Here is an 86,965-nt window from a genome sequence, read left to right as displayed (position 1 = left end):
GCTACTAATCTCCTTTACAGTGTTCAATACATAAAAAAATTGCATTTATAGAAATGGTAAATACGTTCATTTTACAACTCGTCCACATAATCACAAGTTGTGGATAAAAGTTAACCAAAGGCTGTGATAAAAATTATCCACAGCATATTAACAGTTGTGGATAATTAAAATGTTCATTTCAGTTTTCAACAAAGTGAAGCACAGTAATCGTATCAGAAAAACAAAGCTATTTCAATAGTTTATGAAACTTATCCACATAGCTTGTAGTTATGCACTTTAGAGTTGTCCACAAGCACTGCTTATGTGAAAAAGCTGTAGATAATTGTTGTGGATAAAAAAATATGCAAAAAATACTATACACAACTTTGTGTAAAAAAAACAAGTCCTCTGTGGATAAATATTTTTATAATAATGTTATAATAGAGTGTCTTTTACGGAGGATTTAAATGCGCTCTGAGGATAGATGAAGTAGTTGCATTTAGATACATAGAATAGTTACCTAAAAGAAATTTGTTAAATACATTGACAAAATAACTAGTTACTTTATATAATATTCGAGTCTGTATGTTGAAAAATTCAACTCATATATCAGGAGGTGTCTATATAAATGAAACGTACTTACCAACCAAAGAAACGTAAACACAGTAAAGTTCACGGTTTCCGCGCACGTATGAGCACGAAAAACGGTCGCAAAGTTCTTGCTGCTCGTCGTCGTAAAGGAAGAAAAGTTTTATCAGCATAAAATAAGTCCACTGAGCCACATCAGTGGTCTTTTTTTTCTTTATTTTTGGTAAACCTAGAAGTGAGGATCAAAGATATTATCTATTAGCAGGTGAAAGAAATGAAAAAACGCCAAAGAGTGAAGAAGAATGATGATTTTCAAAAGGTGTTTAAAAAAGGTAAATCTTTCGCTAATCGTCAGTTTGTTGTTTACTTTTTAGAAAAAGAGGGACAAACAGAATTTCGTGTAGGTTTATCGGTTAGTAAGAAACTTGGGAATGCGGTAAAACGCAACCAAATAAAACGCTATATTCGCCATAGTATTCTTGATTTAAAGGATGATTTAAAGCCGAATATGGACTATGTTATTATCGCCAGACAACCGGCGGCCACTATGGATTTTCATGAAGTGAAACAAAGTTTGCAACATGTACTAAAAATCGCAAAGGTATTGAGGAAAGTGTAATGTATGCAACCGAGTGGTAAAATGCGCCTGTATGATTAGCTTTAAGAATAAGAGTGAAATGGCATACCATAACGTAGGTATACGCATAGGGGTATTACTAGCGTTAGATTTCACTTATAAAATATGTTAAATTCGCCACAAAACTCAGGAATAAGTGTATATTGTGAGAATATTTAGTAGAGTGAAACGTTATTGGCATGATAAAATAGCTGATAACTTTATCTTTGTTCAAGCTTAGATAAAGCTGCTGTCAGAAGTCACAGATTTTAAGGCAGGAAACTGTCAGTCAGTGAATAAAGAAGATGCATATAGAATTTGAAAAAGTGAATAGTAATTGTAGGGGGAAGAAGGTTGAAAAAACAACATTGGGTAATTTTGTCACTAGTATCAGTAGCTCTACTACTATCTGGTTGTACAGAATTCAATGAACCAATTTCCAAAGAAAGCACTGGCTTCTGGAATGAATTCATTGTTTGGCCGTTGGTATCAGCGATAAAATACTTTGCTGACCTACTTGGCACGTATGCATGGGGGATCATTGCTGTAACGATCATTATTCGTTTAGCAATTTTACCATTAATGATTAAACAAACAAAGAGTTCTAAAAAAATGCAAGAAATTCAGCCAAAATTGAAGGAACTGCAAAAGAAGTATGCTTCTAAGGATGCTCAGACACAACAACAATATCAGCAAGAAATGATGAAGCTGATGAGTGAATCAGGCGTAAACCCACTTGCAGGGTGTTTACCAGTAATCATTCAAATGCCAATTTTAATTGGTTTTTATCATGCAATAAGCCGTATGAATGCTACATCTACATTTGATTTAGGGAATTTCTTTATCTTCCCGCTAGCAGATCCTGCACCTGCATTAGCAATTACAGCAGGTTTAATGCAATTTATCGTATTACGTACAGGACCAGCAATGGATAATCCTCAAATGAAAATCATGATGTATATTATGCCATTCATGATCATTGCCTTTGGTATGGCCTTACCAGCTGCATTATCATTATATTGGGTAATCGGGAATATTATTTCGATTTTCCAAAACCTGTATATTTATAAACCTTGGAATAAAGATAAAACACAACCTGCTCAAAATGGAGGGGCTAAAAAGTGAAACAACTTACGCAAATAGGCGCAACAACACAAGAAGCGATCTCATTAGCGTTACAGAAACTTGGCAAAACCCGTGAACAAGTAGATGTTGAAGTTTTACAAGAAGGTAAAAAAGGATTTTTAGGTTTTGGTGCACGCTCTGCAGAAGTTCGTGTAACTGTAAAGGAAGTTCAGATTCCGGTCATTGAAAGTGAAAAAGCCGAATCGCAAATAACGACTCAATTAGACAAACAATTAGCAGTAGATGATGTTGAAACAATAAGTTCACAAGTTTCTGATCAACCAAATGAAATCGAAGCTGTTCAAAAAGTCGTAAACGAACAAAATGAGGAAGAAGATTCAGCAAATCCAATTGAGGATGCAAAAACTTACTTAGTAACTATTGCTGAACAATTGGATATTCATGATCTTGATATAAGTACAACACGTGAAGGGAAATACGTTTATTTTCAGCTGAAAAGTGAGAAAGCTGCTCTACTTATCGGAAAACGTGGTCAAACATTAAATTCCTTACAGCAATTAACACAGTTAGTGCTAAATAAAAGCGCTAAGCAGTTCTTAATGGTGAAATTAGATGTGGAAAACTATCGCGAACGTCGACAAGAAGCACTAGAGTTACTGGCTGATCGAATGGCGGACAAAGCATTACGTTCAAATCAACGTGTGGCATTTGAACCTATGCCGTCATACGAAAGAAAAATAATTCATAATCAATTAGCCAATCGTCTTGATCTTGAGACGTATTCAGAAGGTTCAGAACCAAATCGTTATTTAGTCATTGAGCCCGTCAAAAATAAATAGATTTAAAACATGCAGACACTATAGTTTTAAAGGTCATTTTATCCTTTGTGATAAAATGACCTTTTTTTATGAGACAAAGAATTGTATTTTTTGTTGAAATTCAGTTTTATAAAAAAGGTTGTTATCCACATTTGGAAATGATCCTTACTTTAGATTTTGCTGAAAATATGTTAGTCTAAGGTGTTAGTAAGTATTGGTCGGTTTCGATTATCCACATGTGGATAACGTTGAGGAGGTCATTAAATGGAGTTTGATACAATTGCTGCGATATCCACACCGATGGGTGAAGGTGCCATAGCCATCGTTCGTTTAAGTGGGGACGAAGCAGTGGCGATTGCAGATAAAATATTTAAATCACCAGGTGGAAAAAGTTTAACGACAAAGGATTCGCACACTATTCATTATGGACATTTAGTGGATCCTAAAACAAACGAGGTAGTAGAGGAAGTAATGCTATCATTGATGCGTGGTCCAAAAACTTTCACACGTGAGGATGTAGTTGAAATAAATTGTCACGGTGGTTTGGTTTCAGTTAATCGTGTTTTACAACTAGCATTAACGAATGGGGCAAGATTAGCAGAACCAGGTGAATTTACTAAACGTGCGTTTTTAAATGGGCGTATTGATTTATCACAGGCTGAAGCAGTAATGGATTTGATAAGAGCTAAAACAGATCGAGCAATGAATGTTGCCTTGGGTCAGATGGATGGAAAATTATCAAGACTTATTGGTGACTTGCGCCAAGCTTTACTAGAGACATTAGCGCAAGTAGAGGTTAATATAGATTATCCAGAGTATGATGATGTAGAAGAGATGACTGTACCTGTTTTAGTAGAAAAATGTACATGGGTACGAGATGAAATTATTAAACTTCTCCAAACATCTTCTCAAGGGAAAATATTACGAGAGGGTTTATCGACTGTTATTTTAGGCCGTCCAAATGTAGGGAAATCTTCTCTTTTAAATAGCTTAGTACAGGAAAATAAGGCCATAGTGACAGATATTGCTGGTACTACTCGTGATATTATAGAAGAGTACGTCAATGTACGCGGTGTTCCGCTTCGTTTAGTGGATACAGCGGGTATTCGTGAGACAGAAGACATTGTTGAACGAATTGGCGTAGAACGTTCGAGAGAAGCGCTACGTGGAGCAGATTTAATATTATTTGTATTAAACTATGCAGATGAGTTAACTGCTGAGGACGAGCGTTTATTCGAAACGATTGAGGCGATGGACTACATCGTTATTATCAATAAAACAGATCTACCGCAAAAAATTAATTTAGCGCGTGTCAAAGAGCTAGCAGGTAAACATCGCATTGTAACCACCTCTCTCTTACAGGAGGAGGGTGTTACAGAGCTTGAAGAAGCGATAGCTGCATTGTTCTTTGAAGGGCAAATTGAAGCGGGCGATTTAACATATGTTTCAAATGCAAGACATATTGCACTATTGCATCAAGCACAGGCGACAGTTGAGGATGCAATAGCAGCTGCTCAAGCTGGAGTTCCAGTTGATATGGTACAAATTGATGTCACAAGAACTTGGGAATTACTTGGTGAGATTATAGGTGACACAGTGCAAGAAAGCCTAATCAACCAGCTATTTTCTCAGTTTTGCTTAGGAAAATAACTTTAAGAAAGAAAGGAAGATACGAGCATGCCAACAAAATATGAGGCAGGCACGTTTGATGTGATCGTCATTGGCGCAGGTCATGCAGGTTCAGAAGCTGCACATGCTGCGGCTAAAATGGGTGCTAAAACACTAATGTTAACGATCAACTTAGATATGATTGCATTTATGCCATGTAATCCATCCATTGGTGGTCCTGCCAAAGGAATCGTCGTACGTGAAATAGACGCTTTAGGTGGCGTCATGGGGAAAGTTATAGATAAAACGCATATCCAAATGCGAATGTTAAATACAGGAAAAGGCCCAGCTGTACGTGCATTACGTGCGCAAGCTGACAAAGTTTTGTATCAACAAGAAATGAAACGCATATTAGAGGAAACCGAAAACTTAACAATCCATCAAGGAATGGTAGAAGAACTTATCATTGAGGATGGAGAAGTAACAGGGGTTATTACACAAATTGGTGCTATTTATCGTGCCAAAACAGTAGTGGTCACAACAGGTACCTTCCTACGCGGTGAAATTATTATTGGGGATATAAAATATTCAAGTGGTCCTAATAACCAACAACCGTCCATTCGCTTAGCTGATAATTTAAAAGAGCTTGGTTTTGACCTTGTTCGATTTAAAACAGGTACACCACCACGTGTTAATAATCGTACAATTGATTATGATAAAACTGAAATTCAGCCAGGAGATGAAGTTCCACGTGCATTTAGTTTTGAAACAACGGAATTCATTATGGACCAACTACCTTGCTGGTTAACCTATACAAGCCCTGAAACACACGAAATAATTGAGGCTAATTTACATCTATCACCGATGTATTCTGGGATGATTAAAGGGACGGGTCCACGCTACTGCCCTTCGATTGAAGATAAAGTAGTACGCTTCAACGATAAGCCGAGACATCAAATCTTCTTAGAGCCAGAAGGACGTAATACACGTGAGGTTTATGTTCAAGGTTTATCAACAAGCCTACCAGAGCATGTTCAAACACGTTTATTAAAATCAATCCCAGGCTTAGAGAATGCAGAAATGATGCGTGCTGGCTATGCCATTGAATATGATTCAATTGTACCCACACAATTGTGGCCAACACTAGAAACAAAGCGCATTAAAGGCTTATATACAGCTGGCCAAATTAATGGTACATCGGGTTATGAAGAAGCAGCGGCCCAAGGATTAATGGCAGGAATGAATGCTGCAGCTAATGTACTTGGCAAAGAGGAATTAATCCTTAGTCGCTCGGATGCCTATATTGGGGTACTAATTGATGATCTTGTGACAAAAGGAACAAATGAGCCGTATCGTTTACTAACTTCTCGTGCAGAGTATCGCTTACTGCTACGTCATGATAACGCTGATTTACGATTATTAGAGCTAGCTTATAAAATCGGAATGGTACCACAAGAAAGATATGACAAGTTCAATGCGAAAAAGGCATTAATCGAAAATGAAATTGCACGTCTTCGTGAAATAATTATTAAACCGAATGAAGCTACACAAGCGGTTATTCGTTCTGCTGGTGGTAGTGAATTAAAAGACGGCATTCGAGGTGCTGATTTACTAAAACGCCCCGAGATGCATTATGAGATGATTTCTTCATTAATTCCGGCAGATATTGAATTTACAGAAGAAGTAAAAGAGCAAATTGAAATTCAGCTTAAATATGAAGGCTATATCGAAAAAGCATTGCTACAAGTAGAGAAGCTGCATAAAATGGAAAACAAAAAAATCCCTGAAAACATTGATTATGATGCTATTTCTGGATTAGCGACAGAAGCACGTCAAAAATTAAAACAAGTTACACCGCTTTCCATTGCACAAGCCTCTCGTATTTCTGGTGTTAACCCAGCAGATATTTCTATTCTTCTTGTTTATATTGAACAAGGTAAAATTGCAAAAATAAGCGGCTAATAAGAACAGTAAAGTGAATAAGGGGCGGGCATACCATTGTGCCCGCTTCCTATTTTTAAAGCAATACTATTGTTAAGATGAACTAGTAGGGCTAGATTAATAAAGGAGACTTTACATGAACGAACAACAATTTATTGAGGCACTGAAAAAAAAGGGCATCGAGCTTTCCGAAAAGCAAATTACTCAATTTAAAAAATACTTTGAATTACTTGTCGAGTGGAATGAAAAGATGAACCTGACTGCTATTACAGATTTAGAAGGTGTTTATTTAAAACATTTCTTTGACTCTATTAGTGCCTCATTTTATTTTGATTTTTCAAAAGTAATCACTGTTTGTGATGTAGGAGCAGGGGCTGGTTTTCCTAGTATTCCAATAAAAATCTGTTTCCCACATTTACATGTCACAATTGTCGACTCCTTAAATAAAAGAATTACATTTTTAAATCATTTAAGTGATGAGTTACAATTAGAAAATATGAATTTTGTGCATGCTCGTGCAGAAGAGTTTGGTCAAAATATAAAATATCGTGAGCAATACGATGTGGTGACAGCACGTGCAGTAGCTCGTTTATCTGTTTTATCGGAGCTATGTGTACCATTAGCAAAACAAGGTGGCTATTTTGTTGCCTTAAAAGCAGCGGCAGGTGCAGAAGAATTAAAAGATGCTAAAAAAGCATTAACAACACTAGGTGTTAAACTGAAAGAAGAATATTCTTTCAAGCTACCTGTTGAAGAAAGTGACCGCATTTTATATATATTTGATAAAATAAAAGGAACACCGAAAAAATACCCGCGTAAGCCAGGTGTACCGAATAAAACACCAATTCAATAATTAGTGTTTCATGTGAAACTTTCTCAAAGTAGAATATATTTTTTCTATTTTGAGCATACATACTAGTTATGGATGGTTCACGCAAAAGTCATCTATGAACTATATACATTTGAGGAAATATAATAAATAATAATAGAATGAGACAGAGCAAGATAGTTACTTAAAGGTGGTGCCACTTGGATGAAAAGTCCTTTTTCACGTTTTTTTGGAGGCGGAAGTAAAACAGAGCCTATTGTGAAAAATGAAGTAGAACAAGCAGAGGCGGTTCATACAGCAGAAGAAGTCATAAAATTGCCTATTGATCAAATTGTACCTAACCGTTTTCAGCCACGTACTATTTTTGATGATGAAAAAATTGAAGAATTATCAAGAACCATTCATACACATGGTGTGATTCAGCCAATTGTTGTACGTAAAACATCAGAAAATCAATATGAAATCATTGCCGGTGAGCGTCGTTATCGAGCTATGAAAAAGCTACAATGGACAGAGGTTCCTGCTATTGTACGTAATTTAACCGATAAGGAGACAGCTTCTATTGCGTTAATAGAGAACTTACAGCGTGAAGAATTAACGGCAATTGAAGAAGCGGTAGCCTATCAAAAATTGTTGGAGCTGCATGAGCTCACACAGGAAGCTCTTGCCCAAAGACTTGGAAAAGGACAATCCACTGTAGCCAATAAATTACGTTTATTAAGGCTTCCAGACGAAGTGCAACAAGCCATTTTACAGCGAAAGATCTCTGAACGACATGCGCGTGCATTAATTGCTATTAAAGATCAACCGTTACAATTAGAGGTCTTACAGCAAACCGTTGATAATGATTGGAATGTTCGCCAATTAGAGGAACAGATTCAAGCTATCTTGCATCCTGTAACAGATGAGCAAGAGTCGGTACCAAAGAAGGCAAAGCCTAAGCGCAAGGCCATTAGTAAAGATGTCCGTATAGCCTTAAATACTATTAAGCAATCATTAACAATGGTCACAAAAAGTGGTATTACGGTAAAAACGGAAGAAGAAGATACAGAAGAATATTATCAAATTACTGTGAAGATACCTAAAAAGAAAAAGGTGTAACAAATTATCTAAAAATAATAATTTATTACATTTTCCTTCACTGTAAAAAGGAGATATCTCAGAAAGTTGAATGAGATGTCTCCTTTTTTGTATATATTCTTAATATTTTATACAACTTCTAACTGTTTTTTTGATAGAATGAAAGTTAGATAGCGGGTTAAATACATTGGTTTTACAAAGAGTAAGCGTTGATAAATGAAAGCAGGTGCTTTTAAATGGGGAGAATTATAGCAATCGCCAATCAAAAGGGTGGCGTAGGAAAAACAACAACTTCAGTCAATTTGAGCGCTTGTCTAGCCTATTTGGGGAAGAAAGTGCTACTTATTGATACTGATCCGCAGGGAAATACAACAAGTGGTCTCGGTATTAATAAAGGAGACATACAAAGTTGTATTTATGATGTACTCATTGATGATGAAGATGTTGAAAATGTCATTCAAAAAACAAATGTAGATAATTTATCAATTGTTCCAGCCACAATTTCGCTTGCAGGCGCTGAAATTGAATTGGTGTCGACTATTTCAAGAGAAGTGCGTTTGAAGCATGCATTACAAAATGTAAAAGAAGATTTCGATTATATAATTATTGATTGTCCACCATCCTTAGGACTTTTAACAATCAATGCTTTGACTGCTTCAGATGCATTAATTATTCCTGTACAATGCGAATATTATGCATTGGAGGGTCTAAGCCAATTGTTATCTACTGTTCGTCTTGTTCAAAAGCATTTAAACCAACAGTTGTATATTGATGGTGTTTTATTAACAATGCTAGATGCACGAACAAACCTTGGGTTGCAAGTTATAGATGAAGTAAAAAAATATTTCCAAGATAAAGTATATAAAACAATAATTCCTCGTAATGTGCGTTTAAGTGAAGCACCTAGTCATGGGCAACCAATCATCACTTATGACGCAAGGTCTAGAGGTGCAGAAGTTTATTTGGAGATGGCGAGGGAAGTGATTAAAAATGGCTAAAGGTTTAGGAAAGGGCATTGGTGCACTATTTCCAGGAGAGTCTTTAGAACAAAGTGGGCAAGTGGAAGAAATTCAATTAGATTTAATTGTTGCGAACCCATTTCAGCCTCGTAAAATTTTTGATGAAGAAGCTTTACAAGAATTAGCAGATTCGATAAATGAGCATGGCATATTGCAACCAATTGCTGTTCGTAAAAAGGGTCGTAAATTTGAAATAGTAGCAGGAGAACGTCGTTATCGGGCCTGTTTATTAGCAGGTTTAGATGTTATTCCAGTAATCATTAAAGAGCTATCAGATGCACAAATGATGGAGCTAGCTATTCTAGAGAACCTTCAGCGCGAGGATTTAACAGTCATTGAAGAAGCAGAGGCCTATCAAAGCTTAATGGAAAACTTGAAACTAACACAGGAAGAGCTATCAAAGCGTTTAGGAAAAAGTAGACCACATATAGCTAACCATGTTCGCCTCCTTGCTTTGCCAGAAGATGTCCGGAAATTTATGAATGATGGCACCCTATCAATGGGACAAGGCCGGGCATTACTCGGCTTAAAAAATAAAAGACGAATCTCTGAAGTAGCAATGAAGGTAATGAATCAAGGTTTAAATGTTCGTCAAGTTGAAATGTTAGTACAAACCCTGAATGAGGAAGTTTCACGTGAAACAATTCCTCCTAAGAAAAAAGATATATTTGTGGCGGCGAAAGAATCTCAATTAAGAGATTATTTTGGAACAAATGTTCAAATTAGAAAGAACAACAATAAAGGGAAAATTGAAATAGAATTTTACTCTGAAGATGATTTGGAGCGCATTTTAGAAATCCTAAATTTACAAGAAGAATAAATGATATTTCTATAATTTAATCAGAGCGCCAAGCAAACAGGCGCTCTCTATTTTTTAGAGAGAAGGAAGGCAAAAGGGTGGTAATACTAGGGGCATTAATTAATGCTGTGCTCATTATAGCAGGTGCATTAGTGGGGCGGATTTTCAAAAATATTCCTGAATCTATGAAGTCTACTGTCCTATCCATAATTGGTTTAGCAGTCGCATTATTAGGGATAAAAATGGGATTTGAAAGTGATAATTTTATTATCTTAATCGTAAGTTTAGTGGTGGGTACTGTAGTAGGTGAGTGGTTAGATTTAGATAAGCAAATGAATCGCCTTGGCAAATGGGTAGAGTCTTTATTTCGCACAAAACGAAATGACCAAAATCAAATTAGCATAGCAGAAGGGTTTGTCACAGCTTCATTAATATTTGTTGTTGGCTCAATGGCTGTTATTGGTGCACTTGATAGCGGCCTTCGTAACGATCATAATGTATTGATTACAAAAGGATTAATAGATGGATTTACATCCATTATTCTAGCATCCACATTAGGCATAGGTGTATTGCTATCGGCAATACCTGTTTTTATTTATCAAGGATTAATTGCTATTTTTGCAGGGGTCATTAGTTCTTTTATACCTGATGCTGCGCTGCAAATGTATATTACCGAAATGACAGCCGTTGGCGGCGTTATGATAATGGCAATAGGGTTAAATATAGCTGGTTTAACTAAGATCAAGGCTGCTAACTTGCTGCCAGGTATCGTCGTTGTTGGTATTATGGTTGCTTTCTTCTACATTTTTCAATGAATAACGGTGGGCAGCCAGTAATAGCGCTCTTGAAAGCTTCTCAGCCATAGCATAAGAAATATGAAGTCTTGTATTTTGTAAAACAAGCATTTCCATAAAACCTCCAATATTGACGATTCCTTTAATGGAAATGTCACCGATTGGGGGTAATTCTTTTTTTACAGCCTTGCCAGGAAAAATAGGACCGCTTTGAACGGAAATATGACCGACATTGTGCTCACTACCAAGACAGGCGTCAATCGCAATAATGAATGGTTTTGTAGTATGATTGTGTAGCTGTTGCATAGTTGAATTTAGATTTAGAGCATGTAGAGGATCTTCTAAAGAACCTACAATTTCGTAGGGGAAGCTAACAGACTTATTTAAGAAACTACCCGTTAACGGTCCAAGTGTATCACCTGTACATCGGTCGCTGCCAATGCAGCAAAAAATTAATCGTTCATGATGAAACGGTATATGTTCTAAAAATAATGTACTTAATTGCCAAACAGCATTTTTACTTTCGTGATGAAGGGAATAAGGTAGTAACAAATTTGGTATAGTATTCATAAAAAAACTCACTTTCTTTTTATTTTTAGAAGTGCTCAATTTTTATGCAGTATACGCAAATTTTTAGCAAGTTATTCAAGAGGTGGAAACGATGGAATGGAATAAGAAATTAATGGATAGATACTGGGAAAAGCTTACATCTGACAAGCTTTGGGAAGATGTGATTGATACTTCTATTGAGATCGTGCTGATTTTACTAGTATCATGGATAGCTGTAAGAATGGGTAAAAAATTGATTAAAAAATTGTTTTTAATCCGTATGCGTTCTCCATTAAATCATTCAGAGCGACGTCAACGTACGATTTCGAGATTATTACAAAGTGTAATTTCTTATGTTGTTTATTTCTCTGCAATCATTGGCATTCTATCTTCTTTAAATATAAAGGTAGCGGGTCTTTTAGCAGGTGCAGGGATTGTCGGTTTAGCCGTCGGTTTTGGTGCCCAAAGTTTAGTGAAGGATGTTATCACGGGCTTCTTTATTATTTTTGAGGATCAATTTGGTGTAGGGGATTATATAAAAATTAATGGAGCAGAAGGTACGGTTGTAGAAATTGGCTTACGTACTACGAAAATTAATGGGGGGACGGGAGAGCAATTTATCATTCCTAATGGTGCAATTGGTGAGGTCGTCAATTACTCTGTTAACAACTCCAAAATTTTTATAGATTTACAAATGACCGCTGATGCTGACTTTGAAAAAGCTGAAACAGTTATTAATCACTATTTAGAATCTTTACCAGAAAAACATAAAGAATTAATAGCAGCACCAGTGTTTTTAGGTGTACAAAATGTTAAAGGTACAGAGGTAACGATCCGTATTGCTGCTGAAACATTACCGCAGCAACAATATGGAGTTGCTCGTAGTATACGCCGAGATGTGACAAAACTTTTTGAAGAACATCGTATTCCAATGGCTTATCCAAAAATGATGTTCTATGACAAAGGTGAGGGGAGAAGTGAGTAAGGTGGAAGCAAAGAAATATGGTTTAAATGATATTGTTGAAATGAAAAAGCAACATCCTTGTGGTACGAACAAATGGAAGATTATTCGTATGGGTGCTGATGTTCGAATTAAGTGTGAAGGTTGTCAACATAGCGTAATGATCCCACGTAGAGAATTTGAGAAAAAAATGAAAAAGGTTTTACTTTCTGCTAATGAGGCCTAACTTCAGGCATATTAGACTTTTTGTAAGTGAATCAATATAATAGAAAAGGTTATAAGAGAGAAAATTGAACTGATTATAGAAAGGTTGTGTCCATTCATGGCATTAACAGCTGGAATCGTTGGTTTACCTAACGTTGGAAAATCAACATTATTTAACGCAATTACAAAAGCGGGCGCATTGGCTGCAAACTACCCATTCGCCACGATTGATCCGAACGTCGGTATCGTTGAAGTCCCAGACGCACGTTTAGATAAATTAACAGAATTAGTTGTACCTAAAAAAACAGTACCAACAGCATTTGAATTCACAGATATCGCAGGAATTGTAAAAGGTGCTTCCAAAGGTGAAGGTCTAGGTAATAAATTCTTAGCTCATATCCGTGAAGTAGATGCAATTTGCCAAGTTGTACGTTGTTTTGTAGATGAAAATATTACACACGTATCGGGTGCGGTGGATCCAATCGATGATATCGAGGTTATTAACCTAGAGCTAGCACTAGCTGATTTAGAATCGGTAGATAAACGAATCCAACGTGTTAGTAAAATGGCAAAACAAAAAGACAAAGAGGCCATGATTGAAGAGCCAGTACTCTTAAAAATTAAAGAGCAGTTAGAGAACGGTAAGCCAGCGCGTGCAGCTGAGCTTTCAGATGATGAACTGAAAGTAATAAAAGGTCTTCATTTGTTAACAATTAAACCAATGCTGTATGTTGCAAACGTTTCAGAAGATGAAGTGGCCGATGCTGACAATAATGAATATGTCCAAAAGGTACGTGAATATGCATCAGCTGAAGGTGCGCAAGTCATTACAATTTGTGCGAAAATTGAGGAAGAAATCTCAGAGCTAGACGATGAGGAAAAGGCTATGTTCTTAGAAGAATTAGGAATTAAAGAGTCTGGTTTAGATCAGCTAATCCGTACTTCTTATGACTTATTAGGCTTAGCTACGTATTTCACTGCGGGTGTACAAGAGGTTCGTGCATGGACGTTCCGTAAAGGTATGAAGGCACCGCAATGTGCAGGGATTATCCATACAGACTTTGAACGTGGCTTTATTCGTGCTGAAACTGTTGCTTATGATGATCTATTAGAGGCAGGTTCTCAAGCAGCGGCAAAAGAAGCAGGTAAGGTACGTCTTGAAGGTAAAGAGTATGAAGTTCAAGATGGCGATATTATGTTATTCCGCTTTAATGTATAAGACGAACAGAGGGCAATCTTAATGATTGCCTTTTTTCAATCATTATTTTATCTGAATTTTTAGAGTATGGGAGTGACGTCAAATGAACATAACCGAAATAAAAGAACGTGGCCTAGAGTTTGAGCAGCTAGGAAGATTACCCCAGGACATCTTAGAATTTATTTATGAACAAAAATTGTTCAAATTGTTCACTGCTAATGAACTAGGAGGTAAAAATCTAGATTTAGTAGAAGGAATAAAAGTATTTCAACAAATAGCTGCCCTCGATGGTAATGTTGGTTGGCTTGTTACAATCGGGACTGGAGGCAATGCATTTATTCCTGCATTTAGCCAAGAAATGTGCGAAAGAATCTTTTCCCCAAAAGAAGCTGTTATCGCAGGTAGTGGCTATCCAACGGGAATTGCTATAAAGGTAGAAGGAGGTTATGTGGTAACAGGGCAATGGAAATACTGTAGTGGTTCAGACTATGCTACAACCTTTACCATGAATTGTTTGATAGAGCAAAATGGCATGAAAACAGAAAATATCATTAGTTGCTCCTTAGACCGTCAAGATGTAGAAGTTTTACATGATTGGCGCGCAATGGGCTTGAAGGCAACGGCAAGTCATACAATTCGCGTGAACAATGTATGGATACCTCAGGAAGCTACTTTCCAAATAGGTACGATTAGAAATAACTACGGGAATTCCGTACATACCTTTCCATTTACAACCTTTGCCGAGGCTTCTTTTTTAAGCGTTTGTCTAGGAATAACTGAAAATTTATTAGAAGAAGCATTTATTTTAATAAAGCAACGAAATCATGCTGCTAATCGAACTGAGCGTATGGGAGCTTTACAGTTTTTATTCATGCAACAGCAAAAGCATTTTAAACAATGTGAGCAGCAGTTCTATACAACCTTGTCAGGATATTGGCAAAAGCATCAACAAGATCAATCATTGACAGAGGAAGAACTAATGCAATTTACACAAATGAGTAAAGAAATTGCGGCTGCTTGTATAGAGATTGCAAATAAACTAATACGTAACCTTGGCATGGATGCTATCACAGAAACCTCTCGATTAAATCGAATTTGGAGGAATTTGTATACAGCCGCACAGCATGGATTTTTAACTCCTTAAGAGGAATGACTAGACTCAGACATTATGGCTAACGACAGAGTCTAGTTTTCGTATGTATGTATTTTACCTTGGTGAACGGTCCTTCTCTGTATAAACATAAAGCTTTGGTAATTCAGGGTCATCTTGTACTAAGGCATTATTGGGATATTTCTGTAACTCCTTATACATGGCAAAATCTCCTACTGCACCTGCCATTAAAAAAGCTCCTACCAGTATTAAAATGGTACTATTAAAATAAAATCCTGCAATAGTAGGGAGAACGCCAGTCATCCAAAATGGCAGCAACAATGCCCGTTTCATTGCGTGGTTGTAAAGCGGCTTTGTAGTAGTTGCATAGGCAACACCTAGCTCTAAGTTTATGCCATATTTTAAAGACTCCAAAGGTACTTTACCAAAAAGCATAAAACCAATTAAATGAAAAGCCTCATGCAACATTATGAAAATGATATACAGAATAACAAACAGTACTGTTCCACCAACGATAGGCCAAAAAGAAAAGTGAAAATCTTTAAAGCAAATATATTGAATGGCTGTAAATAATATGACAAGACCACTTGTAATCACAATATTGTCGATCATTAATTTTTTTATATCTAATTCAATAACAATAGGTTCTTTATTTGGTAGCACAAAAGTTCTCCTTTCACGAATGAATCATGTTAGGTTCATTATATAAAATGAATTGTTAGTTTGCGACTTGAAAGACAAGTACCTCTATGTTACAATTCATTGATGTGAGTAATAATTTATTACTTGCTCCTTGCTCCCTTAATATAGGAGAGCCTAGTCCATAAGGAGGTGTAAACAGATGAGAAAATACGAATTAATGTACATCGTACGTCCGAACATTGAAGACGAAGCGAAGAAAGCTTTAGTTGAACGTTTCAACGAAGTTTTAACTTCTAACGGTGCAGAAGTCATCGAATCTAAAGAGTGGGGCAAACGCCGCTTAGCTTATGAAATTCAAGACTTCCGCGAAGGTTACTACCAAATCGTAAAAGTAAACGCTACTTCAGATGCAATCAACGAGTATACACGTCTAGCTAACATCAGCGAAGACATCATTCGTCACATTGCAGTTCGCCAAGAAGCTTAATATTGAATGATTTTTTAACAAAACGCTGAAAAGGAGGTTGCATTCTGATGATAAACCGTGTCGTATTAGTTGGAAGACTAACAAAAGATCCTGAGCTACGTTATACACCAAATGGAATTGCGTCTACAAGATTTACAGTTGCTGTGAATCGTGCATTCTCAAATCAACAAGGTGAACGTGAAGCTGATTTCATTAACTGTGTTGCATGGCGAAAACAGGCTGAAAACCTAGCGAACTTCATGCGAAAAGGAAGTTTAATTGGGGTAGAAGGTCGTATCCAAACAGGCAGTTATGAAGGACAAGACGGTAAGCGAGTATATACAACAGACGTTGTGGCGGATAGCGTACAGTTTTTAGAACCACGTAATGGTAGCGGTGCTCCTGCTCCTCAATACGGTGGTGGACAAACTTACGGTAATAACCAACCGTCCTATGGCGGTGGTCAACCACAGCAGCAGTTTGGTGGCGCTATGCCAGGACAGGGTTCCTATGGCGGCGATGCTTATCAGCAAAATCAACCACCTATGAATCAGCCAAACTATACACGTGTAGATGAGGACCCATTTGCTAATAGCAAGGGACCGATAGAAGTATCTGAGGATGATCTTCCATTCTAATGCTTCAAGAATATTAAAAAAAGATAAGGAGGAGACACACTATGGCACCACGTCGCGGAGGCCGCAAACGCCGTAAAGTTTGCTACTTCACTGCTAATAACATTACGCATATCGACTATAAAGATGTAGATTTATTAAAAAAATTCATCTCTGAGCGCGGTAAAATTTTACCACGTCGCGTAACTGGCACTAGCGCTAAGTACCAACGTAAATTAACTTCAGCTATCAAAGTATCTCGTATCATGGGATTACTTCCATTCGTAGCAGAAGATAAATAAGATTGATGACGTTAAGGTAATGGACCTTACATCAATTTTGAAAACCAGCATATTACGATATTCGTATCGGATATGCTGGTTTTTTTTATCGAAAAATGAAGTAGAAGATTATTAGATAAAATTCTTAATAAAGCATATAGTGAGCTAAGCGTTTTTTGTTCAATACTATGAAAAAATGGTACAATAAAGGGTAGTAAGTTTGACTGAAAAAAAGGAAGGTTTTCAATGCCGAATAATCAAACAAAAGCGCTTGTCCAAGGCTCGATGATGGTTGCACTTTTTACAATATTAATGCTGATTTCCGCATATGTACCATTCGTTTTTATAGTAGCTTTAATATTCGCTCCACTACCGGTTGCTTGGTATAGTGCAAATTACAAACGTTCCTCATCGATACTATTAGCAATAGTAGGCTGTTTTTTAACAAGTATAGCGACTGGAATGTCGATGTTACCATTTGCCTTTGTTTTAGGGTTACTGGGTGTCGTGATGGGTAACGCTATTTATCAGAAGAAGAGTAAGCTGTATTTATTTATGGCAACGGGGATTGCTAATCTAATCTCGATGGCACTTGTTTATGTTGCCTATGTGAAATTTGCAGGGATTGATTTCATTAGCATAAGTTTAGAGATGACTCGCAAAAATTATGAGCAATCAAATGAATTTGCGAAAAACGTAACAGGGCAAGTAGCGATAAAGCCCGAACAGCTCGAGGCTATGTTTAAAACGATCGAGCTGACAATGCCTGCAACAATAACAATGTTAGCATTTTTTGCTGCATTTATTATCATAGCGCTAAATTTACCAGCTTTAAAACGACTTGGTGTCGATGTTCCAAAATTTGCGCCATTTCAGAATATGCGCTTACCACGCTCTATTTTATGGTATTACATGATCGTTTTATGCATTAATTTATTCATGCGTCCAGAGGCTGGTTCAACACTAGATATTATCGTATTGAATGTTTCTTATATTTTATGGGTGCTGCTCATTCTACAAGGGATATCATTTATCCATTATTTCATTTCTAGAAAAGGGATGCCAAATGGTGTTAAATGGGTTGCTACCATATTAGCTATTCCATTATCATCCTTCATGATCTTACTAGGTATCGTTGATTTAGGTTTTGACGTACGTTCACTTGTAAAGGGGAAGACTAAAGAATAAGGGGCTGATTGTAATGGGAACTTTTAGAAAACGACCAATTCGCTATCCGCTTTTTGTTCTTTCCATTTTTGGAATTGTGACGTTCGTACTTCTATGTATTTGGAATATCGGGATAGGTCTAGGTTATGGAATAGGTTTTGCTTTACTGATGGTCTACACATGGAAGGTGGAAAAGATTGCTTTTGAAGAAACTGAAAAGCATATAGAATCCATTTCATTCCGCATGAAAAAAGTAGGGGAAGAAGCATTGCTTGAAATGCCAATTGGAATACTGTTGGTAAACGAGCAATATGAAATAGAATGGTCGAATCCATATATGCAAGGTATCTTAAATATGGAATCATTAGTAGGAGAGGGAATTGTTAATATTTCTGATGATATCTACGTACTAATGAAGACTGAAGAAACAAATGAGGCTACAATTACATTACGTGATCGTAAATATCGTGTTTATTATAAAAAAGAGGAACGATTACTATACTTCTTTGATATTACTGAGCAGATTGCTATTGAGAAGCAATACTTTGCAGATCGTACAGTTATCGCTATTTTATTTGTTGATAATTATGATGAAATCACACAAGCCATGGATGACCAGCCGCGTAGTTTAACGAATACGATGGTTACTTCAATCGTCAATGAGTGGGCTGCTGAGCATGGTGTATTTGTAAAACGAATATCATCAGATCGTTTTTTAGCCGTATTAAACGAATCAATTTTAACAGAGCTTGAAAAGAAAAAATTTGCTATTTTAGATGTTATCCGAGAAAAAACAGCGCAAAAGAATTTATCTTTAACACTAAGTATTGGTGTAGGAGCAGGTTCGTCCTCCCTAGTGGAGCTTGGTGAATTGGCACAATCAAGTCTGGATCTTGTATTAGGCCGTGGTGGTGACCAAGTCGCAATTAAGCAACCTACTGGAAAGCTTAAATTCTATGGTGGGAAAACCAATCCGGTTGAAAAGCGCACACGTGTTAGAGCGCGCGTCATCTCACATGCATTACGTGATTTAATTCAAGATAGTGATCAAGTGTTTGTTATGGGACATAAAAGCCCTGATATGGACTCTATTGGTGCGTCTGTCGGTGTTCGGAAAATGGCACAAATGAATGATGTAAAGGGCTATGTCATTATAAATTTTGATGAATTAAATGGTAGTGTTACACGTTTAATGAATGAAATAGAGAGTAAATCAGATTTCTATGAAAACTTCCTAACACCAGAGGAAGCTGCTGGGAAAATGACTGAAAAATCTTTGCTTGTTATTGTGGATACACATAAACCTAATTTAGTTATTGATGCACACTTATTAAAGCTAGCTGAAAAGGTTGTTGTCATCGACCATCATCGTCGAAGTGAGGATTTTATTGAAAATCCAACACTTGTTTATATGGAACCGTATGCCTCATCTACAGCTGAGCTTGTCACTGAGTTATTAGAATATCAGCCCAAGCGTGCAAAGATTAATATGCTAGAGGCTACTGCCCTACTAGCAGGTATTATTGTCGACACGAAGAGCTTTACACTTCGAACGGGAGCACGTACGTTTGAAGCAGCTTCGTATCTACGAACGAATGGAGCAGATACAGTATTAGTGCAACGTCTTTTAAAAGAAGATGTAGACACTTATATTGAACGATCCAAAATAGTGCAAACAGTTAAATTCGTTAAACCAGGAATTGCTGTGGCTGTAGGTGAGGAATCGAAAGTGTATGATTCTGTCTTAATTGCACAAACAGCAGATATTTTACTAACTATGAAGGATGTTGGTGCATCGTTTGTGATTGCACATCGGGCAGATGGAAAAATAGGAATTAGTGCCCGATCACTAGGCGAAGTCAATGTACAGCTTATTATGGAAAGACTTGGCGGTGGTGGCCATTTAACAAACGCCGCCTGCCAAATAGAAGCCAAAACCATTGATAACGTGAAAACACAATTAGAAGAGGCCATAGAAGAGGTCTTTGAAGGGAGTTCTGACTAATGAAAGTAGTATTTTTAAAAGACGTTAAAGGAAAAGGAAAAAAAGGTGAGATTAAAAACGTAGCAGATGGTTACGCACAAAATTTCTTAATTAAAAATGGTTATGCAGCAGAGGCAAACGCTCAAGCTCTAAGTCAATTAGATGGTCAGAAAAAATTAGAGGCAAAAAATGCGGCTGCCGAACTAGCAGAAGCACAAGCGTTAAAGGAAAAATTAGAAACATTAACAGTTGAGCTAAAAGCAAAGTCTGGTGAAGGTGGCCGTCTATTTGGTTCAGTGTCTACAAAGCAAATTGCAGATGCCTTACAAAAAGTGCATGGCATTAAAATTGATAAACGTAAAATGACTTTGAATGACGGGATTCGTGCACTGGGCTTTACAAATGTTCCTGTAAAACTACATCATGAAGTAACTGCTACATTAAAAGTACATGTAACGGAAGAATAAGGAGCGACGATCCATGAACGAACCGATGATGGACCGCGTTCCACCGCATAACCGGGAGGCGGAGCAATCGGTTATCGGTGCTATTTTCCTTGAGCCACAATCTTTAATCACGGCATCGGAAATTTTATTGGCAGATGATTTTTATTTAAATGCCCATAAGAAAATTTTTGAAACAATGCTGCGGTTAAGTGATCAAGGGAAAGCAATAGATGTTGTAACAGTTACGGAAGAATTATCAGCTAAAAAAGAGATTGAAGACGTTGGCGGGCTATCCTATTTACTAGAGCTCGCCAATGCTGTCCCTACAGCTGCCAATGTCGCTCACTATGCCAAAATCGTTGAGGAAAAGGCACTGTTACGTCGATTGATTCGTGTTGCTACTAAAATTGTTGAAGATGGCTACACACGAGAAGACGAAGTAGAGGCATTACTAGGCGAAGCAGAGAAAAAAATGATGGAGGTTGCTAATCGGAAGAATGCTGGGGACTTTAAGCATGTGAAAGACGTGCTAGTGGAAACTTTCGATAACATAGAGCAGCTTCAATCGCAAAAGGGAGATGTAACGGGTATACCGACAGGCTTCCGTGATTTAGATAACATTACTGCTGGCTTCCAACGCAACGATTTAATTATTGTAGCTGCCCGCCCATCCGTAGGGAAAACTGCCTTTGCATTGAATGTTGCGCAAAGCGTTGCCGTACAGGCAAGAGAAAATGTTGCCATCTTCTCTTTAGAGATGGGTGCAGAGCAACTTGTCATGCGTATGCTTTGTGCAGAAGGAAATATTGATGCACAAGTTTTACGTACAGGTGCTTTAACTACGGAAGATTGGGGTAAACTAACTATGGCAATGGGTAGTTTATCGAATTCGGGGATTTTTATTGATGATACACCAGGTGTTCGCATTAATGAAATTCGTGCAAAATGTCGACGTTTAGCACAAGAAAATGGGCTTGGAATGATCCTTATTGATTATTTACAGCTTATTCAAGGTAGCGGGAAACCAGGGGAAAACCGTCAGCAAGAGGTATCGGAGATTTCACGATCGTTAAAAGGACTAGCACGTGAATTAAAGGTACCTGTTATTGCCCTATCACAGCTATCTCGTGGAGTTGAGCAACGACAAGATAAACGTCCGATGATGAGTGACTTACGTGAATCGGGAAGTATTGAGCAAGATGCAGATATTGTAGCCTTTTTATACCGTGATGACTATTACGATAAAGAGTCTGAAAGTAAAAATATGATCGAAATTATTATTGCAAAGCAACGTAACGGTCCAACGGGGACAGTTACACTTGCCTTTAAAAAAGAGTTCAATAAATTCATTAATGTGGATTGGTCACAAATGCCACCGCCACCGCCACGTGATTAGTCATGTTGCTCGTCATTCAGATAAATTGCCTTTTCAAATTAACCTTAGACTGAATTAATCTGAATGTTCGATAATATTCATACCATTCTGTTATTAAACACGAACGTTAAATCAGATTTTTTGATTTTATGTTCGTGTTTTTTCACTGTTTTTTATTGACGAGGTGTTTCTATCATTGTTACAATGGTTGAGGCTTAAAAATTGAGATACACAGGTATCTAACGGAGGTGCTGATTATGACATCAGTAGTAGTTGTAGGAACACAGTGGGGAGACGAAGGAAAAGGTAAAATTACAGATTTCCTTTCGCAAAAAGCCGATGCAATCGCTCGTTTTGCAGGTGGAGATAATGCAGGACATACTATTAAAATTGATGGTGAAACATATAAACTTCATTTAATTCCATCAGGTATCTTCTATAAAGAAAAAACTTCAGTTATTGGTAATGGATTAGTTGTCAATCCAAAATCATTAGTAACAGAACTAAAAGGCTTACAAGAGCGTGGCATAAATACAGATAATTTACGTATTTCTAATCGTGCGCATGTGATTTTGCCTTATCATATCAAGCAAGATATTGCGGATGAAGAAAGCCGCGGTGATAATAAGATCGGAACAACTTGTAAAGGAATCGGACCATGTTATCAAGATAAAGTAGCTCGTATTGGTATCCGTATGGCTGATTTACTTGATAAGGATATTTTTGAAGAAAAACTACGTCATAATTTAGCCATTAAAAATAAATTGTTCGAGAAATTCTATGAAGTTGAAGGTCTTACTTTCGAAGAAATTTTTGAGGAATACTATGGCTATGGCCAAGAAATTGCAAAATATGTGACAGATACATCTAAAATTTTGAATGATGTACTTGATGAGGGCGGTAAAGTATTATTCGAAGGCGCACAAGGGATTTTACTTGATGTCGATCAAGGTACGTATCCCTATGTTACATCTTCAAATCCTGTAGCAGGTGGTGTAGCGATTGGTGCTGGTGTTGGTCCTTCACGTGTAACAAGTGTTATTGGGGTATCTAAAGCTTATACATCTCGTGTAGGTGATGGTCCATTCCCTACTGAATTATTTGATGAAGTAGGTCAGCAAATTCGTGAAGTTGGTCGAGAATATGGTACAACAACAGGCCGTCCACGCCGTGTAGGTTGGTTCGATACTGTAGTTGTTCGTCACTCACGCCGCGTAAGTGGTATTACACATCTGGCACTTAACTCAATTGATGTTTTATCTGGTTTAGAGACAGTAAAAATCTGTACTGCCTATAACTATAAAGGTGAAACGATTACAGAGTACCCAGCAAACCTTCATATTATTGAACAATGTGAACCAATTTATGAAGAGCTTCCAGGCTGGTCTGAGGATGTAACAGCATGCCGTACTTTAGAAGAGCTACCTGAAAATGCAAGACGCTATGTAGAGCGTGTTAGCGAATTAACAGGTATTCAAATCGCTACTTTCTCAGTTGGACCTGCTCGTGAGCAAACAAACGTTTTAGTAGATGTTTGGGAAGCATAATTAAATAAAAACAATAAAAAGGGCGTGCCGTATATGGTACGCCCTTTTCTTAGTGAATATCCTTCTTTTTAAAGCGACCACCTTTTACCTCTGCAATATTACCAATGGCTAAAAATGCATTGTCATCAATATCCGCAACAATTGTTTTCAGTTTGGATTCTTCTAAACGAGTAATGACAGTAAAGATGACCTTTTTATCATTTCCTGTATAAGCCCCTTCACCGTGAAGAAACGTCACACCACGGCCAAGTCGATCCATGATGGTTTGTCCAATTTCATCAATAGCATCACTTATGATATAAACTGATTTAGATTCTTCCAAACCTTGAATGACAATATCAATCATTTTATAAGCAATATAGTAAGCAATGATGGAGTACATGGCTTGTTCCCAGTTAAATACAAATCCAGCCACTGCAAAAATAATGATGTTGAAGAACATTATTATTTCCCCAACTGAAAAAGGAGTCTTACTATTAAATAAAATAGCCAATATTTCAGTTCCATCTAAAGAACCGCCATAACGGATGACAATACCGACACCAACTCCTAAAATCATTCCACCAAAAACTGTAGCCAATAATGTGTCTTCCGTAAATGGATGTAGGTTATGTAAGGCAAGTGTTGCTGTAGAGAGTACTGTAATACCTAGACCTGTAGACAGTGCAAAGGTTTTACCAATTTGTTTATAGCCTAAAAAAATAAAAGGTAAGTTTAAAATGAAGATGAAAATACCAAGGGGTAAATGTAATAAATGAGATGTAATAATGGAAACACCTACAATGCCTCCATCCATAATATGGTTGGGTACTAAAAATAACTCTAAGCCCAAAGCCATAATGATTGCACCTAACGATACCATAATAATTCTTAGCAATGTTTTACGCATGTTACTTTTCTGATGCCGCAACATTTTAGTTGCCATATCAGAGGTCTGTGAATCACTCAATTTAATCGCTCCAATCCATAATGTGCCTTCTTTTATATTTTATCGGAATATTAAAAAAGTAAAAAGTATTATGCCTAAATTCACTTGAAAATAACAAAAGAATACTATACCAATGGCAAAGTATATGGTTATTCATAAAACAAATAACATTGTTCAACACCCATTTAATGAATAAAAATACAGTATTTATCAACTATATAAAATGTTTTCTATGTAACAATTAGTAGATAAATAATACATTTACATTACAAAAGAGTGAAATCATTCAAACGCTTTTTTCTTTATGGTACATTATAAGGGTGCAAAAAATCCTTGTGGGTAAATCATCCTACCACAGGGGAAAGTTGGAAGGGGCTTTATTGATGAATTCGTTTTGGAATAAAAAAGAAGAAAACAATAGATTCACCTACAATTTTTCTTCTTTCAAAAAGGTTTCGATTATAGCAGTTTTAATGACGAGCCTAACGATAAATATGGGTTTTGCTAAAGAACATACGAAAGAAAATTTAAATAAAATATATCACGTCTATGTGGGAGAAGACTATATTGGTGCAGTATCTAACGAGAATGCTATTCAAGAAATTATTACATCAAAAGAAAAAGAAGCGAGTCAGCAATTCAAAGAATTATCAATTGATGCTCGCTCATCTGTCAAAATAATCCCGGAACAAGTTTTTACGAATGAAACAAAAGATGCAGAAACATTATCAAAACTTAAGCAATCATTAGTAGCAAAATCCGATGCTTTTACATTACTAGTAAATCATAAGCCAGTCGTATCATTAAAAAATACAGAGGCCTATGAAAAAACAGTTCAATTGTTGAAGCTACAATATATTTCTCAGCAAGAGTTAGATAAATTAACGAAAAACCAGCAATCTACCATTAATTTTCCAGAATTACAAGCAGGTGAATCACGACTTTTAGATATTTCGTTTAAACAGGAAGTTTCAGGGATATCACAAAAAGTTACACCGACTCAAATCTTAACACCTGAGCAAGCTGTAAACTATTTAATGACCGGCTTCCTTGAACAAGATAGCTATAAAATTCAATCAGGCGATGTATTAGGTTCTGTTGCCAAAAAGCATAATCTAACGACAAGTGAGCTTCTAGCTTTAAACCCAGATGTAACAGTTGATACTGTTTTACAAGTTGGGCAGGAATTAAATGTAACGGTGGCTAAGCCATTTGTAAATCTTGAGGTTAAAAAGAAAAAGAAAGTAGCAGATGTAATTCCATTCAAAAAAGTAGTGGAAGAAGATCCTACCATGTATAAAGGTGAAAAGGTCGTCAAGCAAGAAGGCGCTAACGGTAAAAAAGAAACAACATACGCTTTAACATCTGAAAATGGTAAACAAACATCAAAAGTAGCATTAGAAGAAACTATTGTCCAAGAGCCAGTGGATCAAATTGAAGTAGTAGGGACAAAGGTAATCTCTTCACGTGGAACAGGAGAATTTTCATGGCCAGCAGTAGGAGGCTATATCTCAAGTGGTATGGGTGAACGTTGGGGCGCCTTCCACCGTGGAATCGATATCGCTCGTCCAAGTAACTATAATATTTTGGCTGCTGATAATGGTGTAGTTAGTGCAGCTGGTACGTCTGGTACCTATGGTAATCGCATTGTTATTAATCACAATAATGGCTATACAACACTATATGGACATCTATCTTCTATTAATGTTGAAGTGGGACAAGTAGTGGAAAAGGGCTCTGTTATTGGTATTATGGGTTCTACTGGAAATTCGACAGGCACACATTTACACTTTGAAGTTGAAAAGAACGGTTCATTAGTTAACCCGTTATCATATGTAGGTCGATAAACATTTTGAATAGTAGACAGTCCAAATAGTGGGCTGTCTTTTCTATTATTTCCCGAGAAATATTTGTTGAAATATAGCCCATTATGTCAAAGTATTTAAAGTGATTGATGAACGATTAATGCAAGGAAACTGAAAGCATGATAGAGTTAAGAGTAGTGAACTTACAATTACAAAATGTTTAAGAATAGATAAAAAACGAAAGGGAGAAAATGAATGAACAAAACAATTTTAGTTGTTGATGATGAAAAACCAATCGCAGATATTCTGCAATTTAATTTAATAAAAGAAGGATATAAAGTGATTTGTGCTTATGATGGGGATGAGGCACTAAAGAGGGTTGAGGAGGAACAACCAGATTTAATGCTCCTAGATATAATGCTGCCAAAGCGTGATGGTATGGAAGTGTGTAGAGAGGTACGAAAAAAATATGACTTCCCTATTATTATGCTGACGGCTAAAGGCTCTGAGATTGATAAAGTTTTAGGCTTAGAAATGGGTGCAGATGATTATGTTACTAAGCCATTTAGTACACGAGAGCTTATTGCTCGTGTAAAGGCCAATATGCGACGTTTACAGGTTGCTGCACCTGTAGCAGAAGAGGCAGAAGAGGAATCAAACGAAATTGTTGTAGGATCCCTTGTTATTCAACCAGATGCTTATTTAGTAATGAAGCGTGATGAGGCCATTGAGCTTACACATCGGGAATTTGAGCTGCTACATTATTTAGGCAAACATATTGGCCAAGTAATGACCCGTGAGCATTTATTACAAACGGTATGGGGCTATGACTATTTTGGTGATGTTCGTACTGTTGACGTAACAATTCGTCGTTTACGTGAAAAAATTGAGGATAATCCTAGTCACCCTGCTTGGATTGTCACAAGACGTGGTGTAGGTTATTACTTACGAAATCCTGAACAGGAGTAATAGGAATGCAGAAAGTGAGCTTCTTTAAATCCATTCATGTCAAACTCGTGCTAATTTATATTTTATTAATATTGCTTGCTTTACAAATTATCGGTATTTATTTCGCCCGTCAGTTAGAACAAAATTTGAAGAGCAACTTCCAAGATTCTATTTTTCAGCGAGTTGACTTGATGCAATATAGTCTTCGTGAGGAAATTTTAAAGGAACGCGATGAAAGCATGCCTAAACTAGAGGAAAGCTTGAAATCAATCGTTATGGAGTTTTCAACTGGTTTAAGAGATGTTTCTAATGGTGATATTTTAGAAATTCGTGTCATTGATGATAGACAAAGGATACTGGCAACATCTGAGCTTGAGAATCAAAATTTAATAGGACAACGCTCTAACACAGACCTTGTGCGTCGTGCTATATCTGCTGAAACGCTCTTTGATATCATTAAACTTGATAACAAAACGAGGAATCGAGTATGGGTATTAGCAAACCCAATTCGAGCTGGTGCAGGGCCAGATGATGAAATTATTGGTGTTCTATATATTGAAGCGAATATTGAGTCCGTTTTTGAACAAATGAATGAAATTAACCGTATTTTCCTTGGCGGTACAGCTATGTCGTTAGTCTTTACCATCTTTTTAGGTATTCTCGTTGCGCGAACAATTACACAACCAATTGCTGATATGCGAAAGCAGGCTCAAGCGATGGCAAAGGGCAACTACTCTCGCAAGGTAAGAGTATATGGTACGGATGAAATAGGTCAGCTTGCCGTTACCTTTAATCATTTAACGAATCGTTTGCAAGAGGCACAATCCACTACTGATGCAGAGCGGCGAAAGTTAGACTCAGTCCTTAGTAATATGACGGATGGCGTTATTGCGACAGATCGCAAGGGACGTATTATTTTAATTAATGACCCGGCGCTGCAGTTACTGCATATTTCAAGAGATATTACATTAGGTCGTCCCATTGCCTCGGTATTGGGGATTGATCAGGAATATAGCTTTGAAGATTTAATTCATATGAGCGATGCTATCAATTTAAATTTTAGTACGTCAGATGCTCCTTATATATTACGTGCCAATTTCTCGGTTATTCAAAAAGAGACAGGCTTTATTAATGGTCTTATAACTGTACTACACGATATAACAGAGCAGGAAAAGATAGAAATGGATCGTCGAGAGTTTGTATCGAATGTATCACATGAATTAAGAACACCATTAACAACAATGCGTAGCTATCTCGAGGCACTAGCAGATGGTGCATGGAAGGATGAAAATATTGCGCCTACCTTTTTAAATGTAACGCAAACTGAAACAGAACGTATGATTCGACTAGTCAATGATTTATTGCAATTATCACGAATGGATAGTTCAGATTATGAGTTAAATAAAGATATTGTCTTATTCAATTCATTCTTTAACCGAATTATCGATCGTTTTGAAATGTCCAAGTCTGATAAAGTACAGTTTGCACGATTATTCCCTGAAACCTCCTTTTATGTAGAAATTGATACGGATAAGGTGACACAGGTCATTGATAATATCATTTCAAATGCCATCAAATATTCACCAGACGGTGGGAATATACGCTTTGGGTTCACTGGACAAGGCGATATGTTGAAAGTCATGATTTCAGATGATGGCATGGGGATTCCTAAAGAAAATGTAGGCCGCATTTTTGATCGCTTCTACCGTGTTGATCGTGCCCGTGCTCGTTCCATGGGAGGAACAGGCTTGGGACTTGCTATTGCGCGGGAAATGATTGAAGCACATGGCGGGAAGATTTGGGCTGAGAGTGAGGAAGGGCAAGGCACGACAATTTTCTTCACATTACCATACGATGCAGATGAATTTGGTGAGGCGGGTGAGTGGGAATGAAATATATAGAGCCAGTTAAATCTGCTGTTTTATTTCTACTTGTCATGCTAAGTGTGATTCTAACCTTTTTAATTTGGACTTACACACCGGATTATAAATATATTGAAAATACAGAGCGAAAGGAAATTTTAATTAAGCCGCAAAAGGAAATGGAGGATATTATTCGTCCATACAAGGCTATTTTCCGTTTTGATGAAGAATTTACAGGCACAGTATCTAACAATGCGATGAAGAATTTGATGAAAACATTTAAAGGCTGGAATGTCCTAGATTTAGAGCCTGTTAACAACAATCTTTCACCAAACTATGTGAATCAAATTATTGGAGCAGATCATCGAATGACCATCTTTTTCACTGGTGAGGTTCCATTTTCAGCATTTAACACAATTTTTCAGTTTGCTGAAAAAGAGTTACCAGAAACAACCTTCAATCGTATGATTATTGACTGGAGTAATTCGAACACCAAAGAGTTAATGGTTTATTACATTAGTGGGAATAACCAATCATTATTCCGCTCACATGTCAGCGTGCCAAACATGAGCCAATTTATACAAGAAGTCATAGAGCCTGCAAAAAAATATGGCGCTTTTAAAGAAATTGAGCGAGAAAATCAAACAGCCCTTTATGTAGATAGCAATAAAATGGAATCTGTAAAATTTACGTACTATATTGAAGAAATCACACCAGAATTATTTAAAAATGTGTTATTTACAGATCCAAATATAGTGCGACGTAATGTTGAAAGTGCATCTTCTGAAAAATATACAGATGGTATGTCATTAATGACATTAGATACAAATCTAAAGTCATTAAACTATGTTTATCCAGCTGCAGAAAGCAGTATTCGAATTGAGCCTTCAAAACTTCTAAAAGATAGCTTTGAATTTATCAATGAGCATGGAGGATTTACTGCAGATTTCCGCTATGCTTCAACTAGCACCAATAAAAATCAAATGGATTATCAATTATATTTGCAGGGATTACCGGTCTATAGTAATCATGTCATTACCCGAATGACGACAATTTGGGGAGATAGCCGGATTTTCCATTATAAACGTCCATATTTCTCATTAGATATGGATATTGAGGCTGAAAAGGAAATCAAGGAATTACCTTCGGGTGCAGATATTGCTGAAAGATTAAAAAATGCGAATAATATTGCCTTAGCAGATATTGATGAAATTGTTTTGGGCTATTATTTAACACAAAATCAAGAACTAAATATATTTACATTTGAACCATGTTGGTTTGTCATTCGTAATGGATCTTGGATTAAACTAACCCCTGAAGTTTTAGGAGGTGTTAAAAATGGATTGGAATAGAACAAAATCTATTTTTATATTCGTTTTTTTAATTCTAAACATCTTCTTATATTCACTTTATGTAAATCGCTATAATGAGGCGAAAGATATTGAGGTTCCAGGTGAAAAAACAATAGAAGCTCGTTTAAAGGATGATAATATTACGTACGGCACATTACCAAATAATATTGAATCTGCTTCGTATATGACAGCTCAAGTGCATAAATTCACAACAGATGAATTTAGTAATAGCAATCAACAAATAAAATTTAGGGACAATAATACAAAGGCACGTGCTATTTTCATCAAGCCTGTTAAATTACGTAATGTGAGTGATGATGCAAGCTTTACGGATTTTGCTCTTGCAAACGTAAATGAAGGAGCATCCTATGCTTTGTGGAAAGTAGACCGTGAAGAACGAGTCGCTGTTTTTTTCCAAAAAACGAATAATCGAATGTTCTATTATAATGGTTCATTGAAAATTAAATGGAATACCAACAATGAAGTAACAATGTATGAACAAACAATGATTGATAATATTGAAGAAATGGAACAACAGGAAACTGTCATTCCTCCACTTCAAATTATTCAAACTTTATATGCAAAAGGACCGCTCAAGCCAGACTCACGTATTACGCAAATGAAGTTAGGTTACTCAACACTTGTTAAATTAACTCGTACACAGGTATTAGTGCCAACATGGGAGATACGAGTGAAATTATCGGATGGAGAAACAGAAGAGTATTTTGTCAATGCAGTCGAAGGCAAAGTCATTGAAATCCAGGAGGACAAGCAAGAGGGCGAAGAAGAAGACTGGGGAGTTGAATAATGCGATTTAGTGTTTTAGCAAGTGGCAGTACAGGGAATTCGATTTATGTAGAGAATGATGATTACGCTTTTATCGTCGATGCGGGCCTTAGTGGCAAAAAGATGGAGCAGCTATTTACAAAGATCGATCGTAATGTGAAGCAGCTTAGTGGTATTTTCGTTACACACGAGCATAGTGATCATATTAAAGGGATAGGCGTACTGGCACGAAAATATAGTGTACCGATTTATGCAAACGCCAAAACATGGCAGGCAATGGACGGACTAATTGGTGAAGTTCCTGTAGAGCAACGCTTTGAATTTGATATGGATACAGTGAAGCATTTTGGCTCTTTAGCGGTTGAATCCTTTGCTGTTTCACATGATGCAGCAGATCCAATGTTCTACACGTTCCATGAGAATAATCGCAAGCTTGTTATTATCACGGATACAGGGTATGTTAGTGATCGTATGAAAGGTATTATACGCGGAGCTGACTCGTTTGTTTTTGAAAGTAATCATGATGTTAATATGCTTCAAATGGGACGTTATCCTTGGTCCATTAAACGTCGTATTTTAAGCGATGTAGGACATGTATCCAATGAAGATGCAGCGATTGCAATGAGTGAGGTTGTATTTGATAAGACTACGAATATCTATCTTTCGCATTTAAGTAAGGATAATAATATGAAAGAACTAGCACGCATGAGTGTCTCACAAACCTTACAGTCCTGTGGCATTATGGTTGGCGAGCATGTTCATCTCTTTGATACCGATGCAGAGGAGCCAACAAAATTGGTTACGGTTTAACGACTATTTATTTAGGTAAGACTTAAAGCTGTTCGACACATTTGAAATAATGTGTCGAGCAGCTATTTTTATGTCCATTTTATTTGTTTTTCATCTGATTTTAATGTTTGAATCGTAAGATTAGGGTAACAATTAACAAAAGCAGTATAGGAAAGGATGAGGAACATGAGTTACTTTCAAGATGATGATAAAAACAGTGATTTCCTAAAAAATGAAGAAATCCCGAAATCACCTCTTCAAGAAAGATTAGAGCGCGAGGAGCAAGAAATGCAAGCCAAGCGTCATAAAAAGAAAGGTGGAGGCGGAGGAAAAGGTGGTTATTTCTTTAGTGGCTTGGTCGGTGTCATTATTGGTGCCTTACTTGTATGGCTGATGATGCCGGGTCTGGTCAACCAAATGCCTGGTACAACATCAAGTAATACAGGGAAAAATGATACAACCATAAACCAAGTTGCCACAGAGGTGACGACAGATGTTACAAAAGCCGTTGATAAAGCCTCTCCGGCCGTTGTGGGTATTACTAATATCCAAGAAGTAATAAGTGGAGGATTTTGGAGCCCTCAATCGACAACAACAAAAGAAGCGGGAAGCGGTTCCGGTGTAGTTTATAAAATTGAAGGTAATAAAGCCTTTATTGTAACAAATAATCACGTAATTGAAGGAGCTAAACAATTAGAGGTCACAATGCCTGATGGAACAAAAGAGCAGGCAGAATTAGTGGGCCACGATGTTTGGACAGATCTTGCTGTCATTTCAATTAGCTCAAAGAATGTAAAAACAGTAGCGACATTTGGTAACTCTGATGTGTTAAAGCAAGGGGAAACTGTTATAGCAATTGGTAATCCACTTGGCTTAGACTTCTATGGCTCTGTGACAACAGGCGTTGTTTCAGGTAAGGATCGTTCTGTACCAGTAGACTTAAACGGTGATGGCACAGAAGACTGGCAACAAGAAGTATTACAAACAGATGCAGCCATTAATCCAGGGAATAGTGGAGGAGCACTTGTCAATTTAGCTGGGGAGTTAATAGGAATTAACTCCATGAAGATTGCACAATCCTCTGTAGAAGGTCTAGGTTTCTCTATTCCAATTAATTCAGCCATTCCAATTATTGAGGAGCTAGAGAAAAATGGTGAAATGAAACGTCCAACTATGGGAATTTCATTAGCTGACTTAACAGATGTCCCAGCCTTCTATCAACAACAAACATTAAAATTACCTGCTGAGGTAACAACAGGTGTTGTAATCACAGATGTAATGAATAACTCTGCAGCTTCAAAAGCAGGTGTCCAACAATATGATGTGATTGTGGAAATGGATGGTCAAAAAATTGAAACAGCTATTGATTTGCGTAAACACCTATATAATGAGAAAAAAATTGGTGATCAATTAACATTAAAAGTTTACCGACAAGGTAAATTAGTAGAACTATCACTTACATTAACAAACGGTAATTCATTGTAAAAAAGATGAATAGCAGTGGGGATTGAAAAATAATCTCCACTGCTTTTTTGTGGAGATAAAGAAGTATTTTAATAAAATATTGTGGATAACTAGAAAATTGCGAATACTGATTTTATACAATAAACAGTGAGAAAAAGGGGCTTCTTCCATAGATGCTATTCCTTTGATACAATAGATTGTGGATAACATAGACCGAAATGTGAATAAGTTTGTGGAAATTTCGGAAAATAAGGAGACATCAAAAAATGGAAAATTACAGCTGTGAAAGCCATATAGAACACGCTTTAGACATGTTTGTAGCAGAGCAAAAAGTGTTCCCAATTATGGATAAAATCGAAGAGGATAAAAAGTTATCCACAAAGTGTAGCTACTGTGAAAAGCCAGCAGAATATATTGTATCAAGTAAATAACTTTACACAATATATAGCAACGACTTGTGGATATGTTGATAACTTTTGTGGATAATTTGTTTGTAAATGAATTGTAAAGGTGGATAACGTGTGAATATAACGATTGTATCAGTCGGTAAGTTAAAAGAAAAGTACTTAAAAATGGGGATTGATGAGTACGTAAAACGACTTGGTGGCTATGCAAAAATAGATTTGATTGAGGTAGCTGACGAAAAAGCACCCGAGCAACTTAGTGATGCAGAAATGGAAATCGTGAAGAAAAAAGAGGGAGAACGCATACTAGCCAAAATAAGTACAGACACATATGTAATTGCTCTCGCTATCAATGGCAAAATGAAAACCTCTGAACAAATGGCGGCTGATCTTGAATCTCTCATGACCTACGGCAAAAGCAAAATTGCCTTCGTTATCGGCGGCTCTCTGGGCCTACACGAAGACGTCCTAAAAAGAGCTGACGAGCAACAATCCTTCGGCAAAATGACCTTACCCCACCAGCTCATGAAGCTCGTACTCGTAGAGCAGGTTTATCGAAGCTTTAGAATTATGAAGGGAGAACCGTATCATAAGTAAGTGCGGTTTTTCAACGGAGAAAACTATTTAAAAGAAAGTGTATATCAACAAGAGGACCAATCTTTCCTTCATTGAAAGGCCTATATTAATGAATCTATCATACAATAGCTGTTGAGACATTATCCATAAGATCAAAAGCACTTAATGACATGGTTCCAGGTGCAAAAGTTGTATTATAACCAACTGGATCACTTGAAAAAACGACATCATAAACAAATGGGAGAGGTGCTACCAATCCCCATGGTAAGGCGACATTAAAACTGTTGTTATAGACTTGTATCTGGCCATTTGCTGGGATGGATGTCGGCAACCCAAGTGTGTAGGTGTAGTCTACATAAACGGATAGGTTACTTGATACTGAAAACGGGTCTATATTATCGATAGGTGGATTTGGGTTTGTAATTTGATTATTTTCAATGAGAATAGGTGTAATTGTTGAAAAAGTATAGGGATCTGTAGGAGGAATAAATGTAATGGTCGGTCCAGGTCGATCTAGTTGGTTAACAGTATTATGGGATACATTTATAGAGATATTCTGGCTAGCTGCCAGGTTAAATAATACGAAATGAGAAAATCGTGTCATGTTGTTATTTTGGATAATATAAGTGGCATCGCTAAAAGTGTCTGTAGGTGTGTCAACCTGAAATATAATAGCGTCTTGGCTATTGGGCCCACCTGAAAAAGTGTTGCCAGAGATATTCATCGTGCCTGTTCCGCTTCTTAATTCTATTGCGTGACGAGTACCTGTATGAATAAACGTTGAATTAATAATGGAAAGATTTGAAGCATTGATAATGGCGAGACGCTTTGGTCCCCCTTCAATAATTACGTTATCAAACGTAATATTATCATATAGACCATTTCCAGGAGCATGTTCTATTCTCAATAACGATACATCATCAGCAGCTGTAATGGTCGGGCTAATAAAATGAAGATTTTTAATAGTTACATTATCTGCAGTTATATACAGATTCGATTCTGCTGGTGGATTTGGAAACTCAACAACTGTATTTAGTGCGGAAAGACCTGTAATTGTTAGCGGCTTACTTACAGTAATAGGAGTAGCTTCAACAAAGGTCCCTGGAAAAACAATAAGAGTATTATCAGTTGCAGCGTCATTAATCGCTGGTTGAATGTCGTTATAGTACTTACCTGAATTAACATTAAGTACACGTCCACTTGGTGTAGTACAAACAAAGTCTGATGAGAGAATAATTCCACCTATAGGGCAAAACATACAGTCGGTAGAAATACTAGTTAAAAATAATGTACAACTTTGATTATTACAAATTAAAGTCTCTTCACACATACCTGTACAAGGTTTACAAATAAAATCTCCTACGGCAATCCCATTACAAGGACCAGTAGTGAGCGCTACTTCGTATACACAAGAAAAGGGGATATTAATCTGTGGAATTTTAATTGGTGTGGTAACCCAATCATATACTTTAGGGACTTTTATACATAGATTTTCATCTTGTTGAGGTGTAGATGTTTTTGGATCTTTATCAAGTGAAATTAAAGGGTATTGGTCTGGAAGAATAGCCTTGATAATTGATATATTTTCCCTTGGATTACAAAATTGAGTTGTAATATTTATAACAGTGTTAAATGAAGATTGTACCGATAAACAAAAATCCACAAAAAGTAATAGTCCTTGGAAGATGTCATCAGAATAAACGGTTTGAGAGAAACAATGAAAATCAGTATATGAACAGGTAATTTGTGTGCCATTAGGTGCACATAGCACGATTAGTTTTGTTTCAGAAAAAGGTTCTGTATGTTGTGTTCCGTTATCCAATACAATAGTCACAAAGCCACTGATTAGAATCTTTACTTGTTGAAGTTTGACATGGGATCCATCTGGGAGAACTACACATTTTTCAGAACGTGAATTTTCTGAAGTTAATTCTTTATAAATGATGCTTCCAGGTAAATTTGGTTCAAGTGGCAGCCCCTGATTATCGGATAGAAAACAGGAAACGACGCTTACCATAACTGCCCCTTACTCGACTTAAGTTTGTTCATAGACATTTATTCGCTCCTTTTTAATCTAATCAAATTATTGTATGTACGTTGCCTAAAAATTTTAAGGTAATTAGCCTAGTTTTCAATATATATTCACTATTAGCGAAATAAAATTTAAATCATATAGAATTTGCAGAATGTTTTCTCGTTGAAGCTGATTAAATAGGGCATCAACAAAGATTACTTAATTGATTTTTCGAGTAATAGAAATCTATTCTAAAATAGAGTTAATTCAATAGTAATACTTTTTTAACACTTGGATATCAATGATGACAAATTACTGTTGCAATAATTTGTAGAGGGACAAGAATGGTAATGAAGAAAATTTAATAGAATTAACTATCAAACTTGTATAAAATCGCACTTACATCAGTTACGGAGAACCATATCATAAGTAAGTGAGGTACTCTACAGTACTGAAGATTAATTATTAATAAAGTTGAAAATAGCTGTGAGATGACAGTCTAACTAAGAGATTAGTTGGGCTGTTTTTATTTTCTTTTGCTAAGTATGGTGCTATGACACATAGAGATTATGAAAGTACATTCTCCATTATTATTAAATTTTATCCGATTGTAATTGTTATAGAAAACCCTGGTTCTTCCCTGACAGCTAAAATTCAAGTTAAGAAAATTTAAATTATTTTATAATATAGCTCAATACCTTTGCTGCTAACTTTGATGAACAGGGGATAAAGAGGAACTAAAATAAACTTTGCTCCAAATATTTTATAATTGTATACTTTATGTATAACTTATGTATAACTGGTTGATTTGAAACAGTGTATTACTATGAATATTAAGCCCTCCATCACAATAAAAAGGATTACATATTTGCGTGAAGCAGGGATCTAAATCGTAACAATATGTATTAATATAGATAAAAGCTAAAATAGAAGGTGTAATGAAAATGGGTTTTCCCTTGATTGGAAGAAAAAAATTATTAAATACCAGGAGGAACACTAAGTTCTCTGAAAAAGCAAAATTTAGAAGTTTAGTATTGACGAGCTCGTTATTTCTCTCCGCCCTTATAATTATCGTTATCGGATTAATGATTTCCCTGTCCATACGCGATCAACGTGGAGCGTATTTTCGCCAATTTGATGAATATGGAAAAGTATTCAAATCTATAACTCAACAAAATGAACCTCTTGTTGCCGAAGCAACGAAGACAATTCTTGAGCATCAACCATTGGAGGGAAAACCATTCGAGGAACTCCCCAATAGTTTGAATTCCATGAAATCTAATCAAATGGTAGTGGATGTCTATTTATTAACACCGGACATTATCAGGAAGGATGGCAAAGAATACTTATATAACTCAGAGTATGGTCGAGATCCAGGTGACTATGCTGAAGAGTTAGGTACGTTATATGAAATAGATTCGGAATTTCTTAAAAATTACGAAGATGCAATGAGAAACGGTAGCACATTAACTGATGTTTACACTGATGAAGGTGGGACTTTCATCTCGTATTTAGCGCCGATTAATGACGAAAGTGGGAAACCAGTTGCGTTGTTCGGTGTCGATTTCGATTACGGGATTGTTAAAAAGGAACTTCAACGGATTCTATGGACGAATATCACGGTTGGTATTTTTTTTGTACTTATGTTAATCGGGTTGGTTGTATTTATTCTTCGTAAAATGTTGCGCCCGCTTGCACGTTTAGCTGAAGTGTCTGAACATGCTTCGAAAGGCGATTTAACCGTTGAAATTCCTGTACTGAACGATAATGAGATTGGTAAGGCTGCAAGTTCATTTAATCAGATGATTAGCGGACTTCGGGTATTGACCCATAACATACAAAAATCTTCGAATGAAGTTGCTGTATCTTCTTCACAATTACAAGAAAGCGCTGCCCAGACCGAAACAGCTACACAAGAAATCACAGATGCCATTCAAAACATTGCTGTTGGGCTCGATGAACAACTTCGTCACACTAATGAGTGTCAACAATCAATGAAGGAAATGGGAATGGGTATTCATAGAATCGTAGATGCATCCTCCGTCGTCTCAGAATTGGCTTCGGTTACAGCAGATAGCGCAAATGCAGGAATGAAGGATATAGAAACAACAGTTGCTCAAATGAGCACAATTGAACAAAACTTGAAAACATCGGTCGAAGCAATCCATGGACTGAAGAAATTAAGCGATCAAGTTAGTGAAATGGTTACATTAATAGGTAGCATTGCTAATCAGACCAATTTGCTTGCACTTAACGCATCGATTGAGGCATCGCGAGCAGGTGAGCATGGTAAAGGTTTTGCCGTTGTGGCTCAAGAAATTCGTATACTCGCTGAACGGTCCAAAACCTCTTCGGAGAAAATAACTGACATCCTCCAAGGTATCAGCGATCACACGAGTAAAACAGTGGTTTCTTTGGATAAATCAATGACAGAGGCCCAGGCAGGTACACACATTGCAAATAAGGCAGGGCAAACATTTAGTTCGATCGTGGAGTCGATTCAGAAAGTGTCCGATCAGATTGACGAAGTTTCTGCTGCTTCCGAACAACTGTCATCAGGAAGTGAGTTAGTTGCAGCTTCACTAACAGTGCTGGAGGGTATCGCAGATTCTTCTTCAGCCGATTCCGCTCACATCGCCGCTTCATCAGAAGAACAACTTGCAGCCATGCAAGAGGTAGCCAGTTTTGCAGCTATGCTTTATGGGCTGGCGGATGAATTGAAACAGAGTGTTGACCGTTTCCGTGTAAAGTAGGTTGCTAGTTAAAACCGCACTTAGACTGGTTACGGAGAACCTTATCATAATAAGTTAAGGCGGTTTTTGCTTAAGCTGATATTTCAGCTTAAGCTTTTTTATTTTGAAATGAATATAATCTACAGCGGCATGGGAGAATCATCCTAAGGCATCTACTGAAATATGACATGGCGATTTCATGGTTTTTCAATAGAAGCTAACATAGATATTCTCCTAATTATGGATTGCTTGAAATAGTCTAGTGACGCCTAGTTCAATTTCATTTTTTTGTAAATGACCATAGCCAATAATTAATCTGTTATTATAAATTCCCTTTTTAATTGTATGATCCTCTACAGGGTAAACCTTTACACCAAATTGTTCAATTTTCAGTAATAAGTTTTGCGTAAATTCTATCTTCTCAAATTCTGCAATTAAATGCATACCTGTAGAGTAGCCGAATATCTTTACTTTATGTGAAAAAGTTAATTGTAAGCATTGTATAAGAAAATCACGTTGACTTTTATAAAACTTTTTCATTTTTGTGATATGTCTTTCCATGTAGCCCTCCTGGATAAAACGAGAAAGGGTAAGTTGATCCAAGGAAGGTGTGTGTAAGTCTGTAAACCATTTCAATTGGCGACATTTTTCGATAAGCTGTGTTGGAAGGACAATGTATCCTATTCGTAGTGCCGGAGAGAGAATTTTACTAAAAGAGCCGATGTAGAGAACAAGCTCTGGATCAAGGCCCTGCAAAGAGCTAACAGGTGGGCCTTCGTAGCGAAACTCACTGTCATAATCATCCTCAATTAAAAAGCAATGATTCTTTCTAGCATACTCAATTAATTGAATTCTACGTTGAATTGGTAATGTACTTCCTAATGGAAATTGGTGAGAGGGTGTTAAAAACACTAGTTTAGGGTCCATATTGTCGGGTAATAGAGGCGTTTTCATTCCCAATTCATCTACCGGTATTGGATAGATTGTGGCACCAGAGTTCTTAAAGATGGTTTGAATATCATTCGTAATAGGATCTTCCATAATAGCTATATCATTAGGTGATAACAGCAATCTCGATACAAGCATCATTGCTTGTGTAGCACCAGATGTAATAATAATTTGCTCTGGATGACATTCAACGCCTCTTGTTTTTAATAAGTAATAGGCAAGGGTTTGCCTTAATTCTATGCGCCCCTCTGGTACTCCATATCCCAAAGTGGAGGGTTCACTATCGTGCCAAAGTTGATGACTTATCTTAGCCCATGTTTTACGAGGAAACAAGTTGAGTGCAGGGATACCCGAGCGAAAATTTATAACTTCTTTCCCTGCTATCAAATCTCCTACTTTATCTGTAATAAAAGGCTTTGTCTGTTGTGTTAATAACGCCCCCTCTGCAACAAATGTACCGGCTCCTCTTCGTGCAATTAAAAACCCTTCGGCCAGTAACTGATCATAAGCTTCTAAAATGACATTCCTTGATACTTTCAATTCTACTGAAAGCTCGCGTGTTGATGCTAGCTTTTCTCCTGCATGGAGGTGTCCACGTAAAATTTTTTCGCGTATTTGTTGATAGATTTGACGATTTAAAGGAATATCTAATGCTCGATCAATAGGTATCCATAACATTTTTCATCCCTCCGATATAAAAGTGGTACCTTTAAAATCTCCTTAAAGTGGTTCTACAGTAACCAATTATATCATGATAAAGTATTTATCAATATCCAAGAGGAGGAATAAATATGAAAAAAGCAGAAGAATTAGTGATTCAAGCCTTAAAAAGCGCAGCAAGAGATGAGCGCTTGAAATATGCTGTGCAACAATCAACAGAGCTCTATCCGTTATTATGGAAAGCAGCAAAAAGATATGTAACAGGAGAAAAGAGAGAGGATGTCATCACGGTTGCACGTGAATATCTCGAGGATAATTATAATATCTCCATAGAATATATTGGGGAAAATACAACCGATTTATCGGAATGTAAAAGGGCAAAGGATGAGATTCTACAAGTAATTGAGGAAATGGGGATATTGTCTTTAAAACAAACTGTATCATTTGATTTATCTCATATAGGCCTTTCTATTAACGATGAGATTGCTTATCAGTATCTTGAAGAGCTCGCACAAAAAGCTCAATGGTATGGAATAACTTTAATGATAAGTATGGAAGAATCCTCTAAGACAAGTGATATTCTCACTCTTTATAAAAAAATAGCAAAAAACTACACAAATATTGGAATAACTATACAAGCTCATCTTTATCGTACAGAGGTAGATTTACAAGAACTTATTCAATATCCAGGAAAAATAAGACTTGTAAAAGGGGCTTTTCAAGAGCCTGTTGATATAGCCATGATCAGATCAGAAGAACTGAATAGCCGTTATCTTGAGTATGTTGAACAGTTAGTGAATGCAAACCACCCGATATCAATCGCCACGCATGATGAAATGCTTATTCAAGAGATAGAGCGACGTCAATATCTTCATAAATCGAATGTTGAAGTAGAGATGCTGTATGGTGTACGTCCAGAGTTACTCAATGAATTAAGAACGAAGGAATATCGTTGTAGAGTCTATTTAACGTATGGAAGTGAGTGGTATTTGTACCTTTGTCATCGAATTGCAGAACAACCAGAAAATTTATATTTAGCAGTAACTGATATTATTAATGAATCACTTAGAGCAAGTAGTGTAGTAGATTGAATAGATGGATCTGTACTAACAGTTTAATCGTAAACTCTTTGCTATTACTGATAATCGGAGTTGTTTATGTCTGAATGAGGACAAAAATAAGAAAAACTTGTCTATAAAATAAGAAACTAATGTAACTTAAATAAAAACCTCACTTATCCTTATTACGGTGAACCGTATCATAAGTAAGTGCGGTTTTGAAAAGACCACCTAGAGCGTTGGGATGTCAGCGTTTTAGGTGGTTTAATTTTATTTATCATTGTTTTTCGCCTTTATGTCCTTTTTCTTGTGTTGGTGGAAATCAATATAGCGAGTTTTCTTCAATGATTGCTATAACTACTGAATGTACCCCAATTCTCTTGCCTAGCAAATTGAGGATAAGTGGATATAAAGTTCACGATAATATGAGCGCTATCAAGTTTAGGGTATTGATTAAATAGTGATCTATCTCCATATCGAATAGCTGTTAGTGCAAGTGGTAACTCACGCCTAAATATTTCATTGCGTTTTGCAGCTGCATTTTGATTGTATTCTCCTTGTTCTATATATAAATATAAATAGAAATAAAAGCATTCCCCATTAGTAATCCACTCACCTAAGACCTCATCTCTCATCTTAGTATTCACTTTATCCCAAGCATACTCATTTCCTATCGTTAAAAATAGATCGCCAGTATCATCTGAGTGAGTAAGTGTATAACGTCTTGGAATGACAGGTTTCATTGTAGTTATACCATGCCTATATTGAACGAATAGTTTTTCTGGGTCGAACTTTCCCAAGCTATCAACTCCATTCATTTTTCTATCAATATGCAGGTATAAACCTATTAAATAGTTAAAAGTCATATGTATTAAGTTTTTATAGAGCGGCTTATGTTTTACGGGAAATGTATTAAACTTTTACATTTTTTATTTGATGATATGTACAAATGAACGAAATATAGACCCTGTAGAACAATACTTCAGGGTCCATTTCTCTAGTGGCATAATGTTTCAATTTGTTAATTCCAATATTTTTACGATTAATCTGTAAGTTAATGGATAACTTATACCCATCATTCTCATCTTCTAACAATTTAACATTCGCTGTTTATTAGGCTGGTTAAGCTAGTCTAATATTGTGACCTTTAATTGCTTCACTCCAAAATTAATGGCATCTTGTTGAGAAGGAAAAAAGACATCGATTCGATTTCCATTAATGGCACCGCCAGTATCTCCTGCGATTGCTTCACCGTAGCCTTCCACATAAACTTTACTACCCAGTGGAATGACAGTTGGGTCAACTGAGATGACCTTCGCATGTGGGTTTGTTTTAAGGTTAATTCCAGTAGCAGTAATACCGGAACATCCTTCACATGAGGCCGTATAGGCCGAAGCTTCTACTATAAGTTCCTTTGAAGCAGTAGTATTTGATGAGGGCGTAATTGCTTCAGGCGTATTCTCTTTTGGAGCAGTATTATTTGTTGATGGAGCGGTCACTTCTGGGACACGATCCTTTGAAGCTGTTTTACTTGTTGATGAAACAGTTTCTTCAGGTTTACTCTCCATTGCAGTTTTATGATTTGTTACTGAAGTTGTAGTTTCCTTTGCAGGCTTTATTGGTTTGTCAGTTATAGCTGTATTAGTTTTTGTCCCATCAATAATAGATAGATGTAAACCCGGATGAATGAGGTCTGTATGTAACTGGTTCCATTCTTTAATTTGGGAAACAGTGACTTGATGATTTAGAGCTATGTCCCATAGTGTATCACCTTGCTTAACGGTATATTGTTGTGCAATGGTAAGGACATCGCCAGGTTGAATAAGGTTAGTAGTAATATGATTCAATGTTTTGATATTTTCTACAGAAGTATTATGTGCACGAGATAAATCCCAAAGAGTATCTCCTTTTTGTACGGTAATTGTTGCGGCTTGAACATTAGCACCTAAAGTTGCCGAAAGCATTGCAACTGGTACAATTGAAATTATTTTTTTAAGCATTCATTAATCCTCCATGTGCGTTCTTAGTTGTTAATGTAAAGTCATCGTAACATAGATTTTTCTGAGAAAAAGAACAAGGGGGTGTTAATTTGATTTCGTTCATGGCATTTATATTGCAATTATATTGCTACTATTAAATGATCCTATTTTTGTAATGAAGATACCTGATTCGTTAAGGGCTAAATATGATAATGTTTATACATTTACAACAGATGACATTAATTTGGGAGAGGTAGAGAGTTAAATAAAACCACCATTACACTAAATACGATGAACCATATCATAAGTAAGTACGGTATGTATATATGCATTATGTTGAAAACGAAAAAGCATCTACAATAAATGATGCTATTTTGGATTGATTTAAAGTATTTAGTGAGAGCATCTATAAGAATAAGTCATAGTAAGCATGTCCTTATAAGAAATTAAAAAGAGAAATTGCATAGAGCAATTTCCCTTTTTGTTTGAATGGAGGTGAATTATGGCTCAAGTTTTGTAACTTCAAGATTATTTTTATTGCCGTTACCATTACCATTGCCGTTACCATTACCATTACCATTGCCGTTACCATTACCGTTACCATTACCGTTACCATTACCGTTACCATTACCGTTACCATTGCCGTTACCATTGCCATTGCCGTTACCATTACCATTGCCATTGCCATTGCCATTGCCATTGCCGTTACCATTACCATTGCCATTGCCATTGCCATTGCCATTGCCATTACCATTACCATTGCCGTTACCATTACCATTGCCGTTACCATTGCCGTTACCATTGCCGTTACCATTGCCGTTACCGTTACCGTTACCATTACCATTACCATTACCATTGCCGTTACCATTGCCGTTACCATTGCCATTACCATTGCCATTACCATTGCCATTGCCATTGCCATTGCCATTGCCATTGCCGTTGCCATTACCGTTACCATTACCATTGCCGTTACCATTACCATTGCCGTTACCATTACCATTACCATTACCATTACCATTACCATTGCCATTGCCATTGCCGTTACCATTACCATTGCCGTTGCCATTACCGTTACCATTGCCGTTACCATTACCATTACCATTGCCGTTACCGTTACCGTTGCCATTACCATTGCCATTGCCATTGCCTGGCTTTTCAACTAACACATCAAATGTTAGTGTGTGGTCACCATACGTTACCGTAATTGTCGTAGTCCCTTGACCTTTTCCTTTTACAATGCCTGCTCTGACAGTAGCTATTTGATCATTCGCTACTTCGTAGGTTGCAAGCTTGGTAACATCTTTTACTGTTGTTTGACCATTGACAGTAGTTACTTCAGTAATCTTAACGGTAACTTCTTTACCGATACTAGTTTCAACCTGTGCTTGGTCAATTTCTAGTGTTACGTTTGGTTCTACTACAACAGGTTCTTCAACTGTAACATTTAACGTAACAGTATTTTCACCGTATGAAATAGTAATTGTAGTTGTGCCTTTACCTACGGCAGTTACTAATCCATTTGCTACTGTTGCAACATTTTTATCCTCAACAGCATACGTAGCTTTTGACGTTACGTCTTCCTCCGTTGCATCACCTTCTGCAGGTGTAGAGGTTTCCGTTACCTTAAGCTGTGCAGTTTCCCCAACTGTTAGGTCTAGCTCAGTTGGATTTACAGACAGGGTAACTACAGGTTCTACTATCTCTTTTTCATATATTTTTGCTTCACCAACATTCCCGGCAGCATCCGTAATTACTACTGAGACAGCATTAGTTTCCGCTGTTACTGGGAATGTAAAGCTACCATCTTGATTTAACTCAAAAGCAACTGGCGCTTTTACTTGGCCATTTACCGTCGCAATATAGGAAGCTTTTAATTTATCATTTAAATTGTAATTTAAATCATATAAAGCTAACTCTTCATTGTAGTCGATATATTTATCTGTTACTTGTCCTGTAGCGACACCTTCAGCCACTGAACCCGTAATTTCTGGTTTAGTCGTTTTCACGACAATAGGTCCAACATAACCGGAAACTTGACCTGATGCTGCAAGACCAGTGAAGTCAATTGTATATAGACCATCTGGAATCTTTGTGGCAGGTTCTGATCCCCATGGTTTGTACTGCCCACCAACATTCAGTGTATAAGAGCCTTTTCCTAGCGCTGTACCTGCATGGAGATAACCAATATAGCCGTCTCCGTATTCTCCACCTTCAGGATTCATAATATCCCAAAGCTCGATATAGTTAGTTGTTACATCTCCAGTTAATGTGAATGAAAGGACCGCTGAGTCTTTCACGCCATCTCCGTTAAAGGATAGGTCTGTTTCTGTAATCTTATAATCTTTAATTTCCGTTACTGCCTCACCGCCAAGGTCAGCAGCGAATGGTAATGAGATTTCTGTATCTCCTCCATTAATGTAAATATATCCTAGTATTTCAGAGCCGTTTGGCGCCGTAGCTTGTGAAGCAGTTAATGTAATATTTAAAATTTGCTCACCGTTTAGGTTAAATGTTGGCTGATCTACTGTAACAGTTGCATCACCAAATGTTTTGGTCACATCAACCGATACATTATAATTGCCACCGTTTCCTTTAATGTCTTTTACTAAAACTTGTTTCGTTACAGAAATATCCTGATCCTTAATTGTTTGTGGACCGAAAGTAACTGTACCTTTCAAGTTTTCTGTAACTGCACCCGTTCCATCTAGAATTGCGCTATCAAGTGCATAAGCAAGAATTTCTGGATGAGCTGCAGCATACGCATTGACACGCCCAGCACCTTGAGAAAACACATCGTATTTTGTTTTATCTAATACCTGTGCTGTATTAGACAATGCCACTTTTACATCAAACGCATTCCAATTAGGATTGGCTTGTTTAACTAATGCCACAATACCTGCGATATGAGGAGTTGCCATAGAAGTTCCTGTTTTGCGACCATAAGCTTCCGCATAATCCGCATCTGGGAAATCCTTTTTATACATTGGAATCGTTGACATAATATTTGTACCAGGTGCACTTACATCTGGTTTAATATCAAAGTTTGGAGTAGATGGTCCACGTGAACTAGAAGAGTTTACATCATCTCCTAGTGTCTTTGTAGAAGCAAATTTACTAAAGCTTACTTTGCCTTTTCCGCCCGCTAATGCAGCGCGAATTGCATTGCCATCCGTTTGGGACATATCAAATGTTGGCAGATATTCGAATGCATCACCAAGGAATGTGCCCGAAATGTCCGGTGCATTTGATCCACCTGCAAAGTTATGAATAATAGTTGCGACAGCTCCATTTGCCTTTGCATTTGCAATTTTATCAACGAAGGCGATACTGCCACGCGAAATTAATGCCACTTTACCGTTTACATCAATTCCTTGAAAGTCTTTTACTTCTCCATTTCCAGGAACAGCAACTAGATCAAATTCTCCTTGAAGCTGTGTAGCTACATTTTTCCCGAAAGTAGTCCCCATTAATGGAAGCTGTTTAGTTAAGTTGTAGTTGCCAACTGTAACTTTCACTTCCCCGTTGTACATTGTTTCTGGATTTGTTGTGTTACCAACAGCGATTCCTAGGCGAGCGGTTGCAGGAGTGCCCATTGTTCCTCGATTTGGACCAGAGTTCCCTGTTGCAACTACTCCGATTGTTCCAGCTATCATTGCATTATTTATAGCAAATGAACCAGCATCTGTTTCAGTGTTAGCTCCACCGCCAAGTGAAAGGTTGATAATGTCCATTTTTTCAATGACAGCCGTTTCAATTGCTTTAACAATACCAGATGTAGCACCACTTCCATATGCTCCAAGAACACGGTAAGCATAAAGGTCTACTTTTGGAGCAATCCCTTTAATGCCGTATTCGTTAGCACCGATTGCTGCAATTGTTCCAGCAACATGTGTACCGTGAGAAGTATAGAACGCGCTTCCTTTTTCATTAAATTCAGGTGTCCCAGCTGGACGCTCTGAAGGCGATGTTTCTGATGCATCATTATCTGCCCGAGGCTTCGTATAAGTGGATGAATTTGGAATAAAGTTTTTTCCACCTTTATAAATTCCAGCAAACTCAGGGTGATCTACATCAATACCAGTATCTAACACGGCTACTTTTATTCCTTGTCCTTCAAGTCCTTCCTTCCAAAGCTCTTCGATGCCAAGAAAAGAATTACTTGTATTCATTTGAGCTTCTAATAGGTCTTCTTTAATAAGTTCTGATGATTTCGCCGTATCCTCTTCGGATGCGTGAACAATAACATCAGGTTCGATTAATGTAATGCCTTCTACTGTAAGCAGTTTCGGAAGATCGTTTGCTTTTACAGTTGCCGCAAAACCGTTTAAAACAGTATCAAATGTGTATCCTTGAGTCAGCTGTACCTTTTTAGTAGCTAACTCTTTTTTTACTTGTGCTTGTTGTACTTTTACATTGGAGCGAACTTCTTTTGCTTGAGCCTTAGAGAATTTTTCCCCATTGATTTCGCTTATTCCCTGCTCTAATGCAACAGGCTTTTCAGATAAATGGACAATGACTGGAACCTGTTGATTGCCTGATACATTTTCTAAGCTTTCGTGAAGAGTTGGACCATCTTTAGACAGGCTTAGCTGTTCCGCAATAGCCGCTTTTAGTTGGATAATACTTTCATTTTGACTATCCGGTTTGAATGGTTTCGAATCTTCAGCACTAGCACTCGACAATGGAACCAATAAAGAGAGCACCATAACGAAAACTAGAATACTACTTAAAAACTTCATAAACTTAAAATTTTTCAAATCGCATTTCCTCCCCTACCCTTAATTGTCACACTTTTCAGTTTAGTGTGATATTTCCAATTTATCACAATCTAACTAATTCGAATATCGGAATATTTAAATATTCTGAAATATTGATAATTAGTATCATTTTATGAATGATAGATTGAATCTTTTTTCCTAGTAATGGAATAAAAGGTTATAACTTTCAAATGAGAAATGCTAATACATTTTGCCTGGGTAATCCTACCAAAGTACTGTCGATTGTGTAGTAATTTAGAGAAAAGGAGGGAGACCATTTGAAGGAGCGCTGGAAGGGGAATCTTTATAGAGTGTAATCTTGAAATAAAAAAACTAGCGATTATTTAATCGCTAGTTATTAGTGCAGGATGAAGTGTATCATTGTTTTTGATCTAAGTGATGACTAAAAAATGTTAGCAGGCTTGCACAGACTGCAACGAGTCCACCGACCCATGTTACATTCATTAAATTCCCTTGATGATAGACGATGCCGCCTAATGCAGAACCAAAGGCAATTCCTACGTTACTTGCTACAGGCATTAGTGAAGCGGCTAATCCTTTAGCACTTGGCTGGTAAATTTCAGCGAGATCAATTAAATAAAGCTGAGTAGATGTTGTTAACAGGATAGCCATTAGCGACATTAAGCCTATGTTAGCTAGTCCTAAAATAAATTGATGGGTGGTCCAAAATAAGCATATTAGAACAATTGCCTGCAGGAGAAAAACAAACCGAAGGCGACCGATAGGATTGTGATTGGCAATTTTACCAGCGAGTATATTGCTGAATATCGAAATAAACCCATAGCCAAAAAGAATAAAACTAATGGAATTATGTGGGGCCCCCATCCCCTTCAAAATAGGAACAAGGTACGTAAAGACTGTATATGTTGCACCAAATCCTAGGGCAGGAATGAAAAAGGCCATTAAAATACGCGGCTTGAGTATAAGAGAAAACTGATCCCGTATGGAGCTCCGTACTTGACTGAGACCATTTGGTAAGGCAAAAAAGGATGCCATAAACGCAACCCCTCCCAGTAGAGTGGTTAACATGAAGGCGGCATTCCATCCATACGAGTTGGAAATGACAATACCAATCGGTACCCCCACGACATTTGCCAGTGTGAAACCGCCGAAAACGAATGATATAGCAAGTCCCCGTTTGTTAATTGGCATGGTTTCGCTTGCAACAATCATGGCTAGAGAAATTAATACGCCCGTTACAATTGCTGTCATAATACGAAGTATCAGTAGCATAATGTAGTTCGTAGAAATAATGCACAAAGCATTAAAGACAATGAAAGATGCTATCAAAAACAGCATCCATTTACGCTTTGGAAAGTGACTTGTTGCGGACATCACCAGTGGTGTAGCAACGGCAAATGTAATGGCAAATGCAGAAACGAGTGTGCCTGCTTTTGCATTCGTCATTTCTAGACTTGAAGAAATATCAGTCAAGATTCCGACAATTACAAATTCGCTTGTCCCCAGCACAAATGTTAATGAAGTAAGTGTTAAAATAAGTAACCAATGTCGCTTGGATAATTGTGTGTGGTGCATAGATACCTCTTTCTTAGATGAATATATATGTGTCACAGAGTAGATAAACAACCTAAACATCATATCATAATATTTTTACAAGAAAAATCACGAGATTATTGGATTTACACTTTCGATAAAGCTACTGATTTTAAAAGCTACATCAAGTATTGTTAAACATTATGCCTGCTACCTCCATTTTCAATGAAGGAGGAATATACTAAATTTGCACGAACCTTTACATAAAGCAATCTTGTTCAATATCTGCCATATTCACTCAAAAATACTACCTTTAAAAGGGAAAAGGAAGGTTCAAGATGATTCAATTCCAAAACAATATTATGACAGTTTTTCAAAGTGCGTTATATATGACTACTTCAGCAATCATTCAAACGAATGAAGCAATCATTATGACAGATCCTAATTGGTTGCCTAACGAAATTCAAGAAATTCAAGATTATATAAACAATATTCAAGGTAACAAGCAACTATATATTATTTATACACATAGCGACTTTGACCATATAATTGGTTCAGGAGCGTTTCCAGAGGCCAAGGTAATTGCCTCTAAACGATTTGCTGACAATTTGAATAAAGCAGAAAGCATTCAAAAAATTCATCAATTTGATCAAAAGTATTATTTACATAGGGGTTATTCCCCAGTATACCCTTCAGTTGATATTGTCATTTCTGAGGATGGTTATACATTAGAGTTGGATTCAATTACGATGACCTTTTATCAAGCCCCTGGTCATACGGAGGATGGTTTATTTACAGTGATAGAGCCATATGGGTTTTTTGTTTCCGGCGATTACTTGTCGGATGTTGAATTTCCATTCATCTTCAGCAGCTATAAGGATTATGTAAATACAATTAATAAGGCTGAAAAGATTTTACTCACTCATGCCATCACAACCCATATACCTGGTCACGGATTAACAACACAAAATCTACAAGAAATTCAAAAAAGGATCGATAGCTCAAAGTATTACTTAACAAAGCTTCCGCACGATAAAGGAGAGTTAGAACAATATTTAAGGAGTGAGTATTCATTTTTTGAGGGGATGAAAAGGATTCATAGTGACAATAAGGAGATGATCCAAAAAGAAAATTTAGAAGAGCAATTGAAGTCTTCTAAAATGTAATGAAGTGTATGACAAAGCAACCAAAAAGGAGATTGGCTTGCAATAGCCAGTCTCCTTTATTATGAGGGTTACTTTGTTAATTCTTTTCTAGTGAAGGCTGCAAGTAGTTCACGTACTTCATCAGTTGAATGGGCATTGATTAATTGAATGCGTAATTGATTAGCTCCCTTGAAGCCACGCACATATATTTTAAAGAAACGTTGTAATGCTTTAAATGAACGAGTTTCAAATTCCTTGGAATATTGATCATGAAGATCAAGGTGAAGGTATAGCAAGTTCAGGTATTCTTCAGCACTATGCTCTTTTGGATCTTGTTCAAAGGCATATGGATTTGAAAACACGCCTCTCCCAATCATTATCCCATCGATACCATATTGCTCAGCTAATTTTAAACCTGTTACTCGGTCAGGGATATCTCCGTTGATCGTTAGCAAAGTTTCAGGAGCAATGTCATCCCGTAGTTTTTTAATATCCGCAATCAATTCCCAATGTGCGGGGACCTTGCTCATTTCTTCTCGGGTACGTAGATGAATAGAAAGATTAGCGATGTTTTGTTTTAAAATATGAGTGAGCCACTCACGCCACTCTGCTACATCTGTAAAACCAAGTCTTGTTTTTACGCTAACAGGTAAACCACCAGCTTTAGCGGCTTGGATAATCTCTGATGCTAATGCAGGATGAAGTATTAAGCCGGCTCCTTTACCTCGCTCAGCCACATTATCGACGGGGCAACCCATATTAATATCGATACCTTTAAAGCCCAGCTCTTTCATGCCGATACTCATTTGACGGAAATGTTCAGGGGTGTCTCCCCAAATATGGGCAACCATCGGCTGTTCATCTTCTGTGAAAGCTAAGCGGTTACGAACGCTATCCATACCGTCTGGATGACAATAGCTTGTCGTATTGGTGAATTCCGTGAAAAATACGTCGGGACGACCTGCCTCACTAATGACATGACGAAATACAACATCTGTCACATCCTCCATAGGTGCTAAAATGAAAAATGGCCGTGGTAAATCAAGCCAGAAATTATTTTCGTTCATTGATGAATATCCTCTCTTTCCAAAATACTACCTTGCAAAAAGATAACATATTTCCTTTATTTCTTCACAATTAAATGGCCTAGCCTAATACGAGAAACTTCAGAGATGCTCTTCTTTAAATTAGTGAGGATTAAATGTAGGTCTTCACAGCATTTTTATTGTTAATCTAAAGGGGGATGTAATTAGTATTTATAAGAAATATTGACATTTATTTTTCAGACCACTAAGCTTAATTGGAAATAGAGCAGGGAGGAGGATTGCCAGTGGAATTTGTGACATTACATTGTCCTAATTGTAATGGGAAAATTGAATTTAAAGAGGGGCAATCATTCAAATGTCCGTATTGTGATACTGAAATAATGTTAAAAGAAAATAAAGTCTACTATGTAGATCAAACGATTAATAACTATTATGGGACAACTGCTCCTCATACTACGATACGACCAAAAACGAATATAAAAGCACTTCTTCTTATACCGATTGTCTTTCTATGTATATTTTTTGCTTATTTACTTTTAACCAATAATCAAAAAGAAGAAGGAAATTATGGAGTAACATCTGTACGAACAATACCTGAAAGTGAGGTTCTACTACACTTTTTAAAGGATGTTTTTGAAAAGGGGGCAGTAATGCCAAGTAAAGAGGAAATCGCAAGTATTCGTTATTTGGCTGCCTATTTTTCGGAGGAACAATGGCATTTTGATTACAGTCTGGACGATCCGTTTACAAATAAGGAAGCAGAAATTGTGACCTATACTATTCAGGATAAGTTATTAAATACGCAAAAAATTGAACAAAAGGATTTCGAAGCATTTACTGGATTGACTGTATTGAAGCTGATGAATGATTATGAAATAGCGCAAAGTGAAAAAGTAAGCTTTCGACATTTGAAAAACTTGAAAAGCTATACAGGAAGCTTTAATGAATCTTTTAGTAAAATTGCGGAATACTTTAGCGATAAATCAATGGTTTCAGAACTCTCTATCCAAATTCGAAATAATAATGAACTTGCCTTATTGTTAGAGTTTCCTAATCTTCAATCCCTAGAAATATCGTATATGACGGAGGAGGTCACAGATTTCCCGCTTCTAAATAAATTGCCGCTAAAATCTCTGTCATTAAAATTCACCAATGATTTAAATTGGCTGTCTACTTTAACGAATTTAGAATCATTAACAATCGATATTAGTGAGGCGACAGATTTTAGCTCTTTTTATTCACTGAATCAATTACAGAAATTGAAGCTTACATCGGTAAGAAATTTAAAAACACTTGATTTTATACAAAACATGCCTAATCTACAATCACTTGATCTTGAATATATGAACATCGCCAATTTAGAAAAATTAAGAAATAAATCATCTTTAACAAAGCTACGTTTATCTTCTCCGGGTCAATTGGAATTACTTGATATTGTGAACAGTCTAACATCACTAACGGAGTTAACGGTAACTGATTATTATGGCGATACATCACCGATTGTAGCCCCCCATTTAAAGAAGGCTGAAATTACAGGTTCTTTTATACCAAAGCTAGAGGCACCTAGTTTAAAAGATTTGACTGTCTATATAAGTGGAAAGGATTCGACATTAAATGGTGCAGAATTACTTAAATACCCAATGCTAGAACAACTGACGGCGAAAGAGTATGGGGTTTTTACAGAGATTAGCTCTTTAAATGGCTTACCCAATTTGCAAACACTACATTTAGACGAGACATTTTTTGATGAAGAAACGAGTGAACTATTCAATCTAAAACATGTAAAAACATTAAATTGTTCAAAATGTAATTTTCAATTTAATAGTGAACATCCATTAACGAACAGCGTGCTGTTGCATTTAACTTTAAATGATGTATCGATGCGAGTAGGTAATGGTGATTGGGTGCATGAGGATGATAAGGTGATGCCTTTCTTTGCTGGTTTTTCAGCTCTACGTTCATTTACTTTACAGGATAGTTCATTACAATCGTTGAATTTTATGGAGAGTTGGCAACAAATTGAGGTTCTTCATTTAGAAAACAACGCTATTTCAAACATAGAGCCTTTAGTGAATCTACCCAATTTGAAAAAGCTTTATATTTTAGGAAACCCGGTACAAAATCAATCCGCTCTAGATAAAGGAATTGTGATTTATTAAAGACATGTGCGTGCAATTTAAAATATTTTATAGTTTATTTCATGAAAGCTCGTAGTGGTACACATGTGAGAAGCAATAGAATAGTTTTTATGGGAGGACCGGAAGATGAAGAAGTCAGAAATGATGGATCAGTATTTAGATACTTATAAAGGAAAGGCTAGTAGTACCGATATTTGGCATGTTGTAGATTTAATTTATAAGATTAATTTAGATGAAACTCCTATTGTAAATAAAGAGATGGTAGGAACCTCTGCATTCTCAGGAAGAGAGGTAATAGACTCCTTTCTACAACAATATGCGGGAGATATAACAGGGGCAAGGGTTCGGAGTATTCTAAATGAAATGTTTGGTGTTAATTTAGATGCCATATCCTCATTAGAAGGAGCAAGAATATCTTTATATTCAAAGGGTCAATGGATTGTTCAGCATGAAAAAGATTTATTTGTCGTACATACGGGAGCTGGAGATATAGATGTGAAAGTCTATTCTACAAATTATTTTTTTGAACAAACTGGACTTAAGGAGTTACCAACTAATTTAACACATGAACTAGCAAGTATCGGATATTATTTCGATGATACAATGGATAGCTACTATTTCTCCAATCCCACGGGTGAAGCAGTTTCAGATGCTTTTAAAGGAAAAACAATGGGAGCAATACTCGGAGTCATTCAACAGTCATTCTCGCATTTATAAATCAAAAAGGTCATATAGAGGATGTATTCATCCAACTATATGACTTTTCTTCATTAGTGATAACGTTTATTTTCCAAAAGAGGATAAAAATTTAACTCGATCGCCCATGGGAGGTGTATTATTGTCAGTTAAAACTACTTCCAATACAGCTGGACCATTTAAATTCATTAGGTGATGAAGCATATCATGATGAAGGTCTTGTAGCTCAGTTACTTGGAAGCTTGGTATATCCATCGCTGAAGCCATAGCACTAATATTAATGGGATGCTGCTCAAAGGATGGGTGAGTGCGCTTAAACTGTAAAGCATGTCCATGGTATACCATCCCTAAACGAGCATTATTCATGACAATAAATAATATGGGTAGATTATATTCTTTTGCTGTTAAAATCTCCATCCCATGCATGAAAAAGCAACCATCTCCTGTAATACATGCAACAGGACGTTCAGGTTCGGCTAACTTTGAACCAATGGCAGATCCAATCCCACTTCCCATTGCTCCAAAATGGACATTAATATTAAACGTATCATAATCTACTACTTTCATATGATGAATGACATAGGACATAAATTCACCAATATCAATAGCGTACCTTGTGGAGGAAGGTAAATATTTTTGAATAGTTAACAATACATTTTTCGTGTTATATTCCCCTGTGACTTCTTTATAAATCTCTTTATTTTCTTTAACCTTAAATGGAGTTTTTGCTAGACCGTTAGCTCGTAGTTCTTCAATAAGCAATAGTAAACTCACATTGATATCACCTAGCACAGGTAAGTCAATCTCATATTTTCGGTTGAACACGGTTTGATCAAAGTCCATCTGTATCGAAAAACGATTTTTAGTAAGATTTAAGTTGTAGTTATTCGTGGCTGTTTCACCTAAACTTGAACCGACAATTAATAATACTTGCCCATCGCCATCAGCTATTAATTCTGAGGCAGCCTCGTGACCCGCAAAGCCGAAAACACCAACTAGGAGAGGATGATCCTCTGGAATATACCCTTTTGCCTGTGGTGTTGTTATAATTGGCCAATTTAGAATTTCTGCTAACTCTAGTAATTGTTCAACAGAGTTTTTTACGCCTTGCCCTACCAAAATATAGCCACTTCTTCTATCTAATAGCTCTTCAGCTACATTTTTAATGGTATCTATTTCAGGAACAATGGCTGTTCTTTTTGGTGGAGCTGGTATTTCTACATGTGAAATTGTTTCATGTTGAATATCTATTGGTATAGCAATATGTACAGGACCTGGCACGCCAGATAGGGCAATTTCTGTGGCTTTTACTATTTCTTTGAGTAAATCCTTCGATTCTTTAACCGTTACGCTATATTTAGTAACTGGACGAAAGATTGGTTCAGCATCTAACTCTTGAGAGGCATTTAAACCGATCGTGTTAACAGGAACAGCACCGGTTAAAAATAAAACCGGTAAATGCTCCCGCATAGCATTTGCGGCACCTGTTACTAGATTTGTTCCTCCAGGGCCACTACAACCAATACAAACACTCAAATGATTGGAGTATTTTGCATAAGCTGCAGCCATATAGGATGCTGCTCCTTCATGTTTTGTGACAATAGGTGTTAATTCACTCATATCATTGAGTTCATCAAAAAATGCATTGACTGAGCCTGCTGGAATACCAAAAATATACTGCACACCACTATTTTTTAAATACTCTAAGACTGTGCGAGCTGCTTTCATCATCATTTCCCCTTTGCATAATAATGTAATAGGCTAACAGAAATATTTTTTCATAATTTCTCCAGCTTTCATAGGCTTACTGAAAAAATATCCTTGCATTAAATGACAATTTTGTACCAATAAATAGTCCGCTTGTTCTTTTGTTTCGACTCCTTCAGCAATAACCTCCAGTTTCAAATTTTGAGCTAAGGTAATGATTGTATTTGTAATAGCTGCTGCATCATCCGTTAACATTTCTTGTACAAAGGATTTATCAATTTTTAATGTGGAAATTGGTAAATTTTTTAAATATCCTAAAGATGAATAACCTGTACCGAAATCATCAATAGCTAAATTAACCCCAAGTCCCTTCAATTGTTTCATCGTTTTTAAGGTTACCTCTGTATTTTTTACAATTAGATTTTCTGTGAGCTCTAGCTGTAAATATTCAGGAGACAGATCGGCTTCATGTAAAACATTTTCAATAATAGAAAATAAATTATTCTGTTCGAACTGATGGACAGATAAATTCACAGACATACTGATTAAAGGAAATCCTTGATTATGCCATTCTTTTAATTGCTTGCATGCTTCCTTAAGAACCCATTCACCTATCGGGACGATTAATCCTGTTTCTTCAGCAAGTGGAATAAACTTATCGGGGGTAATCATGCCATGTTCTCGATGATTCCACCTTAATAAAGCTTCTACACCCTTAATTTTATTTGTTTTATAATTTATTTGAGGCTGATAGAAGATCATCAATTCATCACGCTCTAAAGCCTTATATAAATCATTCTCAAGTTTGATACTCTCAAAAGTCCTTGTATCCATTCCTTCACTAAAGAAATGGTAGCTAGTACCTGGCGTTTCTTTTGATTTGTACATAGCTGTGTCTGCATTTTTGATTAACGTGTCTGTAGTATCGCCGTTTTCAGGAAATAAACTTATACCAATACTTGTTTTAATATATATTTCATTGTCAATCAAATTAAATGGTTGAGAGAAAGAAGCATTGATACAATTTATAACTTTTAAAATGTCATTCTCACACTTAATATTAGGTAAATAGATTGTAAACTCATCCCCACCTTGCCTTGATACAGTTGCATCTTCTGGGACGCAGGCACTTAAACGTTTGGCAACACTTTGAAGCAATAAATCCCCATAACTATGACCTAACGAATCATTTACTAACTTGAAACGATCTAAATCCAAGTAGAGCACAGCTAATTTTTCACCATTTACTTTTGCATACTTCAGTCCCTGCGTTAGTCTGTCTAATAAAAGAACCCTATTGGGCAAATCCGTTAAACTATCGAAATAGGCATGGTATTTAATTTTTTCTTCTAATTGCTTTCTTTGCGTTATATCTTTAAATGTAATCACTTCGCCTACGACCTTATCGCCTTCTTTTATAAAAGAAGTGACGTATTCGACGGGGAAGTAGGTATGATCTTTTCTAAAAAACACTTCGTAGCTGTTAAAATTTGTATTTAAAAAGGGTGAAACAGGAATGTTGACCTCTGCCTCACAACCACTCATAATAATTTCAACTGATTTTCCAATCAAATCTCTATCTGTTTCATACCCCAGCATGAGCGCACCGGCTGGATTGCAAAACGTAATGTTTCGGTCAAGATCTAATCCGAAAATGCCCTCACCTGCCGAGTTGAGAATTAACTCTTTTTCACGGCTAAGTTGCTGTAACTCAGCGACAACACGTTCAAGCTCTTTATTTTTGTCTCTTACTTCCGATGTTCTCTCCTCGATTATAATCTCTTGTTTTTCCATATATAACTGATTAGATAATGCAGACGCAGTAGTATCAACAATGGACTGAGCTAATTGTAATTGAGTCTCTGAATAGAAAAATGGTTTATTTTCAAGATTAACAATGGAAATTTGTCCTAAAATTTCACCCATTGAAATCAAAGGAAACATCACTAAACCATTTATGCCGAAATTACGACAAACTTCATGATTTGGCCTGTCATCTTCAAATACATTTGGAATAAGAATGGCTTTTTTCGTTTCAAAAACCTCCTGCATGACAGAATCATTGCTCTCATCAATTTGTATTTTGTTATGTGTTTTAAGCCAATTCTCTTCGGTCCAATCGCTATCCTTACTCAACTTAGCCGGTTTAATACTTTTTTCTGCTAAAGGATCTAATAAGTGAACACCTATATTTTTATTATCTAAAACCTTTTCTAAGTAGAAAAAGCATTTATCAAGGCTCTCCTGTAGTGAAGAGCACATGGATAAATCACGTGTAACATCGAGCAGTAACTGCTTTTCATTTATAAGATGCTCTTTATAAGTTAAGTTGTTTGCGTTTTGAATGGCAACCGCAGCCATATTTACATAGGCTTCAACCGTTTGAATTTCTTCCTCAGTTAAATTCATTGGAATTCCATAATCAAATAAAAAAACAAGGCCAAATAACTCTTGTTCAAAGGAAATAGGAAGTGCTAATAAAGATTTAATATGAAATCCTTCAACGGCTCTAGGGTCAGGGCGATTATCTCTTGAAGTATCAGGAATATAGATTGTTTTCTTTGTTTCAATCACTTCCTTTGCCAGCAAATCTATTTCGGTTTCAATGACATGCATATTTAATGTCCAGCCGTTAATCACCTCTGGTTTTCCTACATATCCTCTGAATGTTCCATCTTCTTGTGGCAAATAAATTCCCACTGAATCACAGTTGACGATTTCTTCAGATATTGCGATTGTTACCTGCTCCAATACTTCACGTAAATCCAACTTCATGTTTATCATTTTCGTTATATTGGCCAGTCGAGAATATCTCGTTTGTTCTATAGACATGTAAATGAACCCCCAATTTTTTGTCATTGTCCTGTAGAAAAAATGTTAAATTTTTGCTTTATTCGTATCGAATGTCTTATTATTGTATTTTACAGTAGTAATAAACAGGTAGGTAAAAAAATGTATAAATTAGTTAAAATTCCTTAAGAGTATGTTGCGATTTTAGCCATTACTCTTTTTATGTAGGACTAGAATCCTTTGATTAAAATTAAACACATTCTACAGTGACGATAATGATCTATTAGGTTTTTACTAGGAATGAAAAGTAAATGTTCCATCCAAAAAAATGCAAACAGCTTGTACATGTAAATTGTGAATTGTCAGGGGAAAATAAAGGGCCAGTTTCTAAAACGGTCGTCATAACTTAATGAAGAATAGTAACATATTATTATTACTATTTGCTTTCATCTATCAGAATGAATCCTCCTCAGAGTATTTTTCCAAACATGGGAATTAATACAACATTAGAGTGCTTCCTAATTTTATTCTACAGACCATTAAAAATTCCTCTATACAAATGAGCATTCATCTCTTTGTTGATTTAATATTCTGATTATTAGAATGCTATATTATTCAAAACGTATTTTAATTAACGGGTGTGAGTTTGTAACAAGAGATCGTCCTGACATGATGTGTGATTGATTGTGGTTAACCATGGGATAGTTTTATAATGAATAGATGGTAAATAAGAGGAGTTGAAAAGATGTATACACGTAATAAAGGTATTTATGTAGTGTTATCATTACTAGCAATTATGTTTGTATTGACGGGCTGTGGTACAGCAAAGGACAGTAAGAAAACAGAAACGGTGGATTACGCATCAAAGGTGAAAGAAAATCCGATTGTCACTATTACGATGAGCAATGATGAAAAAATTGTTATTGAATTAGAGCCTACAGTAGCACCAAATACTGTAGCTAACTTTATTTCATTAGTGGAAGAAGGATTTTATGATGGTCTTATATTCCATCGCGTTATTCCTGATTTTATGATTCAAGGTGGAGACCCTTCAGGTAATGGTACAGGTGGACCTGACTATTCAATTGATGGCGAGTTTTCCTCAAACGGTTGGGACAATAGCCTGAAACACGAACGTGGTGTTATTTCAATGGCTCGCTCGCAAGATCCAAACTCTGCAGGATCACAATTTTTTATTATGGTAAAAGAGACAACAGATCTAGATGGTAAATATGCTGCTTTTGGGAAAGTAATTGAAGGAATGGAAACTGTGGATGCCATTGTTGCTGCTGAGCGAGATGCTACAGATAAACCATTAGAAGATCAGCAAATGAAAAAAGTAGAAGTAGATACGAAGGGCTTTAATTACCCAGCACCTAAAGTAAATAAGTAATTCCTTTCATAAAAGTTAACAAGGCTAAATCAATTAGGATTAAAGAGTATGTCGATTAACTCGCACATACTCTTTTTTATTTTTCAACTACCTTTGGCATTGAAATAATCCATAAAAAATCGCTTTCTATAAGTATTTGAATATCCTGACCAAGGTTAATGAGTTGCTCGGCTTTACGTTGTTTAGTACTGATGCCACGACGTTTGTCTCCAAGGATAATAAAATCGGTTTGCTGTGTAACGGTGCCTTGTAAAAATCCACCACAAGCCTTTACGTGTTTAGCTGCTTCTGAACGAGTCATCTTGGAAAGAGCACCTGTAAACACAATTTGCTTATGATAAAAGGGGTGGGAAGGGCTTTCGATTGGATCTGAAAAGATGATATCTAGGCTGTCCTTATTAGTCATATTGCCCTCCTGACTTCTTAAATTTTTGGGTGGTAGCTGTGATAAATACATCCACAAAAGAGCTCATGGGAATTTTTGTTATACCTTCTATTAGTTTAGTAATCGTTGCTACAAATGATATCCATCATCTTCATTATCGAGTTTTTTGAAATTGACCCTGTTTTAGGATCTCCTTATATTCACCCGGAAATGGATATCATTCATGGCATATTTACTTTTTCCAGCATGTTGGTTAGTACTTTTATTAGTACTGACCCATTGGAAGGAAACAGCTAGGTCCTATCGACCACCATTAATTGCGTTAATGTGTGGGCAGTTGATTCCCATTATAACAGCATTTGTTTATTTTCTGGACTTCCCCCTTTTGGTCTATTTATTCCTCATGCTTATTTAGAGGAATGCCGGTTGCTAAGGATGCTATATTTCATAGTATCAATGATGGCGTTATCGTATTAGATGAAAGCTATAGATTAATACAATTTGATCCAGCCTGTAATAAGATAATCCCACCATTAACAAGATTTATGTTCGGTATGCGCTTTGCGAAGGTAAAAACTTGAGGTAACAGGGCAGCGATTCCCGTTACATGGGAGAGCGTGGTGAAGAGGTAGGAGTTTGTGCTGGTTCTTACTAAAAAATGTTAGAAAAACAGGTTCGCTGTGTGTTTTTTCAACAATGTAATCAAGCGTATGGTGAGGCGAAAGGGACGTCATCCCCATTTACAGTGGTGCTAGTGGATATGAATCATCAAAGTATGGAGCTACAACCGCTTAAGACTACGATTAGCTTTGGGGTTGCTGAAGGTACAAATGGGGAAGAGACATTATATCAACTCTTAAACAAAGCAAATAAAGCACAGTACTCAGCAAAACAAGCAGAACGTAATCGAGTACATGTGTATAGAGATAATGAAAAAGCTAAAATATACAATCATGATACGATGATGTATATTTTAGCTTTTTATTTACCAATCTGTGTGGAACACACCTGCTAAATCAGTTCGCTCATATGTATGAGCACCAAAATAATCGCGCTGTGCCTGTAACAGGTTAGCATTAGATGAACGAGTCCGATAACTATCATAATATGTGAGCGAGGCACTTAAGCATGGGAATGCATTACCTGCCTGTATACCCTCACATACAATTTTTCTCAATCCACTTTGATAGTCCTTTGTTTTTTCTGCAAAGTAAGGAGCTATTAATAGGTTGGCGAGTGTAGGTTGTTTGTGATAAGCATCGCTTATCACATTTAAAAACTCTGCACGTATAATGCACCCACTACGGAAAATGAGCGCAATATCCTTTAATGGTAAGTTCCAATTATAGAGCTCGGAGGTCATTTTATATTGTGTAAACCCTTGTGCATAGGCACAGATTTTCCCCATATAGAGGGCTTGTCTGACATATTCTACCCACACATCTTTATCTAGATTTGGCTGTGTACTGCTTGGACCTGCTAATACTGCTTCTGCATGAACTCGTTCTTCTTTTAATGATGAAATATAGCGAGCGAATAAAGCCTCTGTAATTATCGATGTTGGAATACCATTATCGATGGATTGCATACTCGTCCATTTGCCAGTTCCTTTTTGACCAGCTTTATCAAGAATCATATCGATTAGAGGTAAGCCTGTGACATCATCTTTTTTTCGTAAAATTTCAGCTGTAATTTCAATTAAATAGCTTTTTAATTCCCCTTGATTCCATGTTTCAAAGATTTCAGCAATTTCCTCAACAGATAATCCTACATTTTTTCTTAAAAAAGTATAGGCCTCTGCAATAAGCTGCATATCAGCGTACTCGATTCCATTGTGGACCATTTTGACAAAATGACCTGCACCTTTAGGCCCCATATACGTACAGCATGAATTGCCTTTAAATTGCGCTGCAATCTTCGTAAGAATAGGAGCCACCTTTTCGTAGACCTCTCGATTGCCACCAGGCATGATAGAAGGACCTGTCAATGCTCCAACCTCACCACCTGAAATGCCAATGCCTAAATAGCCAATACCTCGAGCCATCAGTTCATCATGTCTACGCTCTGTATCTTGATAGTGAGAGTTACCACCGTCCATAATGATATCGCCTGTTTCAAGGAAAGGCACTAAGGAAGCAATGACTGAATCAATGGCTTTACCAGCAGTCACCATTAAAAAGATCTTTCTTGGTTTTTCTAAAGAAAGCACAAAATCTTCTATTTCATAGTAAGGAGTAAGCGCTTGTCCTTCGACCTTTTGTAAAAGTTTGTCTGTTAGATCACGTGTATAGTTATAAACTGCTACTTGCTCGCCCTTATTAGCCATGTTTAAGGCGATATTACTGCCCATAACACCTAAACCAATAACGCCTATTGTATTTAACATTTATGCTCGCTCCTTCTTTTCCATTTTTTAAACAAATAAACTTAGTAATAAAATAAATCCTAGACCAGCTACAGATACAATTGTTTCTAGCAACGTCCATGTGGCAAACGTTTCTTTCATACTTAACCCGAAGTATTCCTTAAACATCCAAAATCCAGCATCATTAACATGGGAAGCAATTAAGCTTCCCGCACCTGTCGCAAGAACCACCAATGCAAGGTTCACATCATGTTGGCCTAACATAGGGATTACTAGCCCAGCTGTTGTTAAAGCGGCAACCGTAGCTGACCCCAATGAAATGCGTAAAATAGCAGCAATAATCCATGCTAATAGTATGGGTGATAAGGTAGTTCCATGGAATAGTTCAGCTACATAATCACCAACGCCACCATCGATTAATACTTGTTTGAAGGCACCACCACCGCCAATAATCAGCAGCATCATGCCAATATGCGAGATTGCTGTTGTACATGATTCCATTACTTGCTTAATTGGAATTTTTCTTGCTATACCCATCGTATAAACAGCTACTAATAAGGAAATTAACATGGCAGTACCAGCCTCTCCAATGAAGCGGATTCCTGCTAATAAGCTGTTATCTTCGAAGCCTATTGTTTTTTGTAGCAGCGTAATTATAGTAGCGATGGACATTAAAATAACGGGTAACAATGCAGTGAAGACACTTATACCAAAGCTAGGAGTATCCTCCAGCTCAAAAGTCTTTTGCTCTCCTAAAGAGGCAATATTCCCAGTTTTATTGAATGATTCAGGCACTAATTTTTTAGCTACCTTTGTAAATAATGGCCCAGCTAAAATAACAGTTGGAACGGCGATAATAAAACCATAAAGTAATACTTCCCCGATGTTTGCCCCATATTCACCTGCAATCACCGTAGGACCTGGATGTGGGGGCAAAAATCCATGTGTGACCGATAAAGCAGCTGTCATCGGAATACCTAGATACAAGATAGAAACCTTCAATTGTCTCGAAATCGCGAAAACAATAGGTATTAATAGGACTAGCCCTACCTCAAAGAAAAGAGCAACTCCGATAATAAAGGATGCCGCAACAACCGCCCACTGAATATTTTTTTCTCCAAATTTGTTCACAAGGGTCATAGCAATGCGCTGTGCGCCCCCTGAATCAGCTATTAACTTACCTAGCATTGCGCCAAGTCCAAATATTAGTGCCAAGTGACCTAGTGTACCGCCTAATCCGGTTTCAATCGTTTTCACAATACTATCTACAGGTATTCCAAGAACTAAGGCGACACCAAATGAAACAATGATTAAAGAGATAAACGTATTTAATTTAAAGACCATTATTAAAATTAACAGTGCAATAATACCAATTCCTACAATAACTAAAGGCATATATTTTCCTCCTTTTTAGTCAGGCTTTATTAAGCTCCTTTGGTATTGAGAAATAGACGCATAATCGTCTGCTAATACCCTTGATAAACGTATGAAAATAGGAAGTAGCTGTCTATATTCTTTTGCTGCCTCTTCTAAAGGTGTATGTTTATAAGTGTCACCAATCATATCAGCTACCATTTCAAAGGAATCAATTTTGCCAATTGCATATAAGCCTAAAATACATGCACCAAGGCAGGAACTTTCATAGCTTTCAGGTACTACTACCTCTGATTCAAAAATATCAGCCATCATTTGTCGCCAAATCTCTGATCGTGAAAAACCACCTGTTGCTTGAATGCGTGTAACGGGGCTTTCCATACATTCAAGTAATGCTAAGTACACGGTATATAAATTGTAGATAACCCCTTCAAGAGCAGCACGTATCATATGCTCCTTTTTATGTGACATGGTTAAACCAAAAAATGAACCACGTACATCTGGATTCCATAGAGGAGCGCGCTCACCTGATAAGTAGGGATGGAACAGTAGTCCATCAGCACCGGGTCTTACACGTTCAGCAATTTTCGTTAACACGTCGTACGGATCAATGCCTAATCTTTTAGCCGTTTCAATCTCAGAAGAGGCAAACTCATCACGAATCCAACGAAGAACCATGCCACCGTTGTTTACGGGGCCCCCAATAACCCAATGGTTTTCTGTTAAGGCATAACAAAAAATTCTTCCTTTGACATCCGTTTTGGGTTTACTAATAATCGTACGAATGGCACCACTTGTCCCAATTGTAACGGCAATTTCGCCTTCTCTAATGGCGTTAACTCCTAAATTTGAAAGTACACCATCACTTGCACCAATTACAAAAGGTGTTTGTGGCTCAATGCCAATGTGCTCAGCTAAAATTGGATTACAGTTAGTGAAATATTTAGTTGTTGGTACGAGCGTTGATAATTGTGCACTTGTAATTCCAGCTACTGATAAAGCTTCTTCATCCCAATCTAAAGTGTGAAGATTCATCATTCCCATAGAGGAGGCTAATGAATAATCTACGACATATTCGTTGAAGAACTTTTTAAAAATATATTCTTTAATGCCAATATATTTTTTTGTTTTACTAGCTAGTTCAGGGTGTTCCTTTACAAGCCATGTAATTTTACTTAGTGGGGACATTGGATGGATAGGGGTCCCCGTTCTTTTATAAATTTCATGTCCATTCCATTCATTCTTAATTTTATGTGCCCACGCCTCACTACGATTATCCGCCCAAGTAATGACAGGAGTTAACGGTTGGTCATTTTCGTCTATAGCGATTACACTATGCATGGCACTACTAAAGGATACAAATAATAATGGCTTGCCCGAATGGACCTTCATAATATTTGACATTGCTTGTAGTACAGCCTGATAAATCTCTTCTGGATTTTGCTCCGCTGTAGAAATATCAGGTGTATATAGTGGATACCCGATATTTTCTTGTTGAATTACTTCACCTTGCTCGCTGAATAATACAGCTTTTGTGCTAGTAGTCCCTATATCCACACCTAACATATAGTTAGTCATCGTGTGACTCAACCCCTTTTGATAGCATTTGCTGTGACCTCCATAGGTCTTCCACAGTCCCTTGAACATCGTCAAAATTGTCATGTAAAGACTTAATCATGAGCTTTCGATCTTTAGCTCGGATAGCATCTATATATAGCTCATGATTTTTCACAATACGAGTGAAATCATCGTATTTTTCAATAAAGCGCATGCGCATGGATAATAGTATTAACCCTTCCATTACTGGTTTCAAATTATTCCAGATCATCGCGATATAGGAATGTCCAATGGAGCGAATAATAGCTTCATGGAACATAACATCTTGATAAGAAAATTCATCTGCATCATTATATTTGATAGCAACCTTCATCATTTCTAATGTTTTGCTAAGTTCCAGTGTTAGGTTAGTTGTATCCATCTTGATAAGACGTTCAAACACAAATGTCTCAATCAGCAAACGAACATCATATATTTCTTCTATTTCCTTCTCCGACAAACCAATGACAACAGCGCCCATTTTCTCAAGTCTGATGATGTTTTCAGATGCCAATGTCCTTAAGGCTTCACGAATGGGTGAACGACTTACTTCAAAATCGGCTGCTAATTTGTTTTCTGAAAGAATGGTACCGCTTTCAATTAATCCTGAAATAATACGCATTCTAAGCTCATAAGCTACACGATCGCCAGTTGATGCCTTAGAAAGCCATTTTTGAGGATATAAATAATCCTTAGATTCGCTCATACTATCACCTTTTTTATCATAAGTATACTTGTATACAAGTATTATAATCAGAAAGAAAATAAGATTGCAAGCAACATAAAAGGAATAACAATGAGACATCGAGGAAAGAGCTTCTACAATAATACTTTGTATTTATGGCACATGCTTTCTTTTAACATGGACAAACTTTACAGTGAGAAGTTCTTAAAACACATATATGTTTTAAAGCTTTTCAAATAATTAGTGGAGGATGGTTATGTCAAATATGAATACAAATCGTAAAAATGCAAAAGTAAAAGAAACGAGAAGTGCAAGCATAACAAACCAACCTCGACAAATGCTCCAGGAAGAGTTTGGTTCGGAATTTGAACTTGATACATCTTCAGCTCAGGTTAATAATTTTGCTGAAACTAAAGGGAAAACAGGTATCAAACAACCAGTCAGTGAGCGTACTGCATGGCACTAGTTTATATTTGACAACTATTCAACACAATGAGAAGAACTAGGGTAGGTTCCTTAGTTCTTCACTTATAGCCTGGGAAATATTGTGTTTTTTAATATACTTTCCATACATATTTTCTAAACATTTCATAATACTACAGTTGAGCAATGAAAACTTTTTTAGGAAGGGAAGAGAATAGATTGGCAAAACACTCAGACACAAGTTGGAAACAGGATCATCCAAGTACATTATTTAGTAACTCGGTGCAAAAGGCAGATCGTATGTTAAAGCATGCAAAATCACATCCTGAGGAAATGGCTATCGAGCATGCATTTGACCAAATCAAACATGCAGAAAATGCGCGTCTTAATGCAGAGCAATATGGTGAACATTTGGATACAGTGCAGCAAAATAAAGATTATCTAGAGCAGATCAAGCAGCAGCTACATGAAATGAAAGAAAATATGTCGGGTCAGTAACAACCAAAAACGGCTTAAGTCCAAGTGAATGGACTTAGGCCGTCAAACTTTTTCTTAACACCAAACGACAATCTCGTATGGAGTAGTTTGGGCAGGTATACTTCTAGTAGTAGGACCATAAATAACAATTAGGTTTCGATTAGCAGGACTTTTTGTAAACGGTTGCCCATTTTTAAGTGATATAACGCTTGAAGGAGTAAGGTTTAATTGTAATTGCCCATCGCTGCTCACCAATTGTTGATTAAAAAAATCTACCTTTACATGTTGAAGGTTACTTTCTTTTACTACAATTAATGCACGATATTGCGGTGGATAAATCATAGGTACAGGTGCATCCCCATCATAATATCCAGTGATCCATTCACCTGTTGTAACAACTTCTTGATTCACAAAATAAGTAGAAGGAGAAATGACAAAGTTGACGACTCCGCCTACACCATCTTCGACACTCATCATTTTATAACAACCATCTCTGTCCCCATTTTGCCCCACTGGAAAATCACTAATTTGTGTGATGATACCACGAAACGATTTAAAATTTACCATAGCCATTCCCTTCTAAAATCATTCTTGTTCCTTTATTTAATTTATGTAGCATTGTAGGTTGAGGTGACAGACTCATAAATAGGTATTACTATTTTGCATGATCCTCATCTATACTTAACATGTTTACTATAAAGTTAGAGGAGTGGAATCTATTGAAGTGGATTTCTAAAAATAAGAAGGCCTTTTTATTAGTAGTAGTGGTTGTCATTATCATTGCGGGTATATTCGATATCAAATATGAGGGATTATTCTATCAACTATTGCCACCATCTATGCAAAGTTTTTTATCTGATTTATTTTAATAGCTAAAGACCATATCAAAATCCTTCCAGAAGTTCACTCTCGAAGGATTTTTCGTTTTCCTTCTTTATTCTACCCACTATTTGAAGGAGGTCTAAGCAATTATTAAAAATCCTAGGTATCTGTTTTTGTTAATGGAATACGACAAACAAATGCATAATAAAGATGGGAAGTGGATGTTCTTGAAAAATTGGAGAAAAGCACTAGAACTTTTTTTAAACGATTGGCAGAGCAGAGATGAAGTTGTAGGTGCGTTAGTTTGTGGGAGTTATGTTACAGGAAATCCTTCCGAACGGTCTGATATAGATGTGCATATTATTTTATCGAATGATGTGACATGGCGAGAAAGGGGTAATCAAATAATTGATGGCTTTCTGATCGAATACTTTGCTAATCCACCAGGTCAAATTCGGCGCTATTTCCAAGATGATTTTAAAAAACATAGGACAATGTCGATGGTACAATTTCAAACAGGGCAAATTTTATTTGATTATACTGGAATAATAAATGAATTGAAATTAGAGGCAGATGCATGGCTAGAGAAAAATTATGAAGCAATTGATAAAACAGTTCAAGAAATACAAAAATATGGATTATGGGATGCTTTGGATAATGTAAAAGATTGTTACGAGCAAGAGAAAGGAGACTTTATCTTTGTTTATCATAATGCATTAGCTTTTTTGTTTATGGAGTATAGTCAGTTTTTACAAATCGATACAATTCCTATTCATCAAATTCATTCCTATCTTGTAGATCCTATCTATCTGCAAAAGTATATGAAGTCAGCCTTTCCTGATGAGCGCTTTAAACAAATGTTTCTGCATGCCCTGAAAGAGAACAATGCTGAACAGATGTTGAAATCATTGGAGGCATTGGTTAGTTATGTGTTACAACAAATGGGTGGTTTTTGTATAGATGGCTGGCATGTAAAAAGCCCAATAGAAGGTTAATCTGCCTCATTCTGATATGAGACGCGTGTCAGTTTTTATGTTACTATATAAATATAATAATAAAATAGAATATATTTTTTATGAAAATGTCAACCATTTTTAGGCCCGTTATTCCATAAAACTTAAAATATCCTAGTTTTGTGTCTAATAAAAAGTGAGTTTTTTGCTTGAATTATGATGATAAAGGCTCGAAAAAAGCTGATAACTCTCATATAAATAGTTGATATTTTATTCTTGAACTAATTGTGATAAACTGCAATAAGGTAATAATTGATACAGAAATGGTGTGCTCCGAGGGTTGCTCCATGGCTTACAGTACTTCTAAAGCAGGAGTGCTTACATCCTTTCTGCAAATCTTAACATATAAGGAAGGTAAAAATGAGTAACAGACAAATAAAATCAGATGTTATCTTAATTGGTGCCGGAATCATGAGTGCAACTTTGGGAACAATCCTCAAAGAATTAGCACCAGATTGGAAAATTACAGTGTTTGAGAAGCTTGAGAAAGCAGGCGAAGAAAGTTCTCACGAATTGAACAATGCGGGAACTGGACATGCTGCACTATGTGAGCTGAACTACACTTCAGAGAAAAAAGACGGATCAATCGATATCAAAAAAGCGATTAATGTTAATGAACAGTTCCAGGTTTCAAGACAATTTTGGTCGTATCTTGTAAACAATAAGCTGATCAATAATCCACAAGACTTCATTATGCCTTTACCACATATGAGCTTAGTGCAAGGGAAAGAAAATGTTGAGTTTCTAAAAAAACGTCATGAGACAATGATTCAAAATCCTTTATTTGAAGGAATGGAATTTTCAAATGACCCTGAAACACTAAAAAAATGGATTCCACTTATTATGGAAAATCGTCCAGCTGGTGAAGACATTGCTGCAACAAAAATTGACACTGGTACAGATGTTAACTTTGGTGCTTTAACACGCATGTTAATTGACCACTTAAAAGCAAAAGACGTGGATGTTAACTACAATCATAGTGTTGAAAGTTTAAAACAAGCTAGTGATGGTTCATGGGAAGTACGAGTGCATGATTTAGACGGCTGTAAAATGGAATATCATTCAGCAAAATTTGTCTTCCTTGGAGCTGGTGGAGGTAGCCTAGAATTACTACAAAAATCAGGTATTCCTGAAGGGAAACATATTGGTGGATTCCCGATTAGTGGATTATTCTTAGCATGTAATAACCCAGAAGTGGCTGAACAGCACCATGCAAAAGTGTACGGAAAAGCAAAAGTGGGTGCCCCACCAATGTCAGTTCCGCATCTTGATACACGTTATATTGATAATAAGAAGTCGTTACTATTTGGACCTTTTGCAGGTTTCTCACCGAAATTCTTAAAAACAGGTTCAAATATGGATTTATTTGCCTCTGTAAAACCGCATAATATCACAACTTTATTAGCGGCAGGCGTTAAAGAAATGGGATTAACAAAATATCTAATCCAACAGCTTATGCTTTCAAAAGAGCAACGTATGGAAGAATTACGTGAATTCATTCCAAATGCGAAGAGTGATGATTGGGATATTATCGTAGCTGGTCAACGTGTACAAGTTATTAAAGATACAGAAGCAGGCGGTAAAGGAACGCTTCAATTTGGTACAGAGGTTGTAAGTGCAGCCGATGGATCAATTGCTGCTTTACTAGGAGCTTCACCAGGTGCTTCTACAGCTGTACATGTAATGCTAGAAGTTATTAATAAATGTTTCCCTCAACACATTAAAGAGTGGGAAGCAAAGATTAAAGAAATGATTCCTTCTTACGGTTTATCATTAGCAGAAAACCCAGAGCTTCTAAAAGAAATTAATGCAACAACAGATGAAGCACTTCGTTTGAAGTAAAGATCAATTATATAGATGTTTAAAGAGCTCTTAATCCTTAGCGATTAGGAGCTTTTTTGTGGTCATCTTTTCCTGGGAAATTTTTGATAAATAGTTTCCCTTTTTAATATAAATCTTTTTCCACGCTCATTGAATGGCATTAAACTGTAAGCATTATGCCCCGTTGTTTAATAGGGTGTTATTTTCTATACTTTTTTATAAACGTAGGAAGGGAGCTAAGTGGGATGATTAAATTAAAAGATATCGGAACATTTCCGGCAATGCCGGAAATTGCGATGCATATCTATTCTAGTAATATAGCTGCATTACAGGCTGCAAAAGTCAATGGCTGGGATATTGAAGAAGAGATTATTTTAAGTAAACACATATCGTTAAGTCCTTTAGATCTAGCACTGATTGCTGAAAAGTTGGATGTTGTAAAGCTATTAATCGACTATCATGTTAATTTGAATGTTGATCAAAATCCTTCTTTCTTAAGAGCTGTTCGATATTGTAAAGAAAATATAATTCGCTATATTGTTGCACATGGGGCAAAATTAGATGGACATAATCGTGTGGGTTCTGGTGCCTACTCGCAAGCCTACTATGGCAATAAGAAAAATATCCCACTTATTCATGAACTCGGGCTTGATATAAAGCAGCATGGTGGGGCAGTATTACGTCAGGCAGTATCAAATTATGACAAAAATATGGTTACCTATTTACTTGATCAGGGAGTCGATATTAATGATCAAAAGCCCGATATGGTTTATCCGTATGAGCCGACACCATTAACGGTTGCAACACGTATGGGTCATCTAGCAATGGTGAAGTATTTGGTCGAGCGGGGGGCAGATATATCATTGAAGGAGAAAGATGGAGAAAGAGCGTACACCATTGCAGTAAGTGTAAAAAATTTAGAATTAGTTCAATATTTGAAAGAGCTAGAGCCTGCTGAGCTTCATCAGGTAGAAAATAAAAAAGATGCATTAAAAAAATATAAATTACCGAAGGAGCTACTTCATTTTCTGACAGGCAATCAATTACATCTTAAGCTTGCAGTCAATAATTATGATATTCAGTACATCGATTTTTTCAAACTAACGGATACAATTGAGATGAAGATTGGCCGTCAAAAAATGCTACGTCTTTCAGCCACTATCGATCAGTACTCTGATTTGCAATTGGTTTGGAACCCAAAGGGAAAGGTAGGGTGTTACGATTTGGAGCATGAGGTATATGCAGATTTAAGTAGCTTTACAGAATTCCTTGCTAGGCCAGAAATGTACCTGATTCAATTTCTTGAAGGAGAACTCTCATAATATAGCAAAATTTACTTCATGCGTTCCCTCTTCCAGATAGGTAGTAAAGACATGCAAAATAAGCTAGTAGAAGAGCGTTGAAGTTCTGTTCCTTTAACGCTCTTTCGTATTAACTTTTAATCTTTGAGAAGCAAAAAGTTATAGGAAGTTTTACATATTTTGCACAAAAGAACAGCAGTATAGCTACTAGCAAGGATAGAGGAATGCTGATTATAACAGGTAATTCTACGCCATACCAGATGCTCATCTTAATTTGATGAAATCCAAATGTTCTTAAAAAGCCAGCTAGTATGGAAAGAATGCCACTTAACAATAGGCCAGCGTATAATACCGATAATACAACCAGTGCTAATGAACAAAAAAAAGCTTGTAGCCATTTTAGAAATATCACTCTTTTTCCCTCCGTATAATGTGTTGCACCTTTGCGTTAGAAGCAACAGAGTAGTCATCTGAATAGTATAGAGTTTCAATATGGCAATGTTCCCCTACAATAACAACTTCACCTTCCACAATTTTTGCCTTTGTATAAGCTAGTTTCAAGTGTTTGCCGCTAATAGTATGGCAACTTAATTTTTTCTTCAAAAATGAAAGTAGTGTTACCCTATCCTTTTCTACCAAAATATTTTTAGCCGTTAACAGGTCGATTTCACTCTCCCCTGACAATTTTAAGTGAAAATGCTCAGCCGTTATTTCTGCAGCCTTTACAATTCCAATAGCATCGAGCTTCTCGCACTGTAATTTCCCTTCAGCCGACAGCTTTCCAGAGCTACTAATCTTTTGAATATGACCACTACATAATTTTATGTTTCCGGCATTCATGAGCGCTTCCATTTCGCAATAATCCTTTAAAGTACAAGATCCTGTACTAGTAAATGATTGGACGATAACAGGAAAATAAAAGGAGCTATGGCCATGAGTAGACACTTTTTTTAGACGTACCTCTTGTTGAATTGCTACAGCACCTCGAATATTTAATTGCTCGTAATCAGCATCCAAATTTTTAATACGACCGTTTGTTAGTGTAAGGGTGCGGAGATTTTGAAACATAAAAGTCACCTCATTATAATTTAATTAATATATATTTTATTTATTAAAATATATATTAATTAAATTATATGCAACTTCCATTTGTCAAGAACCAACCAATAAAAAAAGGATTTCAAGTTTATTGAAATCCTAAAAGATTTTATTCATTAGCTTGTTTACTTCGCTTAAGATCGTGGCCATGTCCATGAGTTTATCTTGGGAAAATTTTAAAAAGATTTCTTGGACCTTTTCATCACCAGTACTTGTTAAAACCATTTTGACCACGCGACGATCATTATTTTCTCTAATTCGTTGAATGAGCGCTAGTTTTTCCAGTTTATCGCACATAGAGGTTACAGCTCCAGGTGTCACACTAAAGAAATCTGCAATTTCTGTCGCTTTCATACCGCTATTGATTTTAAGTTGTAGAAGTAGGATTAGCTGGTTTTGTGATAGCGCTTCTCCTTCAGATAAAAGGTCTACAAACATTTTCGATTTTTGCTGTATTTCTAGCATTTCTTTCATAATGATTTCAACATTATGTAGACTGTCAGCCATATAATCACGTCCGTTAAAATATTTAATAATTGAATTATATAGCAAGTGAATATATCTTTCCAAGAATACAATATCTCTAAAGAAACAAGCTTTTATTGTTTAAAAGTTGCGTGCATCCATTCAAAGAATCTTTTCTTTTCTTCGAATTGTGGATAGTGTGCAGATTGCTCGTAAGCTATAAATTCTTTTTTCTCTGCCCTGATTTGGTCGAAGTAATTTTTTGCTGCGTGTGAGGATGTTTGATAATCATAGTTGCCCATTAAAAAATAGAAGGGTAAATCAAGCTTTTGGACTTTTGTTGGAAGGGGGTGCTGCATGACCTCTTTTAATAAAGCCTCTTGAGACAAGGATAAGCCATAGTTATAGCGGATAATATCTAACAAATTATACTCTTTACTGAACAGCATTCCTAGCATATTTCCATCAGGATTATCTATTAATCTGGTAGCACCACCATATTTGTTTACGTAATTTCTAGGCGTAAACATTGTACCATTTTTAATGGCATCAGCTATCTGTTGTAAATATAAAACATCTTCTTTGTTGCCTTGCAGTTGAGCCTGATTGATTGTGAATTTTAAACTATCGTTCTCACTTTCGATTGTATTGCTCATTTGTCCTATCCCAATATAAGCTTCATATTTTTCAGGGGCGTTAGCGGCTGCTTGTGTAGCAATATATGTACCATAGGAATGGCCAATTAAGATGACTTTTTCTTTGTCTAGTCGTTTAGCTATATAATCAGTCAGTCCTAATAAATCCTCCACAAGCAAATCAGAAGAAAGATTAGAATAGTCCTCGAAAAAATGATAGGATTTCCCACTAGCACGCTGATCATAATGGACCACCGTAAACTCCGTTTCTAGTAAATCCTGATATTTTTTTGCGTAGGGTATTTCAGAGCAGCCAGGTCCGCCATGAACAAAAATAATAACAGGGTTAGCTTTATCCTGACCTCGGATCATTATTTCATGACCAGTGCCATTAATTTCAACTTGCTCTAAAGCGCTAATGCTGGTTGAGCCTTTTATGGAGGAGGTCCATGTTGGGAAGAGCAGCATCAATAGTAGTAAAAGTACAATAACTATCACCATATATTTAATAAAATTAATAGATGTTTTCATCGATTTTCTTCTTTACATGCGTTTCGCGAATGTCGCTTGATACATTCTTCTTTTATATACATAAAAATACATACTCAGAGGCCACCAAAGCGTAACAAAAATAGGGTAGATTGCCCATATAACTCCTGGTGAAGAAACAATATTGACGATGATAAAAAAGATACTTATTAATAATGTAGCAGTGACGGAGAAAGCCACAAATGTTTTTCGTTGAGCATGGTATAAGGCTAAGGGCCACCATATAACTAAAAATGCAGGATAAATTGCCCAAGGGTATTGTGGTGATAAAATGATGTTTACTAAAGCATAATAAATAATAGTAGAAGCACAGCCTATTAGTGCGATTTTTAGCGTTTTTGCTTTTTCATCTAAGTACATCAGAATGGGCCACCAGACAATAGGGTAAATGGCGTAAATGAACCATGGATGATCTGGTGTGTAAATATAGTTTTCTATAATAAGAAACACGATAATCATCGTACTACAAATAATTGAATATTGTTTATACATTTTTTTATACATACAGATGATCGTAATTGGCCAAAGTAACAGCAGTAAGCAAGGATAGATAAACCACATTGTTTGGGGCGATGTCGTGAAATTGACGATACCTAAAAAAATCATTGTCATGATGCTCCCAGCTAATGAAAAGTTAATAAAATTCTTCATATTTATTCACCCCATCTCTTACGTGACCATACAAAGTACATGGACAATGGCCACCAAAGGATAGCGAATATTGGATAGATTGCCCAAATTGTTTGTGGTGTGTAATAAAGATTAATAAAAATAAAAAATGCAATAATTAAGCCACTACCCCAAAGAGAGAACTCTAAATTTAATTTAGCCATGTTTTTCTTAGCAGGTACCTTAACGCCTAGTTCCTTTTTTAAATCTTCTATGTCTCCAAACTCTACAATTGCTTTATTGATGGCATCCTCTTGTTCTTTTCCCTGATCCATCAAATAAAAGACTTTCTCTTCAAGATTTTCAATAATTTCTTGTTTAACCATTTCCGTTTCGTTGTTGCGAGGAATATCCTTAAACAGCTCATCAATATGGTTTTTTATTCTCTTCATTCGACGCCCTCCATAAATAAATCAATAATTTCTTTTACTTCCGACCATTCTTTCGCTAACTCATTTAAATAGGCCTTACCCAATGAGGTAATACGGTAATACTTTCTTTTGCCACCATGTGAAACATCTCCATAATAGGCTTCAATAATTTCTTTTTTCTCAAGACGTTGAAAAACAGCATACAAAGTTGCTTCTTTAATCTGAAATCGATTATTTGTACGGAGACTTATTTCCTGAGAAATTTCATAGCCATAGCGGTCTTTTTCTGAAATGAGCCGTAAAATAATCGAATCCAAGTGTCCTCGGATAATATCACTGCGAACCATAAGTCACCTACTTCATTTTATTGCTCTATCTGTCAGAGTAATATTAGCAAACATTACTCTGCCTGTCAAAGTAATTTATTTTCTTTTTTTTAGAGCACGATAAAAGAACTCCATTCACTAGAAAGTGCCCAAAAGGACAATTTCATAGCAAATGGAGTTAACAATCATACCTCTCTACATATATAACCCTGCAAGAAAAATTCCCCTAGCTTCCTCATAAATATCATCAAATTGACTTATCGGGAGAGGGTTTGTGCCACTTCCTAATTCAACGGTAAAGCCTGGCCTACGCCAATCTTGGATAAACCAATCTTTATAGCCAGCATAGCTCCCAGCAGATTGAATCGGTTCATAGCCACTCACTCGACTAAACTCATTAACAAGCACCTCTGATTCAGGTGGTTCAAGATTTTCAAAGCCCCAATAAATAACGCGACCTTGTGTATGAAAGGCTAGTACTCTTGCAAAATCACGCTGCTTGGTCAAATCAGCCATAGCTATGGCTTCAGGCTCAGACAAAGGCCTTTCCCCGCCATAATCTCTAGGACCAGGAGTTTTCGGGTTACGGGCGCTTTCTAATTCCCATTTGGCAGGAAACTGATCATTTAAATCAACACCATGGATGTTTGCCTTCCAGCCAGAAAAATCAGAGCTACCATTATTCCATGAAATGAGCTGATTTTTTAATGATTCATCATTTGGGGGACCTTGTATGACTAAATTGACCCCATCGGGATTTACCATTGGTACTACGGATAGGGTCGTTTGCTGATAAAGAGGAAATAAAGAAAGTCCACTCATATTATTTTGGTTAGTGAGAGCGAGCAAATAGTCATTTAAAAATGTTAGAATAATAGGAGTAGTAATCCATTCATTTGCATGGAAGGAGCCGTTATAATGAACACGTTTAGTTCCATTGCCAATTAATAGCTCTGGTATTTCCTTACTTAAAACGGAGCTACCAATGGTAGTACTGCGAAGAAATGGATAGGCGTCAACTAGCCTTTGAATATCATTCATCATGATGTTGTACGTATAATTTTGTTTACCGTCAATTAAGCGCCATGTTAAGCGTTGTGGTATATGAATCATCTGGCCAATCTGTAATTGATTTGGATGAAGACCCGGGTTTACAAGTAATATGGCAATAAGTGGTAGATTATACCGCTGTGCAATTTGCCAAAGGGAATCCCCTTGTTTCACCTGATAGTTAATGGTCACAAATCCAGGAATACGAATGCGTTGCCCAACTCTTAAAAATTGAGGATTTATATTGGTATTGGAATCTAAAATGAGTGGAAGAGGTATTTTAAATACTTCACTGAAATGCCAAAGTGAATCTCCTGGCCTTACGAATATGTCCACATGCATTCTCTCCTTAGTTAGAAATAGTTCAATATAAAATGTATATGTGAGAAATTAATACTTATTAATGCTAAAGCCGTAAAATTTCTTTATACGAATGTTTAAGATGGTATTCTAGTCACATTTATAACAAAAATAGAGTTTAGGAAAGGTAAAGGTAGGAAAACCAAATGTTAAATAAATTAAAATTGGGTATACGCTCCAAGATTACATTGGGTTATATTATCATCATTCTTTGCTTACTTGCATCAGTGATCATCCTAAATAATCAAATTACTTCTTTGCAAAAGGAAAGAAATTTTATTATTAAGTACGACTCTAATGTGAAAACATTAACCAATGATATTGAAAAATATATATTGGATATGGAATCAAGTCAGCGAGCTTTTATTATTACGGGTGAACCTAGTTATCTGGAACCCTATGATAATGGAGCGGAAAACTGGAAAATAGATTTTAATGATCTTTATCAGCAAATGAAAGATAAACCAACCCAGCAGGAAAAATTGAAAGAGATAGAGGAAACGATCGATCATTGGGTTGAAACAACGGGTGGGCCAACTATTCAATATAAAAAGGACGGTAATACAAAAGCGTTAACGGAATTTTTCAAAGTTGATAATGGACGCCAAGACATGGAAAAAATGCGCAAATTATTCGATGCATTCCGTGCAACTGAAAATACTTATACACAAGCAAAGGCCGCTCAGTTAGACAAACAAAATAGTCAATTAACAAGTGGTCTATTTGGGATTTTAATTTTGGTTTCTGTAATTGCTATTGTTATAGCAAGTGGCATTTCCCGTTCCATTGTCAAAACTATAACAGAAGTAACACAAACGATTCAGGAAATGGCTGCCACGAAGGGTGATTTCAAGAGAAGAATACATGTGAATACAAATGATGAAATTAATGAGCTTGCTGATGCAACCAATATATTATTGGAATCGGTAGAGAAGAGAGAGTGGTTACAAACCAATATTGCTGATATTGTAACAAAATATCAAGGTATTTCAGCTATTACGAAATTGGCTGAAACCTTCCTGTCAGAAATGGCACAGAAAACACAGGCGTCTCTTGGAGCATTCTATGTTCGGGAAGAGGCAGAGGAACAAGTACTATTTATAAAAAAGGCGGCTTTTGCTGACGGAGATGATCGTGTCGGTATGGAGAGCTTTAAAGTAGGACAAGGTTTAATCGGTCAATGTGCATTAGAAAAAAGAGTTTTATTCTATGATAATATTCCGCAAGACTATCGTTTAATTAGAACAGGGCTAGGTGAAATAAGACCCAAGCATATTTTATTGATTCCTGTTATTTTCGAAAATGAAGTTATAGCGGTTGTCGAGTTAGCTACAATGACTAAATTTAATGCATTGCAACAGGAGTTAGTGAAGCAGGTTACTGAAACCTTTGGCTTAACTGTAAATGGTGTATTGGGGCGTATGGAGATCGTTCGATTATTAAATGAGTCAAGAGCAATGACGGAGGAGTTACAAGTTCAATCAGAGGAACTTCAAACACAATCTGAAGAATTACAAATGCAGACAGAAGAGCTGACGATGATTAACGAGCAGCTTGAAGAGCGAACGAAAGAGGCAGAGTCCAAATCACGTGAGCTAGAAAAGGCTAAGCAAGAATTAGAAGAAAGTGCAGAACAGCTTATACTTAATTCTAATTACAAATCTGAGTTTTTAGCAAATATGTCACATGAGCTTAGAACGCCTTTAAATAGCATTTTAATTTTGTCAGAGATGTTAGCAGAGAATAGCCAAGACCACTTAACAGATGAGGAAACGGAATTTGCGAAGGTTATCCATTCCTCAGGTGAGGATTTACTTGCATTGATTAATGATATTTTAGATTTATCTAAAGTGGAGGCAGGGAAGCTAGATATCATCTTTAATGAAGTGAATATGAGTGAAGTACCTGTTCAAATTGAGCATACTTTTGCACCTGTCGCGATGAAGAAAAATATAGATTTCCATATTTCAAAGGCAGATCATGTTGTCGACGTATTCTATACAGATGAAAAGAGATTTCAGCAAATCATAAAGAACTTATTATCAAATGCCTTTAAGTTTACGGAGCATGGATCTGTAACTTTAGCGATTAATCAGCTTGCACAGAGCCAGCTTACAAGTAATATGCAAGATATTAGCGATGATTGGCTAGAAATTACTGTTTCAGATACCGGTATAGGAATTCCAAAAGACAAGCATCAATTGATCTTTGAGTCATTCCAGCAAGCAGACGGTGCTACCGTTCGAAAATATGGTGGAACAGGACTTGGTCTTTCAATTTGTAAGGAGTTTGCGAAACTACTTGGTGGTTGGATTACATTGCAAAGTGAAGAGGGACAAGGTAGTAGCTTTACGTTAACGATTCCAAGCTTACCAAATGGAGTCGAAGAGGATCATTGCGATAAGCTTGCTGCTTTGAATGAGGTAGCTGTGACAATTGAGGAAGATGTACCGAGAGAAGAGCCATCGCAGGATAATAGGGAAGTTTTAAAGCATGATGAGGTAGAGGTTTTTCAAGGGAAAAATATATTAATCGTAGACGATGATAACCGTAATATTTATGCCTTAAAAACAGCACTTGAAACAAGAGGCATGAACATTTTAGTGGCTAAAGATGGACTTGAATGTTTAGAGGTTTTGCAAGCTCATCATGAGATTGATTTAGTGCTTATGGATATTATGATGCCGAATATGGATGGTTATGAAGCAATGACTATTATTCGTCAACAAATGAAGCGGACTGAATTACCGATTATCGCCCTGACGGCGAAGGCTATGAAGAATGACCGGGATAAATCATTGCAAGCTGGTGCATCTGATTATATTAGTAAACCATTAAATTTAGATCAATTAATATCCGTTTTAAGAGTATGGTTAGTTTCTAAAGGGAGTATATAAAGATGGAACATTTTGAGCCTTTGGAGCAAAATATACAATTGAATAAACAAACAAATTTAGAAATTGATTTGTTATTAGAGGCTATTTATCGATTATCAGGCTATGATTTTCGGCAATATAACCGTTCTTCCATTTCACGTCGAATTTTTAATAGGATGAGAATAAATAGCATTCCAACTATTTCTCGCGTTCAGGAAAAGGTCATTCATGATCAGGCGTTTTTAGAGCAGCTATTAAACGATTTTTCAATCAATGTCACAGAAATGTTCCGCAACCCAAGCTTTTTTAAGGCATTCCGTGAAAAAGTGATTCCAACCTTACGTGAATACCAGGAAATCCGTATTTGGCATGCTGGCTGTGCAACTGGTGAGGAAGTATACTCTATGGCCATTTTGCTTCAGGAGGAAGGGCTCATAGACAAGGCTGTCATTTATGCAACAGATATGAATGAGCAGGTATTAGAAAAGGCTAAAAAGGGGATTTTTCCTATTCATAAAATGCAGGCATATACGAAAAATTATATGCTTGCAGGGGGAGCCCATGCTTTTTCGGAATACTATAAGACGGATTATCAATATGCTTATTTCCATTCAACATTATTGAAAAATATTATTTTTGCTCAGCATAACCTAGTGACAGATCAATCATTTAACGAATTCCATGTTATCTTATGTAGAAATGTCCTTATTTATTTTTCGCCGCAGCTGCAAAGTCAGGTCCATCGTTTGTTTTATGAAAGCCTAAGCGACAAAGGGTTTTTATGTTTAGGCGATAAGGAAACATTGCGCTTTGAAGAGGTTATTTCGAATTATAGGGAATTTATTGGTAACGAAAGAATTTACCAGAAAATAGATTAAAAGAAAGAGGCTACCGAGTGATGGAGGTAGCCTCTTTTCTTTTATTTATACTGTAGCACTTGCTTGAATCATTAATACACACATATCATCAGGTTGATTGTCTTGTTTGTCTTTAGGCAATAGGTTGTCGATCAGAGGTTGGGTATACTTCCATTTAGAAGATGTTAGCGTTTGCAAATGCTTTTCTGATTCTATTTCACAAGGTCCCATTGCCTCTAATACTCCATCTGTAAACATAACAATTTGTAGATCTTTTTCATATTGAATATATTGTTTTTTAACTTTAATTTCATCGAAAAAGCCGACTGCGCAACTACCTTGATTTAATGGGATACATGTTTCTTCATCAACTAAGGCGTATCCTGCAGGATGACCAGCGTTTATATATTCGACTGTTTTTTGTTTCGTATCAATTACTAAATAAATCGCTGTGAAATAATAAAGATTTTCATCCTTGCCATCCTGTAAGAGGGCCATATAACGATTCAGTTCTTTAATAACAAGTTCAGGGTCGTTTAATTGTTTAACGGCCTCCCTCAAAACCGAGGAGATAAACATACAAACTAGCGCTGCAGATATACCATGGCCCATCATGTCCAATAAAATAATAGCATAACGATGATCGTCTATTTTATGCCAATAATACATATCACCAGCCAAGTTAGAGGATGGTAAGTAAGAGACTTCTAGACGAATATCTTTTTCATTTAAAGGTGGACTAAGCAGGCTTCTTTGTACATGAGTGGCTAAATCCAATTCATATTGGATTTTCTTTTCATGTTGTGTGTGCCAATCTAATTCAGCTTTTAAACGTAGGGCAACTCGGATTCTAGCAAGCAATTCGGTTTTATTAATCGGTTTTGTAATATAATCTACGCCCCCGATATCTAATGCTTCTGCGAGTTTGTTTTTATCCTCAAGGGCTGTAACAAAGATAATTTGAATATCTCTTAATCTTTCAATTTGCTTAATACGTTTGCAGGCCTCTATACCATCTACTTCAGGCATCATAATGTCCAATAAAATTAAATCAACTGAGCTTCCGGTTGGATTTGGTTCATTTAATTGTAAATAATCAAATAGCTCATTAGCAGATGAAAGAGAAACACAGTGTTCATAACCTGCATTTTTCAGTATTTTTTCAATGACAAATAAATTGACTTGATTGTCATCTACTAGAAGAATGGTCATAGTTATTTCCCCTTACTCTAATTGAATTGTGCAGATTATTATTCGTGTATATAAATTATTTCCAACTTTATTATTATACAAAACATTAGAGGAGAAAGGTATTTTAGCGATTTGAGATTAGCTTTCAATCATATATTTACAATTTATCACTTTTAGAGATTGGTATTTTAGCTTTTCTAAATCCTTGATATATATCAAATGCATTGGCTAAAACAGCAATAATCATACTGGCAAGCAGGATCTTATCTATGACAGATGAGACATTTTCTTTGTTAGTTTCTACGATTGCTGCAATGTACGGAATGGAGGCACTATGGATAAAATCCTGATGAACAGCAATGAGAATAAATACAATAGTTCCCACACTTTGAAGTAATGCATTGATGATAGCAATCGTCATGGTCCATTGCCCAGTACGCCATTTTAAAAAGGTTAAGGCAAGACTAAGAATTATACAGAGCATGACGATGAGGGCATAGGATTGTAAAAGATTTTGATTCAAAATAGGCATAACAAATTTTAAACTACCATTTCCATTTGTTGTATAAATACCTAAAAGACGATTGGCGTTCCAATAAACAAAGGTAAAAATAATAGCCCCTACAAAGCTAAAAATTGTATCACTTAAAGTGATGATTTTTTCCTTAGGAACGGTTTTAATTTTTAAACTTTCGGGTGTCCATTCCTTGGTGTCATTCAAGAAAGGCAACAATTGAATTTTACTCGGATCAGAGCGTTCTAGGACGATGAAAAAAACGGTGATCCAGAACAATACATGAAATGATACAGAAATAATGGTAACAATCGTCATAGCAAATGTTGAAATGATAGTGGAGAGCATGGCCTCTTCTCCAGAATAGAGAAAAATTCTCTCAATCACTTGAACAATGACCGTTATAAAAATAGCCCAAGGGAAAACGAGTTTAATGGTTCTAGTGTATGGATCAAACACGTTTGGACCAATTAAAAAACGAGGCGTATCCTGGTAGCTAGCTGCAACTTTTGCAGGGCTTCCAAGCTCTTTTAGCACTTTCATGATATCTGCTTCTGAATAGGGTTCTGGCAACATATCTTCAATAGTAGCTTTAAGCTCAAGCTTTATGTTTTCACGTCTATTTTTATGTAGTCTTTTAGATACTTCTTCAATATACGCATCAATTAAAGTCATTTCCTTATTCCTCCTTTAATCATTTACATTGTTCACATGTGCAGTGGTAATATATGTTATTATGGGTGGAAAATGAATATGAACGACATGTCATACTTTGAAAATGGAGGGGAATTAATGAGAGTGGTAGAGAGGTTAGTAAAAGAGCAAGACTTTTTAACTTTTGCGAGTATCGTTGTAGGAGCCTACCCTGGAATAGTGAACGGAGCTCAGACAACAAAAGAGCAGTTGAAAAATCTTTTTATGGAAAATCAGAATCATGATGAATCCCTAAATTATTTTGGGCTTTGGGAAGAAGGCAACATAATTGGCGGCATGCGATTGCATGATTTTCAAATGAACCTTTTCTCTAAAATGATACCAATTGGTGGAGTAGGGCTTGTGGCAGTTGACTTGTTACATAAAAAGGAAAAGGTTGCGAAGGAGCTAATCCATCAATTCTTTAACTTTTTTTTAGCAAAGGGTATTCACTTTGTCGCTTTATATCCGTTTAGGCCAGATTTTTATAAGAAAATGGGGTTTGGCTATGGACCGAAAATGTACCAATATTTAGTAGAGCCCTTAAGCTTTCCTAAAGGTCAAACGAAGGAGCACCTTAAATATTTGTCAGTGGAAAATCAGCAACAGCTAACAGATTGTTATAACAGGGTAGCGTCTCAACAGCATGGGATGCTTCTCAAAACAAAGTCAGAGCTTTCTTCTATTTTTAAAAACGACGAAAACTATGTGATTGCGATGGAAAAGGACGATAGCGTGCAAGGCTATATCGTTTTTTCATTTAAAAAGCAAAGTGAGAGTAATTTTATGTTGAATAATTTAGTTATTAAGGAATGGGTATATGAGACACCACAGGCTTTGTTAGAGCTTAGTACGTTTTTAAACAGTCAGGCAGATCAAGTAAACCGCATTGAGTGGAATACACAAGAAGACAATGTACATTTCTTTTTAGGTGATGTCAGAAATGGTTCAAATCATTTAATTCCAAGTGTTTACCATGAAAATGCTGTGTCAGGAGTTGGACTGATGTACCGCATTATTAATGTGAAAGGTTTTTTTGAAGAATTAACGACACACCATTTTAATGGTGTAACACTGACATTTAAATTAACAGTTACGGACTCATTACTTGCTGAAAATAATCAGCAACTCATTATCCAGGCTGTTGAAGGTACAATTAACATGAATGAAAGTGGTCCCTATGATGTAGAAATAATTGTAGATGTGGCTGAGCTTTCCTCACTGGTAATGGGAGTCATAACGGTCCAAGAACTGTATATGCTTCAGCGAATAAAGATCAGTCATGAGCAATATTTACAGGCATTACAGAAATTTTTCTTTGTGTTTGAAAAACCAAAATGTATGACGGCATTTTAGAATGTTGGTGCTAGGTTAATGCTCTTTTTTCATAAAAAGAGATGATCGTGTCGGTCTTTCAAGCGGTGTGATATTAATAATAAAGTAACTAATGATGAGTATGAGAATAATGACTGAATAAATTAATGTATTCAGTGGATGATCGTGTTCAACGATAATTAATCGAATCATTGCCGTGATACCTATATATATAAAGTATCGTAGCGGAAAATGATAATCTTCTTTAAAATATTTAATAATCATCGTGATGAACTCAAAGTACAGAAAGAATATAAGGATGTTAGCAAGGAATAGCTTATAATCGCCACCTTCCTTAGTGAAGAGTAATATTTTAAGAAATTCTATTAGCTCCTTAAAGAGTAAAAACGCTAGAATGAGTGCTAATAGTACAAGGCAAACATTTAAAAAGAGTTGCAATGACTTAGGTACAGCTTTAATGAGCTGTATGTAGGGTGAATTTTTTTGATTCATATAACTCCTCCAATCAGTTGAATGGTAA

At 36.5% G+C, this 86,965-nt stretch carries 76 protein-coding genes; 48 read left to right on the top strand and 28 right to left on the bottom strand.

What is annotated here, in order from left to right:
• The first annotated feature begins 607 nt into the window (after positions 1–607).
• The 11 genes from rpmH to ACE1MS_RS22665 all read left to right on the top strand — a co-directional run bounded on the left by rpmH (position 608) and on the right by ACE1MS_RS22665 (position 11,178).
• Entirely contained in the window at positions 608–742 is a 135-nt protein-coding gene (rpmH, locus tag ACE1MS_RS22715) for a 50S ribosomal protein L34 (RefSeq protein ID WP_004233310.1), read from the top strand.
• A 99-nt stretch (positions 743–841) separates the two neighbouring features.
• The gene (gene rnpA, locus ACE1MS_RS22710) at positions 842–1,186 is read left to right on the top strand and encodes a ribonuclease P protein component (protein ID WP_031415843.1); all 345 of its coding nucleotides are present in this window, start codon (positions 842–844) and stop codon (positions 1,184–1,186) included.
• A gap of 351 nt (positions 1,187–1,537) precedes the next feature.
• Entirely contained in the window at positions 1,538–2,308 is a 771-nt protein-coding gene (gene yidC / locus ACE1MS_RS22705; protein ID WP_012296225.1) for a membrane protein insertase YidC, read from the top strand.
• A complete protein-coding gene (gene jag, locus ACE1MS_RS22700) occupies positions 2,305–3,108 on the top strand; it encodes an RNA-binding cell elongation regulator Jag/EloR (protein WP_012296224.1) in 804 nt (267 codons plus the stop codon). The genes yidC and jag overlap by 4 nt, the downstream gene beginning before the upstream one ends.
• A 243-nt stretch (positions 3,109–3,351) precedes the next feature.
• On the top strand, positions 3,352–4,737 hold the full coding sequence (gene mnmE, locus ACE1MS_RS22695; RefSeq protein ID WP_012296223.1) for a tRNA uridine-5-carboxymethylaminomethyl(34) synthesis GTPase MnmE: 1,386 nt from the start codon (positions 3,352–3,354) through the stop codon (positions 4,735–4,737).
• Between the two features lie 27 nt (positions 4,738–4,764).
• On the top strand, positions 4,765–6,657 hold the full coding sequence (mnmG, locus tag ACE1MS_RS22690; RefSeq protein ID WP_012296222.1) for a tRNA uridine-5-carboxymethylaminomethyl(34) synthesis enzyme MnmG: 1,893 nt from the start codon (positions 4,765–4,767) through the stop codon (positions 6,655–6,657).
• Between the two features lie 115 nt (positions 6,658–6,772).
• Positions 6,773–7,489 (top strand): 16S rRNA (guanine(527)-N(7))-methyltransferase RsmG, encoded by a 717-nt coding sequence (gene rsmG, locus ACE1MS_RS22685; RefSeq protein WP_012296221.1) that lies wholly within the window; start codon positions 6,773–6,775, stop codon positions 7,487–7,489.
• A gap of 180 nt (positions 7,490–7,669) precedes the next feature.
• Entirely contained in the window at positions 7,670–8,566 is an 897-nt protein-coding gene (gene noc / locus ACE1MS_RS22680; protein ID WP_012296220.1) for a nucleoid occlusion protein, read from the top strand.
• A 215-nt stretch (positions 8,567–8,781) separates the two neighbouring features.
• Positions 8,782–9,543, top strand: coding sequence for a ParA family protein (locus ACE1MS_RS22675; RefSeq protein WP_008177971.1), 762 nt, complete (start codon positions 8,782–8,784; stop codon positions 9,541–9,543).
• Positions 9,536–10,384 (top strand): ParB/RepB/Spo0J family partition protein, encoded by an 849-nt coding sequence (locus ACE1MS_RS22670; RefSeq protein ID WP_012296219.1) that lies wholly within the window; start codon positions 9,536–9,538, stop codon positions 10,382–10,384. The genes ACE1MS_RS22675 and ACE1MS_RS22670 overlap by 8 nt, the downstream gene beginning before the upstream one ends.
• Positions 10,385–10,461: 77 nt before the next feature.
• A complete protein-coding gene (locus ACE1MS_RS22665; protein ID WP_012296218.1) occupies positions 10,462–11,178 on the top strand; it encodes a DUF554 domain-containing protein in 717 nt (238 codons plus the stop codon).
• Here ACE1MS_RS22665 and yyaC read toward each other — a convergent pair.
• The gene (gene yyaC / locus ACE1MS_RS22660) at positions 11,095–11,727 is read right to left on the bottom strand and encodes a spore protease YyaC (protein ID WP_031415838.1); all 633 of its coding nucleotides are present in this window, start codon (positions 11,725–11,727) and stop codon (positions 11,095–11,097) included. The two genes, ACE1MS_RS22665 and yyaC, sit on opposite strands and share 84 nt — an antisense overlap.
• A gap of 91 nt (positions 11,728–11,818) precedes the next feature.
• Between yyaC and ACE1MS_RS22655 the strand changes: the two genes are divergently transcribed.
• The 4 genes from ACE1MS_RS22655 (at position 11,819) to ACE1MS_RS22640 (ending at position 15,213) form a co-directional block, all read left to right on the top strand.
• Positions 11,819–12,691 carry a mechanosensitive ion channel family protein gene (locus ACE1MS_RS22655; protein ID WP_031415837.1) on the top strand — a complete coding sequence of 291 codons (873 nt, stop codon included), beginning with the start codon at positions 11,819–11,821 and terminating at the stop codon, positions 12,689–12,691.
• A gap of 1 nt (position 12,692) precedes the next feature.
• Entirely contained in the window at positions 12,693–12,893 is a 201-nt protein-coding gene (locus ACE1MS_RS22650) for a DUF951 domain-containing protein (protein WP_012296216.1), read from the top strand.
• Positions 12,894–12,989: 96 nt separating this feature from the next.
• Positions 12,990–14,090 carry a redox-regulated ATPase YchF gene (gene ychF, locus ACE1MS_RS22645; RefSeq protein ID WP_012296215.1) on the top strand — a complete coding sequence of 367 codons (1,101 nt, stop codon included), beginning with the start codon at positions 12,990–12,992 and terminating at the stop codon, positions 14,088–14,090.
• Between the two features lie 82 nt (positions 14,091–14,172).
• Positions 14,173–15,213 carry an acyl-CoA dehydrogenase gene (locus ACE1MS_RS22640; RefSeq protein ID WP_012296214.1) on the top strand — a complete coding sequence of 347 codons (1,041 nt, stop codon included), beginning with the start codon at positions 14,173–14,175 and terminating at the stop codon, positions 15,211–15,213.
• A gap of 63 nt (positions 15,214–15,276) precedes the next feature.
• Here ACE1MS_RS22640 and ACE1MS_RS22635 read toward each other — a convergent pair whose 3' ends face one another.
• Positions 15,277–15,843 (bottom strand): DUF3267 domain-containing protein, encoded by a 567-nt coding sequence (locus tag ACE1MS_RS22635; protein ID WP_012296213.1) that lies wholly within the window; start codon positions 15,841–15,843, stop codon positions 15,277–15,279.
• A 178-nt stretch (positions 15,844–16,021) separates the two neighbouring features.
• Between ACE1MS_RS22635 and rpsF the strand changes: the two genes are divergently transcribed.
• From rpsF to ACE1MS_RS22595, 8 genes are all read left to right on the top strand, one after another.
• Positions 16,022–16,309 carry a 30S ribosomal protein S6 gene (gene rpsF / locus ACE1MS_RS22630; protein ID WP_031415833.1) on the top strand — a complete coding sequence of 96 codons (288 nt, stop codon included), beginning with the start codon at positions 16,022–16,024 and terminating at the stop codon, positions 16,307–16,309.
• Between the two features lie 47 nt (positions 16,310–16,356).
• The gene (ssb, locus tag ACE1MS_RS22625; RefSeq protein ID WP_008177953.1) at positions 16,357–16,926 is read left to right on the top strand and encodes a single-stranded DNA-binding protein; all 570 of its coding nucleotides are present in this window, start codon (positions 16,357–16,359) and stop codon (positions 16,924–16,926) included.
• Between the two features lie 41 nt (positions 16,927–16,967).
• Positions 16,968–17,204 carry a 30S ribosomal protein S18 gene (gene rpsR / locus ACE1MS_RS22620; RefSeq protein WP_012296211.1) on the top strand — a complete coding sequence of 79 codons (237 nt, stop codon included), beginning with the start codon at positions 16,968–16,970 and terminating at the stop codon, positions 17,202–17,204.
• A gap of 225 nt (positions 17,205–17,429) precedes the next feature.
• A complete protein-coding gene (locus ACE1MS_RS22615) occupies positions 17,430–18,371 on the top strand; it encodes a YybS family protein (RefSeq protein WP_012296210.1) in 942 nt (313 codons plus the stop codon).
• A gap of 13 nt (positions 18,372–18,384) precedes the next feature.
• Positions 18,385–20,355: a DHH family phosphoesterase gene (locus ACE1MS_RS22610; protein ID WP_036162492.1), complete on the top strand. Its 1,971-nt coding sequence runs from the start codon at positions 18,385–18,387 to the stop codon at positions 20,353–20,355.
• Positions 20,355–20,801, top strand: coding sequence for a 50S ribosomal protein L9 (gene rplI, locus ACE1MS_RS22605; protein WP_012296208.1), 447 nt, complete (start codon positions 20,355–20,357; stop codon positions 20,799–20,801). Before ACE1MS_RS22610 ends, rplI begins: the two co-directional genes overlap by 1 nt.
• A 13-nt stretch (positions 20,802–20,814) precedes the next feature.
• Positions 20,815–22,176 (top strand): replicative DNA helicase, encoded by a 1,362-nt coding sequence (gene dnaB / locus ACE1MS_RS22600; protein WP_012296207.1) that lies wholly within the window; start codon positions 20,815–20,817, stop codon positions 22,174–22,176.
• Between the two features lie 236 nt (positions 22,177–22,412).
• The gene (locus tag ACE1MS_RS22595; protein ID WP_012296206.1) at positions 22,413–23,702 is read left to right on the top strand and encodes an adenylosuccinate synthase; all 1,290 of its coding nucleotides are present in this window, start codon (positions 22,413–22,415) and stop codon (positions 23,700–23,702) included.
• A gap of 49 nt (positions 23,703–23,751) precedes the next feature.
• Here the strand turns inward: ACE1MS_RS22595 and ACE1MS_RS22590 are convergent, their stop codons facing one another.
• Positions 23,752–24,615, bottom strand: a complete 864-nt coding sequence (locus tag ACE1MS_RS22590; protein ID WP_051800251.1) for a YitT family protein — start codon at positions 24,613–24,615, stop codon at positions 23,752–23,754.
• A gap of 398 nt (positions 24,616–25,013) precedes the next feature.
• On the opposite strand from ACE1MS_RS22590, the gene ACE1MS_RS22585 reads away from it, so the two are divergent.
• The 9 genes from ACE1MS_RS22585 to rlmH all read left to right on the top strand — a co-directional run bounded on the left by ACE1MS_RS22585 (position 25,014) and on the right by rlmH (position 34,637).
• Positions 25,014–26,477 carry a peptidoglycan DD-metalloendopeptidase family protein gene (locus ACE1MS_RS22585; protein WP_036216209.1) on the top strand — a complete coding sequence of 488 codons (1,464 nt, stop codon included), beginning with the start codon at positions 25,014–25,016 and terminating at the stop codon, positions 26,475–26,477.
• Between the two features lie 213 nt (positions 26,478–26,690).
• Positions 26,691–27,404, top strand: coding sequence for a response regulator YycF (gene yycF, locus ACE1MS_RS22580; RefSeq protein ID WP_031415820.1), 714 nt, complete (start codon positions 26,691–26,693; stop codon positions 27,402–27,404).
• A 5-nt stretch (positions 27,405–27,409) separates the two neighbouring features.
• Positions 27,410–29,275: a cell wall metabolism sensor histidine kinase WalK gene (walK, locus tag ACE1MS_RS22575; RefSeq protein ID WP_036162489.1), complete on the top strand. Its 1,866-nt coding sequence runs from the start codon at positions 27,410–27,412 to the stop codon at positions 29,273–29,275.
• The gene (locus ACE1MS_RS22570; RefSeq protein WP_031415815.1) at positions 29,272–30,597 is read left to right on the top strand and encodes a YycH family regulatory protein; all 1,326 of its coding nucleotides are present in this window, start codon (positions 29,272–29,274) and stop codon (positions 30,595–30,597) included. Before walK ends, ACE1MS_RS22570 begins: the two co-directional genes overlap by 4 nt.
• Positions 30,584–31,405, top strand: a complete 822-nt coding sequence (locus ACE1MS_RS22565; RefSeq protein ID WP_012296200.1) for a two-component system regulatory protein YycI — start codon at positions 30,584–30,586, stop codon at positions 31,403–31,405. Before ACE1MS_RS22570 ends, ACE1MS_RS22565 begins: the two co-directional genes overlap by 14 nt.
• Complete coding sequence (locus ACE1MS_RS22560) at positions 31,405–32,193, top strand: MBL fold metallo-hydrolase (RefSeq protein ID WP_332292104.1); 789 nt, start codon at positions 31,405–31,407, stop codon at positions 32,191–32,193. Before ACE1MS_RS22565 ends, ACE1MS_RS22560 begins: the two co-directional genes overlap by 1 nt.
• Positions 32,194–32,358: 165 nt before the next feature.
• Entirely contained in the window at positions 32,359–33,657 is a 1,299-nt protein-coding gene (locus ACE1MS_RS22555) for a S1C family serine protease (RefSeq protein WP_332292102.1), read from the top strand.
• A gap of 245 nt (positions 33,658–33,902) precedes the next feature.
• Complete coding sequence (locus ACE1MS_RS22550; protein WP_036162488.1) at positions 33,903–34,067, top strand: CxxH/CxxC protein; 165 nt, start codon at positions 33,903–33,905, stop codon at positions 34,065–34,067.
• A 90-nt stretch (positions 34,068–34,157) separates the two neighbouring features.
• Positions 34,158–34,637, top strand: coding sequence for a 23S rRNA (pseudouridine(1915)-N(3))-methyltransferase RlmH (gene rlmH / locus ACE1MS_RS22545; RefSeq protein WP_012296196.1), 480 nt, complete (start codon positions 34,158–34,160; stop codon positions 34,635–34,637).
• Between the two features lie 97 nt (positions 34,638–34,734).
• On the opposite strand, the gene ACE1MS_RS22540 is transcribed toward rlmH, so the two are convergent.
• Positions 34,735–36,633, bottom strand: coding sequence for a BMQ_0737 family morphogenetic spore coat protein (locus tag ACE1MS_RS22540; protein ID WP_447402633.1), 1,899 nt, complete (start codon positions 36,631–36,633; stop codon positions 34,735–34,737).
• Positions 36,634–37,568: 935 nt separating this feature from the next.
• On the opposite strand from ACE1MS_RS22540, the gene ACE1MS_RS22535 reads away from it, so the two are divergent.
• The gene (locus ACE1MS_RS22535; RefSeq protein ID WP_447402632.1) at positions 37,569–39,383 is read left to right on the top strand and encodes a methyl-accepting chemotaxis protein; all 1,815 of its coding nucleotides are present in this window, start codon (positions 37,569–37,571) and stop codon (positions 39,381–39,383) included.
• Positions 39,384–39,596: 213 nt separating this feature from the next.
• On the opposite strand, the gene pdxR is transcribed toward ACE1MS_RS22535, so the two are convergent.
• Complete coding sequence (pdxR, locus tag ACE1MS_RS22530; protein WP_447402631.1) at positions 39,597–40,988, bottom strand: MocR-like pyridoxine biosynthesis transcription factor PdxR; 1,392 nt, start codon at positions 40,986–40,988, stop codon at positions 39,597–39,599.
• A 113-nt stretch (positions 40,989–41,101) separates the two neighbouring features.
• Here pdxR and ACE1MS_RS22525 point away from each other — a divergent pair, with 113 nt between their 5' ends.
• Positions 41,102–42,061 carry a proline dehydrogenase family protein gene (locus ACE1MS_RS22525; RefSeq protein WP_197223650.1) on the top strand — a complete coding sequence of 320 codons (960 nt, stop codon included), beginning with the start codon at positions 41,102–41,104 and terminating at the stop codon, positions 42,059–42,061.
• Between the two features lie 308 nt (positions 42,062–42,369).
• On the opposite strand, the gene ACE1MS_RS22520 is transcribed toward ACE1MS_RS22525, so the two are convergent.
• From ACE1MS_RS22520 to ACE1MS_RS22505, 4 genes are all read right to left on the bottom strand, one after another.
• Entirely contained in the window at positions 42,370–42,828 is a 459-nt protein-coding gene (locus tag ACE1MS_RS22520; RefSeq protein WP_031416817.1) for a staygreen family protein, read from the bottom strand.
• Between the two features lie 327 nt (positions 42,829–43,155).
• A complete protein-coding gene (locus ACE1MS_RS22515) occupies positions 43,156–44,028 on the bottom strand; it encodes a LysM peptidoglycan-binding and 3D domain-containing protein (protein WP_332292092.1) in 873 nt (290 codons plus the stop codon).
• Between the two features lie 479 nt (positions 44,029–44,507).
• Positions 44,508–48,764 carry a S8 family serine peptidase gene (locus ACE1MS_RS22510; RefSeq protein ID WP_447402630.1) on the bottom strand — a complete coding sequence of 1,419 codons (4,257 nt, stop codon included), beginning with the start codon at positions 48,762–48,764 and terminating at the stop codon, positions 44,508–44,510.
• A gap of 378 nt (positions 48,765–49,142) precedes the next feature.
• Complete coding sequence (locus ACE1MS_RS22505; protein WP_447402629.1) at positions 49,143–50,321, bottom strand: MFS transporter; 1,179 nt, start codon at positions 50,319–50,321, stop codon at positions 49,143–49,145.
• A gap of 296 nt (positions 50,322–50,617) precedes the next feature.
• Between ACE1MS_RS22505 and ACE1MS_RS22500 the strand changes: the two genes are divergently transcribed.
• Complete coding sequence (locus tag ACE1MS_RS22500) at positions 50,618–51,445, top strand: MBL fold metallo-hydrolase (RefSeq protein WP_447402628.1); 828 nt, start codon at positions 50,618–50,620, stop codon at positions 51,443–51,445.
• Positions 51,446–51,513: 68 nt separating this feature from the next.
• Here ACE1MS_RS22500 and ACE1MS_RS22495 read toward each other — a convergent pair whose 3' ends face one another.
• Positions 51,514–52,491 (bottom strand): tRNA dihydrouridine synthase, encoded by a 978-nt coding sequence (locus tag ACE1MS_RS22495; protein WP_197223654.1) that lies wholly within the window; start codon positions 52,489–52,491, stop codon positions 51,514–51,516.
• A 263-nt stretch (positions 52,492–52,754) separates the two neighbouring features.
• Here ACE1MS_RS22495 and ACE1MS_RS22490 point away from each other — a divergent pair, with 263 nt between their 5' ends.
• Positions 52,755–54,629, top strand: coding sequence for a leucine-rich repeat domain-containing protein (locus tag ACE1MS_RS22490; RefSeq protein ID WP_447402627.1), 1,875 nt, complete (start codon positions 52,755–52,757; stop codon positions 54,627–54,629).
• 105 nt (positions 54,630–54,734) lie between these two features.
• The gene (locus tag ACE1MS_RS22485; RefSeq protein ID WP_012296171.1) at positions 54,735–55,325 is read left to right on the top strand and encodes a hypothetical protein; all 591 of its coding nucleotides are present in this window, start codon (positions 54,735–54,737) and stop codon (positions 55,323–55,325) included.
• 66 nt (positions 55,326–55,391) lie between these two features.
• On the opposite strand, the gene ACE1MS_RS22480 is transcribed toward ACE1MS_RS22485, so the two are convergent.
• Both ACE1MS_RS22480 and ACE1MS_RS22475 read right to left on the bottom strand, forming a co-directional pair.
• The gene (locus tag ACE1MS_RS22480) at positions 55,392–57,032 is read right to left on the bottom strand and encodes a thiamine pyrophosphate-binding protein (RefSeq protein ID WP_196243931.1); all 1,641 of its coding nucleotides are present in this window, start codon (positions 57,030–57,032) and stop codon (positions 55,392–55,394) included.
• Between the two features lie 33 nt (positions 57,033–57,065).
• Entirely contained in the window at positions 57,066–59,843 is a 2,778-nt protein-coding gene (locus tag ACE1MS_RS22475; protein WP_031416784.1) for a bifunctional diguanylate cyclase/phosphodiesterase, read from the bottom strand.
• A 703-nt stretch (positions 59,844–60,546) separates the two neighbouring features.
• On the opposite strand from ACE1MS_RS22475, the gene ACE1MS_RS22470 reads away from it, so the two are divergent.
• On the top strand, positions 60,547–61,194 hold the full coding sequence (locus tag ACE1MS_RS22470; protein ID WP_012296168.1) for a peptidylprolyl isomerase: 648 nt from the start codon (positions 60,547–60,549) through the stop codon (positions 61,192–61,194).
• A gap of 76 nt (positions 61,195–61,270) precedes the next feature.
• Here ACE1MS_RS22470 and ACE1MS_RS22465 read toward each other — a convergent pair whose 3' ends face one another.
• The gene (locus tag ACE1MS_RS22465; RefSeq protein WP_375827867.1) at positions 61,271–61,600 is read right to left on the bottom strand and encodes a BRCT domain-containing protein; all 330 of its coding nucleotides are present in this window, start codon (positions 61,598–61,600) and stop codon (positions 61,271–61,273) included.
• A 661-nt stretch (positions 61,601–62,261) separates the two neighbouring features.
• Between ACE1MS_RS22465 and ACE1MS_RS22460 the strand changes: the two genes are divergently transcribed.
• A complete protein-coding gene (locus ACE1MS_RS22460; RefSeq protein WP_230584506.1) occupies positions 62,262–62,594 on the top strand; it encodes a hypothetical protein in 333 nt (110 codons plus the stop codon).
• Here ACE1MS_RS22460 and gnd read toward each other — a convergent pair.
• From gnd to ACE1MS_RS22440, 4 genes are read right to left on the bottom strand one after another with little or no spacing between them, the layout of a single operon-like run.
• Complete coding sequence (gnd, locus tag ACE1MS_RS22455) at positions 62,565–63,965, bottom strand: decarboxylating NADP(+)-dependent phosphogluconate dehydrogenase (RefSeq protein ID WP_012296164.1); 1,401 nt, start codon at positions 63,963–63,965, stop codon at positions 62,565–62,567. The two genes, ACE1MS_RS22460 and gnd, sit on opposite strands and share 30 nt — an antisense overlap.
• Positions 63,966–63,992: 27 nt before the next feature.
• Positions 63,993–65,339: a GntP family permease gene (locus ACE1MS_RS22450; protein WP_036217787.1), complete on the bottom strand. Its 1,347-nt coding sequence runs from the start codon at positions 65,337–65,339 to the stop codon at positions 63,993–63,995.
• A gap of 15 nt (positions 65,340–65,354) precedes the next feature.
• Entirely contained in the window at positions 65,355–66,896 is a 1,542-nt protein-coding gene (gene gntK / locus ACE1MS_RS22445; RefSeq protein ID WP_447402626.1) for a gluconokinase, read from the bottom strand.
• The gene (locus ACE1MS_RS22440; RefSeq protein WP_012296161.1) at positions 66,889–67,620 is read right to left on the bottom strand and encodes a GntR family transcriptional regulator; all 732 of its coding nucleotides are present in this window, start codon (positions 67,618–67,620) and stop codon (positions 66,889–66,891) included. The genes gntK and ACE1MS_RS22440 overlap by 8 nt, the downstream gene beginning before the upstream one ends.
• 235 nt (positions 67,621–67,855) lie before the next feature.
• Between ACE1MS_RS22440 and ACE1MS_RS22435 the strand changes: the two genes are divergently transcribed.
• Positions 67,856–68,065: a hypothetical protein gene (locus tag ACE1MS_RS22435; protein ID WP_036162467.1), complete on the top strand. Its 210-nt coding sequence runs from the start codon at positions 67,856–67,858 to the stop codon at positions 68,063–68,065.
• Positions 68,066–68,241: 176 nt separating this feature from the next.
• Positions 68,242–68,520, top strand: a complete 279-nt coding sequence (locus ACE1MS_RS22430) for a hypothetical protein (RefSeq protein WP_031416780.1) — start codon at positions 68,242–68,244, stop codon at positions 68,518–68,520.
• Between the two features lie 54 nt (positions 68,521–68,574).
• On the opposite strand, the gene ACE1MS_RS22425 is transcribed toward ACE1MS_RS22430, so the two are convergent.
• On the bottom strand, positions 68,575–69,066 hold the full coding sequence (locus ACE1MS_RS22425) for a hypothetical protein (protein WP_422762556.1): 492 nt from the start codon (positions 69,064–69,066) through the stop codon (positions 68,575–68,577).
• Between the two features lie 152 nt (positions 69,067–69,218).
• Between ACE1MS_RS22425 and ACE1MS_RS22420 the strand changes: the two genes are divergently transcribed.
• From ACE1MS_RS22420 to ACE1MS_RS22405, 4 genes are all read left to right on the top strand, one after another.
• Entirely contained in the window at positions 69,219–69,368 is a 150-nt protein-coding gene (locus tag ACE1MS_RS22420) for a hypothetical protein (protein WP_227256946.1), read from the top strand.
• Between the two features lie 174 nt (positions 69,369–69,542).
• Positions 69,543–70,316 (top strand): nucleotidyltransferase domain-containing protein, encoded by a 774-nt coding sequence (locus tag ACE1MS_RS22415; RefSeq protein ID WP_031416778.1) that lies wholly within the window; start codon positions 69,543–69,545, stop codon positions 70,314–70,316.
• A 378-nt stretch (positions 70,317–70,694) separates the two neighbouring features.
• The gene (locus tag ACE1MS_RS22410; RefSeq protein WP_012296155.1) at positions 70,695–72,176 is read left to right on the top strand and encodes a malate:quinone oxidoreductase; all 1,482 of its coding nucleotides are present in this window, start codon (positions 70,695–70,697) and stop codon (positions 72,174–72,176) included.
• A 224-nt stretch (positions 72,177–72,400) separates the two neighbouring features.
• The gene (locus ACE1MS_RS22405) at positions 72,401–73,477 is read left to right on the top strand and encodes an ankyrin repeat domain-containing protein (RefSeq protein WP_036165131.1); all 1,077 of its coding nucleotides are present in this window, start codon (positions 72,401–72,403) and stop codon (positions 73,475–73,477) included.
• A gap of 387 nt (positions 73,478–73,864) precedes the next feature.
• Here the strand turns inward: ACE1MS_RS22405 and ACE1MS_RS22400 are convergent, their stop codons facing one another.
• The 7 genes from ACE1MS_RS22400 to ACE1MS_RS22370 all read right to left on the bottom strand — a co-directional run bounded on the left by ACE1MS_RS22400 (position 73,865) and on the right by ACE1MS_RS22370 (position 78,955).
• Positions 73,865–74,524, bottom strand: a complete 660-nt coding sequence (locus tag ACE1MS_RS22400) for a hypothetical protein (protein ID WP_197148775.1) — start codon at positions 74,522–74,524, stop codon at positions 73,865–73,867.
• A gap of 129 nt (positions 74,525–74,653) precedes the next feature.
• The gene (locus ACE1MS_RS22395; RefSeq protein ID WP_012296152.1) at positions 74,654–75,061 is read right to left on the bottom strand and encodes a MarR family transcriptional regulator; all 408 of its coding nucleotides are present in this window, start codon (positions 75,059–75,061) and stop codon (positions 74,654–74,656) included.
• A gap of 92 nt (positions 75,062–75,153) precedes the next feature.
• Positions 75,154–76,185: an alpha/beta hydrolase gene (locus ACE1MS_RS22390; RefSeq protein WP_012296151.1), complete on the bottom strand. Its 1,032-nt coding sequence runs from the start codon at positions 76,183–76,185 to the stop codon at positions 75,154–75,156.
• A 12-nt stretch (positions 76,186–76,197) separates the two neighbouring features.
• Entirely contained in the window at positions 76,198–76,854 is a 657-nt protein-coding gene (locus ACE1MS_RS22385) for a hypothetical protein (RefSeq protein WP_099805449.1), read from the bottom strand.
• 2 nt (positions 76,855–76,856) lie between these two features.
• On the bottom strand, positions 76,857–77,264 hold the full coding sequence (locus ACE1MS_RS22380) for a permease prefix domain 1-containing protein (RefSeq protein ID WP_036165121.1): 408 nt from the start codon (positions 77,262–77,264) through the stop codon (positions 76,857–76,859).
• A complete protein-coding gene (locus tag ACE1MS_RS22375; RefSeq protein ID WP_012296148.1) occupies positions 77,261–77,590 on the bottom strand; it encodes a PadR family transcriptional regulator in 330 nt (109 codons plus the stop codon). The genes ACE1MS_RS22380 and ACE1MS_RS22375 overlap by 4 nt, the downstream gene beginning before the upstream one ends.
• A gap of 174 nt (positions 77,591–77,764) precedes the next feature.
• Positions 77,765–78,955, bottom strand: coding sequence for a M14 family metallopeptidase (locus ACE1MS_RS22370; protein WP_031416771.1), 1,191 nt, complete (start codon positions 78,953–78,955; stop codon positions 77,765–77,767).
• A 170-nt stretch (positions 78,956–79,125) separates the two neighbouring features.
• On the opposite strand from ACE1MS_RS22370, the gene ACE1MS_RS22365 reads away from it, so the two are divergent.
• Positions 79,126–81,876, top strand: a complete 2,751-nt coding sequence (locus ACE1MS_RS22365) for an ATP-binding protein (RefSeq protein ID WP_012296146.1) — start codon at positions 79,126–79,128, stop codon at positions 81,874–81,876.
• A 2-nt stretch (positions 81,877–81,878) separates the two neighbouring features.
• Positions 81,879–82,733: a CheR family methyltransferase gene (locus tag ACE1MS_RS22360; RefSeq protein WP_012296145.1), complete on the top strand. Its 855-nt coding sequence runs from the start codon at positions 81,879–81,881 to the stop codon at positions 82,731–82,733.
• A 45-nt stretch (positions 82,734–82,778) separates the two neighbouring features.
• Here ACE1MS_RS22360 and ACE1MS_RS22355 read toward each other — a convergent pair whose 3' ends face one another.
• A complete protein-coding gene (locus tag ACE1MS_RS22355) occupies positions 82,779–83,924 on the bottom strand; it encodes a SpoIIE family protein phosphatase (RefSeq protein WP_197148767.1) in 1,146 nt (381 codons plus the stop codon).
• A 136-nt stretch (positions 83,925–84,060) separates the two neighbouring features.
• Complete coding sequence (locus ACE1MS_RS22350; RefSeq protein ID WP_012296143.1) at positions 84,061–85,092, bottom strand: HAAS signaling domain-containing protein; 1,032 nt, start codon at positions 85,090–85,092, stop codon at positions 84,061–84,063.
• A gap of 78 nt (positions 85,093–85,170) precedes the next feature.
• Between ACE1MS_RS22350 and ACE1MS_RS22345 the strand changes: the two genes are divergently transcribed.
• The gene (locus ACE1MS_RS22345; RefSeq protein ID WP_447402625.1) at positions 85,171–86,466 is read left to right on the top strand and encodes a GNAT family N-acetyltransferase; all 1,296 of its coding nucleotides are present in this window, start codon (positions 85,171–85,173) and stop codon (positions 86,464–86,466) included.
• Between the two features lie 15 nt (positions 86,467–86,481).
• Here ACE1MS_RS22345 and psiE read toward each other — a convergent pair whose 3' ends face one another.
• On the bottom strand, positions 86,482–86,937 hold the full coding sequence (gene psiE, locus ACE1MS_RS22340) for a phosphate-starvation-inducible protein PsiE (RefSeq protein ID WP_031416766.1): 456 nt from the start codon (positions 86,935–86,937) through the stop codon (positions 86,482–86,484).
• Between the last annotated feature and the right edge of the window lie 28 nt (positions 86,938–86,965).

Source organism: Lysinibacillus sp. fkY74-1, assembly GCF_053165895.1.
This window is presented reverse-complemented; position numbering and strand designations above follow the sequence as displayed.

Excerpts from the sequence above, each read along its gene's own strand:
- walK (WP_036162489.1), top strand. The coding sequence starts at position 27,410 with ATGCAGAAAGTGAGCTTCTTTAAATCCATTCATGTCAAACTCGTGCTA.
- ACE1MS_RS22345 (WP_447402625.1), top strand. The coding sequence starts at position 85,171 with ATGAACGACATGTCATACTTTGAAAATGGAGGGGAATTAATGAGAGTG.
- pdxR (WP_447402631.1), bottom strand. The coding sequence starts at position 40,988 with ATGTTATGGATACCTATTGATCGAGCATTAGATATTCCTTTAAATCGT.
- ACE1MS_RS22610 (WP_036162492.1), top strand. The coding sequence starts at position 18,385 with ATGGGAACTTTTAGAAAACGACCAATTCGCTATCCGCTTTTTGTTCTT.
- ACE1MS_RS22540 (WP_447402633.1), bottom strand. The coding sequence starts at position 36,633 with ATGGTAAGCGTCGTTTCCTGTTTTCTATCCGATAATCAGGGGCTGCCA.
- rpsF (WP_031415833.1), top strand. The coding sequence starts at position 16,022 with ATGAGAAAATACGAATTAATGTACATCGTACGTCCGAACATTGAAGAC.
- ACE1MS_RS22350 (WP_012296143.1), bottom strand. The coding sequence starts at position 85,092 with ATGACTTTAATTGATGCGTATATTGAAGAAGTATCTAAAAGACTACAT.
- dnaB (WP_012296207.1), top strand. The coding sequence starts at position 20,815 with ATGAACGAACCGATGATGGACCGCGTTCCACCGCATAACCGGGAGGCG.
- ACE1MS_RS22365 (WP_012296146.1), top strand. The coding sequence starts at position 79,126 with ATGTTAAATAAATTAAAATTGGGTATACGCTCCAAGATTACATTGGGT.
- ACE1MS_RS22555 (WP_332292102.1), top strand. The coding sequence starts at position 32,359 with ATGAGTTACTTTCAAGATGATGATAAAAACAGTGATTTCCTAAAAAAT.
- ACE1MS_RS22470 (WP_012296168.1), top strand. The coding sequence starts at position 60,547 with ATGTATACACGTAATAAAGGTATTTATGTAGTGTTATCATTACTAGCA.
- ACE1MS_RS22390 (WP_012296151.1), bottom strand. The coding sequence starts at position 76,185 with ATGAAAACATCTATTAATTTTATTAAATATATGGTGATAGTTATTGTA.
- ACE1MS_RS22435 (WP_036162467.1), top strand. The coding sequence starts at position 67,856 with ATGTCAAATATGAATACAAATCGTAAAAATGCAAAAGTAAAAGAAACG.
- noc (WP_012296220.1), top strand. The coding sequence starts at position 7,670 with ATGAAAAGTCCTTTTTCACGTTTTTTTGGAGGCGGAAGTAAAACAGAG.
- rpsR (WP_012296211.1), top strand. The coding sequence starts at position 16,968 with ATGGCACCACGTCGCGGAGGCCGCAAACGCCGTAAAGTTTGCTACTTC.
- ACE1MS_RS22560 (WP_332292104.1), top strand. The coding sequence starts at position 31,405 with ATGCGATTTAGTGTTTTAGCAAGTGGCAGTACAGGGAATTCGATTTAT.
- ACE1MS_RS22400 (WP_197148775.1), bottom strand. The coding sequence starts at position 74,524 with ATGTTTCAAAATCTCCGCACCCTTACACTAACAAACGGTCGTATTAAA.
- ACE1MS_RS22655 (WP_031415837.1), top strand. The coding sequence starts at position 11,819 with ATGGAATGGAATAAGAAATTAATGGATAGATACTGGGAAAAGCTTACA.
- ACE1MS_RS22380 (WP_036165121.1), bottom strand. The coding sequence starts at position 77,264 with ATGAAGAGAATAAAAAACCATATTGATGAGCTGTTTAAGGATATTCCT.
- gntK (WP_447402626.1), bottom strand. The coding sequence starts at position 66,896 with ATGACTAACTATATGTTAGGTGTGGATATAGGGACTACTAGCACAAAA.
- ACE1MS_RS22570 (WP_031415815.1), top strand. The coding sequence starts at position 29,272 with ATGAAATATATAGAGCCAGTTAAATCTGCTGTTTTATTTCTACTTGTC.
- ACE1MS_RS22565 (WP_012296200.1), top strand. The coding sequence starts at position 30,584 with ATGGATTGGAATAGAACAAAATCTATTTTTATATTCGTTTTTTTAATT.
- ACE1MS_RS22475 (WP_031416784.1), bottom strand. The coding sequence starts at position 59,843 with ATGTCTATAGAACAAACGAGATATTCTCGACTGGCCAATATAACGAAA.
- ACE1MS_RS22595 (WP_012296206.1), top strand. The coding sequence starts at position 22,413 with ATGACATCAGTAGTAGTTGTAGGAACACAGTGGGGAGACGAAGGAAAA.
- ACE1MS_RS22485 (WP_012296171.1), top strand. The coding sequence starts at position 54,735 with ATGAAGAAGTCAGAAATGATGGATCAGTATTTAGATACTTATAAAGGA.
- ACE1MS_RS22505 (WP_447402629.1), bottom strand. The coding sequence starts at position 50,321 with ATGCACCACACACAATTATCCAAGCGACATTGGTTACTTATTTTAACA.
- yyaC (WP_031415838.1), bottom strand. The coding sequence starts at position 11,727 with ATGAATACTATACCAAATTTGTTACTACCTTATTCCCTTCATCACGAA.
- ACE1MS_RS22590 (WP_051800251.1), bottom strand. The coding sequence starts at position 24,615 with ATGTTGCGGCATCAGAAAAGTAACATGCGTAAAACATTGCTAAGAATT.
- yycF (WP_031415820.1), top strand. The coding sequence starts at position 26,691 with ATGAACAAAACAATTTTAGTTGTTGATGATGAAAAACCAATCGCAGAT.
- ACE1MS_RS22450 (WP_036217787.1), bottom strand. The coding sequence starts at position 65,339 with ATGCCTTTAGTTATTGTAGGAATTGGTATTATTGCACTGTTAATTTTA.
- ACE1MS_RS22550 (WP_036162488.1), top strand. The coding sequence starts at position 33,903 with ATGGAAAATTACAGCTGTGAAAGCCATATAGAACACGCTTTAGACATG.
- ACE1MS_RS22640 (WP_012296214.1), top strand. The coding sequence starts at position 14,173 with ATGAACATAACCGAAATAAAAGAACGTGGCCTAGAGTTTGAGCAGCTA.
- ACE1MS_RS22585 (WP_036216209.1), top strand. The coding sequence starts at position 25,014 with ATGAATTCGTTTTGGAATAAAAAAGAAGAAAACAATAGATTCACCTAC.
- ACE1MS_RS22525 (WP_197223650.1), top strand. The coding sequence starts at position 41,102 with ATGAAAAAAGCAGAAGAATTAGTGATTCAAGCCTTAAAAAGCGCAGCA.
- ACE1MS_RS22480 (WP_196243931.1), bottom strand. The coding sequence starts at position 57,032 with ATGAAAGCAGCTCGCACAGTCTTAGAGTATTTAAAAAATAGTGGTGTG.
- rnpA (WP_031415843.1), top strand. The coding sequence starts at position 842 with ATGAAAAAACGCCAAAGAGTGAAGAAGAATGATGATTTTCAAAAGGTG.
- ACE1MS_RS22670 (WP_012296219.1), top strand. The coding sequence starts at position 9,536 with ATGGCTAAAGGTTTAGGAAAGGGCATTGGTGCACTATTTCCAGGAGAG.
- ACE1MS_RS22410 (WP_012296155.1), top strand. The coding sequence starts at position 70,695 with ATGAGTAACAGACAAATAAAATCAGATGTTATCTTAATTGGTGCCGGA.
- ychF (WP_012296215.1), top strand. The coding sequence starts at position 12,990 with ATGGCATTAACAGCTGGAATCGTTGGTTTACCTAACGTTGGAAAATCA.
- ACE1MS_RS22395 (WP_012296152.1), bottom strand. The coding sequence starts at position 75,061 with ATGGCTGACAGTCTACATAATGTTGAAATCATTATGAAAGAAATGCTA.
- ACE1MS_RS22375 (WP_012296148.1), bottom strand. The coding sequence starts at position 77,590 with ATGGTTCGCAGTGATATTATCCGAGGACACTTGGATTCGATTATTTTA.
- ACE1MS_RS22535 (WP_447402632.1), top strand. The coding sequence starts at position 37,569 with ATGAAAATGGGTTTTCCCTTGATTGGAAGAAAAAAATTATTAAATACC.
- ACE1MS_RS22495 (WP_197223654.1), bottom strand. The coding sequence starts at position 52,491 with ATGAACGAAAATAATTTCTGGCTTGATTTACCACGGCCATTTTTCATT.
- gnd (WP_012296164.1), bottom strand. The coding sequence starts at position 63,965 with ATGTTAAATACAATAGGCGTTATTGGTTTAGGTGTTATGGGCAGTAAT.
- psiE (WP_031416766.1), bottom strand. The coding sequence starts at position 86,937 with ATGAATCAAAAAAATTCACCCTACATACAGCTCATTAAAGCTGTACCT.
- ACE1MS_RS22615 (WP_012296210.1), top strand. The coding sequence starts at position 17,430 with ATGCCGAATAATCAAACAAAAGCGCTTGTCCAAGGCTCGATGATGGTT.
- ACE1MS_RS22425 (WP_422762556.1), bottom strand. The coding sequence starts at position 69,066 with ATGGTAAATTTTAAATCGTTTCGTGGTATCATCACACAAATTAGTGAT.
- ACE1MS_RS22440 (WP_012296161.1), bottom strand. The coding sequence starts at position 67,620 with ATGAGCGAATCTAAGGATTATTTATATCCTCAAAAATGGCTTTCTAAG.
- rplI (WP_012296208.1), top strand. The coding sequence starts at position 20,355 with ATGAAAGTAGTATTTTTAAAAGACGTTAAAGGAAAAGGAAAAAAAGGT.
- mnmE (WP_012296223.1), top strand. The coding sequence starts at position 3,352 with ATGGAGTTTGATACAATTGCTGCGATATCCACACCGATGGGTGAAGGT.
- ACE1MS_RS22500 (WP_447402628.1), top strand. The coding sequence starts at position 50,618 with ATGATTCAATTCCAAAACAATATTATGACAGTTTTTCAAAGTGCGTTA.
- ssb (WP_008177953.1), top strand. The coding sequence starts at position 16,357 with ATGATAAACCGTGTCGTATTAGTTGGAAGACTAACAAAAGATCCTGAG.
- mnmG (WP_012296222.1), top strand. The coding sequence starts at position 4,765 with ATGCCAACAAAATATGAGGCAGGCACGTTTGATGTGATCGTCATTGGC.
- ACE1MS_RS22405 (WP_036165131.1), top strand. The coding sequence starts at position 72,401 with ATGATTAAATTAAAAGATATCGGAACATTTCCGGCAATGCCGGAAATT.
- ACE1MS_RS22355 (WP_197148767.1), bottom strand. The coding sequence starts at position 83,924 with ATGACCATTCTTCTAGTAGATGACAATCAAGTCAATTTATTTGTCATT.
- ACE1MS_RS22515 (WP_332292092.1), bottom strand. The coding sequence starts at position 44,028 with ATGCTTAAAAAAATAATTTCAATTGTACCAGTTGCAATGCTTTCGGCA.
- ACE1MS_RS22360 (WP_012296145.1), top strand. The coding sequence starts at position 81,879 with ATGGAACATTTTGAGCCTTTGGAGCAAAATATACAATTGAATAAACAA.
- ACE1MS_RS22675 (WP_008177971.1), top strand. The coding sequence starts at position 8,782 with ATGGGGAGAATTATAGCAATCGCCAATCAAAAGGGTGGCGTAGGAAAA.
- ACE1MS_RS22385 (WP_099805449.1), bottom strand. The coding sequence starts at position 76,854 with ATGAAGAATTTTATTAACTTTTCATTAGCTGGGAGCATCATGACAATG.
- rpmH (WP_004233310.1), top strand. The coding sequence starts at position 608 with ATGAAACGTACTTACCAACCAAAGAAACGTAAACACAGTAAAGTTCAC.
- ACE1MS_RS22415 (WP_031416778.1), top strand. The coding sequence starts at position 69,543 with ATGTTCTTGAAAAATTGGAGAAAAGCACTAGAACTTTTTTTAAACGAT.
- ACE1MS_RS22465 (WP_375827867.1), bottom strand. The coding sequence starts at position 61,600 with ATGACTAATAAGGACAGCCTAGATATCATCTTTTCAGATCCAATCGAA.
- rsmG (WP_012296221.1), top strand. The coding sequence starts at position 6,773 with ATGAACGAACAACAATTTATTGAGGCACTGAAAAAAAAGGGCATCGAG.